The following is a 111,917-nucleotide window of genomic DNA, read 5'->3' on the forward strand; positions in this document are numbered from 1 at the left end:
CCAGGAGGAGCGGCTCTGGGGCGCGGCCAGCTCGCTGAAGAACCTGGACCGGCTGATCGACCTGACGATCGGCTACACGCGCGAACGCAAGGCCTTCGGCAAGTCCATCCTCGACAACCAGGTGGTGCATTTCCGCCTGGCCGAACTGCGCACCGAGGTGGAGGCGCTGCGCGCGCTCACCTACGCGGCGGTGGATCAATATGTGGCGGGCAAGGACGTCACCAAGCTGGCCTCGATGGCCAAGCTCAAATGCGGCCGCCTGATCCGCGAGGTGTCCGATTCCTGCCTGCAGTACTGGGGCGGCATGGGCTTCACCTGGGACAACCCCATCAGCCAGTCCTACCGCGATGGCCGCCTGGTCTCGATCGGCGGCGGCGCCGACGAGGTGATGCTGTCCATCATCTGCAAGCTCGAAGGCACGCTGCCGAAGGGCTGAGCGATATGGCCGATTACCAGACCCTGCTGCTGCGCCATGAGGGCGGCGTGCTGCACCTGACGCTGAATCGCCCCGAGCTGCGCAACGCGCTCTCGATGGCCATGGTGGCCGAGCTGCGCGCCGCGCTCGCGGCAGCCGAGGCCGATGCCACGGTGCGCGTGATCGTGCTGCGCGGTGCGGGCGGGCATTTCTGCGCCGGCGGCGATCTCAAGGACATGGCCGGCGCGCGCATGCGCCTGGCCGACGAAGGCCCGTCCGTGCTGGCCGAGATGAACGCCGCCTTCGGCCATCTCTGCGGCGCCTTCGCGGCCAGCAGGCTGGCCATCGTGGCGCTGCTGGAGGGCGTGGTGATGGGCGGCGGCTTCGGCCTGGCCTGCGTGGCCGACGTGGCCCTGGGCGGCGAGACGGTGAGCTTCCGCCTGCCCGAGACCTCGCTGGGCGTGGTGCCGGCACAGATCGCGCCCTTCCTGGTGGAGCGCCTGGGCTACTCGCAGGCCCGCCGCCTCGCCGTCACCGGCGGCAAGCTCGATGGGCGCGCGGCCCTGGCCCTGGGCCTGCTGCACGAGCTGCACGGCGTTGGCGCCGAGCTGGATGCGGCCCTGCAGCGCGTGCTGGGCGAGATCCTGCAATGCGCACCGGCCGCGCTGGCCGCCACCAAGCAGCTGATGGCGCGCGCGCGCCTGCATGCGCCGGCCAGCCTGGTGGACGAGGCGGCCGAGGCCTTCACCCGCGCGGCGCTGGGGCCCGAGGGCATGGAGGGCGTGAGCGCCTTTCTCGAGAAACGCAAGCCGGCATGGGCTCCCGTATGAGCAGCAGTTTCAGCAAGATCCTCATCGCCAACCGCGGCGGTCGCGCCGCAGGCGCGGGGGAGCGCTCATATGCGCAGCATGTGAGCGAACACCAAATCGCCTGGCTCGCGCAGCGAGCGGCGATTGAGCCGCGGAGCAGCCATGTTTAGCAAGATTCTTGTCGCCAACCGCGGCGAAATCGCCTGCCGGGTGATGCGCACGGCGCGCACGCTGGGCTATCGCAGCGTGGCCGTCTACACCGAGCCGGACGCGGGCTCGCCCCATGTGGCGCAGGCCGACGAGGCCCTGCAGATCGGTTCCTATCTGGACATCGCGGCGATGCTGGAGGCCGCGCGCCGCACCGGCGCCGACGCCATCCATCCCGGCTACGGTTTTCTCTCCGAGCGCGCCGACTTTGCCCAGGCCTGCGCGGATGCGGGCCTGGTGTTCATCGGCCCGCCGGCGGCCAGCATCGCGGCCATGGGTAGCAAGTCGGCGGCCAAGCGGCGCATGCTGGCGGCCGGCGTGCCCTGCGTGCCCGGCTATCTGGGCGAGCAGCAGGACGAGGCCACGCTCAGCGCCGAGGCGATGAAGCTGGGTTACCCGCTGCTGGTGAAGGCCGTGGCCGGCGGCGGCGGGCGCGGCATGCGGGTGGTGCACCGGGCCGCCGAACTGGCGGGCGCCATCGCGAGCGCGCGCCGCGAGGCCGAGAGCGCCTTTGGCGACGGCACGCTGATGCTGGAGCGCCTCATCACCGAAGGCCGCCACATCGAGATCCAGGTGTTTGCCGATGCCCGAGGGGCTTGCATCCACCTCGGCGAGCGCGACTGCACCGCGCAGCGCCGCCGCCAGAAGGTCATCGAGGAGTCGCCCTCGCCGCTGGTGAGCCCGGCGATGCGCGCCGCCATGGGAGCCGATGCGGTGGCGGCCGCGCAGGCGGTGGGCTATGTGGGCGCGGGCACGGTCGAGTTCATCGTCGATGCCGAACTGAAGCACTACTTCCTGGAGATGAACACGCGGCTGCAGGTCGAGCACCCGGTGACCGAATGCGTCACCGGCCTGGACCTGGTGGAATGGCAGCTGCGTATCGCCGCCGGCGAGCCCCTGCCGCTCGCCCAGCAGGACGTGCAGTTCCAGGGGCATGCCATCGAGGCGCGGCTCTATGTGGAGAACCCCTACGAGGGCTTCCGGCCGCAGACCGGCCGCATCGCCTGGTGGCGGCCCGAGCTGGCGCTGCGCCCCGGGGTGCGCATCGACGCCGGCGTGGCCGAGGGCGGCGAGGTCGGGCCGCACTACGACGCCATGGTGGCCAAGTTCATCGCCCATGGGCGCGACCGCGCCGACGCGATCCGGCGCCTGCGCGCGGCGCTCGCCGATGCGCCCCTGCTGGGCATCGCCAACAACGCCTGCTTCCTGGCCGAGCTGCTGGACCACCCGGACTTCCGCCAGGCGCGCCTGCACACCGCCTCGCTGGACGGCTGGCATTTGCCTGCCCCCGAGCCCAGCGAGTCGGATTGGCTGATCGCCGCGGCCTTGGTCTTGATGGTGCCGACGCCCGCCGCGCCGCGGCCCGCCAGCGTGGCGAGTTTCGATCTCAGCCTGCAGCAGGGAGAGCAGCGCCGCCAATGGCGCGCAACGGTCGGCGGCCACCAGTTGCGCCTGCAAGCCGGTGAACAAGTGCATGAACTCAGTCTGCTGGGCCAGGACGCCGCGGGGCGCTGGCGCATCAGTCTGGACGGCTTGCAGCGCAGCGTGATTGCCTTGCGCGACGAGCAGGCCGGCAGCCTGGAGCTCGCCGCTGGCGCCGCGGTGTTCCGTTTCCACGAGCCCTCGGCCTTCCCTGAAGCTCGGGATCTCAACAACCCCGCCCATGCCCGCGCCCCGGTGGCCGGCCTGGTGGCGCAGGTGCTGGTGGCCGAGGGCGACAGCGTCGCCGAGGGTCAGGCCTTGCTCAGCGTCGAGGCCATGAAGATGGAGATGTGGCTCACCGCCGGGCGCGCCGGGCGCGTCAAGACCCTGCATGTGGGCCCGCGCGAATCGGTCGCGGCCGGCGCCCTGCTCGTTGAACTCGAGGACAACTGAATGGACAACAAAGCCATCCTGACCTGCGCGCTCACCGGCGTGCTCACCAACCCCAGGCAGCACCCGGTGCCGGTGACGCCGGCGCAGATGGCCAGTGAGGCGCGCGACGCCTTCAACGCCGGTGCCTCGGTGATGCATGTGCATCTGCGCATGCAGGAGGAGGGCTTGAGCCATCTGCCCAGCTGGGACCCGGAGGTGGCCGACAGCGTCGTCTCGGCCATCCGTGCCGCCTGCCCCGGCGTCATCATCAACCTCACCACGGGGGTGATCGGCCCCGATATCGCCGGCCCGGCGGCCTGCATACGCCGCGTGCGCCCCGAGATCGCCGCCTGCAATGCCGGCAGCCTCAACTACCTCAAGCTCAAGGACGATGGCACTTGGGCCTGGCCGCCGATGGTGTTCGACAACCCGGTGGCCAAGGTGCAGGCCTTTCTTGACGTGATGGCCGAATGCGGCGCGCATCCCGAGTTCGAGTGCTTCGATGTCGGCATCGTGCGCGCGGTGGGCATGTACCTGAAGGCCGGCATGTACCGCGGCACGCCCGACCTCAACTTCGTCATGGGCGTGGCCTCGGGCATGCCCTGCGACGCCGATCTGTTATCCCTGCTGCCGCGCTATCTGCCGCCCGGTGCGCTCTGGCAGACCACCCTGATCGGCCGCAGCGAGATCTGGCCGGTGCACCAGAAGACCGCCGAGCTGGGCGGCATGCTGCGCACCGGCCTGGAAGACACCTTCTACCTGCCGGACGGCGAGCGCGCCAGCGGCAATGGCGTGCTGATCCAGGCGCTGGCGCAATGCGCCGAGCGCGCCGGCCGCGCGGTGGCCAGCCCGGCTGAGGCGCGGGTGCTGCTGGGCCTGGGCTGAACGCTCAGCAGCGGAAGCCCGCCACCAGCCCCTGCAGGCGCTCGGCCCGTTCGCGCAGGCCCTCGGCCGCCGCCGCCGATTGCTCCACCAGGGCGGCGTTGCGCTGCGTCAGCTCGTCCAGCTGCGCCACCGCGCTGCTGACCTCGCCGAGCTCCTGGCTTTGCTGCTGGGCCGAGGCGCTGATGCCGGCGATGGTGGCGCTGACGCTGCGCACCGATTGCACGATGTCCTGCATGGTCTGGCCCGCATCCACCACCAGGGCGGTGCCGCTGCCCACCTTGTGCACCGAGGCGCCGATCAGCTGCTTGATCTCCTTGGCGGCCTCGGCCGAGCGCGTCGCCAGGCTGCGCACCTCGGCCGCCACCACCGCGAAGCCGCGGCCCTGCTCGCCGGCGCGTGCCGCCTCCACGGCGGCGTTCAGGGCGAGGATATTGGTTTGGAACGCCAGGCCGTCGATCACGCCGACGATGTCGCCGATGCGCTTGGAGCTGGCCTGGATCTCGTCCATGGTCTGCACCACCTGGGCCACCACCTCGCCGCCGCGCGTGGCCACCCGGCTGGCGTCGCTGGCCAGCGCGCGGGCCGTTTGCGCATCGGCAGCGCTGCGCTGCACCTTGTCGCTCAGCAGGGCCATGCAGGCGCTGGTCTGCTGCAGGCTGGAGGCGCTGTGCTCGCTGCGTTCGCTCAGGTCCTGGTTGCCGCTGGCAATGTCCTGCGAGGCGGCATGCAGGCCGGCGGTGGTGTCGCGCACCTCGCCCACCAGGCCGGCCAGGCTTTGCTGCATGCGCGCCAGCGCCAGCAGCATCTGCGCGGCCTCGTCGTCGCCCTGCGGCACGATCGCCACGCTGAGGTCGCCGGCGGCAATGCGTTCGGCGGCGGCGCGCGCGGCGCCGATGGCGCGCACCACCGAGCGGGTGGTGAGCAGCAGCACCGCCAGGCACAGCGCCAGGCAGACGCTCAGCCCCAGCGTCAGCACCCAGCGCGTGTGGCGGGCGCGCGCCTCCAGCGCCGCGCGCGCCTCGTCGGCCTGGGCCGCGCTGACGCGCACCAGGGTCTGCAGCGCGGCCTGGGCGCGCTGCACCGCGGGCAGCACCGGCTGCATGGCGCGGTTGCCCTCGGCCGGGGTGAGCAGGCGCTCCTCCAGCACTTCCTTCATCACCGGCTCGAAACCGCTGCGGTAGCCGCGCAGGCCGGCCTCCAGCTCGGCCAGCGCGGCACCGCTTTCCGCGTCGGGCCGCAGCGCGCGCAGGCTGGCGAGCAGGCCCTCGGCCTCGCGCCAGCTGGCCCGCCACAGCTGCTCATGGCGCTGCGCCTCGCTGAGCAGCTCGTAGCTGATCAGCATGTTCTTCTCGTGCATGAAGAGCGTGCCGAGCGCGGCCTTGAGTTCGCCGGCCTGGCGCGCCTGCACCTGGGGGCGGGTGAAGAAGGCTTCGGTGGCCTGCTCGCTGGCGCGCAGGCTCAGCTGCGCATAGAGCGCCAGGCCGGCCATGCACAGGCCCACGAAGGCGGCGGCCAGGATGAGGCGCTTGCGGATGCTGAGGCTGGGCATGGTGGTGAGGTCGGCAAATTGAATGAACATGCCGGCACCATGCCGCGCCACTGTGTGAGCCTCATGACAAACCCCAGGGTCTGCCCCGGGATGTGACTTATTGCTCGTCTTCCGCCACCGGACCACCGCGTTGCGGCGTCTTGGTCTTGCGCTTGCGCGCGGCAATCTTTTCCAGGCGCTGCTGGTCGGCCAGTGCCGCGGCGGCCGCCCAGGCGGCGAACTGCTCCGGCGTCTCCAGCGTGATGCGGCCCAGCAGGCCCTGGCGGAATTCGTAGATCAGCACCTCGGCGGCCTTTTGCAGGCTGACGCGCCCGCCGCCCAGCATGGCGCCGCGCTTGCGGCCAATCGCGGTGAGCAGGCCCTCGTCGTCCAGTTCGCCGCCGTCGACGCTGCTGGCGAGCTTGTAGCGCTCCTCCACCCGGCCGGCGTATTCGGCGCGCAGATAGTGCAGCAGTTCCAGCGCCACCTCGGCCTCGTCAAAGGCATTGCGGCCCACCGCACCGCTGGCGGCGAGGTTGTAGCCGGCCTGCTCGATGCTGATGCGGGGCCACAGCATGCCGGGGGTGTCGAACAGGTAGACGTCCTGGTCCAGCACGATCTTCTGCTCCACCTTGGTGATGCCGGGCTCGTCGCCGGTCTTGGCCGAGCGCTTGCCCACCAGGGTGTTGATGAGGGTGGACTTGCCCACATTGGGGATGCCGCAGATCAGCACGCGCAGCGGCTTGGCCATGCCGCCGCGGTTCGGCGCCAGCTCGCGGCAGGCGGCCACCAGCGCCTTGGCGGGCGCCACCATGGCGGTGTCCAGCGCGATCGCGCGGGTGGCGGGCAGGGCGTTGTAATGGGCCAGCCACAAGGCGGTGCGCGCCGGGTCGGCGAGGTCCTGCTTGTTGAGCAGCTTGAGGGTGGGTTTGCTGTCGGTCAGCTCGGCCAGCAGGGGGTTGGCGCTGGCGCCCGGGCAGCGCGCGTCGAGCAGCTCGATCACCACGTCGATGCCGCCCTTCATGCGCTCCTTGATCGCATTCCGGGTCGTGTTCATATGCCCGGGGAACCATTGAATCGCCATCTCGTCTGTGCTCGCTGTGCTGCTGCTATCGAAGTCCGCATTGTCCCGGACTTGGGCGCCCGGGCTCAGGAAAAGCGTTCGGGCGCGGCCAGGCGCGCATCCAGCGGCTGTTCGGGCGCGCTCAGCGGCAGTTGCAGCACGAAGCAGCAGCCGCCGCCGGGGGCGGCCTCGACCTGGATCTCGCCGCCGAACAGGCTCTTCACGATGTTGTAGCTGATCGACAGCCCCAGGCCGCTGCCGCCCTGGCCCAGCTTGGTGGTGAAGAAGGGCTCGAAGATGCGGTGCAGGTGCTCGGCACTGATGCCGCGGCCGTTGTCGCTGAAGCGCAGCTCCACCCAGCCGGGCCGGGCCGGCGCGGCCGTCAGCAGCATGCGGCCGCGGCTGCGGCCTTCGAAGGCATGCAGCAGCGCGTTGTTGATCAGGTTGGTGAGCACCTGGCCGAAGGGGCCGGGGTAGGCGTCCATGCGGATGCCCTCGGGGATCTCCAGCGCAATCGCATGGCCGCTCTTGCGGATCGCGCCCATCATGGTGGCGACGATGTCCTGGCTGGTGTGCGCGAGGTCGAACACGCGGCGCTGCTCGGTGGTGCGGTCGGCCGCCACCTGCTTGAAGCTGGCGACCAGGGCCGCGGCGGTGCTGAGGCCGCGCGCGATCAGCTGCGAGGCCGAGCTGGCATCGGCCAGATAGCTCATCAGGGCCGAGCGCCGCAGGCTGTTGTCCTGCGCGGCCTGGGTGACTTCCTCGCTGCGCTGCTGCAGGGTGGAGGCCATCAGCAGGCTGTTGCCGATCGGCGTGTTGAGCTCATGCGCCACGCCGGCCACCAGGGCGCCCAGCGCCGCCAGCTTCTCCTGTGCCACCAGCTGGGCCTGGGCATCCTTCAGGTGCCGGTAGGCGCTGGCGTTGTCCAGCGCGATCGCGGTATAGGCGCACAGGCTGCGGAAGATCAGCCACTCGTGTTCGGCATAGGCATTGGCATGCGGGGACTGCAGCGTCATCACGCCCAGCACGCGCTCGCCCACCATCAGCGGCGCGAACAGGGCGCTGAGGGTGCGCATGGTGCCGGGCACCTGGCTGGGGTCGCTGCCGTCGGCGGCCAGGTGCACCGACAGCTCGCGCCGCTCGCGCACGCAGCGCGCCGAGTTGGAATGCGGGTCGTTCAGCGCGACGCGCTCGCTGGGCAGGCGCTGGCCGTTTTCCATGTCGAACACCGAGGTCAGGGCCAGGCCGTCGGCATCCATCAGGTAGACGCAGAAACCCGCGGCATCGAGCAGGGCGTGCACATGGCGGTGCAGGGTCAGGAACACCGATTCGGCATCCAGGTGGGCGGTGATCTCCTGGCCGATCGCGCCGAGCCGCTCCAGCGTCACGCTGGTGCGCTGCAGCAGGGCGGCGCGCTTGGCCTCGGCCTCGGCCATCTGCTTGTGGTGGGCCGCCTCGGCACGCGCGTTCTCGGTCATGTGGCGCAGCTGCAGGGCCATCAGGCGCTGGTGGGCCACCTGGCTGTGCAGGCGCTCGCGCGTGGCCACCGATTGTTCGGAGGCGGCGTAGGCCTCGGCATGGCGGCCGGCCTGCGCATAGGCCTGGCCCAGGTCGCTGAGCAGATCGGCCGAGGCCTGGTAGCCGGCGATGCGGCCGGCCACCTGCAGGGCCTGCTCCAGATGCTCGAGCGCGCTGGTCTCGGGCTGCCGGCCCTGCCGCGCCAGCTGGCCGCTGATCGCCGCCAGCACCTGGCGGGCCTCCACCTGCTGGTCGTCCAGGCCGGCCTTCACCGCCTGCTGCAAGGCCTCCTGCGCGACCCGCCCGGCGGCCTCGAGCTGGCCCAGCTGCAGCAGGGCCTTGGCCTTGCCGCACTGCATTTCGAGCTGCAGGTCGCCGCCCTGCGGGCCGCTGGAGCGCTGCTCCAGCATCAGATAGCAGTCCAGCGCCTGCTGGTAGGCGCCGCGGTCCAGCGCCAGATCGGCGCGGTACTTCAACGCCACGGCGTAGTTGCGCGAGGCCTCCAGCGGCTTGAGCGTCTGCAGCGCTTCTTCCAGCAGGGCCTCGGCCAGATCCAGGCGCTGCAGGCGGCGCAGCGTCTCGCCCATCTGGCTCAGGCAGGCACCGACGCTGGCGGGCCAGCCGGTGGGGCGCGCCAGCTCGAGGGCGCGCTGCACCCACTCGAGCGCGGTGTCGTGGTCGTTCAGGCTGGTGAAGGCGTTGCCGATATTGCCGGCCGCGGTGATGGCGTTGTGCAGCTGGCCGCTCTTGAGGGCCGCCTCGAAGCCGCGGTTGAAATGCTGGATTGCACCGGCATAGTCGCTGGCGCGGTAGGCGCAGCTGCCGAAGAACAGGTGCACGCCCGCGGCGGCCGGCGCGCGCAGCCCGGGCAGCAGGGCGGTGAAGCGTTCGGACCAGCGCTGCTCGGCGGCGCGCAGTTCGCGGAAGGACTGGTAGCGCCCCAGCGTGGCTTCCAGGATGAGCTGGCGTTCCTCGTCGCCAGCGGCCTGGGCCAGCACGATGCCCTGCTCGAGCACGGCATCGCGCGCCTGCGTCTGGCCCTGGTTGGCCAGCACCAGGGCCTGCACCCAGCAGCCATCGACCATGCCGCAGCGATCGCCCTGCTTGTTGAACTCGCTCGTCGCGGCCTGCGCCTCAAGCAAGGCGGCCGGCAGCTCGGCCTGCAGGCGCAGGCATTCGGCCTGCAGCAGGCGCAGCCGCGGCTGCAAGCCGGCGCGCTCGGCGGCATGCTCGGGGGCGGCGGCGAGCCGGTGCGCGATGTCATCGGCCAGCTGGCGCGCGCGCGCGGTGTCGCGTTCGCGCAGCTGCCAAGCCAGGATCAGCTCGGTGCGCAGGGCCGCGCCCTTGGGCGCCTGCTCCAGCATGGCCTGGAGGCGGGCGACTTCGTCGTCCGGCTCGAACAGGCGCACGCGGCTGGGATCCATGGCTGATACGCAGGAGTGGAGCACGCATGATGCGGCCAAAGCGCTGCGCTGCGTCGATCAGCCCGCCCGCCCGCTGCCGGCGGCGGGCGCGGTTGTGGCTTATTTCATGATTGCGCGCGGCGTCGCCCGGGAGTCACTCAGGCGGCGCGCTGCAAGCCCGCCTTGGCGGCACGCCGCAGGGCCACCGCGTCGGGCGCGGCGCGCTGCTCGTGGCCGCGCAGCCTGAACACGCTGACCGAATCCTCCACCGCCTGGGCCTGTTCGTTCAGGCCCATGGCCGAGGCCGACACCTCCTCCACCAGCGCGGCGTTCTGCTGCGTCAGCGTGTCGAGCTGGGCCACCGCGCTGTTGATCTGCTCCACGCCCAGCATCTGCTCGCCCATGCCATGGCTGATGCGGCTGATCAGCTGGTGCATATCGTCCACCGCATGCTGCATCTCGCCCATCGCCTGCTGGGCCTGCTGGACCTGCTGGCCACCCTCGGCGACGCGCTCGCTGGACTCGGCGATCAGGCCGCGTACCTCGCGGGCGGCGGTGCTGGTGCGCTGGGCCAGCGCGCGCACCTCGGACGCCACCACCGCAAAGCCACGCCCCTGCTCGCCGGCGCGTGCGGCTTCCACCGCGGCATTGAGCGCCAGGATATTGGTCTGGAAGGCGATGCTGTCGACCACCTGGATGATGTCGGCGATGCGCGCCGAGGCCGAGCTGATGCTCTCCATGCTGCGCGCCACCGCGGCCACCGCCTGGTTGCTGTTGCTGCTCACCGCCAGCGCGGCGGCGGCATGCCGGGCCGCGCTCTGCGCCATCTCGGTGCTGGCGCGTATGGTGCTGGTGATCTGCTCCATCGACGAGGCGGTCTGCTGCAGATTGCTGGCCTGCGTCTCGGTGCGCGCCGACAGATCGGCATTGCCCTCGGAGATCGCCTGCGTGCCATGGTGCAGCTCGGTCACGCCGACGCGCGCGTCGCGCACGATGGACATCAGGTTCACGTTCAGCTGGGCCAGCGCGCGCGCGATCTGGCCCACTTCGTCGCGGCGTTGCTCGCTGAGGCTCTGGGTCAGGTCGCCCGCGGCCATGCGGTTGGCAAAGCTCACCAGCTTGCGCAGCGGTGCGATCGCCAGGCCGGCCAGATAGCTGCCGCCCAGCCAGGCGCACAGCGCCGCGACGGCGAGGCCCCAGAGCCAGCGCGGTGCACCGGGCAGCGGCAGGCTGGCCAGGCCGAAGCCCAGCAGGGCCGGCAGCGCCATCAGCAGGCGCATGCGGCCCGCCAGGCCCGGCTGCAGGCGGCGGCGCAGCTGCCCCAGCGAGGTCATGTTCACCAGCAGACCTTCGTGCAGGCCCTGCGTGAGCCGGCCCTGGGCGGCCTGCGCCCGCATGCCGGCATAGAGCTGCTCGGCCGCCGCGGTGGCCGCGGCGCTGGCCTCGGTGCGCACCGACATATAGCCGTTGGGCCGGCCGCGTTCGTCCAGCAGCGGCGTGACGTTGGCCTGCACCCAGTAGTAGTCGCCGTTCTTGCGGCGGTTCTTCACCAGTGCCGACCAGGGCTGGCCGCCCTGGATGGTGGCCCACATGTCGCGGAAGGCCTCGCTGGGCATGTCCGGGTGGCGTATCAGGTTGTGGGGCTGACCCAGCAGTTCCTCGCGCGTATAGCCGCTGACCTCGATGAAGGCCTCGTTGCAATACAGGATGCGGCCCTGCAGGTCCGTGGTCGAGACCAGCGTCTCGCCCTTGGGGAAGGGATATTCCCGCTGGCTTACCGGCGTGTTGACTCTCATGACACCTCCGCTTGTGCCGCCGATCCGTCCCTGTGGGGTCGATGGCTGTCCTTGCGATGGCGGGGCGCTCTGATGGCACCGTGTCCGCTACATCGACTCTAGCAAGCGAGGCCTGGCGTGTCAGTGCATTCCTTGATTTAGGTCATGCAGATGGATGAAATGCAGAAGGCCCTGCGGAGCAGGGCCTTTCGTGGGCCTGAGTCAGGCTTCGCACATGCCGCAGGGCATGTGCGAAGTCCTGACTCAGTCCTCGTTCTTGAACACCAGCTTGACCTCGTGGGTCTGCTTCTCGCCCGAGGCTTCGAAGCGCCAGTCCATCAGCGCGGCGGTGACGGCCTTGTCGAACACCTTGCGGGGCTCGGCCTCGATGATGTCCACGGAAGAGACCTTGCCATCCGGCTCGATCGCCATCTTGGCCTTCACGGTGCCGGTGGTGATCGACTTGCGCGAGGCCTCGGCGGGGAATTCGGGCGGCACCTTCTTGACGATCTTCGGCACCGCGGCATGGGCGCTGATGGCCAGGGCCAGCAGGGCGCAGCAGGCGGCGGCGGAACGGGTCAAGGTGTGGAAGGCTTTCATATCGGTTCTCTTCGTTACGGCAGGGAAAGGATCTGGCCTGTTTCAGGCGGTGGTGGCGCGGAAGAAGCCCACCGCCTCGAGCAGGCGCGAGGAGCTGTTCTTGAGCGCGTCGGTGGAGCGCGAGAGGTCGTCCACCAGGGTGGTGTTCTGCTGCGTGGTGCGGTCCAGCTCGTTCATGGCCTGGTTCACCACGCCCACGCCGCTGGCCTGCTCCTGGGCCGAATGCGAGATCTCCTCGATCAGCTGGCCCATGTTGTTGACCTCGTCGACCACGCTGCGGATGGTGATGCCGGCGTTGTTGACCAGCGCCGTGCCGTTCTCCACCTTCACCGAGGATTCCTGGATCAGCACCTTGATCTCCTTGGCGGCGGCGGCCGAGCGCGAGGCCAGCGCGCGCACCTCGGAGGCCACCACGGCGAAGCCGCGGCCATGCTCGCCGGCGCGCGCCGCTTCCACCGCTGCGTTCAGCGCCAGGATGTTGGTCTGGAAGGCGATGCCGTCGATCACGCCGATGATGTCGCCGATCTTGCGCGAGCTGCTGCTGATCTCTTCCATCGTGGCCACCACCTGCGAGACCACCTGGCCACCGGCCGAGGCGGACTGGCGCGCCTTGGTGGCGATGCCGGCGGCCTTGCGGGTGAGTTCGCTGGCGCCGTGCAGATTGGAGGCAATCTGCTCCACCGAGGCGGCGGTGTTCTGCAGGCTGGCGGCCGAGCGCGCGGTGCGGTCGGAGAGGTCGACATTGCTGCCGGCGATCTCGCTGGAGTTCTGTGCCACCTCGCCGGCGGCCGAGCTGACGCTGCTGACCACGCCCGAGAGTGCCAGCTGCATGTCGCGCATGGCGTGCAGCATCTGGCTGAGTTCGTCCTGGCCGTCGGCCTCGATGTGCTGCGACAGATCGCCCGCGCTGATGGCCTGGGCCACGTCCTTGGCCTGGCGCGCCGGCACCACGATGGAGCGCGCGATGGTGATGCCACCGCCGCCGCCGATCAGCACCGCCAGCACCACCAGCACGGCGGTCACGATGACGGAGTTGCCGGCGATCTCGGCACCCGACTTGGCCAGATCGCTGGCGCTTTCGAACTGCAGATCGACCAGGCCCTTGAGGCCGTCCTGGTAGGCCTGCTGGGCGGGGCGCACGTCGGTGATCAGGCTTTCGCGCGCCTCATCGGGCGAGGCGTCCTTCTGCACCTTCTGGAACCTGGCCACGGCGGCGAAGAACTTGCCCTGGCGCTCGCGCACCTGGCCCATCAAGTCCTTCTCCTTGGCGCCGTCCAGCGTGGCTTCCAGGCCGGCGAGCTGCTTCTCGCTGTCCTGCAGCGCGGCTTCGATGGCGGCGTTCTGCTTCTTGATCTGGCGCGCTTCGTCCAGCAGCAGCAGGTCGCGGGCGGCGCGTGCCACCACGTTGACATTGCCTTCCAGTGCATTGGCGCTGGCGATCTTCACCAGGCTGGAATTGGCGGTGCGGTCGAGATCCTTGGACAGGCGGTTGGCACTGTAGGCGCCGTAGCTGCCGATCGCGATCAGCAGCAGGATCAGCAGGGTGTAGCTCAGCGCCAGGCGTTGCCCGATGCGCAGTTGGGACAGAAGCTTCATCAGAAGTTCCCTCAGGTCGGAGTCTTGTAGGTTCGCTGCAGGCGATCAGCCTGCAGCCGGTTGTCGGAGCCCTTGTGCGGCTGCTGGATACGGGTAAACACGGGAGGGAATCTGGCGCTGTGACATCTGTCGCGGAATCTTCGGCCGTGTGCGAAACGGGTTGCATGACGGCTGTTGTGAGCGCCCTTGCGGCCGCCTCAACAGCAGCCCGGAGTGTGCCGGCGCGCGCCGCGCCGTGACACATTGCAACAATTCGGCGCCGTGACGTTTTCCGCGCTCGGCCGGGCCTTGATCCCCCGTTCGGGGGCTTGCTTGATCGCGTCTAAGGGTTAACGCGTGGCCTTGTGCTGCAGCACCTGCAGGGCCTGCACGGCGCCTGCCTGGTTGCCCCAGGCCTGGCGGATATAGCTGGCGATCGCGGCCAGCTCGGCCTCGTTCAACTGGCCCGCAAAGGGCGGCATGCCGTAGGGGCGCGGATGGCCCGGCGTGGCGGGCGCGAAGCCGCCCTGCAGCATCACGCGCAGCAGGTTGGTGGGCGGCTCCATCAGCACGGTGCGATTGCCGCGCAGCGCCGGATAGGCGCCGGGGCGGCCCTCGCCATCGCGGCCATGGCAGCTGGCGCAATGGTCGAGGTAGGCGCTTCGCCCTTGCGCGCGCAGCGCGGGCGCGGCGGCCTGGGCTTGCGGCCGCGGCCGTGCCTGCGGCGGCAGGGATTGCAGATAGCGCGCCATCGCGCGCAGATCCGGCTCGCTGAGGTGGCGGGTGCTGCCCAGCACCACCTCGGCCATCGGCCCGAGGGCGCTGCCGGGCGCGGCCGTGCCGGTCTTCAGCCATTGCATCAGATCGGCCTCGGCCCAGCCGGCCACGCCGGCCTCGCGCCGGTCGTGCAGCGAGGGCGCGTACCAGCCCATGCCGGGCAGGGCGGCACCGCTGAAGTCCGCGGGGCCAGGTCTTGCTCCCAGCGCATTGCGCGGGCCGTGGCAGGCGCTGCAATGCGCCAGGCCCTGGCTCAGATAGGCGCCGCGGTTCCAGGCTGGATCGCGGCCAGGCTCGGGGCGATATTCGCCGGGGCGGAAGAAGAGCGCGCGCCAGACCCACAGCGCGGCCTGCGTGTTGTAGGGGAAGCGCAGCCCATGGGCGCGCGCCGGCGCCACCACCGCCGGCAGGCTGCGCAGATAGGCGTGGATGGCGTCGCTGTCGGCGCGGCTCAGCAGGGTGTAGTTGTCGTAGGGAAAGGCGGGGCTGAGCAGGCGCCCATCCCGGCTGCGGCCATGGTGCAGGGCGTTCCAGAAATCCTCGGCGCTCCAGCGGCCCAGGCCGGTGGCGGGGTCGGGGGTCAGGTTGGGGGCGAACACGCTGCCAAAGGGCGTGGGGATGGCGCGCCCGCCCGCATAGGCTTGGCCGCCGGCCTGGGTGTGGCAGCCCATGCAGTTGCCCACGCGCGCCAGGTAGGCGCCCTGCTCGATCTGTGCCGTGTCGGGCGCGGCACCGGCCAGGCCGGCCAGCAGGCACAGCGCCAGCGCGGCGAGCGCATGGCGCCAGCTCATGGCAAGCCTCCGCAGCGCATCGGCGCGGGCTTGGGCGGGCTGGGCGCCGGCTTGGCACCCACGGGCACGGTCTGGCCGGCCAGCCAATGCGAGATGGCGTTGATCTCCTCGGGGTGCAGGCGCTTGGCGATCTCCGCCATGCAGTCGGGCGCGGCGGCGCGGCGCTGGCCGGCCCGCCAGGCGCCGAGCTGGCCGTTCAGGTAGTCGCGCGGCAGGCCCAGCAGGCCGGGGATGCGCGCCTGGGCGCCCAGCAGCGCCTCGCCATGGCAGGCGCTGCAGGCGGGCAGGCCGCGGCTCGCGTCGCCCTGGCGCACCAGGGCCTGGCCGCGTGCCAGGTCTTGCGCCGGCAGAGCGGCGGGCTGGGCCGCCGCATAGGGCAGCTCCAGCTGCGCGAAGTGCTGCGCGATCTCCTGCAGATAGGCGTCGCTGAGCGGCGCGAGCAGCTCGCGCATCGGGCCGTAATGGCGACGGCCGTCGCGGAAGGCCAGCAGCTGCTGGTAAAGATAGCCGGCCGGCTTGCCGGCGATGCGCGGGTAGTAGCCGTCCGGCGCGGCGCGCCCCTCTTTGCCATGGCAGAGGGTGCAGGCCTGCATGCGCTGGGCCATGCTGTCTTCGAACGGCGCTTGGGCGCCGGCCAGCGGCGGCAGCAGGGCCAGCAGCCAGAGCAGAATCAGTCGGGGCATGGGCCGGCATCTTGCCAGCCGGCGGCCGGCCCGCACAGGATCAGTGCCGGCCCGGCGCGACCGGATCAGGGCGCCAGCTGGGCCTTGGCCAGCGCGCCCAGGCGCGCGATGCCGGCCGCCATGCGCGCATCCCAGGGGTGGCCGCTGTTCAGGCGCAGGCAATGACGGAACTCGGCGCGCGCCGAGAAGATCGGCCCCGGCGCCGTGCTGATGCCTTCGGCCAGCAGCTGGCGTTGCAGCAGCAGCGCGTCGCAGGCCGCGGGCAGTTCCACCCAGATGAAGTAGCCGCCGCGGGGCCGGGTCATGCGCGCGCCCGCCGGCAGCTGCGCTTGCAGCGCGGCCAGCATGGCCTGCTGCTGGCTGGCCAGCGCGGCGCGCAGGCGGCGCAGATGCGCATCGTAGGCGCCGCCCTGCAGGTACTCGTTCAGGCCGGCCTGGGCCGGCAGCGAAACGCCCAGGCTGCTCATCAGCTTGAGGCGCTGCAGCTGGCGCAGATAGGGCCCGGGCGCGGCCCAGCCGACCCGGTAGCCCGGCGCCAGGCATTTGGAGAAGGAACCGCAATGCAAGACCTGACCCTGCGGCGCATAGGCCTTGGCGGGCAGCGCGGCGTCGGGGCCGTGGTGCAGCTCGGCATAGACATCGTCCTCGATCAACGGGATGCCCGCGCCGGCCAGCAGCGCCACCAGGGCGCGCTTCTTGTCGGCCGGCATCAGGCTGCCGAGCGGGTTCTGGAAACTCGTCATCAGCCAGCAGGCCTTGGGGCGGTGCTCGGCGATGAGCGCGGCCATGGCATCCAGATCGGCACCCTCGCCGGCATGGGTGGGCACCTCGATGGCGCGCAGGCCCAGGCGCTCGAGCGCCTGCAGCGCGGCGTAGAAGCCGGGCGCTTCGATCAGCACCGCATCGCCCGGCCGCGTCAGCACCTGCAGGCACAGGTTGAGGGCTTCCAGCGCGCCATTCGTCAGCACGATCTCGTCCGGCGCCATGCTGATGCCCAGGCGCAGATAGCGCAGCGCGATCTGGCGCCGCAGCCCCTCGTGACCGAGCGGCAGCTCGGCGGTGATCTGGGCCGGCTCGAGCTTGCGCATGCCGGCCTGCAGGGCGCGCCGCAGCGGCTCGAGCGGGAACAGCGTGGCCGCCGGGAAGGCCGAGCCCAGCGGCAGCAGCGCGGCGGCGCTGGAGGCGCCCAGCACCTCGAACACCAGCTCGCTCACCGCCACCGGCCCGGGCTGCGCCGAGGGCTGCGAGGTGCGTGGGCTGGCGCCAAGCGGCAGCGCGTTGACGAAATAGCCCGAGCGCGGCGCGGCGCTGACGAGGCCACGCGACTCCAGCAGGTAATAGGCCTGGAACACCGTGGCCGGGCTCAGATGCCGGGTCTGGCAGGTCTGGCGCACCGAGGGCAGGCGATCGCCGGCGCGCAGCGCGCCGCTGTGTATCAGCGCGCCGAGCTCGTCGGCCAGGGCCAGGTAGCGCGGGCCGGTGCTCACGCCCTGGCGGCGCGGTTGCCGAAGATGGCCGAGCCCACGCGCACGATGGTGGCGCCCTCGGCGATGGCGGCTTCGAGGTCGGCGCTCATGCCCATGCTCAGCGTGTCGAGGGTCAGGCCTTGCCGATTCAGCTCGGCCAGGGCCTGGGCCAGGGCGCGATGCGGCTGGCGCTGCGCCTCGAAATCGCCCGCGGGTTCGGGTATGGCCATCAGGCCGCGCAGCCGCAGGCGCGGCAGTGCCGCCACCTGCGCGGCCAGTGCCGGCAGCTCGGCCAGGCTGATGCCGCTCTTGCTGGCCTCGGCGCTGATGTTCACCTGTAGGCAGATCTGCAGCGGCGCCAGCCCGGCCGGGCGTTGCTCGGACAGGCGCTGCGCGATCTTGAGCCGATCGACGCTGTGCACCCAGTCGAAGGCCTCGGCCACCACGCGCGTCTTGTTGCTTTGCAGCGGCCCGATCAGATGCCACTCGAGCGCGCCGCGCAGGTCGGCGAGTTCGGCGATCTTGTCGAGCCCCTCCTGCACATAGTTCTCACCGAAGCAGCGCTCGCCGGCCGCATGGGCGGCACGCACGGCGTCGCCTGGAAACGTCTTGCTGACGGTGAGCAATGTGACGCTTTGCACGGGGCGATGGGCGGCCTCGCAGGCCCTGGCAATGCGCTGGTGCAGTTCTTGTATGTTCTCGGAGATCGTCGCCATAATGGCCCACGCTTTCTGCCCCAATCATGGACATTACCCAACTGCTGGCATTCTCGGTCAAGAACAAGGCCTCCGACCTGCACCTCTCGGCCGGCCTGCCGCCGATGATCCGCGTGCACGGTGATGTGCGTCGCATCAATGTCGAGCCGCTCGAGCACCGCCAGGTGCACGACATGGTGTACGACATCATGAATGACTCGCAGCGCAAGGCCTATGAGGAAACGCTGGAGGTCGACTTCTCCTTCGAGATCCAGGGCCTGGCGCGCTTTCGCGTCAATGCCTTCAACCAGAACCGCGGCGCCGGTGCGGTGTTCCGTACCATCCCGTCCAAGATCCTCACGCTGGAGCAGCTCAACTGCCCCAAGGTGTTTGCCGATCTGGCACTCAAGCCGCGCGGCCTGGTGCTGGTGACCGGGCCCACCGGTTCGGGCAAGTCCACCACGCTGGCGGCGATGGTGAACCACCTGAACGAGAGCGAGTACGGCCACGTGCTGACGATCGAGGACCCGATCGAGTTCGTGCACGAATCAAAGAAGTGCTTGGTCAACCAGCGCGAGGTCGGCCCGCACACGCTGAGCTTCGCCAACGCGCTACGCTCGGCACTGCGCGAGGACCCGGATGCGGTGCTGGTGGGTGAAATGCGCGACCTCGAAACCATCCGCCTGGCGCTCACCGCGGCCGAGACCGGCCACTTGGTGTTCGGCACCCTGCACACCAGTTCGGCCGCCAAGACGGTGGACCGTATCGTCGACGTGTTCCCCGCGGCCGAGAAGGAAATGGTGCGCGCGATGGTGTCGGAATCGCTGGTGGCGGTGATCTCGCAAAGCCTGTGCAAGCTCAAGGACGGCAGCGGCCGCGTGGCGGCGCACGAGATCATGCTGGGCACTTCGGCGATCCGCAACCTGATCCGCGAGAACAAGGTCGCACAGATGTACTCGGCCATCCAGACCGGCAACCAGCAGGGCATGCAGACGCTGGACCAGAATCTCACCGACCTGGTGCGGCGCAATGTGATCGCGCCCGCCGAGGCGCGCGCAAAAGCGAAGTTCCCCGAGAACTTCCCGGGCTGAGGCCCGGGAAGTTCGACGTCACTCATATGGCATCAGCCATGTGGGTGACGGCAAAATTTTCCAGCAAGCCCGAACTGAAGGACCCGTATGGAACGCGATCAGGCGTCAAAGTTCATCAATGATCTGCTGCGCCTGATGGTGTCGCGCAAGGGCTCGGATCTGTTCCTCACCGCCGACTTCCCGCCCGCCATCAAGGTGGATGGCAAGGTCACCAAGGTCTCGCCGCAGCCGCTCACCGGCCAGCACACCCTGCAGCTGGCGCGTTCCATCATGAACGACAAGCAGGCGGCCGAGTTCGAGCGCACCAAGGAATGCAATTTCGCCATCTCGCCGCAGGGCGTGGGGCGCTTCCGCTGCAATGCCTTCATGCAGCAGGGCCATGTGGGCCTGGTGCTGCGCACCATCCCGGCCTCGCTGCCGACCATCGCCTCGCTGGAGCTGCCGCCCATCCTCAACGAGGTGGTGCAGACCAAGCGCGGCCTGGTGATCGTGGTGGGCGCCACCGGCTCGGGCAAGAGCACCACGCTGGCGGCGATGATCGACCATCGCAACGAGAGCACCTACGGCCACATCATCACGATCGAGGACCCGGTCGAGTTCGTGCATCCGCACAAGAACTGCATCGTCACCCAGCGCGAGGTGGGCATCGACACCGACAATTGGGAGATGGCGCTGAAAAACACGCTGCGGCAGGCGCCCGACGTGATCCTGATGGGCGAGATCCGCGACCGCGAGACCATGGAGCATGCGGTGGCCTTTGCCGAGACCGGCCACCTCTGCATGGCCACCCTGCACGCCAACAGCGCCAACCAGGCGCTCGACCGCATCATCAACTTCTTCCCCGAGGAGCGGCGCGCCCAGCTGCTGATGGACCTGTCGCTGAATCTGCGCTCCATCATCTCGCAGCGCCTGCTGCCGCGCCGCGAGGGCAAGGGCCGCGTCGCCGCGGTGGAGATCCTGCTCAACACGCCGCTGATCTCCGACCTGATCTTCAAGGGCGAGGTGGGTGAGATCAAGGAGATCATGAAGCGCTCGCGCGAGCAGGGCATGCAGACCTTTGACCAGGCCCTGTTCGATCTCTACGAGTTCGGCCGCGTCAACTACGAAGACGCGCTGCGCAACGCCGACTCGGTGAACGATCTGCGCCTGCAGATCAAGCTGAACAGCGAACGCGCGCGCAGCGGCGACCTCTCATCCGGCACCGAGCACCTGACGATCGTTTAGAGTTGGGTGCATGAACGCACCCACTCGCAACTACGACCCCATCCCGCCGCGCAAGGTGGCGTTTCTCGGCCTCGGCGTGATGGGTTATCCCATGGCCGGCCACCTGGCACGCGCCGGCCATCGCGTCACGGTCTACAACCGCACGCCGGCCAAGGCCGAGGCCTGGGTGAAGGAATATGGCGGCGCGAGCGCGGCCACGCCCGCGGCAGCGGCGGCCGGCGCCGAGTTCGTGTTTGCCTGCGTCGGCAACGACGACGATCTGCGCTCGGTGGTGCTGGGTGAGCAGGGCGCTTTCGCTGGCATGGCGGCCGGCGCCATCTTTGTGGATCACACCACCGCCTCGGCCGAGGTGGCGCGCGAGCTGCACGCCGCCGCGCGCGCCAGTGGCCTGCAGTTCGTGGATGCGCCCGTGTCGGGCGGCCAGGCGGGCGCGGTGAATGGCGCCCTCACCGTGATGTGCGGCGGCGATGCCGCAGCCTTCGCGGCGGCCCAGTCGGTGGCGCTGGCGTTTGCGCGCGCGGTCACCCTGGTGGGTGCACCGGGCGCCGGCCAGCTCGCCAAGATGGTGAACCAGATCTGCATCGCCGGGCTGGTGCAAGGCCTCGCCGAGGCGATCGCCTTCGGTCAGAAGGCGGGCCTGGACATGAAGCAGGTGCTGGACGTGATCGGCAAGGGCGCGGCGCAGAGCTGGCAGATGGACAACCGCGGCAAGACCATGGTGGACGACCAGTTCAACTTCGGCTTCGCGGTGGACTGGATGCGCAAGGATCTAGGCCTGGTGCTGGACGAGGCGCGCCGCAACGGTGCGCGCCTGCCGGTCACCGCGGTGGTGGACCAGTTCTACGCCGATGTGCAGGCCCTGGGCGGCGGGCGCTGGGATACCTCCAGCCTGATCAAGCGGCTGAAGTAAGGCTTACTTGGTCGGTGCGGGCTTGGGCGTGATGCGCGCAAGCTCTTCCTCGCTGATGATCTCGAAGGCGCGCACCACCTTCTGCACGCCGCTGACGCCGCGCGCCACTTCGCTGGCGCGATGCGCCTCGCGCTCGGTGACGCGACCCATCAGGTAGACATTGCCGCGCTCCACCACGGTGTAGAAGGCGTTGGACATCAGGTCGCGTGCATCCAGCAGGCTGGCCTTGACCTTGCCGGCGATGAAGACATCGTTGGAGCGGCTGGAGATCGAACTCAGCATGCCCACACCCACCTCGTTGAGCACGCGGTTGACGTTCTCCACCTGGGCGGCGATCTGCTCGGCGCGCGCGCGGTCTTCGTCGTTGCGGGTCTCGCCCGTCAACAGCACCATGCGGTTGTAGCTGTTGACGCTGATGTGCACGCGATCGCCCAGCTGCTCGCGCAGGCGGGCGCCGACCTTGAACTCGATGCCCTCGTCTTCCACCTGCGTGCCCGAGGTGCGGCGGTCGGTGGCCATCAGCGCACCGCCCACCATCGCACCGCCCACCACCAGGGGGGCACAGGCGCTGCCCAGCAGGGCGGCGGCGAGCGTGGCAAGCAGGGCCAGGCGGCGGGTGGGGCTGGAGTTCGACGGGGTCATGGGCGGCTCTGGTAGGTGGTGGGGGCGCGGCTCATTCGCCGGCGCCCAGAAGTTGCAGATCGACGGCGTCGCACAGGCAATGCGCCAGCAGGCGATGCGCCTCGGCCACGCGGGCCTGGCGGCTGTGCGGCACCTTCAGCTGCACATCGGTGTCGAGCAGCAGGCCGCGGATTTCCTCGTCCTGGCTGCCGGTGAGGGCGATCACGCTCATGTCCTGCGCATGCGCCGCGTCCAGCAGCGGCTTGAGCGCATGGGCGTTGGCGGCCTGGGCCTCGAACAGCAGCAGCAGGTCGCCGGGATGGCCCAGGGTCTGGATCTGGCGCGTCAGCGCGGCGGCGCTGTCGGGGGTGCTGGTGCCCAGCTGCGCCTGGGCATCGAGGCTCCAGGCGGCCAGCCCGGGTCGGTCTTGTTCGAAGCGGCCCACCAACAGGGCCGCCAGGTAGCTGGCATCCAGCGCCGAGGCGCCGAGGCCGCAGCACAGCACGCGACCGCCGCCGGTGATGCCGTCCACCAGCATTTGCGCCGCGGTGGCGACGGGGCGGGACAGCGCCTCGGCCACTTGGTAGAGCAGGTCGGCGCTTTCGAAGAATTGTTGCTGTATGCGTTGTTCAAGCATGTGGCGGCATCATAAGCGAGCAAGCAGGGTCTACCCTTGCTCGGCGTCGAAGGCGGCAGGTAACCAAGTGATGGTCTCGCCGTCCAGCGCCAGCACGTCGAAACGGCAGGGTGGCGGCGTGGCCTGGCGCAGCAGGTAATGCCGGGCCGCGAACACGATGCGCCGCTGCTTGGTGCCGGTGACGCTGGCCGCCGCGCCGCCATGGCTGGTGCTGGCGCGTGCCCGCACCTCCACGAACACCAGCGTGCCATCGCGGTCCAGCATGATCAGGTCGACCTCGCCGCCGCGCGCATGCGGCCCGCGCGCCACCCGATAATTGCGCCTCACCAGCCTCAAGCCCTGTTGCTGGAGGTAATGCAGGGCGCGGTCTTCGGCCGCATCGCCCTGCGCTTTCGTGGAGCTCCACTTGAACATAGACGCCTCCCTGCTGATGCAGGCCGCCGCTGCGGCGGCTGGCATGCAGCAGTATCCCGCCGCCACGCTGTATGTGGTGGCCACGCCCATCGGCAATCTGGCGGATATGTCCTTCCGTGCCGCCCATGTGCTGGGGCTGGTGGATGCGGTGGCCTGCGAGGACACGCGCGTCAGCGCCGGCCTGATGCGGCATCTGGGCCTGCACAAGCCCTTGATCGCGGTGCACCAGCACAACGAACATGAGGGCGCGGCCCAGGTGGTGGCGCGCCTGCAGCGCGGCGAGCGGCTGGCCTATATCAGCGATGCCGGCACACCGGCGGTCTCGGACCCCGGCGCGGTGCTGGTGGCGGCGGTGGCCGCCGCCGGCCTGCGCGTGCTGCCCATTCCCGGTGCCAGCAGCGTGGTGACGGCGTTGAGCGCCAGCGGCGATGCGGCCTCGGCCGGATTCCGCTTTGTCGGCTTCCTGCCCACCAAGGCGCAGGAGCGCCGCAGCGCGGCCCAGGCGCTGGCGGGTCAGCCCTACAGCCAGGTGCTGTTCGAGGCGCCGCACCGCATCAGGGCGGTGGTCGATCTGCTGGCCGAACTCTGCCCCGGGCAAGACCTGACCCTGTGCCGCGAGCTCACCAAGCAGTTTGAGACGGTGCACACGGCCAAGGCCGGCGAGATGCCGGCCTGGCTGGCGGCGGATGTGCAGCGCGAGCGCGGCGAATTCGTGCTGGTGTTGCATGCGGCGGCGGTGGTGGTAGCCGGCGATGCCGAGCTGCCCGAGCTGGCCTTGCGCGCGCTGGCGCTGCTGAGCGCCGAGCTGCCGCTCAAGCAGGCCGTGGGCCTGGCGGCGGAGCTCAGCGGTGCCTCGCGCAACCGGCTCTATGAGCGGGCCCTCGAGATCAAGAAGGCCCGCGAAGCTTGACGAGGACGGGCTGAGCCTTAGTTCGGCGCGCTGGCGGCCTTGGCATTGTGCTTGGCGTGGCGGATGTCGTGGCCGGCCGCAAGCTGCATGCGATGCAGCTTGCGGCGCTCATGCTTGGTGACAACGCCATCGGCCTTGGCCTTGGCTTCGGTCTGGTTGATGGCGGCCTGCTCGCGTTCCAGGCGCTGGGTTTCCTTGGCCGTCAGCGAGCCGGAGGCGGCGCCCTGGGCAATGCGGCCCTGCTGATGGGCCTCGCGCTGGTCCACGCGCGGCGTGTTCTGGGCCTGGCTGAGGCCGGCCAGTGCGGACAGTGCAAGCAGGGTGGCGATGCGGATGCTGATGTTCATCTGGGTGCTCCTGGTGAAGGGTGCACAGACAACGCCCGGCGCTTGGGCGGCGCCGACGCCCGCTCTGTAAAGAAGCGTGAAACTCAGGCCGGCGCCAGCTCGGCATTGCGCAGCAATCCGCCCTGGCCCAGCTCGCGCAGGCTCAGGCGCAGGGCCAGCCCGAGCGCGGTCCGCGGCGGCGTGCCGATGAGCTGGCGCAGCTCGCCGTCATCCAGCGCGTGCGGGCGCTGCCAGAGATAGCGCATTTCCAGCAGCGCGCGCCAGCTCGGCAGCAGCGGTGCGGCCAGGCGGATCAAGCCCCAGGGCAGGGTGCCTGCCTCGATGGGGCGGGCGCAGATGCTTTGCATCGCCTCCAGCAAGACCTGACCCTCGATCGCATGGCCAGCGAAGTGGAGGCGGCGATGGCCCCTCAATTGCTCGCGCTGCGCGGCCAGCCGCACGAAGCAGCGCGCCAGATCGGGCAGATAGGCCCAGGCGTGCTGCACATCCAGCGGCCCGGGGTAGACGAGCTTGCCGCGCTGGAGCCGGCTGGCGATGGCCAGATCGAACCAGGAGCCGCCCTGGGCGCCGCCGAAGAAGTCGCCGGCGCGCAGCACCACCGAGTCCAGCCCCTGGCCCGCCGCCGCGGCCATGCCGGCCTCGATGGCGATGCGGATGCGCGCCTTGCTGGTGTTGCCAACCTCGGGCGTGTCCACCCGCAGCAGCGCAGGTAGCTCGTTGCCGAAGTTGTAGACATTGCCCGGCAGCATCAGCAGCGCGCCCAGGCGCAGGGCCAGGTCTTGCGCGGCCCGGGCCAGCGGCAGGGCCAGGCGCTCCCACTCGGTGTAGGGTGGGTTCAGGGCATTGATCACCACGCTGGCGCCCTGTGCCGCGTGCAGCAGCTGTGCCGATGCCAGCGCGTCGCCCTCGAGCCATGCCACGCCAGGGGAGGCCGCCAGGGCGGCCGGCAAGGGCTTGCGGCTTTGCGCCAGGGTGCGCCAACCGGCATTGGCAAAGGCATGGGTGAGCTGCTGGCCGAGCCGGCCGGTGGCGCCAAGGATCAGAACGGTCTGCTGCATGGGGCCTCGCTGAGGTGGACCTTGATGGGCGAAGTCTGCGGCGATGCCTGGCTATCCGGAAGTGCTGTAATTGCATGGCCGTCATGCGGTTTTGAATAGCCAAGCCATGCCCACTCCCATCGATTGGTCGCTGCTGCAGTCCTTCCTGGTGCTTGCCGAGGTGGGCTCGCTGAGCCGCGCTGCGCCGCTGCTGGGCCTGAGCCAGCCCAGCCTGAGCCGGCAGCTCGCGGCGTTGGAGCTGCGGCTGGGCCAGAGCCTGTTCGAGCGCCACAGCCGCGGCCTGACCCTGACCCGCGCCGGGCGCGCCCTGCTGCCGGCGGCACGGCGCATGCGCGAGGGCGCGCAAGACCTGGCCCTCGCCCTGGCCGCGCAGGAGCAACAGCTGGCCGGCACGGTGCGCCTGACCGCCAGCGAGATCGTCAGCGCCTACTTCCTGCCCGAGCTGCTGCTGCAGCTGCGCCAACAGCACCCGGAGATCCAGATCGAGCTGGTGGCCAGCAACGAGGTGGAGAACCTGCTGGAGCGCAGCGCCGACATTGCGCTGCGCATGCTGCGGCCGGCGCAAAGCACCCTGGTGGCGCGCAAGCTGGCCGACTGGCCCCTGGGCCTGTATGCGCATCGCCGCTACCTCGAGCGCAAGGGCATGCCCACGCGCGCGACCATGGCCGAGCATGACTGGCTGGGCTTCGATCATGCCGATCAGCTCCTGCGCGGCTTCGCTGCCGCCGGCTTCCAGGTGGAACGCGAGTTCTTCTGCCTGCGCTGTGACCAGCAGATCGTGCTGTGGGAGGCGCTGCGTGCCGGCCTGGGCATCGGCGTGGGCATGCAGGCGCTGGCGGCGCGCGACCCCGATCTGCTGCGGGTGCTGCCCGAGGTGGAGATACCGCCGCTGCCGCTGTGGCTGACGGCGCACCGCGAGCTGCGCGACACGCCGCGCCTGCGCCTGGTCTTCGATGCCATTGCGAATGTCTGGGGTACGGCTTGACTCCTACAATCGCCCGATGATTTCGCGCGAACCCACCCTGGCCCGTCTGATCACGGCACGCTCCCAACTGCTGGAGCCCTTCGGTCTCACCGAGGCCAGCCTGGCGCAGGCGCTGCGGCTGATCACCGAGCACCGTGTCGACGATGCCGACCTCTATTTCCAGACCACCCGTGCCGAGGGCTGGAGCCTGGAGGAGGGCATCGTCAAGAGCGGCAGCTTCAGCATCGACCAGGGCGTGGGCGTGCGCGCGGTGGCCGGCGAGAAGACCGCCTTTGCCTATTCCGACGACATCTCCGAGGCAGCGCTGCTGGACGCTGCGCGCACCGTGCGCACGATCGCCGCGGCCGGGCAGAGCAAGCGCGTCAAGGTGCCCAGCACGTCGACCGTGGCCGGCAGCCGCTCGCTCTATGGCGAGGCCGACCCGATCGCCAGCCTGGACAGCACCGAGAAGGTGGCTCTGCTGGAGCGCGCCGAGCGCATGGCCCGCGCCAAGGACCCGCGCATCGCCCAGGTGATGGCCGGCCTGGCGGCCGAACACGAGGTGGTGCTGATTGCGCGTGCCGATGGCACGCTGGCGGCCGATGTGCGGCCGCTGGTGCGCCTGTCCATCACCGTGATCGCCGAGCAGAACGGCCGGCGCGAGGTGGGCAGCGGCGGCGGCGGTGGCCGCTTCGGCCTGGCCTATTTCAGCGACGAGATGATTGCCAGCTATGTGGAGCAGGCGGTCAGCGCCGCGCTCACCAATCTGGAATCGCGCCCGGCCCCGGCCGGCGAGATGACCGTGGTGCTGGGCCCCGGCTGGCCCGGCGTGCTGCTGCACGAGGCGGTGGGCCATGGCCTGGAGGGCGATTTCAATCGCAAGGGTTCCAGCACCTTTGCCGGCCGCATCGGCCAGCGCGTGGCGGCCAAGGGCGTCACGGTGCTGGACGACGGCACCCTGCCGGACCGCCGCGGCTCGCTCAATGTGGACGACGAGGGCTGCGCCTCGCAGCGCAATGTGCTGATCGAGGACGGCATTCTGAAGGGCTATATCCAGGATGCGATGAATGCCCGTCTGATGCGCGTGGCACCCACCGGCAATGGCCGGCGCGAGAGCTATGCCCATGTGCCGATGCCGCGCATGACCAACACCTATATGTTGGGCGGCGACAAGGACGCGCAGGAAATCATCGCCAGCATTGACAAGGGCTTGTACGCCACCAACTTCGGTGGCGGCCAGGTGGATATCACATCCGGCAAGTTCGTCTTCTCGGCCAGCGAAGCCTACTGGGTCGAGAAGGGCAAGATCCAGTACCCGGTGAAGGGCGCCACCATCATCGGCAACGGCCCCGATGCGCTCACCCGCGTGAGCATGATTGGCAATGACATGGCCCTGGACACGGGCGTGGGCGTGTGCGGCAAGGAGGGCCAGAGCGTGCCGGTGGGCGTGGGCCAGCCGACCCTGCGCATCGATGGTCTGACCGTCGGCGGTACCGCCTGAGGGCAAGCGAGGCGCTGATGCCGCATTGCAACATTGCCTAAATGCCCGCTTGACCGCTCGGCGAGCGAGCTTCTACATTCAAGCCATGCTTTCGCAGAAGTCCTATTTTTTTGGCTTTTTTTGGTTCTCGCACCGCACCGGCGGAGGAGAGGCAAACGCGTAAGCGCCTTGACCGAATCCTGAAAACCGCCGGGTCCCCACCCGGCGGTTTTTTTTCGTCTCATCCAGTCCCACACCTCACCCAAGAGTCAGCCCATGAACGCCAAGACCGCCACGCCGACGAACCAGGCCGAACGCTGGTACTCGCCGCAGGACAAGACCAGCCAGACCGACGACGAACGCATCCGCGACATCACGCCGCTGCCGCCGCCGGAGCATCTGATCCGCTTCTTCCCGATCCGCGGCACGCCCATGGAGCAGCTAGTGGTGGGCACGCGCCACAACATCCGAAGAATCATGCAGCGCAAGGATGACCGCCTGCTGGTCATCATCGGCCCCTGCTCGATCCACGACCCCGCCGCGGCGCTGGAGTACGCGCGCCGCCTGCTGGTGCAGCGCGAGAAGTACGCCGACACGCTGGAGATCGTGATGCGCGTCTACTTCGAGAAGCCGCGCACCACGGTGGGCTGGAAGGGCCTGATCAACGACCCCTACCTGGATGAGAGCTACCGCATCGACGAGGGCCTGCGCATCGCGCGCCAGCTGCTGCTGGAGATCAACCGCGCCGGCATGCCGGCGGGCTCGGAGTTCCTGGACGTGATTTCGCCGCAGTACATCGGCGACCTGATCTCCTGGGGCGCGATCGGCGCGCGCACCACCGAGAGCCAGGTGCACCGCGAGCTGGCCTCGGGCCTGTCGGCGCCGATCGGCTTCAAGAACGGCACCGACGGCAATATCAAGATCGCCACCGACGCGATCCAGGCCGCGGCGCGCCCGCATCACTTCCTCTCGGTGCACAAGAACGGCCAGGTGGCCATCGTCGAGACCAAGGGCAACAAGGATTGCCATGTGATCCTGCGTGGCGGCAAGGCGCCCAACTACGACGCCGAGAGCGTGGCCGCCGCGGTGAAGGACCTGGCCGCCGCCAAGCTCGACACCACGCTGATGGTCGACTGCTCGCATGCCAACAGCAGCAAGCAGCACCAGCGCCAGCTGGAGGTGGCGCGCGATATCGCGGCCCAGCTCAAGGCCGGCAGCAAGAATATTTTCGGCGTGATGGTGGAGAGCCATCTGCACGACGGCGCGCAGAAGTTCACCCCGGGCAAGGACGATCCCAGCAAGCTGGAGTATGGCAAGAGCATCACCGACGCCTGCCTGGGCTGGGATGATTCGCTGGAAGTTCTCGAAGTCTTGAGCGAAGCGGTGAAGGCGGCGCGTGGCTGAGCCACAATGGCTTGAACCGTAGCAAGGAGTTGTTCATGCGCAGTGAGGTCAAGGTCGTGTTCGATGTCAACGAGCAGGTCGATCTGGTGGTCGACGCCAGCGAGGTGCTCTCTTACGATGCCGCGCGCCAGTGGCTGGACGAGCAATTCGTCAAGCATGGTTGCGAGCCGATGCGCGGCTCGGGCAAGGTCTTGATCGCCGACAAGATCCTGGCGGTGGCCAATGCCGTGGGGCCGCAGGCCCTGCGCGATCCGGCCTTTGGCCTGGACTATGCGCGCGCGGCCAGCGGCGCCCTGAGCAAGGCCCTGCTGAAGGTCGACATCCCCAAGCTCAGCGTTTCCTACTGAAATCCCGCTCTTGAAAGCGCCGCGGGCGTCCCCAATTGCGGGGCGCTGGCGGCGCTTCGCGCTTTCAAATCCTTAGGCACATCGACAAGCACAAGCTATGGAAAAGCAAACTCATTCCTTCCAGGCCGAGGTCAAGCAGATCCTGCACCTCGTCACCCATTCGCTCTACTCCAACAAGGAGATCTTCCTGCGCGAGCTGGTCTCCAACGCATCGGACGCCTGCGACAAGCTGCGTTTCGAGGCACTGGACCACGCCGAGCTGTTCGAGGAGCAGCCGAACCTGGAAGTGCGCGTGTCATTCGACGCCGAGCAGCGCACCGTCACCATCAGCGACAACGGTATCGGCATGAGCGCCGAGGAAGCGATTGCCCATCTGGGCACCATCGCCAAGAGCGGCACGCGCGAGTTCATGGCCAAGCTGGAGGGCGACCAGAAGAAGGATGCCAACCTGATCGGCCAGTTCGGCGTGGGCTTCTATTCCGGCTTCATCGTGGCCGACCGCATCACCGTGGAAACCCGCCGCGCCGGCCTGAAGGCCGAGGACGGTGTGCGCTGGAGCTCCGAGGGCACCGGCGACTACGAGGTTGAGACCATCAGCAAGCCCGGCCGCGGCACCGATGTGATCCTGCACCTGCGCGAGGGCGAGGAGGAATTCCTCAAAACCTGGCGCCTCAAGTCCATCATCAGCAAGTACTCCGACCATATCTCCCTGCCCATCCTGATGCGCAAGGAAAGCTGGGATCCGGAGAAGAGCGAGCAGCAGCTCACCGACGAGTGGGAGAGCGTCAACAAGGCCTCGGCCCTGTGGGCCCGCAGCAAGAGCGAGGTGACGCCCGAGCAGTACGAGGAGTTCTACAAGCAGATCAGCTACGACACCGAAGCGCCGCTGGCCTACACGCACAACCGCGTGGAGGGCCGCAGCGAGTACACCCAGCTGCTCTACATCCCGGCCAAGGCGCCCTTCGACCTGTGGAACCGCGACAAGCGCGGCGGCGTCAAGCTCTATGTGAAGCGCGTCTTCATCATGGACGATGCCGAGGCGCTGATGCCCGTGTATCTGCGCTTTGTGAAGGGCGTGATCGATTCGGCCGACCTGCCGCTCAATGTCTCGCGCGAGCTGCTGCAGGAGAGCCGCGACGTGAAGGCGATCCGCGAGGGCTCGACCAAGCGCGTGCTGTCGATGCTGGAGACACTGGCCGACAGCGAGGATGCGGCCGAACGCGCCAAGTACGCGGCCTTCTGGAAGGACTTCGGCGCCGTGCTCAAGGAAGGCATTGGCGAGGATCACCAGAACCAGGAGCGCCTGGCCAAGCTGTTCCGCTTCGCCTCCACCCAGGCCGACGAGGGCGTGAGCTTTGCCGACTATCTGTCGCGCATGAAGGAAGGCCAGGACGTCATCTACTACATCACCGCCGACAGCCTGGCGGCCGCCAAGAACAGCCCGCAGCTGGAGATCTTCCGCAAGAAGGGCATCGAGGTGCTGCTGCTGGTGGACCGCGTGGACGAGTGGATGCTTTCGCACCTCTACGAGTTCGAGGGCAAGAGCCTGCAATCGGTGGCCAAGGGCGCAGTGGATCTGGGCAAGCTGCAGGACGAGGCCGAGAAGAAGGCCGCCGAGGAAGCGGCCGAGCATTTCAAGCCGGTGCTGGACCGCCTCAAGGAAGCGCTGAAGGAGCGCGCCAAGGATGTGCGCGTGACCACCCGCCTGGTCGACTCACCCGCCTGCATCGTGGTGGAAGAGGGCGATATGAGCGCCCACCTGGCGCGCATGCTCAAGCAGGCCGGCCAGAACGCGCCGGCGTCCAAGCCGACGCTGGAGGTGAATGCCGAGCATGCGCTGGTGAAGAAGCTGGAGGGCAGCGCGCACTTCGATGAGCTGGCCCAGGTGCTGTTCGACCAGGCCCTGCTGGCCGAAGGCGGGCAGCTGGAAGATCCGGCCGCCTATGTGCGGCGCGTCAACGCGCTGCTGCTCGGCTGAGTCTGAGCGTTAGCGGAAGCCGGCGTCGAACTCGAAGTCATCGTCGTCGCCAGCTGCGTCCGGCGGCGGCAGTTCGTCCGCCGGCCGCATCGCCTCCAGCTGCTCACGCAGCTTGGCCACCTGGTCGTGCCAGTAGTTGGGCGTGCCGAACCAGGGGAAGGCGATCGGAAAGGCCGGATCGCCCCAGCGCTTGGCCAGCCAGGCGCTGTGGTGAATCATGCGCAGGGTGCGCAGCGGTTCGATCAGGCTGAGCTCGCGGCGATCGAACTCGGCCACCGTTTCGTAGCCCTCCAGCACGCAGGCCAGCTGCTGGCGCGCGGCCAGTGCGTCGCCCGAGAGCAGCATCCACAGGTCCTGCACCGCCGGGCCGGTGACGGCGTCGTCCAGGTCGACAAAGTGCGGGCCGCGGTCCGGCGTCCAGAGGATGTTGCCGGGATGGCAGTCGCCATGCAGGCGCAACAGGCGCAGGTCCGCAAGCGCGTCGAAGGCCTGCTGGATGCGCTCCAGGCAGGCATCCACCACGGCCTGCCAGGCCGGGGCGATCTCCAGTGGCACGGTCTGGTGCTGCAGCAGCCAGTCGCGCGCCAGCACGCCCGGCTCGGCACCCACCCAGCGCAGCCGGTGCGCGAACGGTTGCCGTCGCCCCACGCCATGCAGTCGCCCCAGCAGCCGGCCGATCCAGGTCAGCACCTCGGGATCTTCGAGTTCGGGTGCGCGCCCGCCCTGGCGCGGTGTGACGGCAAAGCGCTGGCCCTGGTAATGCGCCAGCGTGGACTGCCCGGCGAGCAGCCAGGGCGCCGCCACCGGCACCTCGGCATCCTCGAGTTCGCGCGCAAAGCCATGTTCCTCGAGGATTTGCGCATCGCTCCAGCGGCCCGGCCGGTAGAACTTGGCCACCGCGATGCGGCCATCCTCGAGATGCACTTGCAGCACCCGGTTCTCATAGGAGTTGAGCTGCAGCATGCGGCCGTCGGCGCGCAGGCCCACCGCCTCGAGGGCGTCGAGCATGAACTCCGGGGTCAGGGTGGCGAAGCTGGTGTCGGGTGTCATCGTGGCATGCAAAAACGGCGCCGACCTGGGGTCTGGCGCCGCTTGGAGGTTCGGTCTGGCGGATGCCTAGCGTCGGCCGTAGCGGGGCGAGTCTATGACAACACCGACGATGTCGTTGGGCGCTTCGTCGGGATATTGCGAATCGCCGGCCATCGTGTCGGGCAGGGCGGAGCGCTGTGAGCGGACCTCCTGCAGTGCGGCGAGTTCGCGGCGGCTGCGCTGCAGGCCGTCCTGGCCGGTGAGCGAGTCGTAGCGGCTGTCGGGTGCGAAGAAGGAGTCGTTGAAGACCGCCGAGTCCTGCCACAGGCCGTTGCGGCTGGAGCGCCGCGGTGTGCTGCTGCTGATGCCGGTGCTGCGGCCAGCGCTACGGCCACCATGCGGCGATTGCGAGGGCGTGGCCGGCGCAGGCTGCGGGCCGCGCGAGCTGTTGTTGCTGAAGGGCACCAGCAGCTGCAGTTCGGCGGCGCTGGGCAGGTTGTCGATCGGGCAACGCAGATAGCGCACCCGGCAGGCGGCCAGCACCGACTGCTTGATCTGCAGGCTGCGGCCCGAGCCATTGCGTTCGTTGTCCAGATCCACGGCGGCGAGCACGCGGCCGTTCGGACTGCAGATCGCAAAACTGACATGGGTGGCGCCCAGCAGGTCGTACCAGTAGCGCACTTCCTTGGCCTCGGTGGGCTGGCAAAAGCGCACAAGGGGCAGCTTGGACAGCACTACATGGTGCGGCAGGGCTTCCTTGAGCAGACGAAACACGCGGCGTTCATCGGCACTGAAGACCGGCCGGGCCGTGAGGGACCATTCCGTGGGCAGCGGTTTTGCAGATGCCTTCGGGCGGCGCAGCACCCAGAGCAATGCCATCGTCAGCATGCCCAGGCCTGAAACCAGCGCGATGATCCACGGAACGGTGGGTTGCATGTCCCTCGTGATCTCGTTGGGTAGATCAGGCGCTTGCAGTCAAGAGCCTGTTTACTGAATGTAACGGATCCGCGTGACACAGGGTTCCGGGCCTACCCCCGTAAGGAGGGGGAGGTTGAACCCGGATTTGTGCTTGTGTGGGCGCATTGCGCCCGCTTGCGGCTACTGCTTGGCGGCCTTGCCGGCGCTGTCGTAGTTGGACTTGACCTCGGCGACGCCGTCGATCAGATCCCCCAGCACGCGCGCATGGCGCTTGAACTGGAAGTCCAGCTCGGCCAGATGGCGCTCGATCGCCTCGCCCACATGGGACGAGACCGAGTCGGGCGGCAGGCGCAGCCAGGCTTCCGACTCGCTGCCGTCGCGCTCCACCGTGGCGCCGGCATTGCGGGCGATCTTGAGCATGGGCGCGTTCTCGCTCAGCGCGTGGATGAACATGGTCTCGATGCCGCGGTTGCGGGCATGCAGGGCGGCATGCTCGAACAGGCGGGCGCCGAAACCGCGACCGCGCGCGCTCGGCAGCACCGACACGCCGAACTCGGCCATCGCCGGCTTGCCCGCGCGCTGGGGTGCCGGCTCATAGGCCAGGTGGGCCATGGCCACCAGCTGAAGCCGGCGGTTGAAGATGCCGAAGACCTCGTCGCGCTCGAAATCCAGCGAGTTGGCATAGCGCGAGATCTGCTCGTCGGAGGCCGGATAGCCGAAGCGCAGGTAGCGATCGCGCTCGGTCAGGGCCAGCAGATGGTCATTGATGCGACGGCGATGCCGGCGCGCCAGCGAGCGTATCGGTACCCAGGAGGCAAAGCGCTGCAGGGCAGCAACCGGCCCCCATGCGGCGGGCGCGGCCTCGGGCTCGCTGACGGCGGGATCGGCAAGTGCTGAGGGTTCGCGCGAACTCATGGAGTTGCTCCGGGGCTACGTAAAAACCCGCATAGTACCGGAGGCCGCGCGGCCGGCCTCGAGCGTGAACTCTAGGGCGGGCTTGGCCTTGCCCTGATTCGCTGGTACACTCGCGGGCTTTCCCGTATTTGGCTGCGGGGAAGAAGTCTTTGCCGCTGGGGTGAGAGGCTGCATGTGCGGGTTGTACTGCACAAACAAGCAGCACCGAATCAGGCGCAGAGACTGAATCAGCCAATAGACCGCCGGCTTCAGTTTGTGGCCGGCAAATCGAAAGAAACTCATGAAGACCTTCAGCGCCAAGCCGGCCGAGGTGACGCACGAGTGGTTTGTGATTGACGCCACCGACAAGGTGCTCGGACGTGTTGCCAGCGAAGTGGCACTCCGTTTGCGCGGCAAGCACAAGGCCATTTACACGCCTCACGTGGATACCGGTGATTTCATCGTCATCATCAACGCAGACAAGCTGCGCGTGACCGGCAACAAGGCCACCGACAAGGTGTACTACCGTCACAGTGGCTTCCCTGGTGGCATCTACGCCACCAAGTTCAAGGACATGCAAGCCAAGCATCCGGGCCGTGCCCTGGAGAAGGCTGTCAAGGGCATGCTGCCCAAGGGTCCGTTGGGCTATGCCATGGTGAAGAAGCTGAAGGTGTATGCAGGTGGTTCCCACCCGCACGCCGCCCAGCAGCCCAAGGCTCTGGAAATCTAAGGAGCGGTGATGATCGGAAACTGGAACTATGGTACCGGCCGCCGCAAGTCGTCGGTCGCACGTGTCTTCATCAAGAAGGGCACGGGCCAAATCATCATCAATGGCAAGGCCATCGTTGATTATTTCGGCCGTCAAACGTCCATCATGATCGCCAAGCAGCCCCTGCTGCTGACGAACAATGGCGAAGCCTTCGACATCAAGGTGAACGTCCACGGTGGTGGCGAGTCGGGTCAAGCCGGTGCTGTGCGCCACGGCATCACCCGCGCGCTGATCGACTACGACGCAGCCCTGAAGCCCGAACTGAGCCGCGCCGGCTTCGTCACGCGTGATGCGCGTGAAGTCGAGCGTAAGAAGGTCGGTCTGCACGGTGCACGTCGCCGGAAGCAGTTCAGCAAGCGCTGATCGATCCCTCTGCCTGGCCCCTGGTGGCCAAGCACGCAACAAGGCCGCGCAAGCGGCCTTGTTTCATTTCCGCCGGCCGCAGCGCCATCAATACCCGTTGGCGCCCAAGGGCCTGCCGCCCGTCACGGAATACTTGAGTGCCGGGCTGGGCGATAATCCGGCCAACTTCTTTTCCGCAGGAACCACAGCATGAGCGCAGTTCTCGAATCCACGACGGCCGGCCCCAGCGATATCCCGGCGCCGCTGATCTTCACCGACAGCGCGGCCGAGAAGGTGCGTGATCTGGTGGCCGAGGAAGGCAATCCCGAGCTGAAGCTGCGCGTGTTCGTGCAGGGCGGCGGGTGCTCGGGCTTCCAGTACGGCTTCACCTTTGACGAGGCCGTGAACGAGGACGATACCGCGATGAACAAGAACGGCGTGACGCTCTTGATCGACGCCATGAGCCTGCAGTACCTGATGGGTGCCGAGATCGACTACAAGGAAGACCTGCAGGGCGCACAGTTCGTGATCAAGAACCCGAACGCGACCACCACCTGCGGTTGCGGCTCGAGTTTCTCGGCCTGAGCTCGGCCTGAGCTCGGCCCTCCGTCTGCAAGCCGCCTGCGGGCGGCTTTTGCGTTTCTAGGCCGGGTAGAGCGCGCCCAGCACGCGCGCGCCGCGCGCCCCGGTGACGCTGGCGAGATTGCCCGGCAGGCGCTGCATGAAGCGATGCGCCAGCCAGGCGAAGGCGGCAGCCTCCACCTGCATCGCCGGCAGGCCGCGCGCATCGGTGGCCAGCACCGCCCGGCCGGGCAGCAGGGCCTGCAGGCCGGCCATCAGGCGTGTGTTGAGCGCGCCGCCGCCACAGACCAGCAACTCGGCCGGCGCACCGCCGCCGTACTGCAGCAGGCTGCTCGCACAGCATTGCGCGGTCAGCTCCAGCAGGGTGGCTTGCACGTCGACGGCGGCCGCATCGGGCGCATGCTGCGCCAGCAGCACGTCCAGCCAGCGCGCGTTGAACAGATCGCGCCCGGTGCTGCGCGGCGGCGCCTGGTGGAAATAGGGTTCGGCCAGCATGGCGGCCAGCAAGGCGGGCAAGACCTGGCCCTGGGCGGCCCAGGCACCCGCGGCGTCATAGGCCAGGCCCCGATGGCGGTCGATCCACAGATCCATCAGGCAGTTGCCCGGCCCGCAATCGAAGCCGCCGACGCGGCCATCGCCATGCAGCAGGCTGATATTGCTGATGCCGCCGATGTTCAGCACCGCCACGTCCGCATCGCGGCGGCCGAACAAGGCCTGGTGGAAGGCCGGCACCAGCGGGGCGCCTTGCCCGCCGGCGGCCAGGTCGCGGCTGCGGAAATCGCACACCACGCCGATGCCGCTCAGCTCGGCCAGCAGGGCGCCGTTGAGCAATTGGCTGGTATAGCCGCAGCCATCGAACTCGCCGGGCCGGTGGCGCACCGTCTGCCCATGGGCACCCAGGGCGCTGATGTCGGCGGCGCGCTGGCCACTCTGGCCCAGCAGTTCCCCAACCAGGGCAGCGTAGCTGCGCGCCACGCCGTTGGCCGCCAGCGCGGCGCGATGCAGCTCATCGCCAACGGGGCTGTTGAGCGCCAGCAGTTCGCTGCGCAAGGTGTCGGGAAAGGGCTGGTGGCGATGCGCCAGCGTCTGCATGCTGCCATCGGCGGCAAAGCGGCTGAGTACCGCGTCCACCCCGTCCAGCGAGGTGCCGGACATCAGTCCGATATAGAGCACGGCGCGATGCTTGTTCAGTCGGCGCCGCTGACGCCTTCGCCCATCGATTCGGCCACCGCCAGCTGCGTCTTCACGCCCGCCACGGTCTGCATGAAGATGGCGCGTGCGGTGGCCGGCAGGGTGATGGCCTCGGAGGCGCGTGCAATCGCGCGCGGGTCCTGGTGCTGGCCACGCACGCGGAATTCAAAATGCAGATGCGGGCCGGTGGCCCAGCCGGTGGCGCCCACGGCACCGATCTTCTGGCCCTGCTCGACGCGCTGGCCCTTCTTCACATCGATGCGGCTCAGGTGCGCGTAGACCGTGGTCCGGTCGCCGCTGTGGCGCAGATGGATGACGTTGCCGAAGCCGTTCTGCCAGCCGGCAAAGTCCACCGTGCCGTCGCCGACGCTGCGCACCGCGGTGCCGCTGGGGGCGCCGTAATCGGTGCCCAGATGCTGGCGCCAGGTCTGCAGAATCGGGTGGAAGCGCATCGAGAACCCGGAGGTCACGCGCGAGAACTCCATCGGGCTGGCCAGGAAGGCGCGGCGCTTGCTCTGGCCGTCGAAGCCGTAATAGCTGGCCTTGCCGCTGGCCGGGTCCTTGAACCACAGGGCCGAGTAGGTCTTGCCGTTGTTGACGAACTCGCCGGCCACCACGCGGCCGGCCGCGCTGTCCCAGTTGATCGGCTCGCCATCGGCGGTGAGGGTCTCGTAGACGATGGAGAAACGATCGCCCTTGCGCAGTTCGCGGTGGAAATCGATGTCGCCCGAGAACATGTCGGCCATCTGCGAGGCCACGCCATCGGGGATGTTGGCTTCGTCGGTGGCGGCAAACAGCGAGCTGCGGATGGTGCCGCTGCCCAGCCGGGTCTGGGTTTCCAGCGCCGCGCTCTCCAGCTTGGCGGCAAAGCCGCCATCGGCCGCGCGGCCAATGCTCAGGCGGCTGAAATGGGTGGATTGCTGCTCGGCCTTCTCGGCCGGGAAGCGCGCCACCAGGCTTTCCACCACGCCGGCGGCGTTGGCGGTCAGCTGCACCATCTTGCCGGCGCGGCCCTGCAGCAGGCGCTTGGCGGTGGCGTCGCTGCGCAGGAACTGCGCAAACGCCGGGTCATAGGCGCCCAGGCGCTTGAGCAGGCTGTCGGCGGTGTCGCTGGCGCGGGTGAATTCGTTGCGGGTCAGGCCGATCTGGTGCGCGGCCAGCGCGGCCAGCTGCTCCTCAAGATCGGGCACCTGCACGGCCTGGCTGATCTGGTGCTGGGGCAGGTCCCGCGCATCGGGCGCCAGCGGAGCAATACCGAAGGCGGTGATGGCAAAGCCGCTCAGCAGCGTCACCACCGTGCCGGTGAGCGCACGCGGATGCCGAGCGGCAAAGGCTTCGGCTCGCGCCAGAGCCTGTTTCGTCTCGAATATCCAGTCGGTCACGCTCAAAAACCCAAGGTCTTGTTGTTGTACGGGCCCCTACAAACCGGCCCTCCAGATCGGACGCCCCGGGGCGTCCACTAGAATCTCGTAGCTTTTGCGGCGGTCCCTCACCGGCCCGTCCGCTCACAAAAGGAGCCGCGAGTATACCCAGGCGATCGCGGCGTCAACGCCTAGAAAACCCGACAAATCAAGGCTTTACCTCTGCCAAGAGGGGGCCAGAGCATGCCCTATGTCCGAATCCCGAACTACGCCGACCGCCACCCCCGCCGCCACTGCCCATGAGGCCAAGGCCGCGCCGCGCTACCCGGTGACGGACAAGGTCGAGGAGGCCCTGCGCATCTCCCTGCGCGGCTGCGAGGAACTTCTGCCCCAGGCGGACTGGCTGCAGAAGCTGGCCCGCTCGGAAGCCACCGGCCAGCCGCTGCGCATCAAGCTGGGCCTGGATCCGACGGCGCCCGACATCCACATCGGCCACACCGTGGTGCTCAACAAGATGCGCCAGCTGCAGGACCTGGGGCACCAGGTGATCTTCCTGATCGGCGACTTCACCTCCATGATCGGCGACCCCTCGGGTCGCAACAGCACGCGCCCGCCGCTCACCAAGGAGCAGATCAAGGCGAATGCCGAGACCTATTACGCCCAGGCCAAGCTGGTGCTGGACCCGGCCCGTACCGAGATCCGCTACAACAGCGAGTGGAGCGAGCCGCTGGGCGCCAGCGGCATGATCCAGCTGGCCGCCAAGTACACGGTGGCGCGCATGATGGAGCGCGACGACTTCGCCAAGCGCTTCGCCAGCCAGACCCCGATCTCGGTGCACGAGTTCCTCTACCCGCTGATGCAGGGCTATGACTCGGTGGCGCTGCGGAGCGATCTGGAGCTGGGTGGCACCGACCAGAAGTTCAATCTCCTGATGGGCCGCCATCTGCAGCAGGAGTATGGCCAGGAGCCGCAGTGCATCCTGACCATGCCGCTGCTGGAAGGCCTGGACGGCATCGAGAAGATGTCCAAGTCCAAGAACAACTACATCGGTATCACCGAGCCGGCCAACAGCATGTTTGCCAAGGTGCTCTCGATCAGCGATGTGCAGATGTGGAAGTGGTTCGACCTACTGTCGTTCCGCTCGATCGAGGAGATCGCCGGCCTGAAGGCCGAGGTGGCGGCCGGCCGCAACCCCAAGGATGCCAAGGTCCTGCTGGCCAAGGAGATCACCGTGCGCTTCCACAGCGCCGCGGCGGCCGAGGCCGCCGCGCAGGACTTCAACAACCGCGCCAAGGGCGGCATCCCGGACGACATCCCCGAGCTGGCGCTTGCCGGCGCGCCGCTGGGCATTGCCGCGGTGCTCAAGGCCGCGGGCCTGGTGGCCTCGGGCAGCGAGGCCGCGCGCATGGTGGAGCAGGGCGGCGTGCGCGTGGACGGCACGGTGATCAGCGACAAGGGGCTGAAGCTCGAGGCCGGCACGGTGGTGGTGCAGGTGGGCAAACGCAAGTTCGCGCGCGTGACCCTCAGCTAAGTTTCATTCTTGACCCCGCTCGCCACGTGCCCCGAGGGCACGTGGGCGCTGGCGCTGCGGATGTGGCCGGCCTGGTCGTCGAAGAAGAAGTCGGGCTCGAACTCGCGCAGGAATTCACCCTTGTCCAGGCCGCCGAGGAACATCGCCTCGTCGACCTCGATCTGCCAATCCATCAGGGTGCGGATGGCGCGTTCATGCGCCGGCGCGCTGCGCGCCGTCACCAGGGCGGTGCGCACCTTCATGCCGCCGCGGGGCTCGCGCTGCAGTCGGTGCAGGGCCTCCAGCACCGGCTTGAAGGGGCCGGCCGGCAGCGGGCGCAGCACATGCTCGCGCTCATGCTGCTGGAAGGCGTCCAGCCCCTCGCGCTGGAACACCTGCTCGGCCTCGTCGGAGAACAGCACCGCGTCGCCGTCGAAGGCGATGCGCAGCTCCTTGGGGTGGGCCTCCGAGGCATGGGCCGAATAGGGCACGACGCGCGCCGCCGCCACGCCCGCCGCCAGGGCTGAACGCACATCCTCCTCGTTGGCCGAGAGAAATAGCTGCGCGTTCAGCGGCCGCAGATAGCGCCAGGGGCTCTGGCCGCGCGTGAACACGCCGCGCTGGATGTCCAGCCCATGGGCCTTGGCCGAGCGGAACACGCGCATGCCGGAGATCGGGTCGTTGCGCGAGAGCACCACCACCTCCACGCGCTGCGCCGCTTCGCCTTCATTGAAGGCCATCAGCTTGTGCACCAGCGAAAAGGCCACGCCGGGCTTGGCGGGCAGGTCCAGGCGCAGCTGCTGCAGGGCCATATAGGCGCGGTCGTCGCCGTCCTCGAAGAGCTGGTTCTCCTCTTCGAAGTCGAACAGGGCGCGCGAGGAGATGGCGACGACGAGTTGTCCGGCAAGGCTCTTGGGCATGCCGGGATCATAGGGGCGGCGCGGCGCTGACTGGCCCTACTGCATGAAGCCTATCGCGCCGCGCTTCTTGCCCGGGTCGGGCAGGTCCTCGCACAGCAGGGTGCCGCGATGCGCCAGCTTGGCATTGCCGAAGGCGGTCATCCAGGCGCGCCGCATCTCGCGCGGCGCCAGCTCGGCCATGCGGTCCAGCACCGCGTCGCCGGGCTGCTCGTCGAAGCGCCGGCCCCAGTCATGCTGCTGGCGGATCGATTGGTACAGGGTCAGCGCGATATGGCGGGCGGCCTCGAAGTCCGGCGCCTCCACCTCGTACACATTCACGCGGTTCAGGATCGGCTCCGGAATGCCGCGCGCATCGTTGGCGGTGGCCACCCAGATGAGCTGGCTGGCGTCCACCGCCACCTCGGCGAATTCGTCCATGAAGCTGCCCGCGGTGTCGTGCTCCAAGAGGCTGTAGAGCGAGCCCAGCGGATCGTAGGCGGCCTCGCCGCCGGCCTTGTCGATCTCGTCCACCACCATCACCGGGTTGGCGTAGTCGCCGTCCACCAGGGCCTCGAAGACCTTGCCGGGGCGCGCGCCTTTCCATTGGCTGGAGGCGCCCGAGAGCACCCAGCCGGCGGTCAGCGAACTCATCGAGATGAAGCCCATGCCGGTGCCCAGCAGCTGCGCCAGCTGGCGCGCGAAATGCGTCTTGCCGATGCCGGGCGGGCCCAGCAGCAGCAGCGGGGTGATCTCCAGCGGGTCGCCGCTGTCCTCGCACAGCGCGATCTGGCGCCGCACATCGTCCAGCACGTTCTGGAAATTCGGCAGTTCCTCGTAGAGGTGCTGCATCGCCGGCAGGCCGGAGGGCTTGACCTGAAAGCGCTGCGGGCCCTTGTCCAGCATGCGCTGGTAGGTGGAGCGCAGCGGCTCATGCTCCTGCTTGGAGAGCTTGCCGAGCTTCTTCTCGACCTCCTGCACGCTGTAGACGCTGCGCATCTGCGCGATCGGGATGCGCGGACCCAGACAAGCGATGGCGTTTGTGCTCATGACCCAACTCCTGAGGCGTGGCATGCGTGTGCCCGCTTCCATTCAAGCAAACTGCGGGCCCGCGTGGTGTTGGAGTAAGCCCCAATTCGTCGATTTGTTCCGGAGCTCGGGCCGGCGTTGCGGCTGAAACAAATGAAACATGGCCGCCCGGCCCTGAAGTGCGGCTGAAACCCGCGCCCGCGACAGTCTCTCCAACCCGCCACGGTTCTGAGTGGCAGCAGCAGGAGAGCCCCATGACCGAATTGCCGACCTTCCGCAGCGAGGCCTTTGCCGAAGACCTCGAAGACCTGGGCGAGTGCTACGCCCCCGGTTCACCCGCCTACCGCAGCGACAGCCAGTGGCAGCGCGTGCTGGCCAGCCTGCCCTTGCTGGCGGTGGCGGCGCAGCTGGTGGCGCAGCTGGCGGACGCCTGGGTCGGCGCCTGAGTGATGGAATCCCTGTTCGCACCGGGCCCGGCCGCTGGCTATCATCCCAGCCGTTCTTCCCCTGGACTTGGAGCCCCGTGCATGAGCCTCAGCGCAAGCCTTGCCCCCGCCACCGTGCTGGTGGTGGATGACGAGCCGGAGCTGCGCGAGCTGCTGTCCGAGTACCTGGGGCGGCACGGCTTTGCGGTGCAGGCGGCGGCGGATGCCCAGGCTGCCCGCCAGCTGCTGGCCAGCCAGGCGCTGCCGGCGCTGGCCATCCTGGATGTGAACATGCCGGGCGAGAACGGCCTCTCGCTGGCGCGCTGGATGCGCGATGCCCACCCCGGCCTGCCGTTCCTGATGCTCACCACCGCGGGCGAGACGGTCGATCGCATCGTCGGCCTGGAGCTCGGTGCCGACGATTACCTGGCCAAGCCCTGCGAGCTGCGCGAGTTGCTGGCGCGCGTGCGCGCGGTGCTGCGGCGCACCCAGCTGGTGCCGGCTCCGGCCGCCGCCGCAGCCGCACCAGCCGCTGCGGCCCCCGAGGAGGGCCGGCGCGTGCGCTTTGGCGAGCGCCTGCTGGACCTGGATCAGCGCAAGCTCTTCGCCGCCGATGGCAGCGAGATCGAGATCACCGCGGCCGAATACGACCTGCTGCTCTTGTTCGCCCGCCACCCGAACCGGCCGCTGAACCGCGACCAGATCATGGAGCAGGCGCACAACCGCGGCTGGGATGTGTTTGACCGCTCCATCGACCTGCGCGTGATGCGCTTGCGGCGCAAGATCGAGCGCAACCCCGACAAGCCCGAGCTGATCAAGACGGTACGCAACGTGGGTTATGTGTTCGTGCCGCAATGACTGAGCGCGGCACCGAGCGCGACGGTGTGGAACTGGTGCTGCGTGCCACGCGGCGCCAGCTCTGGCTGTTGCTGGTGCCCATGCTGCTGTTGCTGGCGGTGCTGTCGGTGCTGGAGTTCCAGCAGCGCGTGCGCGATGCCGAGAGCCAGCTGCTGCGCCGCGCCCAGGAGCGCGCCCAGGAGCTGGAGGCGGTGGTGCGCCCTGCCATGGACCATGTGCTGGACCTGCGCCGCATGCTGGAGCTGCGCTGGAACGAGCCGCCCGACGGCGGGCCGCGCCTGGCGCGCGCGCTGCAGGCGCGCCAGCTGGACGGCGCGGCCGATGGCTGGTCGCTGGACCAGGCGGACGCGGCCAGCAAGGAGGACTTCGGCCAGTTCTGGTGGGCGCCCCTGGACGGCAGCGCCCCCGATCCCGCCTGGCTGCGGCGCGCCCAGGCCTTTCTTGAGCAGGCGCGCCTGGCGCATCTGCGCGCGCCCGGCTTCGAGGGCACCTGGTTCGCCGCCGCCGAGGTCAACAGCTCCTTCGGCTATCCCTGGGTGGCCACCGAGCGCATGCTCAAGTCCATGGGTGAGCGCAGCCTGCGCGCCATCGACAAGCCGCGCCGCGAGGCGGCCGAACGCACGCGCCGCGATCTGGCGCGCGACCCCAACGACATCAGTTTCTGGGGCGCACCCTATGTGAGCCAGCTGAACGGCCAGCTGGTGATGTCGCATGGCGGCGTGGCGGTGGTGGACGGCCGCTATGTCGGCGAGGTCAGCCTGGACTTCCGCCTGGACGAGCTGCAGCGCCGTGCCGAACGCTGGAGTGACGCGGCCGGCCGGGTCTGGATCGTCGACAGCAAACACAATGTGCTGGCCGACTCGGCCCAGGCCTTGCGCACCCCGGTGGGCGAGGGCCTGGCCGATCTGCCGGTGCGCGTGGCGCTCGAGTCGCGCCTGCCGGCGGGCCTGGCGCGCAGCGATCTGGATGCCTCGCTGTTCGGGCCCGACGGCGTCCACCATGGCCAGGGCTGGGTGCTGGTGGCGGCGGTGCGCATCGGCTCGCCCTGGCAGTATGTGTACGCGATGCCGCTCGCGGCGCTGTATGCGCAGATCCTGCCCAGCCTGCTGCCCAATGCCTTGCTGGGCCTGGGCCTGCTGCTGACCTTCGTGATCGGCCAATGGCTGCTGACGCGCAACTTCGTGCGTCCGGCGGTCAAGGCCCTGGGCTATCTGCGCACGCTCGCGCAGCAGCAGCAACAACAGCGGGAGGTGCCGGCGCCGCAGCTGGGCAAGCGCTGGCAGGGCTGGGTCGACGCGGTGACCGAGACCTTCCAGCGCCAGCGCGTGCTGCAGGCCAAGGAGCGCCAGACCGAGGCGCTCAAGGCCGCCATCATCGACCACGCCATCAACGGCATCGTCTCCACCGACGAGGCCGGCCACATCGTCGAATTCAACCCGGCCGCGCAGCTCATGTTCGGCCATGCGCGCGAGGCGGTGCTGGGCCGGCCGGTGGGCGAGGTGATCGTGCCCGAGCGCCTGCGCGCCATGCACGACGCCGGCATGGCGCGCGTCTCGGGCGGAGGCGAGCAGCGCGTGATGGGGCGCCGCGTGCAGCTGCCGGCGCTGCGCGCCGACGGCAGCGAGATCCAGGTGGAGATGGTGCTGTTCCGCACCGAGCTGGACGGCCTGGTGCACTACACCGCCTCGCTCAGCGACGTCACCGAGCGCCAGCAGGCGGCCGAGCAGATCGAGCGCCAGCGCGATGCGCTGCGCCAGAGCGAGAAGCTCACCGCCATGGGCAGTCTGCTGGCCGGCGTGGCGCATGAGCTGAACAATCCGCTGGCGATCGTGATGGGCCGCGCCAGCCTGCTGGAGGAAAAGACCGAGGGCCTGGACCTGCAGCAGGATGCGCAGCGCATCCGCGAGGCCGCTGAGCGCTGCGGCCGCATCGTGCGCACCTTCCTCAATATGGCGCGCCAACGCCCCGCCACGCGCGCGCCGGTGCAGGTCAATGACCTGGCACGCGCCGCCGCCGAGATGCTGGGCTACACCTTGCGCAGCCATGGCGTGGCGGTGCAGCTGCAGCTGGGCGCCGACATGCCCGAGGTCAGCGCCGACGGCGACCTGCTGGGTCAGGTGGTGCTGAACCTGATCGTGAACGCCCAGCATGCGCTGGCCGGCGTGAACGGCGCGACCATACGCATCGCCAGCGGCCTGGAGCCACGCCGCGAGGGCCGCGAGCCGCGCGTCTGGCTGCGCGTGGCCGACAACGGCCCCGGCGTGCCGGCGGCGCTGCGGCAGAAGATCTTCGACCCCTTCTTCACCACCAAGGCCGAGGGCCTGGGCACGGGCCTGGGCCTGTCGGTCTCGCGCGCCATCGTGCGCGAGCATGGCGGCGATCTGGCGCTGGAGTCCGGCGAGCAGGGGGGCGCCAGCTTCCGGCTCAGCCTGCCGGTCAGCGGCGAGGCCGCCGCGCCCAGCTCCGCCATGCCCCTGGACGCGCTGGACGGCCTGGCCAAGGCACGCGTGCTGGTGGTGGACGATGAGGTCGAGATCGGCGAGCTGCTGCGCGCGATGCTGGAGTCGGCCGGTTACGAGGTGGCGAATGCCGACTCCGGCCTGGTGGCGCTGGAACTGCTGGCCGAGGCGCGCTTCGATGCCATCGTCAGCGATCTGCGCATGCCGGGCATGGATGGCGCGGCGCTGTGGCGCGAGGTGCGCGAGCGCCACCCGGCGCTGGCGCGCCGCATGCTGTTCGTCACCGGCGACACGCTCTCGGCCGGCGCCAGCCAGTTCCTCGACCAGACCGGCTGCGCAAGGCTGGAGAAACCCTTCGCCAAGGCCGAGCTGCTGGCGGCCCTGGAAGCGGTGCTGAGCTGATCAGGCCGCCGCCGGCTCGACTTGGCGCGCGGCGCTGATCATGGTGCTGGCCACCAGGCCATACATGCTGATCCAGGCCTCGCGCACCGGCGCGCTGAACAAGGGCCCGAGGCCTTCATCCAGGGTCTGCAGCAGGGCCGCACCCACCATGTCGTAATGCGTGGCATGCACGCCATAGCCGTAGTGGCGCTGGCCCAGCTTCTGCAGCACGGGCATGAGGTGCTCGGGCTGGTCCAGCAGGGCCACGGCCGCGCCAATCATCTGCATCAGCTTGTTGCCCTGGGCCTGCATGTCGCCGCGGAACATGGTGCGCAGCTCGGGGTTGCGCTCGAACAGGCGTTGGTAGAAGAGGGCGGCGACGCGGTCGGCGATCGGTGCCAGATGGGCGAAGCTGCTGCGGACGAGCTGGACTTGCTGGGTGTTCATGCGGGACTCCTGGTTGAGGCAGGAGGCCAGTTTCGAAAGCCCAGGTTGCAAACAGACTTCAGCCGCGATGCGGCTGCGTTGCGTTTGTTTCAGCGCCCTATTTGACCCAGGTGTTCAGCTGGATGATGGGCTGCAGCACCGCCAGCACGATGGTCATCACCACCCCGCCCATGGCCACGATCAGCAGCGGTTCCAGCAGCGAGGCGGCGGCCATGGCGCGGCGCTTCACCTCGGTGCCCAGCTGGCGCGCGGCGCGCTCCAGCATCGCCGGCAGCTGACCGGTCTGTTCGCCCAGGCGCGCAAACATCGCGAGGATGCCGGGGAAGCGCTTCTTGCCCGCCAGCGCCGAAGCCAGCGGCGCACCCTCGCGCACCTGCACCAGCGCATCCAGCGCGTCGGCGCGCATGGCGCGGTTGGAGAGCGTCTCGGCCGCCGCCTGCAAGGCCTTCAGGATCGGCACGCCGGCGCCCGCCAGCATCGCCAGCGTGCCGGCAAAGCGTGCCGCGTTGTAGCCGCGCGCGAGCCGCCCGATCACCGGCAGGCCCAGCGTGGCGGCGTCGAAGCGTTCGCGGAAGGCCTCGCGTCGCAGCGTCAGCTTGAGCGCCACGCCGGCGCCGACCAGCCCGGCCAGCATGGCCCAGCCCCAGTTGCGCACGAACTCGGAGATCGCCAGCATCGCCACCGTCAGAAAGGGCAGGCTGCGCTTGGAGCTGGTGAACACGCTGGCCACCTGCGGCACCACATAGGTGACCAGGAAGATCACGATGATGACGGCCACCAGCGAGACGATGGCCGGGTAGGCCATCGCGCCGATCAGCTCGCCGCGCAGCGCCTGGCGCTCCTCCAGATCGTCGGCCAGCCGTTCCAGCACCGGACCCAGGGCGCCGCTCTGCTCGCCCGCCGCAACCACGGCGCGGTAGACATCGTCGAACTCGCGCGGTGCGCTGGCCAGCGCGCGCGCAAACGGCGAACCGGCATTCACCTCGGACTTCAGCTGCGCCAGCAACTCCCTCTGGCGCTGGTCTTCGCTCTCGTCGGCCAGGGCCGTGAGGGCGCGCTCCAGCGGCAGGCCGGCGGCCACCAGGCCGGCCAGCTGGCGCGTCCAGACCGCCAGCGCGGTGGCGCCGAAGACGCGGCTGCTGAAGCGGTTGCTGCCCCCCTCGGCGCCGTGCTGCTGCACCTGCTGCACGCTCAGCGGCGTGAGCGCCATGCCGCGCAGCTGCGCACGCGCGCTGCGCGGGTTGTCGGCCTCGATGATGCCCTGGGTGCTGCGGCCCGCGGCGTTGAGCGCTTCGTACTTGTAGGCGGCCATGGCTGGGGCTTACTCGCGAGTCACCCGCAGTACCTCTTCGGCCGAGGTGATGCCGGCGGCCACCAGGCGCTCGCCGTCCTCGCGCATCGAGCGCAGGCCGGCCGCCTGGGCGGCCTGGAACAGCTCGCGTTCCTCGGCGCGGCTGTGCACCAGATGGCGCACCTCGTCATTGGCCACCATCAGCTCGTAGACGCCGGTGCGGCCCTTGTAGCCGCTGTTGCTGCAGGCCTCGCAGCCGACCGGGTGGTAGCGCCCCGCGTCGTCGCGGCGCTTGCACACCGGGCAGAGCTTGCGCACCAGGCGCTGGGCCAGCACGCCCAGCAGGCTGGAGCTGAGCAGGAAGGGTTCCACGCCCATGTCGATCAGGCGCGTGACGGCGCTGGGCGCGTCATTGGTGTGCAAGGTGGCCAGCACCAGGTGGCCGGTCAGCGAGGCCTGGATGGCGATCTGCGCGGTCTCGAAATCGCGGATCTCGCCGATCATGATGACGTCCGGGTCCTGGCGCAGGATGGCGCGCAGGGCCTTCGCAAAGGTGAGGTCGATCTTGGCGTTGACCTGGGTCTGGCCGATGCCCGGCAGCTCGTACTCGATCGGGTCTTCCACCGTCAGCACATTGGTGGTGCTGGTGTCGACGGTCTGCAGCGAGGCGTACAGCGTGGTGGTCTTGCCCGAGCCGGTGGGGCCGGTCACCAGCACGATGCCATGCGGCTGTTGCACCTGGCGCTTGAAGGCATTCAGCACATCGCCGTCCATGCCCAGGCCTTCCAGCGTGAACTTGGATTCGGTCTTGTCGAGCAGGCGCAGCACGGCGCGCTCGCCATGCGCCGAGGGCAGGGTGGAGACGCGCACATCGATGGCGCGGCCGCCGATGCGCAGCGAGATGCGGCCGTCCTGCGGCAGGCGCTTCTCGGCGATGTCCAGCTCGGCCATGATCTTCAGGCGCGAGATCAGCGCGGCATGCAGGCCGCGGTTGGGCTGCACCACCTCGCGCAGCGTGCCGTCGACGCGAAAGCGCACCGAGCTGGCGCGCTCGTAGGGCTCGATGTGGATGTCGCTGGCACCATCCTTGGCGGCCTGGGTCAGCAGCGCGTTGAGCATGCGGATGATGGGCGCGTCGTTGGCGGCCTCCAGCAGGTCTTCCACCGCGGGCAGGTCCTGCATCATGCGCGAGAGGTCCACCGCGCTCTCCACCTCGCCCACCACCATGGCGGCGCTGGACTCGCTGCCGGCATAGGCGGCGTTGATACGTTCGGTGAGCGCCGCGGCGGCCATGCCTTCAAAGCGGTCCACCGCATAGACGCGCTGCACCTCGGAGAGCGTGGCCAGGCTCACCTCGGGCGTGGCCCACAGCACGAGCTGGTTGCCGTCATCCTCCAGCAGCACATTGGCGGCCTTGGCGTAGGCGTAGGGCAGGGGGTGGCGGGTGGCCATGCTGGTTCTCGCCCGCACTCAGGGTTGCTCGGGGGCGCCGCGGCGCACCGGCGTGGTGATCACGCTGGTCTTGGGCGACTCGGGCAGCACCGGCGCGCCGGTATTGGGCAGCAGCATGCTCTCCTTGGGCTGGGCCTGCTGCTGGGTGGCGCGGATGGCCTCGTAGCGGTCCAGCGTGAGCCGGTCGGCCGCGTCCTGCGAGCGCATCACGATGGGCCGCAGGAACACCATCAGGTTGGTCTTCACGCGCTTGCGGTTCTCGCTCTTGAACAGATTGCCGATGATGGGGATGCTGCCAAGGCCGGGCACCTTGTCCTCGCCATCGGTGTATTCGTCCTTCAGCAGGCCGCCCAGCACCATGATGGAGCCGTCGTCCACCACCACGGTGGTCTCGATCGAGCTCTTGTCGGTGGTGGGGCCGGAGGAGGTGGTGGAGCTGGGCACCACCGAGGAATTTTCCTGGTAGACCGTCATGCGCACCGCGCCGCCCTCGCCGATCTGGCTGCGTATGCGCAGCGTCAGGCCGACGTCCTTGCGATCGATGGTCTGGAAGGGGTTGACCGTGCCGCCGGTGCCGGCGCCGGTGTTGGTGAAGGAGCCGGTCACGAAGGGCACGTTCTGGCCGATCACGATCTTGGCTTCCTCGTTGTCCAGCGCCACCAGATTCGGTGTCGAGAGGATGTTGGCGCCGGTCTGCTGCTCCAGGAAGTTGGCGATCGCGCCGAGCGTGTAGAAGTCGCCGATCTTCTTCAGCACGCCGACGTTCAGGCCGGTCGGAATGCCGCCCGCCGAGATCGCCGTGCCGGCGGTGGTGCGGCCACCCGCGGTGGCGGCGCTGAGGTTGAGGATGTTGGAATTGCCGCTACCGAAATTGGTGCCCAGGCCGGAGATCGTGCTGTCGCCCTTGTTGCCGAACAGGTTCTGCCACTGCACGCCGAAGTCGGCCACCTTGCTGGCGTCGACCTTGACGATCATCGATTCCACATAGACCTGGGCGCGACGGCCGTCGAGCTGGTCGACGACGGCGCGGATCTGGCGGTACAGCGGCTCGGCCGCGGTGATGATGAGCGAGTTGGTCGAGGGGTCGGCCTGGATGAAGCCGCCGGTGGAGGGCGTGGGCGAGGCCCCCACCGGGGTGGTGGCCGCGGCGCTGACGCCGGTGGTGGCGCCCGCGCCGGTGTTGGTGGCGGTATTGCTCTGCTGTTGCGAGCCGGTGAGCGGGCTGCTGCCGAGCCCCGAGCCGCTGCTGCTGCCGCCGCCGGTGGCGCCGCCGGCGCCGCTGCTAAAGGCGGCGCGCAGCACGGTGGCGAGCTTCACCGCATCGGCGTTCTTCAGATAGACCACGCGGATATTGCCGGCCGCGTTGCCGACCGCGCTGGGCTGGTCCAGCTTGTCGATGATGGCGCGCACGCCGGCCAGGCGTGCCGGGTTGGGCGCGCGCAGGATCAGCGCATTGCTGCGCGGATCGGCCAGCACCGTCAGCCCGCCCGTGCTCTGGCCGGGCACCACGGCCGAGCCGACACCGCCGCCGTCGGCGAGCTTCTGCACCAGGGCGGCGATGTCCGAGGCCACCGCATGCTTGAGCGTGACGATCTCGATATCGGTGCTGGCCGAGGTGTCCATGGCGCCGATGATCTTGCCCAGGCGCTGCAGGTTTTCCGCGTAGTCGGTGATCACCAGGCTGTTGTTGCCCGGGTTGGCATTGATGGTGTTGTTGGGGCTGATCAGGGGTCGCAGCACCGCCACCAGGTTGTTGGCGTTCTCATGCTGCAGCATGAAGATCTGCGTGATGATCTGGTCGCCGCGCTGGTTGCCCTCGCCCACCGTGACGGTGCCGGACTGCAGCTTGGCATCGGCCTCGGGCACCACCTTCAGCAGGCCGGTGTTCTCCACCACCGTGAAGCCCAGGCCGCGCAGCGCGGCCAGGTAGTTCAGATAGGCCTCGCGCACCGACAGGGCCTGCTCGCTGTAGAGCGTGATCGTGCCCTTGACGCGCGGGTCGACGATGATCTGCTTGTCCAGCATCACCGCGATGGCGCGCGTCACCGCCTCGATGTCGGCGTTGACGAAGTTCAGCGTCACCGGCGTGCTGGCCTTGAGCGCCGGGCTTTGTGGGCGGGCCTGGGCCTGCAGGCCGACGGCCGGCGTGCCCAGCAGCACGGCGGTGGCCAGCGTCAGCGCCATGGGTCTTGCGTGCGTGCGTTTGCGCTGCTGCTTGTTCATGCTCATCCGATCGAGATGACCGAGCGCGCACCATTGCGCCGCCCGATGATGTTCAGTAGGTTGTTGAGTGCCGCCTCGCGTCCCGGCGCGGCACTGGCCTCGCCGAGAAAGCGCGCCTTGGCGGCACCGCCCAGCGTGCCCGAGCCGTTCAGCAGCAGCGCGCCTTCCATGGTGCTGAGCTGCAGCTGGGAGGCGCCGCTGGCTGGATCGCCACTGATGTTGAGGCGGTAGCTGCCCAGCGGCGCGAGCGTGGCGACGCGCGAGGCGAGGTTGATGAAATCGAGCTGGATGGCACCGCTCTGGCGCCAACGCCCCTGCACCCAGTCCAGGCGCAGCTCGCGCGTGGTGAGGCGCACGGAGCCGCTCAGCTGCAAGGTGTTCCAGGGCGTGCCCAGGCCGCTCAGCCAGGCGGCCGGCCAGCGCGCCTGCCAGTCGCCCTGTGCCGGCACGCTGATGGCCAGGTGTCCGAAGCCGGGCTGCAGCAGCAGCTGCATTTCGCCGTTCAGGCAGCAGGCCTGGCGCAGCCGCAGGATCAGACCCAGCTGCTGCAGACCCAGCGACCATTCGAGCCGCCCGGGCAGGGCGCTGAAGTCGCGGCTGCCGGCGCCGCCCGAGAGCACCAGCACGCCGCTGCCCTGCCAGACGGTGCCGCGCGTGTCGGTCAGCAGCAGCTGCTCCTGCGTGACGCTGGCCAGGCCGCGCGCCAGCCAACTGGCGGGGGCGAAGGCGATCAGCGCCACCAGCGTGCCGATGAGGGCGCCGATCAGCGGCCAGCGCAGGCCGATGCCGTAGCGCGCACGCGCACCGGGCTCGGCGGGCGGCCTGGCGGCGCGCAGGCTGAGCGCCTTCATGTCGGACCTCCCAGGCTCAGCACGATGCTGCCGCTGAAACCATTCGGGCCGCGCTGCAGCTGCGCCTCCACCGGGCGCGCGCGCGCAGCGCTGCGCACCTCGGTGAGCCAGGCCTGCAGGGCCTCGCTGCTGACGCCCTTGAGCGTCAGCACGGCGCGATCGGCGGTGATGTTGAGCGAGGCGGATGCACCCAGATAGTCGCTCGCGGCCTTGAGCGCCTCGGTGGCCTGGCTCAGCGGCACGGCCGGCAGCTCGCGCAGCTCGCGGGTTTCCTGCGCCAGGCGTTGCATGTCCTGCAGCTGGGCTTCCACCGCATCGAGCTGGGCCGGTGCGCTGCGCAGGGTACGCAGCGCCGGTGCCACCGCGATGAGCCAGAACAGCAGCAGCGCCAGCGTCAGCCCGGCGGCCTGGGCGCCCAGGCGCTCGCGCGGCCCGAGCCCCTGCCAGGCGCTGACCAGCGGCGCCAGCTGTTGGCGCAACTGGGCCAGCGGCCCGTCGCTGGAACGGCTGCGGTGCAAACCTGGCGTCATGATGGGCGGCCTCCCTGGCTGGCGCGACTCAGGCTCATGCGGCCGTCGTTGAGCTCGAGCTGCCAGCCCTCGCTCTGCAGTTGTTTCTTGAAGGTCTGGATCTGCGCCTCGCTCCAGCCATTGGCCGAAATCATCAGCCGGCCGGTCTCGAAGGAGAGCGCTTCCAGCGGCCCGCGGTCGCCCGGCCAGGCGGTGGCGGCGGCGGCCAGCAGGGTTTCCAGATCCTGGTCGCCCGGGCGGCCGGCGCTGGCGCGCAGCAGATCGGTCTCGCGCTGCATCTGGATCGGCGCGTCCAGCACCGCGCGTACCTGCGGGTGGCTGCGTGTGAGGATGTGGCCGAGTTCGGCGCGCCGCGCCTCCAGCAGGCCGCGCTGTTGCCAGGCCCACAGGTTCAGGCCCAGCAGATGCACCAGCAGCAGGCCCGCCAGGGCCCAGCGTACCGGGCGCCACTGGCGATGCAGAAAGGCGCGCACCAGCTGGCGCACCGCGCGCAGGCCGCGCGTGCGCGGTGCCAGCTCGAACTGGCGCAGATTCCAGGGGCATTGCAGGGCGGCGAGGGCACGCTGGGCCGCGGTCTGCGGGCTCACGGTGGTGCCCAGCCAGCGTTCGGCGGCGGCGGCCAGTTCGGGCTCGGCGCTCCAGCGCGCCGCCTGCACCACGCCGGGCGCAAACAGGTTGCGGGCAAAGCTGCCCTCCAGCCGCAGGGTGCTGACGCCATCGGCGGCGCTCCAGCGCAGCGCGAGCGCCTCGCTGTCGGGCGCATCGGCGATGCCAAAGAAGTGGCCCTGCGCGCTGGCATCGGGCCAGGACAGGGGCAGCACACGGTCCACCGCGACATGGGCCTGGTCCAGCGCGGCCAGGTGCTCGCTCAACCAGGCGCGCGCCAGCACCGCCACCCAGGCATGGTCGCCGCCCATGGCCTCGGGTTCGATGGCGAAGTGCAGGCCCTCGGGGTCGTCCAGCAGCAGGTCCTCCATCTGCCCGGCCAGTGCGGCGCGCAGGCGTTTGCCCTTGGCCCTGGGCAGCTGCAGCTGGTGCCAGCTGAGTTCGGCGTCGCCGACCAGGGCCACCACGTTGTCGGCCTTGGGCAGTTGGCCGGCGGGGCGCCGGCCCTCCGAGGCCAGGCTCAGGCCGTCGTCGCTGTAGAGGTAGTCGTATTCCGGGCCCTGCTCGCCGCGCGGCTGCCCCTCGCCCGGGCCGGGCGGGCGCGCCTGTGTGCGCAAGCGGCTGCGCGTGGGCAAATAGATGAGGAGGGTGCTCATTGACGATGGTCTCGGTGCGGCATTCTAGGAGGCTATCCCGGGTGGCTGGCTCATCGCGAACCCTCCAGCACCAGATTGACACGTTCGCGGCTCAAGACCTGGATCTCGCGGCCGACGCGCCGCACCAGCGAGCGCTCCTCCAGCACGCGCTCGTCCAGGCGCAGGCGGCCCATCACGATGAAGTAGTCGGTCTTCACCGCGGCGCGCTCGTTGCTCAGCGGCACATTGGGCGGCAGGTAGGCGCGCAACTCTTCGATGCTGCGCAGCGGCGCGGCCTTGCGCGCCTGCACGACGCGCTCGGCGGTGGCGAGGTCGGTGTTGAAGACCGCCGCGATCACCTCGCGCGGCGCCGTGTTCACGTTCACCGGGGTGGCGGTGGGCAGCAGGGTGACCCAGGGGCGCAGGCGTTCCACGCTCTCGGGCTGCAGGCCCAGCCAGCTCAGCTGGGCGAGGCTCTTCGGCTGCAGCAGGCCGTCGCTGTTGTCCTCGTTCTTGGCAAAGGCCAGGCGCAGCTTCTGCGCCAGCAGCGCGGCCACGTCGTTGCTGAGGCCGGCGCTCTCGCACAGCCGCACCAAGGTGGCCAGCTCCTGGGCCGCGCCGGGCGAGCTCGGGTCGCTGACGACCAGGTTGCGCAGGTTGTACTGGGCCTGGGCGTCGTGGATGCTGCCGGACAGAAAGGCCTCCGGGCCGTCGTCGGCATTGCCCTTGTCGGCCGCCAGAAAGGTGCTCAAGCGGGCCTCGGCCAGGGGCACGGCCCAGGGCTCGCCCAGATGGTCGGTTTCGGGCTCGTTGCCGACGCGGCGCGCATCCTCGGCCAGGATCAGGCGCGCCCAGTCGAGCGCGCCGCGCAGGATCCAGCTGGCCTGGGCACGCGCGCGCTCGGCCGCCTCGATCTGCACCGCGCGGTACTGGCGCCACACCATGCCGGCCGCCAGGCTGCTCACCATCGCCACGATCAGCATCGCGGTGAGCAGGGCCGCCCCGGCTTGCCGGCCCATCCGTTGCAGGGGCCTCATGTGCCGGGCTCCAGCAGTACCTGGCGCGTCAGCGGTCCGCCGAAGCCGCTGCCGGGCGCGAATTGCAGGATCACGCGCACGCCGCTGGGCAGGGGCTGGCTGCCGCTGGCGCCCGATGCAGCCGGGCCGGGCGCCTGCACATCGCCGCTGGATTGCGCATTGGTCCAGGCATTGACGCGGTAGTAGTAGAGCTGCCAGCCGGCCAGGCCCTCCAGCGCGCGCAGCTGGCCGGCGTCCTGGGCCCAGGCCTGCAGGCTGCGCTGGTAGCTCTCGTTGAGCGCCGATTGCGTGGCGGCGGGCGCGCCGGCCCAGCGGTAGAGCTGGCCGTTGCGCAGGCTCCAGGCCACCACCTGCAGGCCCTGGGCATGGGTGCGGGTGATGCGCAGGGTGGAGCCGTCGAAGGCCAGGGGCGGGACGCGGCCGCTGTCCTGCACCGCGTGCAGGTCCTGCTCCCATTGCGCCAGCACGGTCTGCAGGCGCGCGCTGCGCTCCAGGCTGGCCTGGCTGACCTCGCGCGTGCGCATGATGGCGTCGATGCCGCGCCAGGACATCACCGCCATGGTGGCCATGATGAGCAGGGCCACCAGCACTTCGATGAGGGTGAAGCCGCGATCCTGCCGCATCAGTAGCGCGCCATGATGGTGGAGATGCTCAGCAAGACCTGACCCTCGGCGTCGCGCATCACCGCCTCGACGCGCCGGAAGCTGGGGTTGGGCGTGGGCCGCACGACCAGGCGGCCGAGGTAATGCAGGCCCAGCTGCTCGCAGGCGAATTCGCTGTCGCCCACGCCAGGGAACTGCTTGCCCAGGCGCATCTCGGTGAGCTGGTTCTCGGCGCACCACTGGGCCGAGCCGATCTTGGCCAGGCGCTCGGCATTGCCGGTCAGGGCGCCCGCCGCCTTGATGCCGGCGCCCAGGGTGATGGCCACGATGGTGAGCGAGACCAGCACCTCGATGAGGGTGAAGCCGCGCGCGGCCTGGCGCGCGCTCATGGCGCAGCGCCGCCGTCATGGCGCACCTCGAAGGGGCCCATGCCGTCGGTGGTCACCCAGATGCGCTCCTGGCCCAGGCGCAGCAGCACGCTCTGCGCGCCAATCAGCGGCTCGGGGCCCAGCACCAGCGCCGTGGCGCGCTGGATGTCCACCCCGACCGGCGCGCCCAGCCAGCGGCTGGGCAGGGCGATGCGGGCCGGCAGGCCCTGGAAGCGGAAATCGTCGCCCGAGGCGTCGCGCACCGGCCGCCAGCTCACGCTCAGGCCGGCCGCGCGCGCCTCGGCACGTGCGGTCTCGAGCAGGGCGGCGAGGCGCTCGGCCTCGCGCTGCAGCTGTGCCTCGGCGGGGTCGCGCATCGCCATGGTGACGGTGGCGGCGGCGATCGCGATCAGCGCGACCACCACCAGCAACTCGATCAGGCTGAAGCCGCGCGCGCTGCCTGGCCGGGGCTTATTGCCAGGAGCCAATGTCCGCGTCGTTGCCTTCGCCGCCGGCACGTCCGTCAGCGCCGAAGCTGTAGACATCGATTTCACCCTTCACGCCCGGGTTGGCGTACTGGTAGGGACGACCCCAGGGATCATTGGGGAGCTTTTCCACATAGGGTTTCCAGTTCGGCGGCGTGGGCCCGCTGGTGGGCTTGCGCACCAGCGACTCCAGGCCCTGCTCGGCGGTGGGGTAGCGCTGGTTGTCGAGCTTGTAGAGCTTGAGCGCCTGCATCAGGTTGTTGACGTCGGTGCGCGCGGCTGTGACGCGGGCGTCGTCGGCGCGGTTCAGCACATTGGGCACGATCAGCGCGGCCAGCACTCCGATGATGACCAGCACCACCAGCAGTTCAATCAAGGTGAAGCCGCGCTGGCGCAGGCCGAGAGGTTGAGGGCTATGCATGGTGATAGGCCGTAAGCCTTGAAGTGGGGTCAGGTGTTGACCGGCATGATGCCAGTGGCCGGTACCGGATGTCGCTTGAATCATAATCGGCTCATGCTTGCGCGAACGATGGCTTTACTCATGTGGGGGCTGCTGGCCTGCAGCGGCGGCTACTGGCTGCTCAAACTCGGCCCGAGTGCCATGCCGACACCGGCCGGCGCGCTCAGCGCCGGCGACCGCGGCGTGGTGCAGGCCGACCTGAGCCGCTTGTTCGGCGCCAGCGCCAGCGAGCCGGCCGAAACGCCGGCCCAGCCGGCGGCCGAGAGCCGCTTCAAACTGCTGGGCGTGGTGGCGCCCAAGCGCGCGGGCGCCTGGAATGCCGGCGAGGGCGTGGCCCTGCTGACGGTGGACGGCGGCCCGCCGCGCACGGTGCGGGTGGGGGCGATGCTGGACGGTGAATACAGCCTGCTGGCGGTGGAGGCGCGCAGCGTGACCCTGGGCCGCGCCGGCGTGCCGGCGTTCTCGCTGCAACTCGCGCCGCCCACCGAAGCGGCCGCGGGCACGCTGCCGGTGGCGGCGCCATCGCCCGTGATCCTGGGAGGGAATGCGGGCAACGGGCCGCCGATCGGCAATGGCGGGCCGCCGCCGCTGGCGGTGGGCAATATGCCGCTGCCGCCCATGCAGTCCGTGCCGCTGCCGAATGCGCCGGAGCCGAACTCGGTGCCGCTGCGCCAGCCCTTGCAGCAAGGCCTAGAAACGCGATGAGGCGACGGCCAGCTGGTTGGGGCGGGTGGTGGGCGGGCCCTCGCCGAAGTCCCTCACCTCGGTGAGCAGGGCCGCGGCGCTGCGTATCAGCGGCCAGGCCAGCGCCGAGCCGGTGCCGTCGACCGCCTCCATGCCCAGCTCCAGCAGGGCCGAGGCGTGGAAGAGGGCGAAGGCCTCGTCGAGGCCGCGATGCGTCTTGCTGCGGCAGAACACCGCGTAGTCCGTCACCGGCGGCGCGATCATGGCCGCGACCTTGAGCGCGGCACAGGCGGCGATGCCGTCCACCAGGATCAGATGACGCTTGCTGGCGCCCACCAACATGGCGCCCACCATCACGGCGGTCTCGAAACCACCGAAGGCGGCCAGCACTTCCATCGGATCGCTGACGTCGCGGTGCCGGCCCTGGGCGCTGTGCAGGACCACCAGCAGATGGGCCAGATCGTCCTGGCGCATATCGGGCCCTGACACCACCAGCTCGCGCACCGGCATGTCCACCAGCCGCGAGAGGATCAGGGCACCGGCCTCGTCGGCGCCCTGGCCGAGGGCCGCGCAGGCCAGCACATTGCCGCTCAAATTGTCGGAGATCTCCATGCCCACGCGCACGCCGGCATGCGCCTGTTCCATGCTCATCGCCTGTCCCACGCGCGAGTTGCGCGTGCCATGCGCGATCTTGCGCGCCAGCAGGCGCGGGTGGGGTGGCAGCGATTCGGCAATGCCGCAGTCCACCACGCTCAGCTGCATGCCCTGCAGGCGCGCGAACACCGCGCAGGGCAGGCGATTCTGCAGCGCCAGCAAGGCGTGCTCGCGCGTGGTGCGGCCCTGCAGCTTGCCGATGCCGTCCACGGCCAGGCCATGGTCGGCGGCGAACAGCGCCAGGGTGGGGTCGCGGAAGCGCGGCGTGAGGGTGTTCTGGATCAGGCCCAGCCGCACGGCCAAGGGCTCCAGCTCGCCCAGCCCTCCGCTCAACGCGGCCGAGCGCTCGATGCGCTCGCGCAGCGAACGCTCGAGGTCGGGATTGGCGGTGGGTGAAATCAGCGATTGGTGGATGGACATGGGAGGCCGGTGCGGCAGCTTGCGCTCGCCAGGCTGCCTATTCTGTGCGATCTCTCACACAAACATATCGGCAAATGCCCTTCTCGGGCAGCGCTTCAGCGCAGGAAGAGGCGGTACACCGGGTTGTTGGTCTCGTCCACGAAGGGGTAGTTGAGCGTCTCCAGGAATTCGCGCAGCGCCGCGTTGTCGCCGCGCGGCACCTGGATGCCCACCAGGATGCGGCCGTAGTCGGCGCCCTGGTTGCGGTAGTGGAACAGGCTGATGTTCCAGTTCGGATGCATGCTGGAGAGGAAGCGCATCAGCGCGCCCGGGCGCTCGGGGAAGATGAAGCGGTAGAGGCGCTCGTTGCGTGCCAGCTCGGTTCGGCCACCCACCATATGGCGGATGTGCAGCTTGGCGAGCTCGTTGTCGGTGAGGTTTTCGGTGGCGAAACCCTGTTTCTCCAGCGTGCGCGCCAGCTTGTCGGCCTCGTCGCGCTTGTGCACCGCCAGGCCCACGAAGACATGGGCGCGCTCGGCGTCCGAGATGCGGTAGTTGAACTCGGTCACGCTGCGCGGCCCGATCAGTTCGCAGAAGCGCTTGAAGCTGCCGCGCTCCTCCGGGATGGTGACGGCGAACAGCGCCTCGCGCTGCTCACCCACCTCGGCGCGCTCGGCCACGAAGCGCAGGCGGTCGAAGTTCATATTGGCGCCGCAGGTGATGGCGATGAAGGTCTGGCCCTTGCAGCCCTTGTCCTTCACGTACTGCTTCACCGCGGCCACGCCCAGGGCGCCGGCCGGTTCCAGGATGCTGCGGGTGTCTTCGAACACATCCTTGATGGCGGCGCAGACGGCATCGGTGTCGACGAGCACAAAGTCGTCCACCAGGGCGCGCGTGATGCGGAAGGTCTCCTCGCCCACCAGCTTGACGGCCGTGCCATCCGAGAACAGACCCACATCGGCCAGTTGCACGCGCTTGCCGGCCTTCACCGAGCGTGCCATCGCGTCCGAGTCCTTGGTCTGCACGCCGATCACCTTGATCTCCGGCCGTACCGCCTTGATGTAGGCGGCGACGCCCGAGATCAGGCCGCCGCCGCCGATGGCGACGAAGATGGCGTCGATCGGCCCCTGGTGCTGGCGCAGCAGTTCCACCGCGACGGTGCCCTGGCCGGCGATCACATCGGGGTCGTCAAAGGGGTGGACGAAGGTGAGGCCCTGGGCCTTCTCAAGCTCGAGGGCATGACCGTAGGCGTCGCTATAGGAGTCGCCGAACAGCACCGCCTCACCGCCGTGGCTTTGCACGGCGTCGATCTTGACCTTGGGTGTGGTCACCGGCATCACGATGACGGCGCGGCAACCCAGCTTCTTGGCCGACAGCGCCACACCCTGGGCATGGTTGCCGGCGGAGGCGCAGATCACGCCCTTGTCGAGCTGTTGGCGGCTCAGATGCACCATCTTGTTGTAGGCACCGCGCAGCTTGAAGGAGAACACGGGCTGCTGGTCCTCGCGCTTCAGCAGCACCTTGTTGCCCAGGCGCTTGGAGAGGTTCTTGGCCGGATCCAGCGAGGTCTCGATCGCGACGTCGTACACCTTGGCATTCAGAATGCGCTGCAGATAGCTGTTGTCCGCTGGAATCAGCGCGGGCATGGGCGGCTGCTTGGGGGTGCGCGACTTGGCGGGGCCTGGCATGAATGCTCTCCAATGCATGAAGCTGTTGCAGTGCACCATCATAAGTCAGGGGTCTGGCCCGGCCTTTTCGCCGCGTCGGGGCGAAAAAAAGCCCGGGGCCGTGAGGCCTCGGGCTGAATCCACCATGGAGGCGGTGGAGGAGACAAAAGGTGCCAGTCAACACACAGTCCGCATACGTTTGCGCTTGTATTGGCTCGCTTGCTTAGAATTCTACGACCAGGCCATGTTGCATCGCAATAAATTTGCATGCTGGCATTGGAGGAAGTTCTCTAGATAGACGATCCCGACCGGAGCGCAGGATGGAATGCACGATCAATTGGATGGGCGAGCAAGGCATGGCTTTCGTGGCCGAGACCGGCAGCGGTCACTTGCTGACCATGGACGGCGCGCCTGACGGCGGCGGACACAATCTGGCCCCTCGCCCGATGGAGACGGTGTTGGCCGGCACCGGCGGCTGCACCGCCTATGACGTGGTGCTGATTCTCAAACGCGGTCGGCACGACGTGCGCGGCTGCCAGGTCAAGCTCAGCGCCGAGCGTGCGGCCATCGAGCCCAAGGTCTTCACCAAGATACATATGCACTTCGTGGTGCAGGGCCGCGGTCTCAATCAGGCGGTGGTGGAGCGTGCGGTGGCGCTGTCGCACGAGAAATACTGCTCGGCCAGCATCATGCTGGGCAAGACGGCCGAGATCACGACCTCGGTGGAACTCGTCGAGGTCTAGATATGGTGAGCGGTGCGCGTCATGACGCGTGCCGCCAGACGCATCAGGCCGCGGACCGGCGCAGGCAATTCGCGCGCGCCGGCCTGCATGGCCTCTTCGGCATGGGCGGCTTCTTCCTGCTGCATCTTGGCCACAATCGCTCGGGAGGGCCGGTCGGCGGCGGGCAGGCGATCCAGATGGCTGGCGAGGTGGGCCTCCACCTGCCGCTCCGTCTCGACCACAAAGCCCAGGCTCAGCCGGTCGCCCAGCAGGCCGGCCGCCACGCCGATGCCGAAGGCGCCGGCATACCAAAGCGGGGTCAGGTAACTGCTGTGGGTGTTCAGCTCGACCAGGCGCTGACGTGTCCACACCAGATGGTCTACTTCTTCCTCGGCGGCGCGCTCGAAGTGGTGGCGCAGGGTCGCATCGCTGGTCACGAGTGCTTGCGAACGGTAGAGCGCCTGTGCACAGACCTCGCCGACATGATTGACGCGCATCAGCGCGCCAGCGAGCTGGCCATCTTCGTCCGACAGCTCGGCTTTGAGCCCCGCCGCAGGCGAGGGCCGGCGGCCGGCATGCGCGCCGGTCATGGTGCGCAATGCGTGGTCGGCCGACGAGATCAGGCGGTCGGCGAAATTGAGGTGGGGAGCGGGGTTCATGCTGAGGCGGGGCATGGTGTCGAGCATGGGCTCATGGCAGGCAGTGTACGAGCCCGGTAGCCGCCACAACCCCTGTTGAGGGTTTTCCTTTGCGGGATTTGCCTGAGTTTTGTGACAGGTTTTTTATGCTTGCGAGACGTTGCCCTCCGGCAACGGAAGGCCCCAATTTGCATGCCGTTTATGGCCAGGGCCGCCGGGCTCTGGTGCAATAGGCGCAACTTCCGCTGCGGAGGTTGGCTCGGTCGGCCGGATGTTTGGCTTTGCAGGCCGAGACCTCTTGTTCAATTTTGGAGAACCCAATGAAGAAATCCCTGATCGCTCTGGCTGTGCTGGGCTCGCTGGTCGGCACCGCCTCGGCGCAATCGTCGGTGACCCTGTTCGGCCTCGTTGACGTTGGCGTGCGCCAAGTCAAGGGCGCTGCCGGCACCGTCAACACGCTGTCGTCGGACGGCCGCTCGAGCAGCCGTCTGGGCGTGCGTGGCGTGGAAGACCTGGGTGGCGGCCTGAAGGCCAGCTTCTGGCTGGAAGGCGCGCTGTCGCCGGACGCCGGCTCGGTGGATGCATCGCGTTTCTGGGGCCGCCGCGCCACGGTGAGCCTGTCGGGTGCCTTCGGTGAAGTGCGCCTGGGCCGTCACAAGATCGCGGCTCGCCTGACGATCGACGATTTCGACCCCTATTCGACCACCGGTACCGGTGCCGTGACCGCCATCTTCTCGGGCCTGGGCTCGAAGGCTGGCGTGCCTAACCGTGCTGACAACCAGGTTGGCTACGTGCTGCCTGGCGATCTGGGTGGTGTGTACGGCGGTGCCGACGTGGCGGCCGGCGAAGGTGCAGCGACCGATGGCAACAAGACCATGTCCGGCCGCCTCGGCTACAAGGCCGGCCCCGTCCATGTGGCCGCTGCTTACAGCGTCGGCGGTGTCGACAGCAACAAGTACAAGCTCGGCGTCGTTGCCGGTTCGTATGACTTCGGCGTGGCCAAGGCCTCGGTGATGCTGGGCCAGAACAAGTTCGCGTCGCTGAAGCAGTCGTGGTGGCAAGTCGGCGCCGTGGTGCCGGTGGGCTCGGGCGAGCTGCTGTTCTCCTACGCCGATGCCAACGCCAACAACGCTGCCGAACTGGGCAAGGTTGCCGGCGATGCCAAGCTGTTCGCGCTGGGCTACAACCACATCCTGTCGAAGCGCACGACCATTTACGCCACCCTGTCGCAGATCAAGAACGAAGGCGTTGCCAAGTTCGTGGTCGCGGGCGGCAATGCGGTCAATGCCGGCGGCACCTCGCGTGGCGCCGACGTGGGCATTCGCCACAGCTTCTGATCAACAGATTGGGCGCTTCGGCGCCTTGCTGCAAGGCCACCGCAAGGTGGCCTTTTTCGTTTGCGATGGCGCAACTGTCGCCGCCGAGACAGGGTTATTTCCCGTTGGATCGGTGCAACAGGGCGGGGCCGAATCCCTAGGGCCACACCACAATAGCGATAGGTATTTTTCTAACCAGGAGACATAGAGATGAAGAAGGCAACCTTGGTTTTGGGACTCCTCGCCAGCAGCGTGGGTGCCGCCTATGCGCAGTCGAGCGTGACCCTGTACGGCATCATTGATGCAGGTGCTCGCTACACCACGAACGCCGGCCCGAATGCCGCCAGCAAGGGCTCTTCGTTGTCTACCCTGGCTCCCGGCGGCATGTCGCAAAGCCGTCTGGGCATCAACATTACCGAAGACATGGGTGGTGGCCTGAAGGGCATCGCCAATTTGGAGCATCGTCTGCTGTCCGATACCGGCGCGGTGGCTGCTGCCGATTTCTGGCGCCAGTCCTGGGTGGGCATTCAGTCCAGCAGCTTCGGTCGCATCACCCTGGGTCGCCAGTACAACGTACTGTTTGATGCGGTGACCGCCACCTACGCCTCGTTCAAGTACTCGCCCTATGCCGAGATCTACAAGCCTGAGATCGGCTTCTCGCTCGGCGCGCGCAACGACAACATGGTCAAGTACCTGATCGAAGTCGGCGGCTTCCGCGCCGAGGCGCAGGCCAGCGCAGGTGAGGGCGGTGCCGGCAAGTCCATGGGTGGACTGCTCCGCTATGCCGTGGGTGAGTTCGCCGTCGCAGGCGCTTATCTGGACCTGAAGGATGCGGCCGGCAAGAGCGTCAAGGCCACCACCATCGGTGGTGCCTGGACCAGCGGCCCCTGGTACCTGAATGCCGGCTGGGCGCGCAACAAGTTCGAAGCCGGCTTCAGCGCCGTGACCAACGCGACCCTGGCAGGCTCCATCGTCGGCGCACTGAACGCCGCCGCCGCGCTGGGCGAGCATCGCGATATGTGGAGCGTTGGTGGCACCTACCAGCTGACGCCTCAGCTGAACCTGGGCGCGCAATACTGGAACGCGAAGCAGACCGGCTATGTGGCCGCCGGCAATGGCAAGGGTGACTTCTTCGCCTTCGTCGCCGACTACGCCTTCTCCAAGCGTACCGATGCCTACCTGGAACTGGATCACACCAAGATCAGCGGCAATCTGACCCTGGCCAACGGCGCTACCAAGCGCGATGGCTACACGGTGGGTCTGCGTCACCGTTTCTGAGTTTGAAGGGTTGGGCGTGATGCCCGTCACGTTGCAGGCCGCCTTGTGCGGCCTGTTTTTCTTGGCCGCTGCAAGCCGTGACCAAATTGGCGGCGGGTTTCTGCGCGTGGCCTAGGGTTGACAGGTTGCGTCCGAACCGGAGTTGTACGTCCATGGCTAGATCCCTACTCGCGGTGGCTGCTGCCCTGTGTCTGGCGGCTTGCTCGCATGTGCAGCCGGCGCAGCAGGGCGCGCGGCCGCTCGCGGGCTTGCAGGACTGGTCGGCGCGCGAGCTACCGGGCAAGCGCGCCACGCAGTATTCGCTGGGGCAGCGGGCAGGTCAGGCTTGTGTGCTGGCGCAGGCGCAAGAGTCAGCCAGCTTGTGGCGTCGGCAACTGACGCTGCTGCCGCAGCAGGTGGAGCGGCTTGAGTTCGAGTGGTGGATTGCCGGCAAGCAGGCGATGGCGGCCGATACCGATCCCGACCTGGACGACGCGCCGGCGCGCCTGGTGCTGGCATTCGAGGGTGACGAAGCACGGCTTTCGGGGCGCAATCGCATGCTGTTCGAGCTGGCGCGCGTGCTGACCGGCGAATCGCCGCCCTATGCGACCCTGATGTATGTGTGGGACCCGCGGCGCACGCCCGAGACGGTGGTGGTCAATGCCCGCACGGACCGCATTCGCAAGATCGTGGTTGGCAATGATGCGGCGGGCCAATGGCAGAGCTTTCGCCGCGATATCGCCGCCGACTTCAAGAAAGCCTTTGGCGAGGAACCGGGCCGCATGGTCGGCGCCGCGCTCATGACCGACGCCGACAACAGCCCGGGGCGCGCCGAGGCTTGCTACGGCAGCATCCGCTTTGTCGATCAACAGGCCAATCTGTTGCCGGGCAGCCTGATTTTCTGAGGCGGCGCGACACCGAAGTCGTGCTGCGCACCGATCAGGGCTTTCCCGTTTGCCAGGCGCTCATCCGTCCTTGATGATGGCGCCTCCGTTGGGTGGCAGCGCTGCGCCGCAGCGTGGCTCGATGGCTGATCAAGCGCCAGCGCGGGCCGCCCTGAATTCCCTCAGACATGCTAGTTTTCATACTCAGGCGTTTGGTGCAGGCCATCGTCGTGATGCTGACGGTGGCTTTCATCGCCTTCATGCTGTTCCAGTATGTGGGCGATCCGGTGACCAATTTGCTGGGGCAGGACGCCACCCCGGAACAGCGCGAGCAACTGCGCCACGACCTGGGCCTGGATGCCTCGTTCCCGGTGCAATTTGCGCGCTTCGTGGGCAATGCCGTTCAGGGTGAGTTCGGCCTCAGCCTGAGGCAGGGGCGCAAGGTCTCCACGCTCATCGTCGAGCGCTTTCCTGCCACGCTCGAACTCTCGATGGCGGCGGCGGTGATTGCGCTGGGCCTGGGAATTCCGTTGGGCGTGATCGCGGCATTGCGGCGCGGGCGGGCCTCGTCGCAGCTGCTGATGACGCTGTCGCTGCTGGGCGTGTCGCTGCCCACCTTCCTGATCGGCATCCTGCTGATCCTGATCTTCGCCGTGAACCTGAAGTGGCTGCCCAGCTTTGGCCGCGGCGAGGTGCTGGCCTTCGGCAGTTGGACCACGGGGTTGCTGAGCCTGGATGGCCTCAAGCACCTGCTGCTGCCCGCGGTCACGCTGTCGGTGTTCCAGCTCACGCTCATCATGCGCCTGGTGCGTGCGGAGATGCTGGAGGTGCTGCGCACCGACTACATCAAGTTCGCGCGCGCACGCGGCTTGAGCAACCGCGCGGTCTACTTTGGCCACGCGCTGCGCAACACCTTGGTGCCGGTGATCACCATCACCGGCCTGCAGCTCGGCTCGCTGATCGCCTTCGCCATCATCACCGAGACCGTGTTTCAGTGGCCGGGCATGGGCCTGCTGTTCATCCAGGCCGTGCAGTTCGCCGACATCCCCGTGATGGCGGCTTATCTGTGCCTGATCTCCTTCATCTTCGTCAGCATCAACCTGCTGGTGGACTTGCTGTACTTCGCCGTCGACCCGCGCCTGCGCGTCGAGGGCAAGGCCGGCGGACATTGACATGAGCCGCAACCCGAATCCGCAACCCCAAGCCGCGGCGCCGAGCGCCTGGCGGCGCTTCTTCGACGGCGACCTCTGGCATTCCTACCGCAGCTCGCCGATGGCGATCTTGGCCAGCGTGATCGCGCTGGCCTGTGTGGTGTGCGCCGTGTTTGCCGAGTTCGTGGCGCCCCACAACCCCTTTGATCTTTCCACGTTGGAGCTGATGGATTCGCGCCTGCCGCCGGCCTGGATCGAGGGTGGCTCGGGCAAATATCTGCTCGGTACCGACGACCAGGGGCGTGACATTCTCTCGGCCCTGATGTATGGCGCACGCATCTCGCTGCTGGTGGGGCTGGCGTCGGTGCTGCTGTCGATGCTGATCGGCGTTGGCCTGGGTTTGCTGGCCGGCTTTGCGGGTGGGCGCGTGGACGGCTTCATCATGCGCGTCTGCGACGTGATGCTGTCCTTCCCGTCCATCCTGGTGGCCTTGCTGATCGATGGCGTCGGGCGGGCTTTGTTCCCGCATGCGCATGAGACGCTGGCCTTCCTGGTGCTGATCTTCGCCATCGCGCTCACCGGCTGGGTGCAGTACGCGCGCACGGTGCGCGGCTCCACCATGGTGGAGCGCAACAAGGAATATGTGCAGGCGGCGCGTGTCATCGGCGTGGGCCCCCTGCGCATCATGTTCAAGCATGTGCTGCCTAACGTGCTGGGTCCGGTGCTGGTGCTGGCCACCATCCAGGTGGCCTCGGCCATCATCACCGAAGCCACCCTGTCGTTTCTGGGCGTGGGGGTGCCGCCCACCAGCCCGTCGCTGGGTACGCTGATCAGGGTGGGCAACGACTTTCTGTTCTCGGGCGAATGGTGGATCACGATCTGGCCGGGCGCGATGCTGGTGCTGATCGCCCTGAGCGTGAACCTGCTGGGCGACTGGTTGCGCGATGCGCTCAACCCGCGCCTGCGTTGAGACCGAGGATGCATGCCGGCATGAGCCCCACCGCTTCTTTGCTTGAAGTCCGCGAGCTGCGCGTCGAGTTCCCGTCGCGCCGTGCCAACTTGCTGGCGCTGGACGACATTTCCTTCGACATTGCCGCCGGCGAGATTCTTGGCGTGGTGGGCGAATCGGGGGCCGGCAAGTCGCTCACCGGCGCCTCCATCATCGGCCTGCTGGATCCGCCCGGCCGAATCGCCGGTGGCGAGATCCGTCTGGAGGGCCAGCGCATCGACAACCTGCCCTACGAGCAGATGCGGCGCATCCGCGGGCGTCGCATCGGTGCGATCTTCCAGGACCCGCTCACCTCGCTGAATCCGCTCTACACGGTGGGCCAGCAGCTCATCGAGACCATCACCGCGCATCTCGGGCTGAGCCACCAGCAGGCGCGCCGGCGTGCCATCGAACTGCTGCAGCAGACCGGCATCCCCGCGCCCGAGGCACGCATAGACCAGTATCCGCATCAATTCTCGGGCGGCATGCGGCAGCGCGTGGTGATTGCGCTGGCGCTGGCGGGCGAGCCCAAGCTGATCGTGGCTGACGAGCCGACCACAGCGCTGGACGTGTCGATACAGGCGCAGATCATTGCCCTGCTCAGGCGCGTGTGCAAGGAGCAGGGCGCCGCCGTGATGCTGGTGACGCACGATATGGGCGTGATCGCCGAGACCTGCGATCGCGTGGCGGTGATGTATGCCGGACGCATCGTCGAGATCGGACCGGTCCGCGATGTCATCCACCAACCCGCCCATCCCTATACCGTCGGCCTGATGGGCTCGATCCCGGCGATGGACGAGGATAGAGAGCGCCTGCTGCAGATCGACGGGGCGATGCCGCGCCTGAATGCGATTCCGGCCGGCTGCGCATTCAATCCGCGCTGCCCGCGCGTCGTTGAGCGTTGCTTGCGCGCGCGACCCGAACTGATGCCTGCCGGTGGCACGCGCGCGGCCTGCTGGCTGCATGCGGCGGATGAGGGGCGGGCCGCATGAGCACCAAGCCGCTGCTGGAGGTGAAGGACCTCGCCAAGACCTTCGATGTTTCTGCGCCCTGGCTGAATCGCGTTGTCGAGCGCAAGGGGCGGCAGTTCGTGCACGCGGTGGACGGGCTCAGCTTCAGTATCGCCAAGGGCAAGACGCTGGCCCTGGTGGGCGAATCCGGCTGCGGCAAGAGCACCGTGGCGCGCCTGCTGGTGGGGCTTTACGAGCCCACGCGCGGCAGCGTCAGCTTCGACGGCGTGGATACGGCCGCCAAGATGGATGCGGCCCAGCGCCTGGCCCTGCGCAGGCGCATGCAGATGATTTTCCAGGATCCCTATGCGAGCCTGAATCCGCGCTGGAAGGTGCAGGACATCGTGGCCGAGCCCTTGCGCGAGCATGGCCTGGTGCGCGATGTCTCGGAACTGCGCGAGCGCGTCGCCGAACTGCTGCGCTCGGTGGGCCTGGCCGCGGTGGACAGCGAGAAATTCCCGCACCAGTTCTCGGGCGGGCAGCGCCAGCGCATCTCGATCGCGCGCGCGCTGGCCACCCAGCCGGAGTTCCTGGTCTGCGACGAGCCGACCTCGGCCCTCGACGTGTCGGTGCAGGCCCAGGTTCTCAACATCATGAAGGACCTGCAGCGCCAGCGCGGGCTGACCTACCTCTTCATCTCACACAACCTGGCGGTGGTGCGGCATGTGAGCGACCAAGTGGGGGTGATGTACCTGGGGCGTCTGGTCGAGCTGGCGGACAAGGTTGAGCTGTTTGCACGGCCGCGCCATCCCTACACGCGCATGCTGCTGGATGCGATCCCCGACATCCACATGTCGGGGAGGGCACGCACGCCGGTGCGCGGCGAGGTGCCGAACCCGCTCAATCCGCCCAGCGGCTGCAGCTTCCATCCACGCTGCCCCCTGGCCAATGAGCGCTGCCGGCAGGAGCGACCGGCACTGACCCTGTTCCAGGGCGTGCAGGTGGCCTGCCATGCGGTGCAGGAAGGCCGCGCCTAGCGTGCGCTGCCGGCGGCGCTGGCTGGCTTGGCGGGTGGCGGTGGCAGGCTCAGCGGGCCCTTTTGACCACAGGCGCTCAGCCCCATCGCGACACATGCAGCGGCAAGTGCCAGCAACAGCGCGGCGGCGCCGCGCCGCGGCGAACTGCGGCGCTGAAACCCTGAGGCCGGGGCGGCCTTGCCGGAGCGGCCTACACTGTGGCTTTGATCGATCAACATTCGGGAAGTTTAGCCGCCATGACAGCCAGCCCCCTCAGCGATGCCGACTACCAGGCGAAGACGCGTGCGGTGCTTGATCACATCGAGGTCCAGGTTGATGCCTGGCTGGACGGCGACCTGATCGACATCGACAGTCATCGCACCGGCGGGCTGCTGGAACTCAGCTTTCCCAATGGCAGCAAGATCGTCATCAACACCCAGCCCCCGTTGCAAGAGCTGTGGCTGGCGACGCGGGCCGGTGGCTACCACTTCAAGTATGTGGCCGGGCAATGGCTGGATACCCGCGAGTCGCAGGAGTTCCATGCGCTCTTGTCCGCGCAGGCCAGCGCGCAGGCCGGCAAGACCTTGCGGTTCGCGCCGCCGGTCTGAACGGGGTGTTCAGCGCTTGAAGAGGTCGAGGACGCTCTTCTTCTCTTCCTCGCTGGCGTTGCCGGGCAGCTTGGCCTCGTCATTGCTGAGTGCGCGCACGCCCGACTGGCCCTGGTATTCATCGTAGAACCACTCGCCATTCACCTGCATCACGCCTTCCGGCGCCGCGGGCTCCGAGACCGTCACACCCTTCAGCGCCTGGCTCATGTATTCGATCCAGACCGGCAGAGACAGCCCTCCGCCGGTTTCGCGATCTCCCAGCTTGCGCGGCTGGTCGTAGCCGATCCAGACCACCGCCACCACCTGCTGCTGGTAACCGGCGAACCAGGCGTCCATCGAATCGTTGGTGGTGCCGGTCTTGCCATAGATGTCCGGCCGCTTGAGCTGAGCCTGGGCCTTGGCGGCGGTGCCGCTGCGGGTGACCTCCTGCAACAGGCTGGTCATCAGAAAGGCATTGCGCGCATCGATGACGCGGTGGCTCTCGTCCATTTGGCTCGGCAAGCCAGCCTCGTACAGCAGCTTGCCCTTGTGGTCGGTGAGCCTGGCGACGAGTTGTGGGCTGACGCGATAGCCGCCATTGGCAAACACGGCATAGCCCTGGGCCATCTGCATCGGCGTGACCGAGCCGGCGCCCAGCGCCATGGTCAGGTAGGCGGGATGTTTCTCGGCCTCGAAGCCGAAGCGGGTGATCCAGTCCTGCGCGTAGTGGACGCCAATCGACTGCAGCACCCGGATCGACACCATGTTCTTGGACTTGGCGAGGGCGCGGCGCAGCGGCAGGGGGCCATCGAAGGTGCCGTCGTAATTCTTCGGTTCCCAGGGCTGGCTGCCCGTGGTGCTGGCGTCGAAGAACAGCGGCGCGTCGTTCACCACCGTGGCGGGCGTGAAGCCTTTCTCCAAGGCAGCCGAGTAGATGAAGGGCTTGAAGCTCGAGCCGGGCTGGCGCCAGGCCTGGGTGGCGTGGTTGAACTTGTTCTTGGCGTAGTCGAAGCCGCCCACCATGGCCCGTACCCTGCCGTCGCGTGGGTCCAGGGAAATGAAGGCGCCTTCAACCTCGGGCAACTGGGTGATGGTCCAGTCGTTCTTGCTGCCCTTGACGACGCGGATGACCGCGCCGCGGCGGATGCGCGTCTTGGGGTTGCCGCGTTCGGACAGTCCCGAGGTGGCGGGCTTCAGCCCCTCGCCGACGATGTTGATGGTCTCGCCACTCTGCAGTGCCGCCACCACCTTCTTCGGATCGGCTTCCAGCACCACGGCGGCCAGCAATTCGTCGTTGGCCGGATGCTCGGACAGGGCCTCGGCGACGCGGACGTCGACATCCTTGGGGTTGGTCGGCAGGTCGATATAGGCCTCTGGGCCGCGGTAGACCTGCCGCCGTTCGAAGTCCATGATGCCGCGCCGCAGTGCCCGATAGGCGGCGTTCTGCTCGTCGGCATTCAGGGTCAGGTAGACGTTCAGCCCACGCGTGTAGGCCTCATCGCCGTACTGGGTGTAGATCAACTGTCGGGCCACCTCGGCCACGTACTCCGCATGCGAGGAGGCTTCGGCCACCTGGCGATAGCGCAGGGTCTGCGCCTTCGCCTCCTTGTGCTGCTCCTCGGTGATGTAACCGTTGTCCAGCATGCGGTCGATGATGTATTGCTGGCGCTGATTGGCCCGGCGCGGGTTGTTGATGGGGTTGTAGGCGGACGGTGCCTTGGGCAGACCCGCCAGCATGGCGGCCTCGGCGATCGAGATGTCCTTGAGCGGCTTGCCGAAGTAGACCTCGCTGGCGGCGGCGAAGCCATAGGCCCGGTGTCCCAGGAAGATCTGGTTCATGTAGATCTCGAGGATCTGCTCCTTGCTGAGCGCGTTCTCGATCTTCAAAGCCAGCAAGATCTCGTAGATCTTGCGCGTCATGGTCTTCTCGGTGGAGAGATAGAAATTGCGCGCCACCTGCATCGTGATCGTCGATGCTCCCTGGCTGCGCGATTCGCCCACATTGGCCAGGCCGGCGCGGATCACGCCGAGGTAATCCACCCCGCCATGCTGGTAAAAGCGTGCATCCTCGATCGCGAGGATGGCATCCTGCATGACCTTGGGAATGCTCTTGATTGGCAGATAGTTGCGGCGCTCTTCGCCGAACTCGCCCAGCACGACGCCATCACTGGAGAGCACCCGCATGGGCAGCTTGGGGCGGTAGTCGGTGAGGCCGCTGATATCCGGCAGATTGGGGTAGGCCATCGCCAAGGCCATGGCCAGCAGCAGCAAGACACCACCGGCGCCCGCCGCCAGGAGCGCCAAGGCCCAACCGCCCGCGCGCAACAGCATGGATCCAAGGCTTTGTGCCTGCGGCCTGTCGGCCGTGCTCGGTGGGGACTTCTTCTTGGCTTCGCTCATGGGGCTCCGTCGCGGTCGGGGGATTATAGAAACGCCCCGCCCACGCGCGCCTTGTCACCTCTGCTTACCAATAGGTGTGGGGCCAATGCCGAAATAGCGGTGTTATTCCGGCCTTAGGGTGCCGCGGCAGTCGTGTATGTTTCGCAACGTGGTGTTACTTGCATGAGGCAGAAAGCCTTGGGGCGTCATAGGCTTTGCTGCTAGCATTCAAGTAACTTATTAATAGTCCGGCGCACTCGCGGCGCGTTGGGGGATAAGCGTCATGGGAATACTTGACGTACTGCTGGGTCGCAAGCATCCGCCCATGATTGGCTTGGATATCAGCTCGTCCAGTGTGAAACTGGTCGAATTGGGTCAGAGTGCAAATGGCGAGATGGTCTTGGAGCGCTTTGCGACCGAGCCGTTCGAAAAAGGTTGGATCACCGATGGCCAAATCGAGAAATTCGATGAGGTGGCGGATGCCGTGCGCCGTGTGGTGGCGCGAAGTGGCAGCAAGACGCGCGACGCCGTGCTGGCGATGCCGCAGTCGGCCGTGATCACCAAGAAGATCATGCTGCCCGCGGGCTTGCGCGACGAAGAGCTTGAGATCCAGGTCGAGGCGGAGGCGAATCAGTACATTCCGTTCTCCCTGGACGAGGTTAGCCTGGACTTCTGCGTAATCGGCCCCAGCCCCACGTCCGTCGGCGATGTCGAGGTGCTGATCGCCGCCTCGCGCAAGGATCGCGTGCAGGACAGGCAGGGCTTGGCCGAGGCAGCGGGTTTGCGCCCGGTCATTCTGGACATCGAGTCGCATGCATCCCGCATGGCGATGGGGCGGCTGATCGCGAATTTGCCCAGCGAAGGCAAGGATGCCTTGGTGGCGCTGTTCGAGATCGGTGCTGACACCACCAGTCTGAAGGTTCTGCGGGACGATGAGATGCTGTATGACCGCGACCAAGCCTTCGGCGGGTCGGCGCTGACGCAGCTCATTTCGCGCCAGTACGGCTTCTCGTTTGAGGAGGCGGAGCTCAAGAAGCTCGCCAACGAGCTGCCGGAGGACTACGAAACCGCGGTGCTGAACCCGTTCGTGGACAGCCTCTCGCAAGAAATCGGGCGCGCCTTGCAGTACTTCTTCACCAGCACGCCGCATCACAAGGTGCATTACGTGATGTTGGCCGGAGGAACGGCCACCTTGCCCGGGCTCAAGGAGCGCGTCACGGAGTTGACGGGCTTTGCCTGCATGGTGGTGAACCCGTTCGAGAATATGGCGCTGGGCTCGTCGGTGCGCGAGGCCAAGTTGCGCCGTGAGGCGCCGGCCTATCTGACCGCCTGTGGCTTGGCGATGCGGAGGTTCTTTCAGTGATTCTGATCAACCTGCTGCCCTATCGGGAAGAGAAGCGCAAGCGCCGTAAGACGGCATTTTTTGTCGGCTTGGGTGTTTCGGCCGTGTTGGGGGCCGTGGTGGTGGGCGCCGGCATGCTGCTGCTGCAGCAAATGACCGCCGCACAAGCCTCTCGCAACCAATTTTTGACGACCGAGATCGACAAGCTCGACAGCCAGATCAAGGATATTGCCAACCTCAAGGCTGAAATTGAATCGCTGAAGTCTCGCCAGCGGGCGGTGGAGGATTTGCAGGCGGACCGCAATACGCCGGTGCATCTGCTGAACGAACTGGCCCGGCATACGCCCGAGGGCGTGTATCTGACGACGATTCGTCAGACTGACAAAGTGGTCTCGATCAACGGTATCGCGCAAACGAACGAGCGCGTTTCGGAGTTGCTGCGCAACACGGCGCGCAACTCCGAGTGGCTGGAAAAGCCCGAGTTGGTGGAGATCAAGATCGCCAACCTCAGCGCCAATTCGCGCGATCAGAAACGGTTGTTTGAGTTCTCGATGAAGGTGTCGATCAAGGCGCCGGTGAACGAATCGCCTGCGACACCAAGCGCTGGTGTGCCGGCCAAGAAGTCTTGAGGGCGCTCATGCTGAAAAAGACGAAAACGGGCAATCTGAACCTCAATGCCTGGTTTGCGGGGGTCGCGGAGCAATTCCGCGGTCTCAATCCCAACGAGCCTGGGCAATGGCCCTTGGCGCCCAAGCTGGCATCGTTTCTGGCAGTGGGCGTGTTGGTCATGGTGATCGGCTGGGTGTTTGTGCTTGCAGATGTGCAAGCGGGTCTGAATGCCGAGCGCGAGCGCGAACCTAAGCTGAAGGGTGACTACACCGCCAAATTGGCGCAAGCCGTCAATCTGCCTGAGTTGCGAAAGCAGAAAAGTCAGGTGGAGGAATATGTGACGCAGCTGGAAAAGCAACTGCCGGGCAAGGCGGAAATGGATGCGCTGCTGTCGGATATCAACCAGGCAGGGCTGGGGCGTGGGCTGCAGTTTGAGTTGTTCCGTCCAGGGCAGATGGTCATCAAGGACTATTACGCTGAACTGCCGATTGCCTTGCGTGTGACTGGCCGTTATCACGATGTGGGCGCGTTCACTGCCGATGTGTCCAACCTCTCTCGCATCGTGACGCTGCACAACCTGAATGTGGTGACTCTGACGGGCAAGGATGCGTCCGGCAGCCTGGCGATGGAAGCCACGGCGCGCACCTATCGTTACCTTGACGCCAATGAGGTGAGCGAGCAGAAGCGCAGTGCTGCGAAGTCGGCGGGGGCCAAAAAATGACGGGGTATCAGACAGCTGTAAGGTGCGTCGTTGCGCTGGCGGTGTTGCTGGCGGTGGCGGCCTGCTCGTCGGATGTGGATGAGCTGCAGCAATGGATGGAAGAGCAGCGCCGCGCGACACGTCCGACGGTGCGGCAACTTGTTCCACCGAAACAATTTCTCCCCCAGGCTTATGAGGCTCAAGGCGGGGTCGACCCGTTCAGTACGCAAAAGCTGAGCGTTGCCATTAAGCAGGAGTCCGCGCAACCCAACTCGCTGCTGGCCGCCGAAATGAATCGACGTCGAGAGCCGCTGGAGTCCTTCCCCTTGGACAGCATGTCGATGGTGGGTAGCTTGACGCGTAGCAGCGAGCGCCTTGCGATGTTGAAGGTGGACAACCTCTATTACTTGGTCAAGGGCGGCGATTACCTGGGGCTTAACTTCGGGCGCGTTACCAAGATCACCGAAACCGATATCACCTTGCGAGAAGTCGTCCAGGACGCTGCGGGCGAATGGGTTGAACGCACCAGTACCCTCCAGCTACAGGAGAAGGGACGATGAGCATACTTCCGGAGACTCTTCGAATGAGCCAGTGGCGAGCTTTGGCATGTGCAGTGGCGGTGGGCTGTCTAGCGCCTCTGCCAGCGTGGGCACAAAACGCAATTCGCTCCATCAACAGCATGCAGCAGGCGGGCGCCGAGGTGGTGCGCATCGAGTTGACGCAACCGTTATCGGAAGTTCCACGTGGCTTCACGATACAGACGCCACCCCGTATTGCCATCGACTTGCCGGGCGTGTCCAACGAATTGGGGCGCTCCGCGGTCGAGATCAACCAGGGCAATCTGCGCTCGGCCAACGTGGCCCAGGCTGGTGAGCGCACGCGTGTGGTCTTGAACCTGCGCCAGGCCGCGACCTACCGTGCGCAGTTGCAGGAAAACGCGCTGCTGATATTCCTCGAGCAAGCTTCTGTAGCAAGCAATGCTGGGCAGGCGACTTCTGGGCCGGTTCACTTTGCAGCCAGCCAGAATGCAGCACCACAAGCCCTACGTGACATCGACTTTCGCCGTGGCCAGGATGGTGCTGGCCGTGTGATCGTCAATTTGCCCAGCACGCAGGTGGGTGTCGACATCCAACAGCAAGGTCAGAATCTGGTGGTGGAATTTCTTAGATCCAGCCTGCCGGAAAACCTGCGGCGACGCTTGGATGTATCGGATTTCGGAAGCCCGGTGCAAGTGGTGTCGACTTCTCAGGTGGGCGATCGGGTACGTATGGTGGTCGAGCCTAAGGGGGCTTGGGAACACAGTGCTTACCAGAGCGACAACCAATTTGTGCTGGAAGTTCGACCGCAGAAAACTGATCCCAACAAGCTGACGCAGGGACCGGGTTATGCGGGTGACAAGCTGTCGCTGAACTTCCAGAACATCGAGGTTCGCGCCTTGCTGCAGGTGATCGCGGACTTCACCAATTTCAATGTGGTGACTAGTGATACCGTGACCGGCAATGTGACCCTGCGCCTCAAGGACGTTCCGTGGGACCAGGCGCTGGACATCATCATGCAGGCCAAGGGTTTGGGCCTGCGCAAATCCGGCAATGTGCTGTGGATCGCGCCCAAAGACGAACTGGCCACCAAGGAAAAGATGGATCTCGAGGCCAAGGCGCAGATATCGCAGCTTGAGCCTCTGCGTACGCAGGCCATCCAGTTGAATTACACCAAGGCCGAAGAGGTGGCCAAAGGCCTGACGGGCACGGGCCAAGGTTCCGGTCAAGGCGGTGGCACTACAACTCGGTTGCTGTCGGCGCGCGGTAGCGCCATGTTTGAAAGCCGCACCAACCAATTGTTCGTGACCGACATCCCCTCCAAGCTGGAGGAGGTGCTGGCGATGATCGCCAAGATCGATATCCCGGTCCGGCAGGTGCTGATTGAGGCGCGCATCGTCGAGGCCGATGACAAGTTCGGACGCTCTCTCGGCGTGAAACTGGGCGCATCCGATATGCGCGGTCTGCAGGGTGGGGTACCTGGGTATAACGTCGGTGGAAACAACTATGTCACCGTCGGCGGGAATTACAACGCCGTGGGTGGGCAGACCTTGCAGATGGCGAAGGATGATTTCAAGTACAACGATACGCAGTTCATCAATATGCCTGCGCCCAAAATCGGTGACCTTGCCCCTGCCAATTTCGCGCTATCGCTGTTCAGTGCTACCGCCAACCGTTTCCTGAATCTGGAGTTGTCGGCGCTCGAGGCGGATGGTCGCGGCAAGATTGTCTCCAGCCCGCGCGTGGTTACGGCCGATCAGGTCAAGGCCTTGATCGAGCAAGGCGAAGAACTGCCGTATCAGGTGGCGACATCGAGCGGCGCGACGTCCATCGCCTTCCGCAAGGCCAATCTCAAGCTCGAGGTCACGCCGCAGATCACGCCCGAGGGCAATGTGATTCTGGACGTGGACGTCAACAAGGACAGTGTGGGCCGGCAGACCTCGGCAGGGTTCGCGATCGACACCAAGCATGTGAAAACACAGGTGCTGGTCGAAAACGGTGGCACCGTCGTGATCGGCGGTATCTTCACCCAGGTGGAGCGCGAGGACGTGACCAAAGTGCCTTTCCTGGGCGATGTGCCCATCATGGGCAATCTCTTCAAGAATAAGGCCCGCACTTCGAACAAGACCGAGTTGCTTGTGTTTATCACGCCGAAGGTCGTCAACGATCGTGTGACAGTGCGCTAAAAGGGAGCTGCTCTGCTGCGGCTGCAGCACGGGCGAAAAGGAGTCTGAGTGATGAACGGAAAAAATTGGCTGGGTAAAGGCAAGCTGAGTGCTTGGCTGGGCCTGGGCATGGCGCTGCTGCTGACTGCATGCGGCGGCGGTGGCGGGGGCGCGGGTGATCCGGTGCTCGGCGGGGGGAACACCGGTACAGGTAGCGGCACCTCTACGGATACAGCGGTGCTGAGCGTGTTGCTTTCGTCGACAACCGTCAGTGCAGGTGCTCCTGCAACGCTATCGGTCCAAGTCAAGAACAAGGCGGGCTCGCCGCTGGTGGGGCAAGTGGTCAAGTTCAGCACCGACGCGGGCCTGGGTGCTTTCAGTGCGCCGTCCGCCCTGACCGACGCCAATGGGCAGGCGACGGTGATCCTGTCGCCGGCGCAGTCGGCTTCAACAGGCGCCGATATGGTCAAGGCTACGGTCAATTACTTGGCCAAGGATTACAGCGCGTCGACGGGTTTTCAGCTGACAGCGACCAACGTGGCCATTGCGTCGTTCACGTCGGATGTGAGCAGCCTGTCGGCATATGGCCAAGCTGGCCTCACGGTGACGCTGACTGGCACATCCTCCAGTAGCCCAGTCAGCCTTGCGCTGACTTCGTCGTGTACGGCGTCTGGCAAAGGCACCATTACGCCTAGCAGTCAGACCACGTCTACCGGGCGTGCCACATTTACCTTCCGGGACGGTGGTTGCGGCGCGGTGGCGTCGACAGAGAACTTGCAGATTTCGGTGACAGGCACAGCGCTGACGCAGTCGCTCAGCATCCCCGTTAATTCTCCGGCGGTTGCAAGCATTGGCTTTGTCTCAGCGACACCGTCCAATATCTATCTGCGTGGCTCCGGCTTGGTTGAGAACGCGAACGTGACGTTCCAGGTCAAAGATGCCAACAACAATGGTCTGCCTGAGCAAATCGTGGTTCTTGAGCCTAGCGTGCTGGTTGGTGGACTGACCTTGGATGGCGGCAGTACGGCGGTGACCAAGAAGACTGACAAGGATGGCAACGTCATTGTTCGTGTCAATTCGGGCACGGTGCCAACGCCTGTGCGCATCAAGGCAACGTTGCAGGGCAGCAATATCTCCACGGTGTCCAGTGTCCTGGCCATTGCGGTGGGCCTGCCGTCGCAACTGAATTTCTCGATGGCTCAGGGCACGATCAATATCGAGGGCTACAACCTCCAGGGCACGCCCAACACCTATACGGTGATCGCATCGGACCGTCTGGGCAACCCGGTACCGGATGGCACGGCGATCAACTTCGTGACCGAGGGCGGCCAGATCGAGGCAATCAAGCAGACCGCCCTGAGCGGTAAAGGTATTGCCACGGCGACCGCCAATTTTGTGACGGCCTCACCCGTGCCGGTGGATGGGCGCGTGACGGTGGTGACCTATGCGCTGGGCGAGAAGTCCTTCCTCGACGTCAATGGCAACAACGTCTACGACGCCGGTGAGGACTTCCAGAATCTGGGTGATATTTTCCTGGATCGCAAGTTCGATAACTACTATCAGTCCAGCGACGATCAGTTCGTTTCGGTGTCCACTGGCGAAACCCAGGCATGCGTCGCGGCGAACTCGGCCCTGTTGGCTGCGGATGTGAGCATTCCCTCGCGTCCGAACACCTGCAGCAAGGACTGGGGCCGCGCCTATGTGCGGCGAGCCGTGCAGACCATCTTCTCCACCTCTTCCGCGCGCCCGTTGTGGGGCCTGAGTCGCCCCGACAATGCGCGGGCGCCGAATGGCACCTGTGTGGCGCCCGTCTCTCTGATCACCCACTATGTGGACGACGTGGCGAAGAGTTCGAACTTCATGCTGTTTGGTGCCGACGGTCTGTACAGCGTGCCTGGTGCTGGCGTTTTGGCGCTGACTGCAGCGGATGCGAACCCTGTGGCCTACAACCCTGTTTCTGCGGGTACGGTGATTGCCGCGAAGGCCACTGACGGCTTGACGGTTGCGGTATTGGGCGGGACGCCGGTCCCTAGCACCTCGACTCCGACCGGTGTTGGCATCAGCTACAAGTTTGATGAGAAGACCTCGGCGGGCACGGTAGCCGTTTCGTTCACTTCTCCGAGCGGTCTCGTGTATTCGGTTTCACAGTACCTCTCCATCAACGCTGCACCCGCAGGTTACGCGAGTTGCACCAACTGACGATTGCTCTCGTTGGCATGCCCGGCGGTGGCAAGTCCACCGTCGGCAAGCAACTGGCGCGGCAGTTGCAAGTCCCGTTCGTTGACTCGGACGCTGAGATCGAGCGGCAGATCGGCATGCCGATCAAGGCATTCTTTGAGCGTGAAGGCGAAGCGAGCTTCCGGGACATTGAGGCGCGTGTGATTGCCGAACTGCTCGCCCGCGGGACCGAGTTGGTCCTGGCGACGGGCGGTGGTGCGGTGCTTCGGGAGGAGAACCGCGCGGCGCTGCACCAGTGCGCCACCGTGATCTATCTGCGCTCCTCGCCGGAGGAGTTGTTCAGGCGGCTGCGTCACGACACGCAGCGGCCGTTGTTGCAGGTCCGCGATCCGCTGCAGAAGCTGCGCGAGCTGTACCACGTGCGCGACCCGCTCTATCGGCGCGTGGCGCACTATGTGATGGAGACGGGGCGCCCGTCGGTGCATGCCCTGTCCAACATGATCCTGATGCAGCTCGAGCTGGCCGGTGTGGTCAGCCCCGAGCGCGTGGCGGCCACGGTGGGCGCCGAACGCGGCTGAGAGGCTGGTGCCACGGCGGCGGCCCGTACACTTCAGCGCATGAGCACGCCCGATTCTTCTCTGCAGACCGTCCGCATCTCCCTCGCCGAACGCAGCTACGACATCCGCATCGGCTCCGGCCAACTGAGCGATCCGCTCGCCTGGCAGGGCTTGCCCAAGGCCTCGGCCGCCCTGATCGTGAGCAACGAGACCGTTGCGCCGCTGTATCTCGAGCGCTGCCGTCAGCAACTGCTGGGGCACTATGCCCGTGTCGACGCCGTGCTGCTGCGCGATGGCGAACAGTACAAGGATTGGGACTCGCTCAACCAGATCTTCGATACCCTGCTGCGCACGGCTTCCGATCGCAAGACCGTGCTGGTGGCCCTGGGTGGCGGTGTGATTGGCGACATGACGGGTTTTGCCGCCGCGGTCTATATGCGTGGCGTGCCCTTCGTGCAGGTGCCCACCACGCTGCTGTCGCAGGTCGACTCCTCGGTGGGTGGCAAGACCGCCATCAATCACCCGCTGGGCAAGAACATGCTGGGCGCCTTCTACCAGCCCGAGCGCGTGATTGCCGATCTGGACACGCTCGATACCTTGCCGGAGCGTGAGCTCTCGGCCGGCCTGGCCGAGGTCATCAAATACGGCCCGATCGCCGATGCAGAGTTCCTGGCCTGGATCGAGGCCCACATCGATGCGCTGCGCGCGCGCGACAAGGGTGCGCTGGCCTACGCCGTCAAGCGCAGCTGCGAGATCAAGGCCTGGGTGGTTGGGCAGGACGAGCGCGAGCAGGGCCTGCGTGCCATCCTCAACTTCGGCCATACCTTTGGCCACGCCATCGAGACCGGGCTGGGTTACGGCAACTGGCTGCACGGCGAGGCGGTGGGTTGCGGCATGGTATTGGCCAGTGACCTCTCGGTGCGCAAGGGGCTGATGCCGGCCGATTTCCTGCCACGCATGCGGCGCGTGATCGAGCGTGCGGGCTTGCCCGTGACCGCGCCCAAGTTGGGGCTGCAGCGTTATCTCGAGCTGATGCGCGTCGACAAAAAGGCCGAGGGTGGCGAGATCCGCTTCGTGCTGATCGAGGCACTGGGCAAGGCCGGCATGCATGGCGCCGACGGGGCGCTGGTGGATGCCGTGCTGCAGGCGCATTGCGCATAAAGAGAGGCGCAGCCGGCCATGATGCGCGCCCGCTACGCAGCTGACCCGGCGCGCAGCCGCGGCCGCCGTTTTCACGAGCCTCCGGCCCCGACGCGCAGCGAGTTCCAGCGCGACCGTGACCGCATCGTCCACAGCACCGCATTCCGGCGCCTGGTCTACAAGACCCAGGTGTTCCTGAATCACGAGGGCGATCTGTTCCGGACGCGCCTGACGCATTCGCTGGAGGTGGCGCAGCTGGGACGATCGATCGGCCGCAGCCTCCAGCTGGACGAGGATCTGATCGAAACCATCGCGCTGGCGCACGACCTCGGCCACACGCCCTTCGGCCACGCCGGCCAGGATGTGCTGGACGACTGCATGCAGGCGCATGGCGGTTTCGAGCACAACCTGCAGTCGCTGCGTGTGGTGGACAGGCTGGAGCAGCGCTACCCCAGCTTCGACGGGCTGAATCTGACGTTCGAAAGCCGCGAAGGCATCCTCAAGCATTGCTCCAGGCGGAACGCGAATCTGCTGGAGGCGCAGGAGCCCGACGGTGTGGCGGCGCGCTTTCTGCGCGGCGGCCAACCCAGCCTGGAGGCGCAACTCTGCAATCTGGCCGACGAGGTGGCCTACAACGCCCATGATGTGGACGATGGCGTGCGCTCGGGCCTGGTGAGCCTGGAGCAGCTGGAGCAGGTGCCCCTGGTGGCCGAGCATTTGCGCAGCAGCCTGCATGCGCATCCGGGCTTGAACGGCAAGCGCCTGTTGGCCGAAACCATACGCCGCATGTTGTCGGAGCAGGTTTACGACATCATCCGTGCGACCGGGCAGAGCCTGGCCGAGCTGGATCCGGTCAGCATCGCAGCGGTGCGCGGCGCCGCACCCCTGGTGCGCTTCAGCGCCGCGATGCGTGCGGCCAGCAGCGAGCTCAAGCGGTTTCTGTTCGCCAATCTCTATCGCCATGAGCAGGTGCAGGCGACGCGCGGCCGGGCGGAGCGGGTGCTGCGTGATCTGTTTCAGACCTACTTCGCTGATGCGGCCCAGTTGCCGGCCGACTTTGCCGACAGCGAGGACCATGCCCGCGCATGCGCCGACTACATCGCCGGCATGACCGACCGCTTTGCCCTCAGAGAGCACGAACGCCTGACCGGCCAGCGCCTGTTCGGCTGATTCTCGCCGCGTCCGATAATGGGGTCAGACTCAATGCTGAACCCATGGCAAGACTTGCTCGACTGCCGCTCGCCGGCCATACCTATCACCTGATCCAGCGCGGCAACAACCGTCAGGCCATCGTGCACGACGATGAGGATCGCCGGCACTACCTGGCGGCCCTGCATGAATGCGCCGCCACCCAGAAGGTGGCCATCCATGCCTATGCCTTGATGGACAACCACGTGCATCTGCTGCTGACCCCCAGCACCGCGGAGGGCATGAGCCGCATGATGCAGTCGCTGGGGCGCCGCTATGTGGCCTGGTTCAACCAGAAGCATGGCCGCATCGGAACGCTCTGGGAGGGGCGCTACCGAGCCGCGGTGCTGGAGCCCGCCGCCTACCTGCTGCCGGCGATGCGTAGCATCGAGCTCAATCCGGTGCGCGCGGGCCTGGCGCTGAACCCCGAAGACTATCCCTGGTCGAGCTGCCAGCATCACCTCGGCATGCGGCGCGACCCGCTGGTGACCGACCATGCCCAGTTCTGGGCCTTGGGCAACACGCCTTTTGAGCGCGACATGCTTTATCGGGCCTTGCTGCAGGAGGGCGGCAGTGAGGCCGAACGCCAGCTGCTGGTGGATTCGGCACTGAAGGGCTGGCCGCTGGGCTCGGCCCAATTCCTGCAAAAACTGAGCGAGCAGACGCAGCGACCGGTAACGCCCAGGCCGCGTGGCCGGCCCGCAAAGGCCAAGGCTTTTTGACTGTGTCCCTATTTATTGCCAAGTCTTCGCTTGACATTTACTTAAATCGACTCTGACCCCGTTTAATCAAACTTGTTGATTTTGCTGCAGCGCATTAATCTTGCGGCCATTCCCGATTTGTCGAATGTGGAGGCCAGCCATGGCAGCAGTAAACGGTGAGCAACTGAGCGCAGGCGCGCAGGAAATCCAGGCCCTGGCCGAGCAGGGGCTATATCGCCCTGCCAACGAGAAGGACGCCTGCGGCCTTGGCTTCGTGGCCCATATCAAGGGTTTGAAGGCGCACATGATCGTGCAGCAGGGCCTGAAGATCCTGGAGAACCTGGATCACCGCGGTGCCGTGGGCGCCGACAAGCTGATGGGCGACGGCGCTGGCATCCTGATCCAGATCCCCGACGAGCTTTACCGCGAGGAGTTGGCCAAGCAGGGCGTCACCCTGCCTCCGCCCGGGGAGTACGGCGTGGGCATGATCTTCCTGCCCAAGGAACATGCCTCGCGCCTGGCCTGCGAGCAGGAGCTGGCGCGCGCCATCAAGGCCGAGGGTCAGGTCTTGCTGGGCTGGCGCGATGTGCCGGTGGATGCCGAGCTGCCGATGTCGCCGACGGTGCGCGAGAAGGAGCCCATCATCCGCCAGGTCTTCATCGGCCGTGGCCCGGACATCATCGTCCCCGATGCGCTGGAACGTAAGCTCTATGTGATCCGCAAGACCGCCTCCAGCGCCATCCAGGCCCTGAAGCTGACGCACAGCCGCGAGTACTACGTGCCCAGCATGAGCTGCCGCACCGTGATCTACAAGGGCCTGCTGCTGGCCGACCAGGTGGGCAAGTACTACAAGGATTTGGCCGACCCCCGCACGGTGTCGGCCATCGCCCTGGTGCACCAGCGCTTCTCCACCAACACCTTCCCCGAATGGCCGCTGGCCCACCCCTATCGCATGGTGGCGCACAACGGCGAGATCAACACCGTCAAGGGCAACTTCAACTGGATGCGCGCGCGCGAGGGCGTGATGAAGTCGCCGGTGCTGGGCGATGACCTGAAGAAGCTCTATCCGATCAGCTTCGAGCACCAGAGCGATACCGCCACCTTCGACAACGCCATCGAGCTGCTGACGATGTCGGGCTACCCGCTGGCCCATGCCGCCATGATGATGATCCCGGAGGCCTGGGAGCAGCATGAGCTGATGGACGAGCGCCGCCGCGCCTTCTACGAGTACCACGCCGCCATGATGGAGCCCTGGGATGGCCCGGCCGCCATGGTGTTCACCGATGGCCGCCAGGTCTGCGCCGCGCTGGACCGCAACGGCCTGCGTCCGGCGCGCTACTGCGTCACCGATGACGATCTGGTGGTGCTGGCCTCCGAGTCCGGCGTCTTGCCCATCCCCGAGAGCAAGATCGTCAAGAAGTGGCGCCTGCAGCCCGGCAAGATGTTCCTGATCGATCTGGAGCAGGGCCGCATCGTCGACGACGAGGAGCTGAAGAACCAGTTCGCCAATGCGCGCCCCTATCGCCAGTGGATCGAGAACGTGCGCGTGCGCCTCGACGACATCGAGCTCGACGAGGTCAAGCCGGCCAGCTTCGAGACCTCGCTGCTGGACCGCCAGCAGGCCTTTGGCTACACCCAGGAGGACATCAAGTTCCTGATGGCGCCGATGGCCACGAATGGCGAAGAGGGCACCGGCTCGATGGGCAATGACTCGCCCCTGGCTGTGCTCTCCAGCAAGGACAAGCCGCTCTACAACTACTTCAAGCAGCTGTTCGCCCAGGTGACGAACCCGCCGATCGACCCGATCCGCGAAAACATCGTGATGTCGCTGAACAGCTTTGTGGGCCCCAAGCCCAATCTGCTGGACATCAATGCGGTGAACCCGCCGATGCGCCTGGAGGTCTCGCAGCCCATCCTGGACTTCAAGGACATGGCGCGCCTGCGCGGCATCGAAGCGCGTACCAATGGCAAGTTCAAGCCCTATGAGCTGGACATCACCTACCCCTTGGCCTGGGGCCACGAGGGCGTGGAAGCACAGCTCGCGTCGCTGTGCGCGTCAGCCCTGGACGCCATCAAGACCGGCCACAACATTCTCATCATCACCGACCGCCATCTGAGCGCCGGCCGCGTCGCCATCCCGGCGCTGCTGGCACTCTCCGCCGTGCACCACCATCTGGTGCGCGAGGGCCTGCGCACCACCGCCGGCTTGGTGGTGGAGACCGGCAATGCGCGCGAGGTGCATCACTTTGCGGTGCTGGCGGGCTTCGGCGCCGAGGCCGTGCACCCCTATCTGGCGCTGGAAACCCTGGTGGCCATGCATGCCGAACTGCCGGGCAATCTCTCGGCCGAGAAGGCCATCTACAACTACATCAAGGCGCTGGGCAAGGGTCTCTCCAAGATCATGTCCAAGATGGGCATCTCGACCTATATGTCCTACTGCGGCGCGCAGATCTTCGAGGCCATCGGCCTGAAGGCGGACTTCGTCGAGAAGTACTTCCGCGGCACGCCCACCCAGGTGGGTGGCATCGGCGTGTTCGAGGTGGCGGAAGAAGCCATCCGCCTGCACCGCGCCGCCTTTGGCGACGACCCGGTGCTGGAGAACATGCTGGAAGCCGGCGGCGAGTACGCCTGGCGTGCCCGTGGCGAAGAGCATATGTGGACGCCGGACGTGATCGCCAAGCTGCAGCACAGCACGCGCTCGGGCAAGTTCGAGACCTACAAGGAATACGCCCAGCTGGTGAACGACCAGAGCAAGCGCCACATGACGCTGCGCGGCCTGTTCGAGTTCAAGATCGACCCCAGCAAGGCGATTCCGCTGGAAGAGGTGGAACCGGCGGCCGAGATCGTCAAGCGCTTCGCCACCGGCGCGATGTCGCTGGGCTCGATCAGCACCGAGGCCCATGCCACGCTGGCCGTGGCGATGAACCGCATCGGCGGCAAGAGCAACACCGGCGAGGGTGGCGAGGACCCGGCGCGTTATCGCAATGAGCTGAAGGGAATCCCGATCAACGCCGGTACCAAGATCAGCGATGTGGTCGGTTCCAAGGTGATCGCGGTCGACTACGAGCTCAAGCAGGGCGACTCGCTGCGCTCCAAGATCAAGCAGGTGGCCTCGGGCCGCTTTGGTGTGACCACCGAGTATCTGGTGTCGGCCGACCAGATCCAGATCAAGATGGCGCAGGGTGCCAAGCCCGGCGAGGGCGGCCAGTTGCCGGGCGGCAAGGTGTCCGACTACATCGGCTTCCTGCGCTACTCGGTGCCGGGCGTGGGCCTGATCTCGCCGCCGCCGCACCACGACATCTATTCGATCGAGGATCTGGCCCAGCTGATCCACGATCTGAAGAACGTGAACCCGCGCGCCGATGTGTCGGTCAAGCTGGTCTCCGAAGTGGGCGTGGGCACCATCGCCGCTGGCGTGGCCAAGGCCAAGGCCGATCACCTGGTGATCGCCGGTCACGACGGCGGCACTGGTGCCTCGCCCTGGTCTTCCATCAAGCACGCCGGCACGCCCTGGGAACTGGGCCTGGCCGAGGCCCAGCAGACCCTGGTGCTGAACCGCCTGCGCGGCCGCGTGCGCGTGCAGGCCGACGGCCAGATGAAGACCGGCCGCGACGTCGTGATCGGCGCCCTGCTGGGCGCGGATGAATTCGGCTTCGCCACCGCGCCGCTGGTGGTGGAGGGCTGCATCATGATGCGCAAGTGCCACCTCAACACCTGCCCGGTGGGGGTGGCCACGCAAGACCCGCTTCTCCGCGCCAAGTTCTCGGGCAAGCCGGAGCATGTGGTGAACTACTTCTTCTTCGTCGCCGAGGAAGCGCGCCAGATCATGGCCCAGCTGGGCATGCGCAAGTTCGAGGAACTGGTGGGCCGCAGCGATCTGCTGGACACCAAGAAGGGCATCAGCCATTGGAAGGCCAAGGGCCTGGACTTCAGCCGCGTGTTCCATCGTCCGGCGGTGCCGGCCGAGGTGGCGCGCACCCATGTGGACGTGCAGGACCATGGCCTGGACCGCGCGCTGGACGTCAAGCTGATCGAGAAGTGCCTGCCCGCCTTCGAGCGTGGCGAGAAGGTGCAGTTCATGCAGCAGGTCAGCAATGTGCGCCGCACCGTGGGCGCCATGCTGTCGGGCGAGCTGATCCGCCGCCTGCCCGAGGGCCTGCCCGACCAGACCGTGTTCATCCAGATGGAGGGCACCGGCGGCCAGAGCTTCGGTGCCTTCCTGGCCCAGGGCATCACGCTCTACCTGATCGGTGATGCCAACGACTACACCGGCAAGGGCCTCTCCGGCGGCCGCGTCGTGGTGCGCCCCTCGATCGATTTCCGCGGCGACGCCACCAAGAACATCATCGTCGGCAACACCGTGCTGTACGGCGCGACGCGCGGCGAGGCCTTCTTCCGTGGTGTGGCGGGCGAGCGCTTTGCGGTGCGTCTGTCCGGCGCCTCGGCGGTGGTGGAGGGTACCGGCGACCATGGCTGCGAATACATGACCGGCGGCACCGTGGTGGTGCTGGGCAAGACCGGCCGCAACTTCGCCGCCGGCATGAGCGGCGGCATCGCCTATGTGTATGACGAGGACGGCCAGTTCGCCAAGCGCTGCAACACCAGCATGGTGGCGCTGGACAAGCTGCTGCCGGCCGACGAGCAGGAGCGCAGCGTGGATTCGGCGCTGTGGCACCACCTGGCGGGCGCCGCGGCACAGACCGACGAGGCCATTCTGAAGAAGATGATCGAGGACCACCATCGCTGGACCGGCAGCCAGCGCGCGCGCGACATCCTCGACCACTGGGCCGATTCGCGCAGCAAGTTCGTCAAGGTCTTCCCGCATGAGTACAAGCGCGCGCTGGGCGAGCAGAACGCCGCCAAGGAAGCCGCCGACACCATCGCCCAGGCCAAGGCGCCTGCGCCCGCGGCCAAGCCCGTCAAGGCTTAATCGGAAGTACGGAAGTAGGAATCATCATGGGAAAAGTCACCGGCTTCATGGAGTACGAGCGCCTGGAAGAGGGCTACGAGCCCGTCGCCACGCGCCTGAAGAACTACAAGGAATTCGTCATCGGCCTGAATGCCGATCAGGCCAAGGTGCAGAGCGCGCGCTGCATGGACTGCGGCACGCCGTTCTGCAACAACGGCTGCCCGGTCAACAACATCATTCCGGACTTCAACGACCTGGTGTACCGGGGTGACTGGAAGAATGCGATTGCCGTGCTGCACTCGACCAACAACTTCCCCGAGTTCACCGGCCGCATCTGCCCCGCGCCCTGCGAGGCGGCCTGCACCTTGAACGTGAATGACGACGCAGTGGGCATCAAGTCCATCGAGCACGCCATCATCGACCGCGCCTGGGCCGAGGGTTGGGTCAAGCCCCAGCTGCCCAAGCGCAAGACCGGCAAGACCATCGCCGTGGTGGGCGCCGGCCCGGCCGGCCTGGCGGCGGCGCAGCAGCTGGCACGCGCCGGCCACAGCGTCACCGTGTTCGAGAAGAACGATCGCGTCGGCGGCCTGCTGCGCTACGGCATTCCCGACTTCAAGATGGAGAAGTCTCACATCGATCGCCGCGTCGAGCAGATGCAGGCCGAGGGCGTGGTGTTCCGCACCGGCGTGATCGTCGCGGCCCTGCCCGAGGACAGCAAGGTCACCAACTGGGCCAAGGAAAGCATTTCGCCCGACGAGCTCAAGGCCCAGTTCGATGCCGTGCTGCTGACCGGCGGTGCCGAGCAGTCGCGCGACCTGCCGGTGCCCGGCCGCGAGCTGGTCGGCATCCATTTCGCGATGGAATTCCTGCCGCAGCAGAACAAGGTCAACGCGGGCGACAAGCTCAAGGGCCAGCTGCGCGCCGATGGCAAGCATGTGATCGTGATCGGCGGCGGCGACACCGGCAGCGATTGCGTGGGCACCAGCAACCGCCATGGCGCCAAGAGCGTGACCCAGTTCGAGCTCATGCCGCAGCCCCCCGAGGTCGAGGACCGGCCGCTGACCTGGCCCTACTGGCCGATCAAGCAGCGCACCTCCAGCAGCCATGAGGAGGGCTGCGAGCGCGAGTTCGCCATCGCCACCAAGGAGTTCCTGGGCGAGAAGGGCAAGGTCACCGGCGTGAAGACGGTGCGTGTCGAATGGCAGGGCGGCAAGATGGTCGAGGTGCCCGGCTCCGAGCAGGTGCTGAAGGCCGACCTCGTGCTGCTGGCGATGGGCTTCGTGAGCCCGGTGGCGACGGTGCTGGATGGCTTCGGCGTCAGCAAGGACGCACGCGGCAATGCCAAGGCCACGGTCGACTTCACCGGCGGCTACCAGACCAATGTGGCCAAGGTGTTTGCCGCCGGCGACATGCGCCGCGGCCAATCGCTGGTGGTCTGGGCCATCCGGGAAGGCCGCCAGGCGGCGCGCGCGGTGGACGAATTCCTGATGGGCAGCAGCGATTTGCCGCGCTGAGCACCCGCATCCCATCCCCTCAAAAGGCCACCTCCGGGTGGCCTTTTTCTTTGCCTTCGGGGATGGCCTCGCCATCCTCGACCGATGTCTGGCTGTGCGCGCACGCAGACAGTTACACCGAAAGACCGTTGATCGCGGGCACGACCCCGCTTGTCGTGTCCGCCTGGTCCGGCGTGAACTTCCGCACGACCTTGAACAGGCTTGCTGCTCAGAATCCGGCCGAACAGTAGTAGAGGCGATGTCGCGGCGCGGCGTCACCATGCAGCCTAAATCGGAAATGGGTGGGCCATGATCAGAACCAGTGCACGCAAGCCAATAGGCCGGTATCGCGAGACGGTCAGCGGCTTCACTTTGATTGAAATGATGATCACGGTCGGGCTGATCGGTGTGCTCGGGGCGCTTGCGCTGCCCAGCTATCGCGACTACGTGCGGCGAGGCCAAGTGCCCGAGTCCATGACCGCGCTGTCGGACTACCGCATCAAGATGGAGCAGTTCTATCTGGACAATCGCTCCTACGGTACCGGCGCCTGCGCAAGCGGGGCGGTCTCACCACCGTGGAATAACTTCAGGCCGGGCGGAGCCAAGTACTTTGAATTCAGCTGCGAGCTGACCGACTCAGGTCAAGGTTATGTCTTGACGGCAAAAGGGGTTTCGGGGCAGGCCGTCGGCCATATCTACACGCTGACACAGGACAACGCTCGAGCGACGACCTTGTTCAAGGGCGATTCAATGAACAAGGCATGCTGGCTTATGCGCGGCGATGAGTGTTGATATGCGCCTTGGCATCAGGCCCCGCCGGCAGTACCACAGCGTTGCCCCGTTTGGGCAAGCGTCGTGCCGTCCGCAATTGGGCGTTGGCTTGGTCGAGGTGATCGTGGCCATGGGAATTTTTGGCCTTGTGGTGTTCGCAGTCTTGCCCGACGTAAGCCTGTGGATCCGCGGCCTCGCTATTCGCAATACTGGTGACGCGATCAAGGCAGGCCTGGAACGCGCGCGCATGGAAGCGCTGCGGCGCAACGCGTCGGTTAGCTTCTGGCTGGTAACGCAGCCAGGCGGCGGGGCTCTCAACGATTCCTGCGCGGTCAGTGCCAATGGGGCCTCCTGGGTCATCAGTATCCAGAGTCCTGATGGCAAGTGCTCGGCCATGCCGTCGGTGACCGCCGACCCTTTGCTGGTGGACAAGTGGGCCGCCTCCGAAGGCGGGCGTTCGGTCGTCGTGACTGCCACCGACAGCAATGGCGCACCGGCCCCACAGGTGATCTTCAACAGTCTTGGTCAGGTCGCCAGCACGGTGACGCCGATCGCGACGGTGGAGATCAGCCACGCCGATGGCGGGGCGCGCAATTTGCGCATCTTGGTGGATGTGGGGGGCGCGGTGCGCATGTGTGACCCCAACGCCGGGGCGGGTGATCCGCGTCGATGCCTTTGACGGAGCAGATCGTGAACATGCATCGAGCCTTGAAAAGCAGGCCTGGCCGGCGAGCCGAAAGTGGCGTTGCCCTGCTCGAGGCCATGGTGGGCATCTTGATCTTCGCTTTTGGCGTGCTGGGCGTGGTCGGGCTGCAGGCTTCGATGTCCAAGGCCCAGGGCAATGCCAAGTACCGCACCGAGGCTGCGAATCTGGGCAACGAGCTGTTGGGCAAGATGTGGGCCGATACCGCGGCCAATCTGCCCAGCTACGGCACCGACGCCTGCAAGGCGCATGCACCCTGTGCGGACTGGTTGAGCAAGCTCGAGCGCGCCCTGCCGCTGGGCAAGGCCGAGCTGAGCTGGGACGCCGCCAACCAGGAGGTCCATATCGAGATCTTCTGGACCAGGCCTGGCGAGGGCAGCAGTCGCTTTGACATGCGCGCCGTCATTTCCTAGCTCTGCGCGGAACCAGCCATGTCCAAGCAATCGTGCCACCTTTCCACCCAGCGCGGCTTCACCCTGGTGGAGATGATGATCGGCCTGCTGATCGGGCTGCTCTGCACCCTGGTGATCGCTGCCGTGCTGAGTGCCGCGGAAGGGCAGCGGCGCGGCACGACGCAAGGCACCGACGCGCTGATTGCCGGCTCGCTGGCACTTTTTCAGGTGCAGCGCGAAGTGGCGATGGGGGGCTATGGTTTCGCGAGCGAGCCCGCTGCGGTCGGTTGCCAGTTGGACGCGCGTTTCAACGGCGCTGTGGCGCCGGCGCTGCCGCCGGTGCTGGCCCCGGTGATCATCACGGCAGGAGGGAACGATGCCAGCGACCAGGTGCGGGTGCTCTCCAGCTCGAAGGCCATCCTATCGAATGCGGGGGTGCCCAATCAGGTGGGCTACACCATCCCGATGCGCACCACGCCGCCGCAATATGCCGCAGGCGGCACGCTTTACACCGTCTACTCGGCCATTGGCGCGTCCGTCGGCGATTTGATGGTGGCCGTTGTCAATGCCGGCTTGCCGTGTGAAATGTTCCAGGTCACCGGTGTGCAGGTACGCGGCATCCAGCGTGCGACCCAGGGAGCATGGAACGCCGCTGGTTTCCCTGCTCAAGCGACGCAGGAGCCCTGCTCGGATGCCTGCCTACCGCTGAATCCTTCGGGTAGCTTCCTCGTCAACATGGGGCAGTTCAACGACTGGATCTATACCGTGGATAAGCAACAGCGCCTGACGATGAGCCGCCTGAACACGGCAAACATGTCAAGGCAGGTGACCGAACTGCAGAGCGGTGTGGTGATGTTGAAAGCCATGTACGGGCACGACGGCGACGGTGACGGTGCTGTCGATACCTACGACAACCAGACCCCGGCCGACCAGAACGGCTGGCTCGGCATGCTTTCGGTGCGGCTTGCTGTAGTGGCGCGCAGCACGCAGTACGAAAAGGAAGAGGTGACGCAGAGCAATCCTCTGTGGGATGTGGGCAGCGCCGCGACGGTCGCGGGAGCCAAGCCCTGCGGTGCCAGCATGTGCGTGGAACTCAAGGTTGATGGTCTGGCGGACTGGAAGCACTACCGCTATCAGGTCTTCGACACCATCGTGCCGCTGCGCAACCAGCGCTGGAAGTCCAAACTGCCCGTGGCAGCACCGCCGGCCGGCCCGTGAGGGAGTTGACATGAATCTTTGCAGGAAGGAAAGCCGGCAACGGGGTGTGACGCTGGTGTTTGCCCTGCTGGCCCTGGTAGCGCTGACACTGGGCTCGGTGGCACTGATCCGTGCTGTCGACACTGGCGTGCTTGCGCTGGGCAATCTGGCCTTCAAGCAGTCCGGCTTGATGGCTGGCGGACGCGCCGCAGAGCAGGCCCTGACCTGGCTGGCCGGCGAAGTCAATGGCAGCAATCTCTACAAAGACATCGGTGGAGATACGGGCTATTACGCCACCAGCATCGACACGCTCGATGCCACGGGTGCCACGGTAGGGACCGCCAACGTGCAAGCGCAGGTGGACTGGGACTCGAATGGGTGCAAGGTCTACGGCGTCCCGGTCGGGGTGGTGTGTATCCAGCCCTCCAGGGTGATTGAGGTGGGCGCAGACAAGGTCCGCTACGTCATCACCCGCATGTGCAGCGCGGAAGGGCCGATCGTGATGGGCGACGGCCAATGTGCCCGCCCGCCGATCCCGGATGTGGTCGCCGGCAACAGCAAGGGGCTGAGCAACCAGGCTTATGAGCCCGACGTGCCGACCGACGAAGCACCTGCCACGATGTATCGGGTCATCACGCGCACCCTGGGGCCCAAGGGTACGGTGACTTTCACCGAAACCATGGCGCACTTCTAAGCCTTACAGCAAGCAACGGAGGCCTCACGATGGCGCACCCTAGTCACCCTAATCAGTCGCGTCTGCGTGCGGGCCTCGTGCTTGGCATGACCGTGCTGTACTGTGCCCGACTGGCCGCGGCCACCACGGACATCTCGCAGAATCCCTTGATCACGGCATCGGGCACGCCGGTCAAGCCGAACGTGTTGTTCATCCTGGATGACTCTGGCTCGATGAGCGACGACTCCTTGCCCGAGGCTGCGACGGCCTATAGCCAGAACCAGTACGGCTACCAGTCGTCGCAGTGCAATGGCCTGGCCTACAACCCGGCGACGACCTACAGCTTGCGCCTGACTTCTACAGGCGCACCGGTCGCGAACGCAAGCACGGCCTTTCTGAGCACCAAGCCGGACGCCGGCACGGTGGCCTCCAGTGCACGCTATCTGGCCGCGGCCAGCCAGCCCGTGGTCAGTTCCGGCGCCTTGAGCTTTCTGGTGAATGGCAACAACCTGAAGACCAGCAACTACAGCGTTGGCAGCGTGGTCACCATTTACAGCTCCACCGACACCTCCAAATTCATGGTTGGCTCGGTGACCTCCTGGGGCGGCATCAATGCCGCGAAGACGCAGGCCACGATGAGCGTGAACGTCGCGTTGTCGACCGCCACGAGCAGTCTGCCTTCCGCCATCGTGGGAGTCGGCGTGCCCTCCATGTACATCTACTACGCCTACAAGGGCGCGCAGCCTCCGCTGGGCTACACCTACGACGCTGCCGGTACGCCGATCAAGACCACGCCGTACTACAAGGAATGCGCTTCCGGCCTGGGTGGGGTGGATGGCTTTGGGGCCTTCACGCCTACCTTGGTGAGCTCGCTCGCTGCCGACAAACAGCAGAACTACGCCAACTGGTATACCTACTACCGGACCCGCATACAGATGATGAAGACGGTGGTGAGCCAGGCCTTCAAGGATATCGACGACAACTTCCGGGTGGGCTACACCAAGATTTCCTACCAGTCCGCCAAGCCGGCGGCGAATGCCTTCTTGCCGGTGAAGGACTTCGATGCCACGCACAAGAAGGACTTCTACGACTACCTGGACGGGGCCAGCACCGGTGGCAGCACGCCTCTGCGCGGCGCGGTCTCCAATGCCGGGCGTTATTTCGCGCACAAGGCCTCGGGTCAGACCGACGATCCGATTCAATATTCCTGCCAGCGCAACTTTGCCATTCTGGCCACCGATGGTGGCTGGAACACCGGCAGCGAGTCCACCAGTGCGCCGCTCTATGGGCCTTATGACCTGTTTGACAAGGAGGTCGGCCAGCAGGATGGCAGCGCCAGTCTGCCAAAGGAAATGCGCGACGCATCGGACGGCGCCACCAACCTGGGCTCCTCGAACTCGCTGGCCGATGTGGCCATGTATTTCTACAGCACCGATCTGCGCGACAAGAACAACCTGAACAATTGCTCAGGTGCCCTGCCGGGCGTGGATGTTTGTGAAAACAACGTGCCCGTGGCGGGCAAGGATGCCGCCAACTGGCAACACCTGACCCTGTTTACGCTTAGCCTGGGCCAGAACGGCACGCTGACATACGACCCCAATTACGAAAACCAGATCACCGGTGACTTTGCGGCGCTCAAGAATGGCGGCAAGCGCTGGCCGACCCCGGTGGCGGCCACGACGGCAACGAGCGCTGCGCATGTGGACGATCTCTGGCACGCGGCGGTGAATGCGCGCGGCGTGTACTTCAATGCCGCGGACCCGGCACAGGTGGGTCTGGGCATCACCACGGCGCTCAAGAAGATCGAGGCGGTCAGTGCCTCGGGTGCCGCTGCCGCCACCAGCACATTGCGTCCGGTGGCGGGCAACAACCAGGTTTTCATCGCGCAATTCACCTCCGAACTCTGGATCGGTGACTTGCGCGCCTATCGGCTTGATCCCGGGACTGGGGATCCGTTGATCGTCGATGCCGCGAACAAGGACCTGGCGGAATGGAGCGCGGCGACCATGCTGAAGAATCGGGTCGGCAGCCGCAACATCTACATCAACCGATCCGGCAGCTTGCAGCCGCTTGACTTCGCGACCATGACGGCCGCTGAGCAGGCTGACTTCAGTGGCAAGTGCAACCTGCTTTCCCAGTGCGCAGGCCTGAGTGCGGCCGACAAGACGGCGGCCGACAACGGCGCCAATATGGTGAATTTCCTGCGTGGCGGCGACGTCTCCGTCTACCGCGTGCGTGAAGCGAAGCTGGGCGACATCGTTGGGTCCGGGCCGCTCTTTGTCGGCGGGCCGGCGGCCTCCTTCATCGACCCGGGCTATGACGCTTACAAGAAGGCTCAGGCGGATCGCGCGCCGGTGGTGTACGCCGGCGCCAACGACGGCATGATGCACGCGTTCAATGCCAAGACCGGCGAAGAGCTCTGGGCCTTTGTGCCGACCGCCGTGCGCAGCAATCTGTACCGCCTGGCAGACACCGCCTATCACTCCAATCACCGATTCTTCGTCGACGCCCCGGCAGTGGCGGCCGATGTTTTCGACGGCTCTTGGAAAACCCTGCTGATTTTCGGGCTGGGCGCTGGCGGCAAGAGCTATGTGGCGATGGATGTGACGAAACCGACCGAACCCAAGTTGCTATGGGAGTTCACGGATCCCAATCTGGGCTACACCTTTGCACGCCCGACCCTGGCCAAGCGGACCAATGGATCGTGGGTGGCGGTGCTGCCATCGGGCTACAACAATGCCGACGGTGTCGGGCGCATGTTTGTCATCAACGACATCTCCAGCGGCAAGAACGTGACCACCATTGCCACCACGGCGGGCACGCCCAGCAGCCCCAGTGGCCTTGGCCCGATCCGGGCTTGGGTGGACCAGCCCAATGACTACACGGCGGCGCGCTACTACGCGGGCGATCTGCTGGGCAATGTCTGGCGCTTCGATATCGATGGCTTGCTGGAGCCCAAGAACGGCGCACTCCTGCTCGCCAAGCTGGCCGACGCGGACGGCAACCCTCAGCCGATCACCACCGCTCCCGAAGTTGGCGTGATCGACCAGAAGGGCTTTCTGACGGCCGCGGTGTTTGTAGGAACCGGCCGCCTGCTGGGCCTGAGCGACGTGACGGACAAGGCACAGCAGAGCATTTACGGCTTCAAGGAGAGCCTGGCGGGAACCGGCCTTGGCAACCTGCGCAACACGCCTATCGTCAAGCAGGACCTGATCACGGACGGTTCCTTGCGCAAGGCGAGTGCCAAGCCAGTGGACTGGAGCCTGTCGACCGGGTGGTTTGTGGACCTGCCAGATGCCGGCGAGCGCATCAACGTCAATATGCAACTGAGTGGAAGCACTCTGCTCGCCGGTTCCAACGTGCCGCAGAGCGTGGCCTCGTGCAATACCGGCAATGGCTACTCTTGGCTTTACTACCTGAACATCGCCAACGGTTCGAACATCGCAGGTTCTGTTGGCATCAAGATGCCGGATTCGATGATCGTGGGCTTCTCGCGCACCTCGCGGGGTGTGCTGGTCCAGCGCTCCAATCAGCGCTTGGAGAACAAAAAGGTGCCGTCCAATATGAAGTTCCTGCAGAAGGCCAACAAGACGACGTGGCGTGAACTCACTCCGCGCTGACCAAGGCTGAGCGCACGACGGCCGCCGTAAGGCGGCCGTTCCACATCAACTTGGTGTTTCCCCTATGATGTGCCCTTTTGCATGCGGGGCAGGCCCGCGCCCAGAGGCTCATGCCCCCTTTCCCCTCCCAGACGCCAGGCCCGGAAGAACCGCTGATCGAGTTGCGCGACGTCAGCTTTGGCTATGACGCCAGCCGGCTGATCCTCTCCAATCTGTCGCTCAAGTTCCCGCGCGGCAAGGTCACGGCCATCCTGGGCGGCTCGGGCTGTGGCAAGACGACGCTGATGCGCTTGATCGGCGGCGTGCATGCCGCCAACAGCGGCAGCGCGCTGTTTGACGGCGAACTCATCAATGTGCGCGACAAGGCGCAGCTGTTTCGCTTGCGCCGGCGGCTGGGCATGTTGTTCCAGTTCGGCGCCCTGTTCACCGACCTGTCGGTGTTCGAGAACGTCGCGTTCCCCTTGCGCGAGCACACGCGCCTGGCCGAGCCCATGATCCGCGATCTGGTGCTGATGAAGCTCAACGCGGTGGGCCTGCGCGGCGCCGCCGGCCTGAAGATCTCGGAGGTATCCGGCGGCATGGCGCGGCGCGTGGCGCTGGCGCGCGCGATCGTGCTCGATCCCGATCTCATCATGTATGACGAGCCCTTCGCCGGGCTGGACCTGATCAGCATGGGCGTGACCGCCAAGCTGATTCGCACCCTCAACGACGTGACCGGCTGCACCTCGCTGGTGGTCAGCCACGACGTGCCGGAGTGCATGGCCATCAGCGACTACGTGGTGCTGCTGGCCACCGGCGGGCGCATCGTCGCGCATGGCACGCCGGCCGAGTTGATGGCCTCCACCGACCCGGAGACGCGCCAGTTCGTGCGCGGCGAGCCCGATGGCCCGGTGAAGTTCCACTACCCGGCGCCGGACATCGCCGTCGATTTCGGGAGCGCCGCATGATGGCTGTGAACTGGCTGGCCCGGCTCGGTGCCATCGCGCTGGAGCAGTTCCGCGGCTGGGGCCACGCGGCCTTCTTCCTGGCCGAGTTGCTGGCCTCCCTGCCCGCCGCGTTGCGGCGCCTGTGGCTGGTGGTGGCGCAGGTGCATGCGATCGGCAACCGCTCGCTCGTCATCATCATGGCCTCCGGCCTGGCCGTGGGCTTCGTGCTGGCGCTGCAGATGTATTACGCGCTGGTGACCTATGGTGCGGCCGAGAGCCTGGGCCTGATCGTCAACCTGGCCCTGGTGCGCGAGCTGGGGCCGGTGGTGACGGGGCTGCTGTTTGCCGGCCGCGCAGGCACCTCGCTGACCGCGGAGATCGGCCTGATGAAGGCGGGCGAGCAGCTCGCCGCCATGGAGCTGATGGCCATCGACACCAAGGAGCGCGTGCTGGCGCCGCGCCTGATCGGCGGCATCCTGTCCATGCCCATACTCGCCATCCTGTTTTCGGCCATTGGCATCCTGGGCGCCTATGTGGTGGCGGTGCTGCTGATCGGTGTGGACGCAGGCAACTTCTGGTCCATCATGCAGACGCAGGTGGATGTCTGGCGTGACGTGGGCAATGGGCTGGTGAAGGCCACCGTGTTCGGGGCGATCTGCACCTATGTGGCGCTCTACCAGGGGCATGAAACCGAGGCCACCCCCGAGGGGGTTGCTTATGCCACCACACGCACGGTGGTGATCTCCTCGCTCTGGATCCTGGGCATGGACTTCATCCTCACCGCATTGATGTTTTCGACGCCGTGAGCACGGCGTCGCGCAAGGGAGTATTTGGGAATGGGTAAAAAAGGTATCGAGACCATGGTCGGTCTGTTTGTGCTGCTGGGCATGCTGGGGCTGGTGTTCCTGGCCCTGAAGGCGGCCAACCTGGGCAGCGTGAGTGGTGGTGACACCTATATGGTGCAGGCCCGTTTCGACAATATCGGTGGCCTGAAGGTGCGCGCGCCGGTGCGCTCGGCGGGCGTGACAGTGGGGCGCGTGACCGCCATCGAGCTCGACGCCAAGACCTATCTGGGCGTGGTGCGCATGGAGGTGCAGCGCGCCTACCAGTTCCCCAAGGATTCGTCGGCCAAGATCCTGACCGCCGGCCTGCTGGGCGACCAGTACGTGGGCCTGGAGCCCGGTGCCGACGAGAAGGTGCTGGCGGCCGGCGACGTCATCAAGCAGACCCAGTCCGCCGTGGTGCTGGAGAACCTGATCGGCCAGTTCCTCTACAACAAGGCCGCCGACAGCGGCACGGCCGGAGCCAAGCCATGAGCGCTGCGGCATTGGGCTCGGGCGGCGCCTGGCGCCGCGTGCTGGGCATGGCCCTGCTGCTGCTCGCGGTGAGCCTGTCGGGCTGCGCCACGCTGCGCGGCAAGGGGCCGCAGGGGCAACGCCTGGACCCCTGGGAGAGCTGGAACCGCAAGGTCTTCAGCTTCAACGAGAGCCTGGACGCCCATGTGCTCAAGCCGGTGGCCACCGCCTACAGCGAGCTGGTGCCTGCGCCGGCGCGCCTGGCTGTGGACAACTTCTTCGGCAATATCTCCGACGCCTGGTCGGCGGTGAACCTGATGCTGCAGGGGCGGTTCAAGGCCGGCGTGCAGCAGACCATGCGCGTGGCGGTCAATTCGACCCTGGGCATCGGGGGCCTGATCGACATCGCCGGCGAGACCGGCCTCGAGCGCAATACCGAAGACCTGGGCAAGACCTTCGGGCGCTGGGGTTTTGGCACCGGTGCCTACATCGTCTGGCCCCTGCTTGGACCTTCCTCGGTGCGTGACTCGCTGGCCTTCCCGCTGGACAAGGTGGCCTCGCCGGCCTATCTGTTCCAGGAGGGCCGCAGCAAGGTCGCCATCTACAGCATCCAGACCATCAATGCACGTTCGAACTTCCTGCGTGCCGGCGAGATGCTGGACGGCATTGCGCTCGACAAATACACCTTCATCCGCGACGCCTACCTGCAGCGCCGCGGCAGCTTCGAGGACGACGATGCCTACGAGGTGCTGGCGCCCGAGCCGGCGCCGGTGAATCCGCAGGCCGACAAGTGAACCAAACAGGCCGCCGCTGCGTTGAGCAGGGCGTCGCCTGCTGAACCGCAAAGGGAACCGAGAAATGACCATCACGAAACGACTGCTGCTGCGTGCCCTGTTGAGCCTGGGCATGGCCGTGCCGCTGCTGGCGCAGGCCGTCGACAACAGCGCGCCCGATCTGCTGATCCGCCAGCTCTCGCTGGAGACCATCGAGACCGTCAAGGCCGACAAGGCCATCCAGGGCGGCGATGTGCAGAAGGTGATCACCCTGGTGGACACCAAGGTGATGCCGCATGTGAACTTCCAGCGCATGACCGCATCGGCGGTGGGGCGCTTCTGGCGCCAGGCCACGCCCGACCAGCAGAAACGCCTGCAGGACGAGTTCAAGACCCTGCTGGTGCGTACCTATGCCGGCGCGCTGACGCAGGTGAAGGATCAATCGGTGGCACTCAAGCCGCTGCGCGCCGGCGCGGACGATGCCGAGGTGGTGGTGCGCACCGAGATCCGCGGCAAGGGCGATCCGATCCAGCTGGACTACCGCCTGGAGAAGACGCCCAAGGGCTGGCAGATCTATGACGTGAATGTGCTGGGCATCTGGCTGGCCGACCAGTACCGCAACAGCTTCGCGCAGGAGATCGGCGCCAACGGCATCGACGGGCTGATCAAGGCCCTGGCCGATCGCAACGCCAAGGCGGCGTCGCCTGCGCCTGCCAAGACCTGAGCCATGCCGGACACCATGCTGAAACTGCCGGCGCGCGTGCGCCTGCAAGAGCTGCCCGATGTCTGGCGTGAACTGGAGACGGCGCTGCGCGCCGAACAGGCGCAGGTGCGCCAGGGGGCGGGCAGCGCGGTGCGCCTGAACCTGGCCGGCCTGCACGATTTCGACTCGGCGGTGCTGACTCTTTTGTTGAGCGCCATGCGCCAGCTGCAACAGCAGGGGCTGAGCCTGGAGCTGAGCGAAGCGCCGACCAAGCTGCGCGAGCTGGCGCGCGTCTACGGCGTGGCCAGCCTGCTGTGGGCCGATGAGGCCCCGGCCGCTGCCTGAGGGACGCTACACGGCGTCGTTACGCGATGCAGTTATGCGGTGTAGTTACGCGGCATAGCGCTTGCTGCGCAGATTGCGCTTGATCTCCTGCAGCATGGGGCGCAGGTTCTGGCCCAGGCGCAGCGCCACGCCGGTGGTGAGGATGTCCACCGCGATCAGGTGCAGCAGGCGCGAAACCATGGGGCTGTAGCGGTCGTAGTCCTCGGGGTGGTCCACCGCCAGCAAGACCTGACCCGGCGCCTGCCCGATCTGCGCCAGCGGTGAGCCGCTGGCCGTGATGATGATGGTGGTGGCGCCCTTCTTGCGCGCGATCTCGGCCGCGTCCAGCAGATCGCGGCTGCGCCCCGAGTTGCTGATCACCACGGCGCAATCGCCCGGCCCCAGCATGGTGGCGCTCATCAGCTGCACATGGCCGTCACTGCAGGCGATGGTGTGCACGCCCAGGCGGAAGAATTTGTGCTGGGCGTCCTGGGCCACGATGCCCGAGTTGCCGACGCCATAGAACTCAATGCGCTTGCCATGGCGGCCGGCCTCGGAAAGCGCCGCGATGGCGCGCTCGAAGGCATGGCTGGCGGCGTCGTTGCGGTAGTGCAGCAGGGCGGCGACGGCGTTGTCCACCACCTTGACGATCAGATCACCGGGTTTGTCGTCCTCGTCCACCGCGCGATGCACAAAGGGCACGCCCTCGTTGACGCTGCCGGCCAGCTTGAGCTTGAAGTCCGCCAGGCCGTCATAGCCGACGCTGCGGCAGAAGCGCACCACGGTGGGCTTGCTGACATGCGAGCGATCCGCCAGTTCGCTGACCGGCAGATTCGCAAAGGCGCGCGGATCGCTCAGCAGCAGCTTGGCCACGCGCTGCTCGGCGGGGGGGAGGGCGGGCAGGGCCGCCTTGACACGTTCCAGCATGCTCATTGCTCTTCGGCCCAGGCAAAGCCGTCGCGTGCCACCAGGGCGCTGGCGGCGGGTGGCCCCCAGCTGCCGGCGCCATAGGTGCGCAGGCTGGCCGGGTCCTGCTTCCAGGCATCCAGGATGGGCTCGACCCAGCGCCAGGCCTGCTCCTGCTCGTCGCTGCGCACGAACAGGTTCAGGCGGCCGGCGATGGCATCGAGCAGCAGGCGTTCGTAGGCGCCGACGCGGTTCGCGGCGAAGGCCTTGTCGAAATCCAGGTCCAGCGAGACCGGCGAAAGCGCCTCGCCATGCGCACCGCCCTTGGCCGCCAGCAACTGCAGCTCCAGCCCGTCTTCGGGTTGCAGCTTGATCACCAGGCGGTTGGCACGATTCGAGCCCGGGAAGATGGGATGCGGCACCGGACGGAAGTTGACGACGATCTGCGCGTCGCGCGCCGCCAGGCGTTTGCCGGTGCGCAGGTAAAAGGGCACGCCGGCCCAGCGCCAGTTCTGCACCTCGGTGCGCAGGGCCACAAAGGTCTCGCAGGCGCTGTCGGCCGAGATCTTGCCCTCGTCCAGATAGCCCACCACGGCCTTGCCGTCCACCGTGCCGGCGCGGTACTGGCCGCGCACCACGTCGCGCGCCACCGTCTCGGGCGTGAAGGGCTTGAGCGAGCGCAGCACCTTGAGCTTCTCGTCGCGGATCGCGTCGGCGTCGGCCGTGGAGGGGGGCTCCATGGCGATCATGGTGAGCAGCTGCAGCGCATGGTTCTGGATCATGTCGCGCAGCGCGCCGGTGCCATCGTAGAAGGGGCCGCGCGTGCCCACGCCCAGCGACTCGGCCAGCGTGATCTGGATATTGGCAATGCTCTCGCGGTGCCAGAGCGGTTCGAACAAGGCATTGCCGAAGCGCAGCGCCATCAGGTTCTGCACCGAGGGCTTGCCGAGGTAATGGTCGATGCGGAAGGCCTGGCTTTCGGCGAACACCGAGCGCACCACGCGGTTGATCTGCTGAGCACTGGCGAGGTCATGCCCCAGCGGTTTTTCCAGCACCACGCGCACGCGCGGCTCGTTGAGGCCGGCGGCGCCGAGCTGCTCGCAGATCTGCGTGAACAGATGCGGGCTGGTGGCCAGGTACATCACCACGGTGTCGGCCTGGCGTTCGGCCAGCCAGTCCTTCAGGTGCTGGTAATGCGCGGGCTGCGAGAGATCCATGCGCCGGTAGTGCACCAGGGCGGCGAACTTCTCGAACTCCTCGTCACTGGGGCGCTTGGGCCCCTCGACCTCGCGGAAGCGCTCCTTCAGCCATTCGCGGTAACGCGCGTCGGGCATCTCGTCGCGCGCCACCGCCAGGATGCGGCCGCCCTCGGGCAGCTTGCCATGACGGAAGGCCTGGAACAGCGCCGGCATCAGCTTGCGCCAGGTGAGGTCGCCGGTACCGCCAAAGAAAACGAGATCGAAGGACATGCGCGTGCTGCCTGTGTTGCTGCCCTGGGCTTTTGCCCGGCGGACTTGATGTAACAAAGTTTCTGGATTTATGATGCACGAGTTTCTTGTTCAGGTCAATCCGGTGCGGCCTGCAAGGCAATGCTCCCATGAGCGGAGGGGTTGGCACCGATGGCGGCCGCTGTAACCTCGCTCCCAGCGAGAGCGGTTCTAATACGGGCCTGGACAAACCAAGGGCTTTCCCCATGACGAATCAGCTGGAACAACTCAAGCGCTTTACGACGGTGGTGGCCGACACCGGCAACTTCCTGCAGCTGGCGCAGTTCACGCCGCGCGACGCGACCACCAATCCCTCGCTCATCCTCAAGGCCGTGCTCTCGCCCGACTACGCGCCTCTGCTGAAAGACACCGTGGCGGCACATCGCGGCGAGCCGCTGGACGCCATCGTGGACCAGGTGTTGGTGCGCTTCGGCCTCGAGATCCTGAAGGTGGTGCCGGGCCGCGTGTCGACCGAGGTCGATGCCCGCCTGAGCTTCGACACCGCGGCCACGATTGCGCGTGCGCATCGCCTCATCAAGCTCTACGAGGCCGCCGGCATCGGCCGCGAGCGGGTGCTCATCAAGATCGCCTCCACCTGGGAGGGCATCCAGGCGGCGCGCGCGCTGGAGCGGGAAGGCATCCATTGCAACCTGACCCTGCTGTTCGCCTTCTGCCAGGCGGTGGCCTGCGGTGAGGCCGGCGTGCAGCTGATCTCGCCCTTTGTCGGCCGCATCTACGACTGGTACAAGAAGAGCGCCGGCAGCGCCTGGGACGAGGCCGCCAAGGCCGGGGCGAACGATCCCGGCGTGCAATCTGTGGCGCAGATCTTTGCCTATTACAAGAAGCATGGTGTCGCCACCGAGGTGATGGGCGCCAGCTTCCGCAATATCGGCCAGATCCAGGCGCTGGCGGGTTGCGATCTGCTCACCATCAGCCCCGACCTGCTGGCCCAGTTGCAGGCCAGCGAGGCGCCGCTGACGCGCGCGCTCAACGCCGATGCCGCGCGCAGTGCCGAGCTGCCCAAAGTCTCCTACGACGAAGCGGGATTCCGCTACGCCCTCAACCAGGATGCCATGGCCACCGAGAAGCTGGCCGAGGGCATCCGCCTGTTTGCCATCGATGCCGGCAAGCTGGATCAGCTCATAGAAAGCCTCTGATGTCCTATCCGCGTTGTGACCAGAGCCCGGCCTGGGCGGCTCTGCAAGACCACTACCGGCGCAGCGGCGCGCAATTCGATCTGCGCGCGGCCTTTGCCGCTGAGCCGGAGCGGTTTGCGCAGTGGTCCCTGCAGGCGCCCGAGGTGTTTGCCGACCTGTCCAAGAACCGCATCGAGGCGGCCACCCTGGACCTGCTCGTGCAACTGGCCGAGGGCTGCCAGCTGGGCGCACAACGCGAGGCGATGTTCAAGGGCGAGCCCATCAACCACACCGAGGGGCGTGCCGTGCTGCACACGGCGCTGCGCGCGCCCGCCGGCGCGGCACCCTTCAGCGACGAGGTGCAGGCCTCGCTGGCGCGCATGCTGGCCTTTGCGGAAAGCGTGCGCGCCGCGGACAGCGGCATCCGCGACGTGGTGCACATCGGCATCGGCGGCAGCGACCTCGGCCCCGCCATGGTGGTGCAGGCCCTGCAGGCCTTTGCCAAGCCTGGCCTGCGCCTGCACTTCGTTTCCAATGTGGACGGGCATGACCTGGCCCCGGTGCTGCGCGAGCTGGATCCTGCGCGCACCCTGTTCGTGATCGCCTCCAAGACCTTCACGACCCAGGAGACGCTGGCGAATGCGCTGGCGGCCAAGGCCTGGTTCCTGGCCGCCGGCGGCAGCGATGTCGGCCGCCATTTCGTGGCCACCAGCAGCAATACCGCGGCGGCGGCCGAGTTCGGCATCCACACCACCTTCGGGTTCTGGGACTGGGTGGGCGGGCGCTACTCGCTGTGGTCGGTGATCGGTCTGCCGATTGCGATCGCCATCGGCGCCGAGCATTTCCGCGCCCTGCTGGCCGGCGCCTGGGCCATGGATGAGCATTTCCGTGCCGCGCCGCTGCGCCAGAACCTGCCGGCGCTGCTGGGCCTGCTCGACATCTGGTATCGCAACTTCCATGGTTTCACGAGCCGCAGCGTGGCGCCTTATCACCAGGGCCTGAAGCGCCTGCCCGCCTATCTGCAGCAGCTCGAGATGGAGAGCAACGGCAAGGGCGTGGACCGCGAGGGTCAGGCCTTGCCCTATGGCACCAGCCCGGTGGTCTGGGGCGAGGCCGGCACCAATGGCCAGCATGCCTACTTCCAGATGCTGCACCAGGGCACGGACGTCATCCCGGTCGAGTTCATCGCGGTGAAGACGCCCACGCATGGCCCGCAGGTGACGGGCGAGCTGGCCGAGCGTCTGGCCGACCAGCATGTCAAGCTGCTGGCCAACTGCCTGGCGCAGTCGCAGGCGCTGATGCAGGGCAAGTCGGTCGAGGAGGCGCTGCACGAGCGCGCGCCCACGGCGTCCAAGTCACTCGGCGTGCTGACGGTGGCGCGCCATCGCAGCTTCCCGGGCAACCGGCCCAGCACCACCTTGCTGCTGGAGACACTCAACCCGCGTTCGCTGGGTGCGCTGATCGCGCTCTACGAGCACCGCGTGTTCGTGAGCGGCGCGCTGTGGGGCATCAACAGCTTCGACCAATGGGGCGTCGAGTTGGGCAAGGCCCTGTGCAGCAGCCTGTTGCCGCGCCTGGGCAGCGGTGATGTGGCGGGCCTGGATGCCTCGACCGCGGGGCTGCTGCAGAAGTTGCGCGCATGAACATCGTGTTCGACTTTGGCGGTGTGGTGTTCCGCTGGCACCCGCCCAGCTTCCTGGCGCGCGTCTGGCCGCATCGCGTGCCCGACCTGGCCGCTGCCGAGGCCACTGCAGCGGCCTTCTTCGAGAACTACGGCGGCGACTGGGGCGCCTTCGATCAGGGGCTGATCGATGCGCCGACGGTGGTGCGGCGCATTGCGGCGCGCACCGGCTGGCCCGAGGCCGAGGTGGCCGCGGTGGTGGCGGCGGTGCCCGATGAATTGCAGGCCTTGCCCGGCACGGTGGCGCTGATCCAGGAACTCAAGGCCGCCGGTCATCGGCTTTTCTATCTCTCCAACATGCCCGAGCCCTATGCCGAGCACCTGGAACGCGCGCATCCGCTGAGGCAGTGGTTCGAGGGCGGCGTGTTCTCGGGGCGGGTGAAGCATTCCAAGCCGCGCGAGGAAATCTACCGCATCGCCGAGCAACGCTTCGGCGTGGCGCCGCAGAGCCTGCTGTTCCTGGACGATCACCCCGCCAACATCACGGCCGCGAAGGCGCGCGGCTGGCAGGCGCTGTTGTTCAGCAATGCCGAGGCGCTGCGACCGGAGCTGCGCGCGCTGAAGCTGCTCTAGCCCCCGGGCTAGTGAGGCAGGTCCTGATCCTCGGTGGGCGGCGCCGCCTGCACGCGGAAGGATTCGCTGGCCCAGGCACCCAGGTCATGCTCGCGGCAGCGCTCGCTGCAGAAGGGGCGCCAGCGGTTGCTGGGCGCAAAGACGCTGTCGCCGCCGCAGCTGGGGCAGGGCACGATGCGCGGCTTGTCGCTCTTCGGTTCCATCACGCTGCTCCTCAGGCGCACAGGGTCAGCTCGAAGCTGGCATCCTGCTGGGCGAGCTTGAGGCGGCCCTCCTCGTCCTGACGCATCAGCCGGATCGAGATCATCAGGCGGTGGCCGCTGATCTCGGGGATCAGGCCCAGGCTGGGGTCGAGGCGCATGCGTAGCAGGTGGTAGCTGCGCCCCTGGGGCAGGCTTTGCTGGAACTGGCCGGCTTGCGCCGCCACCTTGTGCGGGGCACCGGAATCGCGCAGCAGGCCCAGCAGCACCTGCAGGGCCTCGGCCAGCGGCATCAGGGACTGCGTCCATTGCATCAGATCGTTGCGGCGACGCGCCGGCAGGAACTGCTGCCAGGTGTAGTAGGCCGGCAGATCGAACTCGCAGGTGCCGCCGGGGATGCTGATGCGGCTGCGTATGCTCATCAGCCACTCGTTGGTGGTGAGGGCATGGCCGGCCTTGCCGGAGAGCTGGTTCAGATTGGCGAAGGCGCGGTCGATGCGGGCGATCACCTCGTCGAGCACGCTTTCAGCGATCGCCGGGTTGCCGCGGTAGCCGTTGAGCTGGGCCTTGTGCCGCTCCAATTCCTTGAGCAGGTCGGACTTCAGGTCGGCGCGCGAGGCCACGTCCATGATCTCGAAGATGGTGACCAGGGCGAAGTGATGGTCCAGTGCCGTTTCGCGCGAGATCAACTGCCCCAGGCGATCGAACAGATGTTCCAGACGCAGCATCGTGCGGATGCTTTCGTTGAACGGGTATTCGTATAAGACCAAGGCGGCCATTCCTCGTCGATCAGCGTTGTGGCAAGAGGCACCCATTGCGCCTCTTGGCCTGATGGGGCGATTGTTTCACAGCCAGGCGCGCGAGCCCCAAGAAAACGCTAGGGGCTAGCCCCGGCGCCAATGCGCGGCGAGGCTCTGCACATGCGCACGCAGCGCTTCCGCGCTGATGCCGTCGTTGTAGAGCACCGCGTCGGCGACGGCACGGCGGGCGGCGCGGCTGGCCTGTTGCGCGATCACAGCCAGCACCGCCTCGCGCTGCCAGCCCGAGCGCTGCATGACGCGCTCGACCTGCGTTTGCTCCTCGCAATCCACCACCAGCACGCGCTGCACGCGTGACCGCCAGCGGCCCGACTCGACCAGCAGCGGCACGTCGAAGACCAGCAACTCAGCCGCGCTGGCCTCGGCCCGGCGCGTGGTCTCGGCGCTGATCATGGGGTGGAGGATGGCTTCGAGCCGGCGTTTGGCTTGCTCATCCCGGAAGGCCAGAGCGCGCATGTGGTTACGGTCGAGTGCGCCGCCCGGGCCGGCCGCTTGGGTGCCGAAGGCCTGCACGATGGCCGGCATGGCGGCACCGCCCGCCGCTGTCAAGGCGCGCGAGATGGCATCGGTGTCGATGACGTCGGCGCCCGCCTCGGCCCAGGCGCTCGCCACCGTGCTCTTGCCGCTGCCGATGCCACCGGTCAGGCCGATGCGCAACGCGCGCCCGCCCATCAGGCCCAGCCCAGCCACCCCAGCACGCGTGCCTGGCCGGCGAACAGCACCACCAGGCCGGCGCCCGCGAGGAAGGGGCCGAAGGGTACATAGCGGCCCTCGCGCAGCTTGGCATTCAGCTTCATGGCAATGCCGACCACTGCGCCGATCACCGACGCCCCCAGCACGATGGGCAGGATCATCTGCCAGCCTAGCCAGGCGCCCAGCGCTGCCAGCAGCTTGAAGTCTCCGTAGCCCATGCCCTCCTTGCCGGTGGTGAGCTTGAACAGCCAGTAGACCGACCAGAGCGACAGATAACCCACTAGGGCGCCGGTCAGCGCGGCCTGCAGGGGAATGGTCCAGCCCAGCAAGGCCACCAGCAGGCCAGCCCAGAGCAGGGGCTGGTTGATGGCATCGGGCAGCAGGGTGGTGTCCCAGTCGATCGCTGCCAGTGCCAGCAGTGCGGCAGCGAAGGCGCACCAGAGCAGTGTGCTGGGCTCAGGGCCAAAATGCCACGACAGTCCGGCAAACATCAGCCCGGTAAGCAGCTCGATGAAGGGGTAGCGCGCCGAGATCGGCGCCAGGCAGGCCGAGCAGCGCCCACGCAGCATGGCGTAACCCAATAGCGGGATGTTCTCGTGCCACTTGAGCTGGTGCCCGCAGTGAGGGCAGCGCGAGCGCGGCATGGCGATGCCCAGTGCGGGGAGCTGCTCAAGCTTGGTGGCCAGCGCTGCGCTGGCCTTGGCCAGTGCGCCGGCTTCGGCCTTGCCCAGTTGCGCGCCCTGCAGCAGCACCTCCTCATCGCTCAATTGGGCGGCCGCGTCAGTGAGCCATTGGCGCTCCATCATGCGGGGCAGGCGGTGCACCACGACGTTGAGAAAGCTGCCGATGCACAGGCCCAGCACGCCCAGGACCCAGGGTGACAGCAGCCATTGGAGTTCGGTTGTCGTCGCCATTCCTCAGACCACCTGACCCAGCTTGAAGATGGGCAGATACATCGCGACCACGATGCCGCCAATGATCGTGCCGAGAAACACGATGATAAATGGCTCCATCAGGCTGGAGAGCGCCTTCACGGCCTCGTCCACCTCATCCTCGTAGAACTCCGCCGCCTTGCTCAGCATATGGTCCAGCGAGCCGGACTCCTCGCCGATGGCGGCCATTTGCAACACCATGCTCGGGAAGATCCCGGTGGTCTGCATCGAGGTGGTGAGCGCCGAGCCGGTGGAGACGTCACGCTGAATTTTTTCCGTGGCCTCGGCAAATACGGCGTTGCCCGAGGCCCCGCCCACCGAATCCAGTGCTTCGACCAGTGGAACGCCGGCGGCAAACATGGTTGCCAACGTGCGCGTCCAACGCGCGACGGCTGACTTGTAAAGCAGATCGCCAAACACGGGGATCTTGAGCAAGAGGCGATCCATGGTCTTCTGCATCTTCTCGGAGCGCTTCCAGGACTGGATGAAGAAGTAGATACCGCCACCCAGACCGCCGAATATGGCCCACCAGTAGCTGACGAAGAACTCCGACATCGCGATCACCATCAAGGTGGGCGCGGGCAGATCGGCCCCGAAGGATGTGAAGACGTCCTTGAACGAGGGCACCACGAAAATCATGATCACTGCGGTGACCACAAACGCCACGATCATGACCGCCACGGGATAGGTCAACGCGGACTTGATCTTGTTCTTCAGCGCGACGGTCTTTTCCTGGTAAATCGCCAGGCGATCGAGCAGGGCTTCCAGGATGCCGCCGGTTTCGCCCGCTTCCACCAAATTGCAGTACAGGGCGTCGAAGTACATCGGGTGCTTGCGAAACGAGGCGGACAGGCTAGTCCCCGTTTCCACGTCCTGCTTGATATCGGTGAGCAAGCGCGTCAGCTTGGGGTTGGGGCTGCCGCGCGCCACGATCTCGAAAGACTGCAGCAGTGGCACGCCAGCGCGCATCATGGTGGCGAGTTGGCGCGTGAACACGGCAATATCCCTTTGTTTGATATTGGTGCCGCCCGCGGTGCGGCGCTTCTTGACCTTGCTGACCAGAATGCCTTGGCGACGCAGGGTGGCGCTGACCATGGCTTCGCCGCCGGCGCGCAACTCACCGCGCACGACCTTGCCGTTCCTGTCCTTGCCTTCCCACTCGTAGATGGCCTCATTGGCCGGCTTGGCGCTGGAATTGGTCGCCATAACACCTCCTGGGATTGCACCCACAGTTGTTGTCGGGGCCCGATGGGCCCTTATTCATTGGTTGCCGCCAGCACCTCTTCGAGCGTCGTGACGCCGGCGCGTACCTTTACGAGGCCGGACTGGCGCAGGTCGCGCACGCCCTCGGATTGCGCCTGCACGGCGATGTCCATGGAGGTGCCTTCCGAGAGGATGATGCGCTGGATGGCCTCGGTGATGGGCATCACCTGGTAGAGGCCGACGCGGCCGCGGTAGCCGTTGTTGCAACTCGAGCAGCCGACCGCGCGATAGGGCTTCCAGCTGCCATCCAGATCGGTCTCGGCGAAGCCGGCACGCAGCAGCGCCTCGCGCGGGAACTCCGCCAAGGTCTTGCAGTTCTCGCACAAGCGCCTGGCCAGGCGCTGTGCGGTGATGAGCAGCACGCTGGAGGCGATGTTGAAGGGGGCCACACCCATATTGAGCAAGCGCGTGAGCGTGGTCGGCGCGTCGTTGGTGTGCAGGGTGGACATCACCATATGGCCCGTTTGCGCCGCCTTGATGGCAATGTCGGCGGTCTCAAGATCGCGGATCTCGCCCACCATGATGATGTCGGGATCCTGGCGCAGGAAGGACTTTAGCGCTGCTGCGAAGGTCAGTCCGGCCTTGTCGTTCACGTTCACCTGGTTGATGCCGGGCAGGTTGATTTCGGCAGGATCCTCGACCGTCGAGATGTTCACGCCCGGCTGGTTCAGGATGTTCAGGCAGGTGTAGAGCGAGACCGTCTTGCCCGAACCCGTCGGGCCGGTGACCAGCACCATGCCATAGGGGCGCGAGATGCAGGCCAGCAGCCGCTCCTTCTCGATCTTCTCGTAGCCCAGCGCCTCGATGCCCAACTTGGCCGAGGACGGATCCAGAATCCGGATCACGATCTTCTCGCCGAACAAGGTGGGCAGCGTGCTGATGCGGAAGTCGATCGCCTTGGCACCGAACTTCAGCTTCATGCGCCCGTCTTGCGGCACGCGGCGCTCGGCAATGTCCAGCCTCGACAGCACCTTGATGCGC

At 67.2% G+C, this 111,917-nt stretch carries 104 protein-coding genes (2 of these 104 running past the window's edge); 57 read left to right on the forward strand and 47 right to left on the reverse strand.

Features of this window, described 5'->3' with window-relative positions:
• The 4 genes from PFX98_RS12460 to PFX98_RS12475 all read left to right on the forward strand — a co-directional run.
• Positions 1-436 carry the end of an acyl-CoA dehydrogenase family protein gene (locus tag PFX98_RS12460; RefSeq protein ID WP_285230827.1) on the forward strand. It extends 713 nt beyond the left edge of the window, so 436 of the gene's 1,149 nt are visible here — the last part of the coding sequence; its start codon lies beyond the left edge, outside the window; its stop codon occupies positions 434-436.
• Positions 437-441: 5 nt separating this feature from the next.
• A complete protein-coding gene (locus PFX98_RS12465) occupies positions 442-1,245 on the forward strand; it encodes an enoyl-CoA hydratase/isomerase family protein (RefSeq protein WP_285230828.1) in 804 nt (267 codons plus the stop codon).
• 141 nt (positions 1,246-1,386) lie between these two features.
• Entirely contained in the window at positions 1,387-3,306 is a 1,920-nt protein-coding gene (locus PFX98_RS12470) for an acetyl/propionyl/methylcrotonyl-CoA carboxylase subunit alpha (RefSeq protein WP_285230829.1), read from the forward strand.
• Positions 3,307-4,170 (forward strand): beta-keto acid cleavage family enzyme, encoded by an 864-nt coding sequence (locus tag PFX98_RS12475; RefSeq protein ID WP_285230830.1) that lies wholly within the window; start codon positions 3,307-3,309, stop codon positions 4,168-4,170. It abuts the gene before it with no gap.
• Positions 4,171-4,174: 4 nt separating this feature from the next.
• Here PFX98_RS12475 and PFX98_RS12480 read toward each other — a convergent pair whose 3' ends face one another.
• From PFX98_RS12480 to PFX98_RS12525, 10 genes are all read right to left on the reverse strand, one after another.
• On the reverse strand, positions 4,175-5,749 hold the full coding sequence (locus PFX98_RS12480; protein ID WP_285230831.1) for a methyl-accepting chemotaxis protein: 1,575 nt from the start codon (positions 5,747-5,749) through the stop codon (positions 4,175-4,177).
• Between the two features lie 67 nt (positions 5,750-5,816).
• Entirely contained in the window at positions 5,817-6,782 is a 966-nt protein-coding gene (gene ylqF / locus PFX98_RS12485; protein WP_285230832.1) for a ribosome biogenesis GTPase YlqF, read from the reverse strand.
• A 65-nt stretch (positions 6,783-6,847) separates the two neighbouring features.
• Positions 6,848-9,703 (reverse strand): ATP-binding protein, encoded by a 2,856-nt coding sequence (locus PFX98_RS12490; RefSeq protein WP_285230833.1) that lies wholly within the window; start codon positions 9,701-9,703, stop codon positions 6,848-6,850.
• A 137-nt stretch (positions 9,704-9,840) separates the two neighbouring features.
• Entirely contained in the window at positions 9,841-11,478 is a 1,638-nt protein-coding gene (locus tag PFX98_RS12495) for a methyl-accepting chemotaxis protein (RefSeq protein WP_285230834.1), read from the reverse strand.
• 243 nt (positions 11,479-11,721) lie between these two features.
• Positions 11,722-12,057, reverse strand: a complete 336-nt coding sequence (locus PFX98_RS12500) for a TonB family protein (protein ID WP_285230835.1) — start codon at positions 12,055-12,057, stop codon at positions 11,722-11,724.
• Between the two features lie 42 nt (positions 12,058-12,099).
• Positions 12,100-13,653, reverse strand: a complete 1,554-nt coding sequence (locus tag PFX98_RS12505; RefSeq protein ID WP_285230836.1) for a methyl-accepting chemotaxis protein — start codon at positions 13,651-13,653, stop codon at positions 12,100-12,102.
• Between the two features lie 329 nt (positions 13,654-13,982).
• The gene (locus tag PFX98_RS12510; protein ID WP_285230837.1) at positions 13,983-15,200 is read right to left on the reverse strand and encodes a cytochrome c; all 1,218 of its coding nucleotides are present in this window, start codon (positions 15,198-15,200) and stop codon (positions 13,983-13,985) included.
• Entirely contained in the window at positions 15,197-15,883 is a 687-nt protein-coding gene (locus PFX98_RS12515) for a c-type cytochrome (RefSeq protein WP_285230838.1), read from the reverse strand. The genes PFX98_RS12510 and PFX98_RS12515 overlap by 4 nt, the downstream gene beginning before the upstream one ends.
• 65 nt (positions 15,884-15,948) lie before the next feature.
• Positions 15,949-17,370, reverse strand: a complete 1,422-nt coding sequence (locus PFX98_RS12520) for an aminotransferase-like domain-containing protein (protein ID WP_285230839.1) — start codon at positions 17,368-17,370, stop codon at positions 15,949-15,951.
• Positions 17,367-18,065 carry a YggS family pyridoxal phosphate-dependent enzyme gene (locus PFX98_RS12525; protein ID WP_285230840.1) on the reverse strand — a complete coding sequence of 233 codons (699 nt, stop codon included), beginning with the start codon at positions 18,063-18,065 and terminating at the stop codon, positions 17,367-17,369. The genes PFX98_RS12520 and PFX98_RS12525 overlap by 4 nt, the downstream gene beginning before the upstream one ends.
• A 26-nt stretch (positions 18,066-18,091) precedes the next feature.
• Between PFX98_RS12525 and PFX98_RS12530 the strand changes: the two genes are divergently transcribed.
• The 3 genes from PFX98_RS12530 (at position 18,092) to PFX98_RS12540 (ending at position 21,269) form a co-directional block, all read left to right on the forward strand.
• Positions 18,092-19,135, forward strand: coding sequence for a type IV pilus twitching motility protein PilT (locus tag PFX98_RS12530; RefSeq protein WP_285230841.1), 1,044 nt, complete (start codon positions 18,092-18,094; stop codon positions 19,133-19,135).
• Between the two features lie 87 nt (positions 19,136-19,222).
• A complete protein-coding gene (locus tag PFX98_RS12535; protein WP_285230842.1) occupies positions 19,223-20,359 on the forward strand; it encodes a PilT/PilU family type 4a pilus ATPase in 1,137 nt (378 codons plus the stop codon).
• A 10-nt stretch (positions 20,360-20,369) separates the two neighbouring features.
• Positions 20,370-21,269: an NAD(P)-dependent oxidoreductase gene (locus PFX98_RS12540; protein WP_285230843.1), complete on the forward strand. Its 900-nt coding sequence runs from the start codon at positions 20,370-20,372 to the stop codon at positions 21,267-21,269.
• 3 nt (positions 21,270-21,272) lie between these two features.
• On the opposite strand, the gene PFX98_RS12545 is transcribed toward PFX98_RS12540, so the two are convergent.
• From PFX98_RS12545 to PFX98_RS12555, 3 genes are read right to left on the reverse strand one after another with little or no spacing between them, the layout of a single operon-like run.
• Positions 21,273-21,911 (reverse strand): BON domain-containing protein, encoded by a 639-nt coding sequence (locus PFX98_RS12545; protein WP_285230844.1) that lies wholly within the window; start codon positions 21,909-21,911, stop codon positions 21,273-21,275.
• 31 nt (positions 21,912-21,942) lie between these two features.
• Positions 21,943-22,527 (reverse strand): SIS domain-containing protein, encoded by a 585-nt coding sequence (locus PFX98_RS12550; RefSeq protein WP_285230845.1) that lies wholly within the window; start codon positions 22,525-22,527, stop codon positions 21,943-21,945.
• Positions 22,528-22,557: 30 nt separating this feature from the next.
• Positions 22,558-22,941, reverse strand: a complete 384-nt coding sequence (locus PFX98_RS12555) for a YraN family protein (protein WP_285230846.1) — start codon at positions 22,939-22,941, stop codon at positions 22,558-22,560.
• Between PFX98_RS12555 and rsmI the strand changes: the two genes are divergently transcribed.
• Entirely contained in the window at positions 22,934-23,851 is a 918-nt protein-coding gene (rsmI, locus tag PFX98_RS12560; RefSeq protein ID WP_285230847.1) for a 16S rRNA (cytidine(1402)-2'-O)-methyltransferase, read from the forward strand. The genes PFX98_RS12555 and rsmI overlap by 8 nt on opposite strands.
• A gap of 17 nt (positions 23,852-23,868) precedes the next feature.
• Here the strand turns inward: rsmI and PFX98_RS12565 are convergent, their stop codons facing one another.
• Complete coding sequence (locus PFX98_RS12565; RefSeq protein ID WP_285230848.1) at positions 23,869-24,198, reverse strand: hypothetical protein; 330 nt, start codon at positions 24,196-24,198, stop codon at positions 23,869-23,871.
• Between the two features lie 83 nt (positions 24,199-24,281).
• A complete protein-coding gene (locus tag PFX98_RS12570) occupies positions 24,282-25,256 on the reverse strand; it encodes an NmrA family NAD(P)-binding protein (RefSeq protein ID WP_285230849.1) in 975 nt (324 codons plus the stop codon).
• 106 nt (positions 25,257-25,362) lie between these two features.
• Here PFX98_RS12570 and PFX98_RS12575 point away from each other — a divergent pair, with 106 nt between their 5' ends.
• The 5 genes from PFX98_RS12575 (at position 25,363) to htpG (ending at position 31,429) form a co-directional block, all read left to right on the forward strand.
• Positions 25,363-26,241 (forward strand): LysR family transcriptional regulator, encoded by an 879-nt coding sequence (locus PFX98_RS12575; RefSeq protein WP_285230850.1) that lies wholly within the window; start codon positions 25,363-25,365, stop codon positions 26,239-26,241.
• A gap of 16 nt (positions 26,242-26,257) precedes the next feature.
• Complete coding sequence (gene tldD, locus PFX98_RS12580; protein ID WP_285230851.1) at positions 26,258-27,721, forward strand: metalloprotease TldD; 1,464 nt, start codon at positions 26,258-26,260, stop codon at positions 27,719-27,721.
• A gap of 255 nt (positions 27,722-27,976) precedes the next feature.
• Positions 27,977-29,104: a 3-deoxy-7-phosphoheptulonate synthase gene (locus PFX98_RS12585; protein ID WP_285230852.1), complete on the forward strand. Its 1,128-nt coding sequence runs from the start codon at positions 27,977-27,979 to the stop codon at positions 29,102-29,104.
• 35 nt (positions 29,105-29,139) lie between these two features.
• The gene (locus PFX98_RS12590; RefSeq protein WP_285230853.1) at positions 29,140-29,451 is read left to right on the forward strand and encodes a hypothetical protein; all 312 of its coding nucleotides are present in this window, start codon (positions 29,140-29,142) and stop codon (positions 29,449-29,451) included.
• 97 nt (positions 29,452-29,548) lie between these two features.
• Positions 29,549-31,429, forward strand: a complete 1,881-nt coding sequence (gene htpG, locus PFX98_RS12595; protein WP_285230854.1) for a molecular chaperone HtpG — start codon at positions 29,549-29,551, stop codon at positions 31,427-31,429.
• Positions 31,430-31,438: 9 nt separating this feature from the next.
• Here htpG and PFX98_RS12600 read toward each other — a convergent pair whose 3' ends face one another.
• The 3 genes from PFX98_RS12600 to PFX98_RS12610 form a co-directional block, all read right to left on the reverse strand.
• Entirely contained in the window at positions 31,439-32,479 is a 1,041-nt protein-coding gene (locus PFX98_RS12600) for a serine/threonine protein kinase (RefSeq protein ID WP_285230855.1), read from the reverse strand.
• A 66-nt stretch (positions 32,480-32,545) separates the two neighbouring features.
• Positions 32,546-33,394: a DUF2726 domain-containing protein gene (locus tag PFX98_RS12605; protein WP_285230856.1), complete on the reverse strand. Its 849-nt coding sequence runs from the start codon at positions 33,392-33,394 to the stop codon at positions 32,546-32,548.
• Positions 33,395-33,556: 162 nt separating this feature from the next.
• Positions 33,557-34,291, reverse strand: a complete 735-nt coding sequence (locus tag PFX98_RS12610) for a GNAT family N-acetyltransferase (RefSeq protein ID WP_285230857.1) — start codon at positions 34,289-34,291, stop codon at positions 33,557-33,559.
• Between the two features lie 280 nt (positions 34,292-34,571).
• Here PFX98_RS12610 and rplM point away from each other — a divergent pair, with 280 nt between their 5' ends.
• The 3 genes from rplM to erpA all read left to right on the forward strand — a co-directional run bounded on the left by rplM (position 34,572) and on the right by erpA (position 35,966).
• On the forward strand, positions 34,572-35,000 hold the full coding sequence (rplM, locus tag PFX98_RS12615; protein ID WP_285230858.1) for a 50S ribosomal protein L13: 429 nt from the start codon (positions 34,572-34,574) through the stop codon (positions 34,998-35,000).
• Between the two features lie 9 nt (positions 35,001-35,009).
• Positions 35,010-35,402 carry a 30S ribosomal protein S9 gene (rpsI, locus tag PFX98_RS12620; RefSeq protein ID WP_285230859.1) on the forward strand — a complete coding sequence of 131 codons (393 nt, stop codon included), beginning with the start codon at positions 35,010-35,012 and terminating at the stop codon, positions 35,400-35,402.
• Positions 35,403-35,591: 189 nt separating this feature from the next.
• Positions 35,592-35,966 carry an iron-sulfur cluster insertion protein ErpA gene (gene erpA / locus PFX98_RS12625; RefSeq protein ID WP_285230860.1) on the forward strand — a complete coding sequence of 125 codons (375 nt, stop codon included), beginning with the start codon at positions 35,592-35,594 and terminating at the stop codon, positions 35,964-35,966.
• A 57-nt stretch (positions 35,967-36,023) separates the two neighbouring features.
• On the opposite strand, the gene PFX98_RS12630 is transcribed toward erpA, so the two are convergent.
• On the reverse strand, positions 36,024-37,136 hold the full coding sequence (locus PFX98_RS12630; RefSeq protein ID WP_285230861.1) for an anhydro-N-acetylmuramic acid kinase: 1,113 nt from the start codon (positions 37,134-37,136) through the stop codon (positions 36,024-36,026).
• A 14-nt stretch (positions 37,137-37,150) separates the two neighbouring features.
• Complete coding sequence (locus tag PFX98_RS12635) at positions 37,151-38,536, reverse strand: M23 family metallopeptidase (protein ID WP_285230862.1); 1,386 nt, start codon at positions 38,534-38,536, stop codon at positions 37,151-37,153.
• Positions 38,537-38,765: 229 nt separating this feature from the next.
• Here PFX98_RS12635 and tyrS point away from each other — a divergent pair, with 229 nt between their 5' ends.
• The gene (gene tyrS, locus PFX98_RS12640) at positions 38,766-40,046 is read left to right on the forward strand and encodes a tyrosine--tRNA ligase (protein WP_285230863.1); all 1,281 of its coding nucleotides are present in this window, start codon (positions 38,766-38,768) and stop codon (positions 40,044-40,046) included.
• Here tyrS and PFX98_RS12645 read toward each other — a convergent pair.
• Together PFX98_RS12645 and PFX98_RS12650 are read right to left on the reverse strand one after the other, a co-directional pair.
• Positions 40,043-40,945, reverse strand: a complete 903-nt coding sequence (locus tag PFX98_RS12645) for a 5'-nucleotidase (RefSeq protein ID WP_285230864.1) — start codon at positions 40,943-40,945, stop codon at positions 40,043-40,045. The genes tyrS and PFX98_RS12645 overlap by 4 nt on opposite strands.
• Before the next feature lie 36 nt (positions 40,946-40,981).
• Entirely contained in the window at positions 40,982-41,971 is a 990-nt protein-coding gene (locus tag PFX98_RS12650; protein ID WP_285230865.1) for an AAA family ATPase, read from the reverse strand.
• Between the two features lie 233 nt (positions 41,972-42,204).
• Here PFX98_RS12650 and PFX98_RS12655 point away from each other — a divergent pair, with 233 nt between their 5' ends.
• From PFX98_RS12655 to PFX98_RS12665, 3 genes are all read left to right on the forward strand, one after another.
• Entirely contained in the window at positions 42,205-42,396 is a 192-nt protein-coding gene (locus tag PFX98_RS12655) for a hypothetical protein (protein ID WP_285230866.1), read from the forward strand.
• A gap of 81 nt (positions 42,397-42,477) precedes the next feature.
• Positions 42,478-43,233, forward strand: a complete 756-nt coding sequence (locus tag PFX98_RS12660) for a response regulator (RefSeq protein WP_285230867.1) — start codon at positions 42,478-42,480, stop codon at positions 43,231-43,233.
• Entirely contained in the window at positions 43,230-46,094 is a 2,865-nt protein-coding gene (locus PFX98_RS12665) for a hybrid sensor histidine kinase/response regulator (protein WP_285230868.1), read from the forward strand. Before PFX98_RS12660 ends, PFX98_RS12665 begins: the two co-directional genes overlap by 4 nt.
• On the opposite strand, the gene PFX98_RS12670 is transcribed toward PFX98_RS12665, so the two are convergent.
• The 12 genes from PFX98_RS12670 to gspG form a co-directional block, all read right to left on the reverse strand.
• Positions 46,095-46,520, reverse strand: coding sequence for a globin family protein (locus tag PFX98_RS12670; protein WP_285230869.1), 426 nt, complete (start codon positions 46,518-46,520; stop codon positions 46,095-46,097).
• Positions 46,521-46,617: 97 nt separating this feature from the next.
• Positions 46,618-47,832, reverse strand: a complete 1,215-nt coding sequence (gspF, locus tag PFX98_RS12675; protein WP_285230870.1) for a type II secretion system inner membrane protein GspF — start codon at positions 47,830-47,832, stop codon at positions 46,618-46,620.
• 9 nt (positions 47,833-47,841) lie between these two features.
• Positions 47,842-49,263, reverse strand: coding sequence for a type II secretion system ATPase GspE (gene gspE / locus PFX98_RS12680; protein WP_285230871.1), 1,422 nt, complete (start codon positions 49,261-49,263; stop codon positions 47,842-47,844).
• Positions 49,264-49,281: 18 nt separating this feature from the next.
• Positions 49,282-51,486 carry a type II secretion system secretin GspD gene (gspD, locus tag PFX98_RS12685; protein WP_285230872.1) on the reverse strand — a complete coding sequence of 735 codons (2,205 nt, stop codon included), beginning with the start codon at positions 51,484-51,486 and terminating at the stop codon, positions 49,282-49,284.
• 2 nt (positions 51,487-51,488) lie between these two features.
• Positions 51,489-52,337, reverse strand: coding sequence for a type II secretion system protein N (gene gspN / locus PFX98_RS12690; protein ID WP_285230873.1), 849 nt, complete (start codon positions 52,335-52,337; stop codon positions 51,489-51,491).
• Entirely contained in the window at positions 52,334-52,867 is a 534-nt protein-coding gene (gspM, locus tag PFX98_RS12695) for a type II secretion system protein GspM (RefSeq protein ID WP_285230874.1), read from the reverse strand. The genes gspN and gspM overlap by 4 nt, the downstream gene beginning before the upstream one ends.
• Complete coding sequence (gene gspL, locus PFX98_RS12700) at positions 52,864-54,129, reverse strand: type II secretion system protein GspL (RefSeq protein WP_285230875.1); 1,266 nt, start codon at positions 54,127-54,129, stop codon at positions 52,864-52,866. Before gspL ends, gspM begins: the two co-directional genes overlap by 4 nt.
• Before the next feature lie 50 nt (positions 54,130-54,179).
• Positions 54,180-55,145, reverse strand: a complete 966-nt coding sequence (gspK, locus tag PFX98_RS12705; protein WP_285230876.1) for a type II secretion system minor pseudopilin GspK — start codon at positions 55,143-55,145, stop codon at positions 54,180-54,182.
• Positions 55,142-55,768, reverse strand: coding sequence for a PulJ/GspJ family protein (locus PFX98_RS12710; protein WP_285230877.1), 627 nt, complete (start codon positions 55,766-55,768; stop codon positions 55,142-55,144). Before PFX98_RS12710 ends, gspK begins: the two co-directional genes overlap by 4 nt.
• Positions 55,768-56,136 (reverse strand): type II secretion system minor pseudopilin GspI, encoded by a 369-nt coding sequence (gene gspI / locus PFX98_RS12715; protein ID WP_285230878.1) that lies wholly within the window; start codon positions 56,134-56,136, stop codon positions 55,768-55,770. Before gspI ends, PFX98_RS12710 begins: the two co-directional genes overlap by 1 nt.
• Positions 56,133-56,603 carry a prepilin-type N-terminal cleavage/methylation domain-containing protein gene (locus tag PFX98_RS12720; RefSeq protein WP_285230879.1) on the reverse strand — a complete coding sequence of 157 codons (471 nt, stop codon included), beginning with the start codon at positions 56,601-56,603 and terminating at the stop codon, positions 56,133-56,135. The genes gspI and PFX98_RS12720 overlap by 4 nt, the downstream gene beginning before the upstream one ends.
• Positions 56,587-57,021, reverse strand: coding sequence for a type II secretion system major pseudopilin GspG (gene gspG / locus PFX98_RS12725; RefSeq protein ID WP_285230880.1), 435 nt, complete (start codon positions 57,019-57,021; stop codon positions 56,587-56,589). Before gspG ends, PFX98_RS12720 begins: the two co-directional genes overlap by 17 nt.
• 120 nt (positions 57,022-57,141) lie before the next feature.
• Here gspG and PFX98_RS12730 point away from each other — a divergent pair, with 120 nt between their 5' ends.
• Complete coding sequence (locus tag PFX98_RS12730; RefSeq protein ID WP_285230881.1) at positions 57,142-57,765, forward strand: type II secretion system protein N; 624 nt, start codon at positions 57,142-57,144, stop codon at positions 57,763-57,765.
• Here PFX98_RS12730 and PFX98_RS12735 read toward each other — a convergent pair.
• Both PFX98_RS12735 and ilvA read right to left on the reverse strand, forming a co-directional pair.
• Positions 57,751-58,818, reverse strand: a complete 1,068-nt coding sequence (locus tag PFX98_RS12735) for a nicotinate-nucleotide--dimethylbenzimidazole phosphoribosyltransferase (protein WP_285230882.1) — start codon at positions 58,816-58,818, stop codon at positions 57,751-57,753. The two genes, PFX98_RS12730 and PFX98_RS12735, sit on opposite strands and share 15 nt — an antisense overlap.
• 95 nt (positions 58,819-58,913) lie before the next feature.
• The gene (gene ilvA / locus PFX98_RS12740; protein WP_425334595.1) at positions 58,914-60,485 is read right to left on the reverse strand and encodes a threonine ammonia-lyase, biosynthetic; all 1,572 of its coding nucleotides are present in this window, start codon (positions 60,483-60,485) and stop codon (positions 58,914-58,916) included.
• A 299-nt stretch (positions 60,486-60,784) separates the two neighbouring features.
• Between ilvA and PFX98_RS12745 the strand changes: the two genes are divergently transcribed.
• Positions 60,785-61,207 (forward strand): OsmC family protein, encoded by a 423-nt coding sequence (locus PFX98_RS12745; RefSeq protein WP_285230883.1) that lies wholly within the window; start codon positions 60,785-60,787, stop codon positions 61,205-61,207.
• On the opposite strand, the gene coq7 is transcribed toward PFX98_RS12745, so the two are convergent.
• Positions 61,204-61,872, reverse strand: a complete 669-nt coding sequence (gene coq7 / locus PFX98_RS12750) for a 2-polyprenyl-3-methyl-6-methoxy-1,4-benzoquinone monooxygenase (protein ID WP_285230884.1) — start codon at positions 61,870-61,872, stop codon at positions 61,204-61,206. The two genes, PFX98_RS12745 and coq7, sit on opposite strands and share 4 nt — an antisense overlap.
• Positions 61,873-62,144: 272 nt before the next feature.
• On the opposite strand from coq7, the gene PFX98_RS12755 reads away from it, so the two are divergent.
• From PFX98_RS12755 to PFX98_RS12785, 7 genes are all read left to right on the forward strand, one after another.
• Positions 62,145-63,161: a porin gene (locus PFX98_RS12755; protein WP_285230885.1), complete on the forward strand. Its 1,017-nt coding sequence runs from the start codon at positions 62,145-62,147 to the stop codon at positions 63,159-63,161.
• A gap of 189 nt (positions 63,162-63,350) precedes the next feature.
• On the forward strand, positions 63,351-64,418 hold the full coding sequence (locus PFX98_RS12760; RefSeq protein ID WP_285230886.1) for a porin: 1,068 nt from the start codon (positions 63,351-63,353) through the stop codon (positions 64,416-64,418).
• Between the two features lie 77 nt (positions 64,419-64,495).
• On the forward strand, positions 64,496-65,302 hold the full coding sequence (locus PFX98_RS12765) for a DUF3047 domain-containing protein (RefSeq protein WP_285230887.1): 807 nt from the start codon (positions 64,496-64,498) through the stop codon (positions 65,300-65,302).
• Between the two features lie 167 nt (positions 65,303-65,469).
• Positions 65,470-66,453: an ABC transporter permease gene (locus PFX98_RS12770; RefSeq protein WP_285230888.1), complete on the forward strand. Its 984-nt coding sequence runs from the start codon at positions 65,470-65,472 to the stop codon at positions 66,451-66,453.
• A gap of 100 nt (positions 66,454-66,553) precedes the next feature.
• The gene (locus tag PFX98_RS12775; protein ID WP_425334698.1) at positions 66,554-67,402 is read left to right on the forward strand and encodes an ABC transporter permease; all 849 of its coding nucleotides are present in this window, start codon (positions 66,554-66,556) and stop codon (positions 67,400-67,402) included.
• Between the two features lie 20 nt (positions 67,403-67,422).
• Positions 67,423-68,412: an ABC transporter ATP-binding protein gene (locus tag PFX98_RS12780; RefSeq protein ID WP_285230890.1), complete on the forward strand. Its 990-nt coding sequence runs from the start codon at positions 67,423-67,425 to the stop codon at positions 68,410-68,412.
• Entirely contained in the window at positions 68,409-69,407 is a 999-nt protein-coding gene (locus PFX98_RS12785; protein ID WP_285230891.1) for an ABC transporter ATP-binding protein, read from the forward strand. The genes PFX98_RS12780 and PFX98_RS12785 overlap by 4 nt, the downstream gene beginning before the upstream one ends.
• On the opposite strand, the gene lptM is transcribed toward PFX98_RS12785, so the two are convergent.
• Entirely contained in the window at positions 69,404-69,625 is a 222-nt protein-coding gene (gene lptM, locus PFX98_RS24730) for an LPS translocon maturation chaperone LptM (protein WP_425334596.1), read from the reverse strand. The two genes, PFX98_RS12785 and lptM, sit on opposite strands and share 4 nt — an antisense overlap.
• Positions 69,626-69,643: 18 nt before the next feature.
• On the opposite strand from lptM, the gene cyaY reads away from it, so the two are divergent.
• Complete coding sequence (cyaY, locus tag PFX98_RS12790) at positions 69,644-69,994, forward strand: iron donor protein CyaY (protein ID WP_285230892.1); 351 nt, start codon at positions 69,644-69,646, stop codon at positions 69,992-69,994.
• 9 nt (positions 69,995-70,003) lie between these two features.
• Here the strand turns inward: cyaY and PFX98_RS12795 are convergent, their stop codons facing one another.
• On the reverse strand, positions 70,004-72,373 hold the full coding sequence (locus PFX98_RS12795) for a penicillin-binding protein 1A (protein WP_425334597.1): 2,370 nt from the start codon (positions 72,371-72,373) through the stop codon (positions 70,004-70,006).
• 262 nt (positions 72,374-72,635) lie between these two features.
• Here PFX98_RS12795 and PFX98_RS12800 point away from each other — a divergent pair, with 262 nt between their 5' ends.
• The 24 genes from PFX98_RS12800 to PFX98_RS12915 all read left to right on the forward strand — a co-directional run bounded on the left by PFX98_RS12800 (position 72,636) and on the right by PFX98_RS12915 (position 101,268).
• Positions 72,636-73,715 carry a pilus assembly protein PilM gene (locus PFX98_RS12800; protein WP_285230893.1) on the forward strand — a complete coding sequence of 360 codons (1,080 nt, stop codon included), beginning with the start codon at positions 72,636-72,638 and terminating at the stop codon, positions 73,713-73,715.
• Positions 73,712-74,323, forward strand: a complete 612-nt coding sequence (locus tag PFX98_RS12805; RefSeq protein WP_285230894.1) for a PilN domain-containing protein — start codon at positions 73,712-73,714, stop codon at positions 74,321-74,323. Before PFX98_RS12800 ends, PFX98_RS12805 begins: the two co-directional genes overlap by 4 nt.
• A gap of 8 nt (positions 74,324-74,331) precedes the next feature.
• Complete coding sequence (locus PFX98_RS12810) at positions 74,332-75,024, forward strand: type IV pilus inner membrane component PilO (protein WP_285230895.1); 693 nt, start codon at positions 74,332-74,334, stop codon at positions 75,022-75,024.
• Positions 75,021-75,563, forward strand: a complete 543-nt coding sequence (locus tag PFX98_RS12815) for a pilus assembly protein PilP (protein WP_285230896.1) — start codon at positions 75,021-75,023, stop codon at positions 75,561-75,563. Before PFX98_RS12810 ends, PFX98_RS12815 begins: the two co-directional genes overlap by 4 nt.
• Before the next feature lie 23 nt (positions 75,564-75,586).
• Positions 75,587-77,725: a type IV pilus secretin PilQ gene (locus PFX98_RS12820; protein ID WP_285230897.1), complete on the forward strand. Its 2,139-nt coding sequence runs from the start codon at positions 75,587-75,589 to the stop codon at positions 77,723-77,725.
• A 51-nt stretch (positions 77,726-77,776) separates the two neighbouring features.
• Positions 77,777-79,903, forward strand: a complete 2,127-nt coding sequence (locus PFX98_RS12825; RefSeq protein ID WP_285230898.1) for an Ig-like domain-containing protein — start codon at positions 77,777-77,779, stop codon at positions 79,901-79,903.
• Complete coding sequence (locus PFX98_RS12830) at positions 79,900-80,460, forward strand: shikimate kinase (RefSeq protein ID WP_285235583.1); 561 nt, start codon at positions 79,900-79,902, stop codon at positions 80,458-80,460. The genes PFX98_RS12825 and PFX98_RS12830 overlap by 4 nt, the downstream gene beginning before the upstream one ends.
• A gap of 39 nt (positions 80,461-80,499) precedes the next feature.
• On the forward strand, positions 80,500-81,600 hold the full coding sequence (gene aroB / locus PFX98_RS12835) for a 3-dehydroquinate synthase (RefSeq protein ID WP_285230899.1): 1,101 nt from the start codon (positions 80,500-80,502) through the stop codon (positions 81,598-81,600).
• A gap of 18 nt (positions 81,601-81,618) precedes the next feature.
• Positions 81,619-82,749, forward strand: coding sequence for a deoxyguanosinetriphosphate triphosphohydrolase (locus PFX98_RS12840; RefSeq protein WP_425334598.1), 1,131 nt, complete (start codon positions 81,619-81,621; stop codon positions 82,747-82,749).
• A gap of 44 nt (positions 82,750-82,793) precedes the next feature.
• Positions 82,794-83,489, forward strand: coding sequence for a transposase (locus PFX98_RS12845; RefSeq protein WP_285230900.1), 696 nt, complete (start codon positions 82,794-82,796; stop codon positions 83,487-83,489).
• 139 nt (positions 83,490-83,628) lie between these two features.
• A complete protein-coding gene (locus tag PFX98_RS12850) occupies positions 83,629-88,398 on the forward strand; it encodes a glutamate synthase-related protein (protein WP_285230901.1) in 4,770 nt (1,589 codons plus the stop codon).
• A gap of 26 nt (positions 88,399-88,424) precedes the next feature.
• Entirely contained in the window at positions 88,425-89,891 is a 1,467-nt protein-coding gene (locus PFX98_RS12855) for a glutamate synthase subunit beta (RefSeq protein WP_285230902.1), read from the forward strand.
• 288 nt (positions 89,892-90,179) lie between these two features.
• Positions 90,180-90,662 (forward strand): type IV pilin protein, encoded by a 483-nt coding sequence (locus PFX98_RS12860; RefSeq protein ID WP_285230903.1) that lies wholly within the window; start codon positions 90,180-90,182, stop codon positions 90,660-90,662.
• Between the two features lie 97 nt (positions 90,663-90,759).
• Positions 90,760-91,320, forward strand: coding sequence for a GspH/FimT family pseudopilin (locus tag PFX98_RS12865; RefSeq protein ID WP_285235585.1), 561 nt, complete (start codon positions 90,760-90,762; stop codon positions 91,318-91,320).
• A gap of 95 nt (positions 91,321-91,415) precedes the next feature.
• Positions 91,416-91,757 carry a type IV pilus modification PilV family protein gene (locus PFX98_RS12870; protein WP_285230904.1) on the forward strand — a complete coding sequence of 114 codons (342 nt, stop codon included), beginning with the start codon at positions 91,416-91,418 and terminating at the stop codon, positions 91,755-91,757.
• A gap of 18 nt (positions 91,758-91,775) precedes the next feature.
• Complete coding sequence (locus PFX98_RS12875) at positions 91,776-92,954, forward strand: PilW family protein (RefSeq protein ID WP_285230905.1); 1,179 nt, start codon at positions 91,776-91,778, stop codon at positions 92,952-92,954.
• A 10-nt stretch (positions 92,955-92,964) separates the two neighbouring features.
• On the forward strand, positions 92,965-93,627 hold the full coding sequence (locus tag PFX98_RS12880; protein WP_285230906.1) for a hypothetical protein: 663 nt from the start codon (positions 92,965-92,967) through the stop codon (positions 93,625-93,627).
• 86 nt (positions 93,628-93,713) lie between these two features.
• Complete coding sequence (locus tag PFX98_RS12885; protein ID WP_285230907.1) at positions 93,714-97,226, forward strand: pilus assembly protein; 3,513 nt, start codon at positions 93,714-93,716, stop codon at positions 97,224-97,226.
• 110 nt (positions 97,227-97,336) lie between these two features.
• Positions 97,337-98,173 carry an ABC transporter ATP-binding protein gene (locus tag PFX98_RS12890; protein ID WP_285230908.1) on the forward strand — a complete coding sequence of 279 codons (837 nt, stop codon included), beginning with the start codon at positions 97,337-97,339 and terminating at the stop codon, positions 98,171-98,173.
• Positions 98,170-98,958 (forward strand): lipid asymmetry maintenance ABC transporter permease subunit MlaE, encoded by a 789-nt coding sequence (gene mlaE, locus PFX98_RS12895; protein WP_425334599.1) that lies wholly within the window; start codon positions 98,170-98,172, stop codon positions 98,956-98,958. The genes PFX98_RS12890 and mlaE overlap by 4 nt, the downstream gene beginning before the upstream one ends.
• Positions 98,959-98,988: 30 nt before the next feature.
• Positions 98,989-99,468: an outer membrane lipid asymmetry maintenance protein MlaD gene (mlaD, locus tag PFX98_RS12900; protein WP_285230909.1), complete on the forward strand. Its 480-nt coding sequence runs from the start codon at positions 98,989-98,991 to the stop codon at positions 99,466-99,468.
• Entirely contained in the window at positions 99,465-100,241 is a 777-nt protein-coding gene (locus PFX98_RS12905; protein ID WP_285230910.1) for an MlaA family lipoprotein, read from the forward strand. The genes mlaD and PFX98_RS12905 overlap by 4 nt, the downstream gene beginning before the upstream one ends.
• A 64-nt stretch (positions 100,242-100,305) precedes the next feature.
• Positions 100,306-100,944, forward strand: coding sequence for an MlaC/ttg2D family ABC transporter substrate-binding protein (locus tag PFX98_RS12910; protein WP_285230911.1), 639 nt, complete (start codon positions 100,306-100,308; stop codon positions 100,942-100,944).
• A 3-nt stretch (positions 100,945-100,947) separates the two neighbouring features.
• Positions 100,948-101,268 (forward strand): STAS domain-containing protein, encoded by a 321-nt coding sequence (locus PFX98_RS12915; RefSeq protein ID WP_285230912.1) that lies wholly within the window; start codon positions 100,948-100,950, stop codon positions 101,266-101,268.
• 45 nt (positions 101,269-101,313) lie between these two features.
• Here PFX98_RS12915 and PFX98_RS12920 read toward each other — a convergent pair whose 3' ends face one another.
• Positions 101,314-102,174, reverse strand: coding sequence for a MurR/RpiR family transcriptional regulator (locus PFX98_RS12920; RefSeq protein WP_285230913.1), 861 nt, complete (start codon positions 102,172-102,174; stop codon positions 101,314-101,316).
• A 2-nt stretch (positions 102,175-102,176) separates the two neighbouring features.
• On the reverse strand, positions 102,177-103,622 hold the full coding sequence (zwf, locus tag PFX98_RS12925) for a glucose-6-phosphate dehydrogenase (protein WP_285230914.1): 1,446 nt from the start codon (positions 103,620-103,622) through the stop codon (positions 102,177-102,179).
• 224 nt (positions 103,623-103,846) lie between these two features.
• Between zwf and tal the strand changes: the two genes are divergently transcribed.
• Genes tal through PFX98_RS12940 form a run of 3 tightly spaced genes read left to right on the forward strand, consistent with a single transcriptional unit; the run spans position 103,847 to position 107,030 of the window.
• The gene (gene tal, locus PFX98_RS12930; RefSeq protein ID WP_285230915.1) at positions 103,847-104,797 is read left to right on the forward strand and encodes a transaldolase; all 951 of its coding nucleotides are present in this window, start codon (positions 103,847-103,849) and stop codon (positions 104,795-104,797) included.
• Complete coding sequence (pgi, locus tag PFX98_RS12935) at positions 104,797-106,419, forward strand: glucose-6-phosphate isomerase (RefSeq protein WP_285230916.1); 1,623 nt, start codon at positions 104,797-104,799, stop codon at positions 106,417-106,419. The genes tal and pgi overlap by 1 nt, the downstream gene beginning before the upstream one ends.
• Positions 106,416-107,030 carry an HAD family hydrolase gene (locus PFX98_RS12940; RefSeq protein WP_285230917.1) on the forward strand — a complete coding sequence of 205 codons (615 nt, stop codon included), beginning with the start codon at positions 106,416-106,418 and terminating at the stop codon, positions 107,028-107,030. The genes pgi and PFX98_RS12940 overlap by 4 nt, the downstream gene beginning before the upstream one ends.
• Positions 107,031-107,038: 8 nt before the next feature.
• On the opposite strand, the gene PFX98_RS12945 is transcribed toward PFX98_RS12940, so the two are convergent.
• The 6 genes from PFX98_RS12945 to pilB all read right to left on the reverse strand — a co-directional run.
• On the reverse strand, positions 107,039-107,233 hold the full coding sequence (locus PFX98_RS12945; protein WP_285230918.1) for a DNA gyrase inhibitor YacG: 195 nt from the start codon (positions 107,231-107,233) through the stop codon (positions 107,039-107,041).
• A gap of 11 nt (positions 107,234-107,244) precedes the next feature.
• Positions 107,245-108,000 carry a cell division protein ZapD gene (zapD, locus tag PFX98_RS12950; RefSeq protein WP_285230919.1) on the reverse strand — a complete coding sequence of 252 codons (756 nt, stop codon included), beginning with the start codon at positions 107,998-108,000 and terminating at the stop codon, positions 107,245-107,247.
• Between the two features lie 114 nt (positions 108,001-108,114).
• Positions 108,115-108,720: a dephospho-CoA kinase gene (gene coaE, locus PFX98_RS12955; protein ID WP_285230920.1), complete on the reverse strand. Its 606-nt coding sequence runs from the start codon at positions 108,718-108,720 to the stop codon at positions 108,115-108,117.
• Complete coding sequence (locus PFX98_RS12960; protein WP_285230921.1) at positions 108,720-109,655, reverse strand: prepilin peptidase; 936 nt, start codon at positions 109,653-109,655, stop codon at positions 108,720-108,722. Before PFX98_RS12960 ends, coaE begins: the two co-directional genes overlap by 1 nt.
• Before the next feature lie 3 nt (positions 109,656-109,658).
• A complete protein-coding gene (locus tag PFX98_RS12965; RefSeq protein WP_285230922.1) occupies positions 109,659-110,879 on the reverse strand; it encodes a type II secretion system F family protein in 1,221 nt (406 codons plus the stop codon).
• 50 nt (positions 110,880-110,929) lie between these two features.
• On the reverse strand, positions 110,930-111,917 hold the 3' portion of the coding sequence (gene pilB / locus PFX98_RS12970) for a type IV-A pilus assembly ATPase PilB (RefSeq protein WP_425334600.1). The gene runs 680 nt beyond the window's last position; the window shows 988 of its 1,668 coding nt (coding positions 681-1,668); its start codon lies off the right edge, out of view; the stop codon is at positions 110,930-110,932.

This window comes from Paucibacter sediminis (assembly GCF_030254645.1).
Lineage (GTDB): Bacteria > Pseudomonadota > Gammaproteobacteria > Burkholderiales > Burkholderiaceae_C > Paucibacter_B > Paucibacter_B sediminis.

Excerpts from the sequence above, each read along its gene's own strand:
- gspL (WP_285230875.1), bottom strand. The coding sequence starts at position 54,129 with ATGAGCACCCTCCTCATCTATTTGCCCACGCGCAGCCGCTTGCGCACA.
- PFX98_RS12810 (WP_285230895.1), top strand. The coding sequence starts at position 74,332 with ATGCTGAAAAAGACGAAAACGGGCAATCTGAACCTCAATGCCTGGTTT.
- PFX98_RS12660 (WP_285230867.1), top strand. The coding sequence starts at position 42,478 with ATGAGCCTCAGCGCAAGCCTTGCCCCCGCCACCGTGCTGGTGGTGGAT.
- PFX98_RS12885 (WP_285230907.1), top strand. The coding sequence starts at position 93,714 with ATGACCGTGCTGTACTGTGCCCGACTGGCCGCGGCCACCACGGACATC.
- PFX98_RS12505 (WP_285230836.1), bottom strand. The coding sequence starts at position 13,653 with ATGAAGCTTCTGTCCCAACTGCGCATCGGGCAACGCCTGGCGCTGAGC.
- mlaE (WP_425334599.1), top strand. The coding sequence starts at position 98,170 with ATGATGGCTGTGAACTGGCTGGCCCGGCTCGGTGCCATCGCGCTGGAG.
- PFX98_RS12820 (WP_285230897.1), top strand. The coding sequence starts at position 75,587 with ATGAGCCAGTGGCGAGCTTTGGCATGTGCAGTGGCGGTGGGCTGTCTA.
- gspI (WP_285230878.1), bottom strand. The coding sequence starts at position 56,136 with ATGAGCGCGCGCCAGGCCGCGCGCGGCTTCACCCTCATCGAGGTGCTG.
- PFX98_RS12760 (WP_285230886.1), top strand. The coding sequence starts at position 63,351 with ATGAAGAAGGCAACCTTGGTTTTGGGACTCCTCGCCAGCAGCGTGGGT.
- pgi (WP_285230916.1), top strand. The coding sequence starts at position 104,797 with ATGTCCTATCCGCGTTGTGACCAGAGCCCGGCCTGGGCGGCTCTGCAA.
- PFX98_RS12730 (WP_285230881.1), top strand. The coding sequence starts at position 57,142 with ATGTGGGGGCTGCTGGCCTGCAGCGGCGGCTACTGGCTGCTCAAACTC.
- PFX98_RS12775 (WP_425334698.1), top strand. The coding sequence starts at position 66,554 with ATGGCGATCTTGGCCAGCGTGATCGCGCTGGCCTGTGTGGTGTGCGCC.
- PFX98_RS12815 (WP_285230896.1), top strand. The coding sequence starts at position 75,021 with ATGACGGGGTATCAGACAGCTGTAAGGTGCGTCGTTGCGCTGGCGGTG.
- PFX98_RS12875 (WP_285230905.1), top strand. The coding sequence starts at position 91,776 with ATGTCCAAGCAATCGTGCCACCTTTCCACCCAGCGCGGCTTCACCCTG.
- PFX98_RS12605 (WP_285230856.1), bottom strand. The coding sequence starts at position 33,394 with ATGCAACCCACCGTTCCGTGGATCATCGCGCTGGTTTCAGGCCTGGGC.
- PFX98_RS12480 (WP_285230831.1), bottom strand. The coding sequence starts at position 5,749 with ATGTTCATTCAATTTGCCGACCTCACCACCATGCCCAGCCTCAGCATC.
- PFX98_RS12915 (WP_285230912.1), top strand. The coding sequence starts at position 100,948 with ATGCCGGACACCATGCTGAAACTGCCGGCGCGCGTGCGCCTGCAAGAG.
- PFX98_RS12475 (WP_285230830.1), top strand. The coding sequence starts at position 3,307 with ATGGACAACAAAGCCATCCTGACCTGCGCGCTCACCGGCGTGCTCACC.
- PFX98_RS12465 (WP_285230828.1), top strand. The coding sequence starts at position 442 with ATGGCCGATTACCAGACCCTGCTGCTGCGCCATGAGGGCGGCGTGCTG.
- PFX98_RS12650 (WP_285230865.1), bottom strand. The coding sequence starts at position 41,971 with ATGAGCACAAACGCCATCGCTTGTCTGGGTCCGCGCATCCCGATCGCG.
- PFX98_RS12515 (WP_285230838.1), bottom strand. The coding sequence starts at position 15,883 with ATGCCCCGACTGATTCTGCTCTGGCTGCTGGCCCTGCTGCCGCCGCTG.
- PFX98_RS12850 (WP_285230901.1), top strand. The coding sequence starts at position 83,629 with ATGGCAGCAGTAAACGGTGAGCAACTGAGCGCAGGCGCGCAGGAAATC.
- PFX98_RS12555 (WP_285230846.1), bottom strand. The coding sequence starts at position 22,941 with ATGTTCAAGTGGAGCTCCACGAAAGCGCAGGGCGATGCGGCCGAAGAC.
- PFX98_RS12745 (WP_285230883.1), top strand. The coding sequence starts at position 60,785 with ATGGAATGCACGATCAATTGGATGGGCGAGCAAGGCATGGCTTTCGTG.
- lptM (WP_425334596.1), bottom strand. The coding sequence starts at position 69,625 with ATGTTGATCGATCAAAGCCACAGTGTAGGCCGCTCCGGCAAGGCCGCC.
- PFX98_RS12920 (WP_285230913.1), bottom strand. The coding sequence starts at position 102,174 with ATGCTGGAACGTGTCAAGGCGGCCCTGCCCGCCCTCCCCCCCGCCGAG.
- PFX98_RS12940 (WP_285230917.1), top strand. The coding sequence starts at position 106,416 with ATGAACATCGTGTTCGACTTTGGCGGTGTGGTGTTCCGCTGGCACCCG.
- PFX98_RS12550 (WP_285230845.1), bottom strand. The coding sequence starts at position 22,527 with ATGCTTGAACAACGCATACAGCAACAATTCTTCGAAAGCGCCGACCTG.
- PFX98_RS12575 (WP_285230850.1), top strand. The coding sequence starts at position 25,363 with ATGCCCACTCCCATCGATTGGTCGCTGCTGCAGTCCTTCCTGGTGCTT.
- PFX98_RS12770 (WP_285230888.1), top strand. The coding sequence starts at position 65,470 with ATGCTAGTTTTCATACTCAGGCGTTTGGTGCAGGCCATCGTCGTGATG.
- tldD (WP_285230851.1), top strand. The coding sequence starts at position 26,258 with ATGATTTCGCGCGAACCCACCCTGGCCCGTCTGATCACGGCACGCTCC.
- PFX98_RS12800 (WP_285230893.1), top strand. The coding sequence starts at position 72,636 with ATGGGAATACTTGACGTACTGCTGGGTCGCAAGCATCCGCCCATGATT.
- rplM (WP_285230858.1), top strand. The coding sequence starts at position 34,572 with ATGAAGACCTTCAGCGCCAAGCCGGCCGAGGTGACGCACGAGTGGTTT.
- mlaD (WP_285230909.1), top strand. The coding sequence starts at position 98,989 with ATGGGTAAAAAAGGTATCGAGACCATGGTCGGTCTGTTTGTGCTGCTG.
- PFX98_RS12855 (WP_285230902.1), top strand. The coding sequence starts at position 88,425 with ATGGGAAAAGTCACCGGCTTCATGGAGTACGAGCGCCTGGAAGAGGGC.
- coq7 (WP_285230884.1), bottom strand. The coding sequence starts at position 61,872 with ATGCTCGACACCATGCCCCGCCTCAGCATGAACCCCGCTCCCCACCTC.
- ilvA (WP_425334595.1), bottom strand. The coding sequence starts at position 60,485 with ATGCCAGGCCCCGCCAAGTCGCGCACCCCCAAGCAGCCGCCCATGCCC.
- tal (WP_285230915.1), top strand. The coding sequence starts at position 103,847 with ATGACGAATCAGCTGGAACAACTCAAGCGCTTTACGACGGTGGTGGCC.
- PFX98_RS12960 (WP_285230921.1), bottom strand. The coding sequence starts at position 109,655 with ATGGCGACGACAACCGAACTCCAATGGCTGCTGTCACCCTGGGTCCTG.
- PFX98_RS12780 (WP_285230890.1), top strand. The coding sequence starts at position 67,423 with ATGAGCCCCACCGCTTCTTTGCTTGAAGTCCGCGAGCTGCGCGTCGAG.
- PFX98_RS12945 (WP_285230918.1), bottom strand. The coding sequence starts at position 107,233 with ATGGAACCGAAGAGCGACAAGCCGCGCATCGTGCCCTGCCCCAGCTGC.
- PFX98_RS12645 (WP_285230864.1), bottom strand. The coding sequence starts at position 40,945 with ATGCCCAAGAGCCTTGCCGGACAACTCGTCGTCGCCATCTCCTCGCGC.
- PFX98_RS12600 (WP_285230855.1), bottom strand. The coding sequence starts at position 32,479 with ATGACACCCGACACCAGCTTCGCCACCCTGACCCCGGAGTTCATGCTC.
- PFX98_RS12665 (WP_285230868.1), top strand. The coding sequence starts at position 43,230 with ATGACTGAGCGCGGCACCGAGCGCGACGGTGTGGAACTGGTGCTGCGT.
- PFX98_RS12565 (WP_285230848.1), bottom strand. The coding sequence starts at position 24,198 with ATGAACATCAGCATCCGCATCGCCACCCTGCTTGCACTGTCCGCACTG.
- PFX98_RS12540 (WP_285230843.1), top strand. The coding sequence starts at position 20,370 with ATGAACGCACCCACTCGCAACTACGACCCCATCCCGCCGCGCAAGGTG.
- PFX98_RS12470 (WP_285230829.1), top strand. The coding sequence starts at position 1,387 with ATGTTTAGCAAGATTCTTGTCGCCAACCGCGGCGAAATCGCCTGCCGG.
- PFX98_RS12530 (WP_285230841.1), top strand. The coding sequence starts at position 18,092 with ATGGACATTACCCAACTGCTGGCATTCTCGGTCAAGAACAAGGCCTCC.
- PFX98_RS12840 (WP_425334598.1), top strand. The coding sequence starts at position 81,619 with ATGATGCGCGCCCGCTACGCAGCTGACCCGGCGCGCAGCCGCGGCCGC.
- PFX98_RS12965 (WP_285230922.1), bottom strand. The coding sequence starts at position 110,879 with ATGGCGACCAATTCCAGCGCCAAGCCGGCCAATGAGGCCATCTACGAG.
- PFX98_RS12860 (WP_285230903.1), top strand. The coding sequence starts at position 90,180 with ATGATCAGAACCAGTGCACGCAAGCCAATAGGCCGGTATCGCGAGACG.
- PFX98_RS12525 (WP_285230840.1), bottom strand. The coding sequence starts at position 18,065 with ATGGCGACGATCTCCGAGAACATACAAGAACTGCACCAGCGCATTGCC.
- gspF (WP_285230870.1), bottom strand. The coding sequence starts at position 47,832 with ATGGCCGCCTACAAGTACGAAGCGCTCAACGCCGCGGGCCGCAGCACC.
- PFX98_RS12845 (WP_285230900.1), top strand. The coding sequence starts at position 82,794 with ATGGCAAGACTTGCTCGACTGCCGCTCGCCGGCCATACCTATCACCTG.
- PFX98_RS12545 (WP_285230844.1), bottom strand. The coding sequence starts at position 21,911 with ATGACCCCGTCGAACTCCAGCCCCACCCGCCGCCTGGCCCTGCTTGCC.
- gspM (WP_285230874.1), bottom strand. The coding sequence starts at position 52,867 with ATGACGCCAGGTTTGCACCGCAGCCGTTCCAGCGACGGGCCGCTGGCC.
- PFX98_RS12755 (WP_285230885.1), top strand. The coding sequence starts at position 62,145 with ATGAAGAAATCCCTGATCGCTCTGGCTGTGCTGGGCTCGCTGGTCGGC.
- gspK (WP_285230876.1), bottom strand. The coding sequence starts at position 55,145 with ATGAGGCCCCTGCAACGGATGGGCCGGCAAGCCGGGGCGGCCCTGCTC.
- gspN (WP_285230873.1), bottom strand. The coding sequence starts at position 52,337 with ATGAAGGCGCTCAGCCTGCGCGCCGCCAGGCCGCCCGCCGAGCCCGGT.
- ylqF (WP_285230832.1), bottom strand. The coding sequence starts at position 6,782 with ATGGCGATTCAATGGTTCCCCGGGCATATGAACACGACCCGGAATGCG.
- PFX98_RS12610 (WP_285230857.1), bottom strand. The coding sequence starts at position 34,291 with ATGAGTTCGCGCGAACCCTCAGCACTTGCCGATCCCGCCGTCAGCGAG.
- cyaY (WP_285230892.1), top strand. The coding sequence starts at position 69,644 with ATGACAGCCAGCCCCCTCAGCGATGCCGACTACCAGGCGAAGACGCGT.
- PFX98_RS12510 (WP_285230837.1), bottom strand. The coding sequence starts at position 15,200 with ATGAGCTGGCGCCATGCGCTCGCCGCGCTGGCGCTGTGCCTGCTGGCC.
- tyrS (WP_285230863.1), top strand. The coding sequence starts at position 38,766 with ATGTCCGAATCCCGAACTACGCCGACCGCCACCCCCGCCGCCACTGCC.
- PFX98_RS12910 (WP_285230911.1), top strand. The coding sequence starts at position 100,306 with ATGACCATCACGAAACGACTGCTGCTGCGTGCCCTGTTGAGCCTGGGC.
- PFX98_RS12570 (WP_285230849.1), bottom strand. The coding sequence starts at position 25,256 with ATGCAGCAGACCGTTCTGATCCTTGGCGCCACCGGCCGGCTCGGCCAG.
- PFX98_RS12795 (WP_425334597.1), bottom strand. The coding sequence starts at position 72,373 with ATGAGCGAAGCCAAGAAGAAGTCCCCACCGAGCACGGCCGACAGGCCG.
- coaE (WP_285230920.1), bottom strand. The coding sequence starts at position 108,720 with ATGGGCGGGCGCGCGTTGCGCATCGGCCTGACCGGTGGCATCGGCAGC.
- zwf (WP_285230914.1), bottom strand. The coding sequence starts at position 103,622 with ATGTCCTTCGATCTCGTTTTCTTTGGCGGTACCGGCGACCTCACCTGG.
- PFX98_RS12490 (WP_285230833.1), bottom strand. The coding sequence starts at position 9,703 with ATGGATCCCAGCCGCGTGCGCCTGTTCGAGCCGGACGACGAAGTCGCC.
- PFX98_RS12825 (WP_285230898.1), top strand. The coding sequence starts at position 77,777 with ATGAACGGAAAAAATTGGCTGGGTAAAGGCAAGCTGAGTGCTTGGCTG.
- PFX98_RS12655 (WP_285230866.1), top strand. The coding sequence starts at position 42,205 with ATGACCGAATTGCCGACCTTCCGCAGCGAGGCCTTTGCCGAAGACCTC.
- erpA (WP_285230860.1), top strand. The coding sequence starts at position 35,592 with ATGAGCGCAGTTCTCGAATCCACGACGGCCGGCCCCAGCGATATCCCG.
- PFX98_RS12890 (WP_285230908.1), top strand. The coding sequence starts at position 97,337 with ATGCCCCCTTTCCCCTCCCAGACGCCAGGCCCGGAAGAACCGCTGATC.
- PFX98_RS12880 (WP_285230906.1), top strand. The coding sequence starts at position 92,965 with ATGAATCTTTGCAGGAAGGAAAGCCGGCAACGGGGTGTGACGCTGGTG.
- gspD (WP_285230872.1), bottom strand. The coding sequence starts at position 51,486 with ATGAACAAGCAGCAGCGCAAACGCACGCACGCAAGACCCATGGCGCTG.
- PFX98_RS12735 (WP_285230882.1), bottom strand. The coding sequence starts at position 58,818 with ATGTCCATCCACCAATCGCTGATTTCACCCACCGCCAATCCCGACCTC.
- PFX98_RS12500 (WP_285230835.1), bottom strand. The coding sequence starts at position 12,057 with ATGAAAGCCTTCCACACCTTGACCCGTTCCGCCGCCGCCTGCTGCGCC.
- htpG (WP_285230854.1), top strand. The coding sequence starts at position 29,549 with ATGGAAAAGCAAACTCATTCCTTCCAGGCCGAGGTCAAGCAGATCCTG.
- PFX98_RS12590 (WP_285230853.1), top strand. The coding sequence starts at position 29,140 with ATGCGCAGTGAGGTCAAGGTCGTGTTCGATGTCAACGAGCAGGTCGAT.
- gspG (WP_285230880.1), bottom strand. The coding sequence starts at position 57,021 with ATGCATAGCCCTCAACCTCTCGGCCTGCGCCAGCGCGGCTTCACCTTG.
- PFX98_RS12785 (WP_285230891.1), top strand. The coding sequence starts at position 68,409 with ATGAGCACCAAGCCGCTGCTGGAGGTGAAGGACCTCGCCAAGACCTTC.
- aroB (WP_285230899.1), top strand. The coding sequence starts at position 80,500 with ATGAGCACGCCCGATTCTTCTCTGCAGACCGTCCGCATCTCCCTCGCC.
- PFX98_RS12585 (WP_285230852.1), top strand. The coding sequence starts at position 27,977 with ATGAACGCCAAGACCGCCACGCCGACGAACCAGGCCGAACGCTGGTAC.
- PFX98_RS12535 (WP_285230842.1), top strand. The coding sequence starts at position 19,223 with ATGGAACGCGATCAGGCGTCAAAGTTCATCAATGATCTGCTGCGCCTG.
- PFX98_RS12710 (WP_285230877.1), bottom strand. The coding sequence starts at position 55,768 with ATGCGGCAGGATCGCGGCTTCACCCTCATCGAAGTGCTGGTGGCCCTG.
- PFX98_RS12905 (WP_285230910.1), top strand. The coding sequence starts at position 99,465 with ATGAGCGCTGCGGCATTGGGCTCGGGCGGCGCCTGGCGCCGCGTGCTG.
- PFX98_RS12495 (WP_285230834.1), bottom strand. The coding sequence starts at position 11,478 with ATGAGAGTCAACACGCCGGTAAGCCAGCGGGAATATCCCTTCCCCAAG.
- gspE (WP_285230871.1), bottom strand. The coding sequence starts at position 49,263 with ATGGCCACCCGCCACCCCCTGCCCTACGCCTACGCCAAGGCCGCCAAT.
- rpsI (WP_285230859.1), top strand. The coding sequence starts at position 35,010 with ATGATCGGAAACTGGAACTATGGTACCGGCCGCCGCAAGTCGTCGGTC.
- PFX98_RS12670 (WP_285230869.1), bottom strand. The coding sequence starts at position 46,520 with ATGAACACCCAGCAAGTCCAGCTCGTCCGCAGCAGCTTCGCCCATCTG.